Source organism: Paenibacillus sp. N3/727, from assembly GCF_022637315.1.
GTDB lineage: Bacteria > Bacillota > Bacilli > Paenibacillales > Paenibacillaceae > Paenibacillus_AQ > Paenibacillus_AQ uliginis.
Genome location: NZ_CP093336.1, coordinates 6028357 through 6143699 on the forward strand (window position 1 = coordinate 6028357; position 115343 = coordinate 6143699).

The window sequence follows — 115343 nt, forward strand, 5'->3', positions numbered from 1 at the left end:
TTAGTTGTAAAAAAGAAAACATCCCCTGTAGACACAGGAGATGTTCTAGCGGCTTAAATTCATAAAATCATCGAGATCCCGATCTGCTTTGGATTGATTGCATTCCATACATGCACAGACACAATTCACCGGCGTTGTATGGCCTCCTTTGGCCCGCGGCAGTAAATGATCAATCGTATCCCCGTATCCCCCGCAGAAATAACAGGTATGACGATCACGCTCCAGCACATATTTGCGGAATCCCTTATTTGTGTAGAGACGGCGAATGGTATGGCGGTTCACCACAACGGCCGCATTCTCTTTCACCAGGATGATGGCCAGCTCCGGATCAATCTCTTGATGCCACCCCCGGCCTTTATCGGTGCGCCCACGCATCCGTATCGTACCTGCCCGAGTTGGCACAAGCGATGACACATCATACGGATTGAGATGCTCATGTGCCACGGCCGTTCGGAGCAGCGGTCTTGGCGGATTCGGCGGGGTATGCTTGCGTTTGTCCCCCGTCTTCCGGACTTCACCCCGCTTTGGAGAAATGTGCTCCAGCTGCTGCCCGGCAGTATAGTTGCATTTAGCTGCAATGGCAGCTTCTGCTGCTCTCGTTTTAGCCCGCTTGCGAGCAGCCCGGCGTTTCTGCGAGCGGGATGCTTTGGGCTTGAGCAATTCGATCTCTAGAGAGGAAGCCGCATCATCCTTGACCAGAGATGAATCCACTTTACTGACAGGGTTATCTTTTTTTTCGAGAATCGCTTCCGAAATTCCTTCAGACGCGAGACGGCGGCACTCCGCGCAGATTCCCCGCCGAGAATTCGGTCCTGAACGGCGCCCCGTCCGGCGGCGAAACTCAGACAAAGGTCTGTCCATTCCACAGTGTCCGCATTGTTTATATAAAGACTGTTCTATTCCGTTCATCGGCATCAGCACCGGACTGCTCCGGTCTATGTCACCCCAAACCTGTTATTGGTTAGCATGTATTCTTCGCTATTATTATACCTCAATCCATGATTTGTCACTCACATGGTATTGCGGCGAGGGCGGTTCGAACCCATTCTTAGTTTCCTGCCTATGAGCCTAATAATCTCCTGAGATACCCAAAAGATCAAAGCACCCAGCATGAAAGGATATTTATACGAGTGCCATCCACCGGTTCCAACTAGGAGGGAAAATAACCATCCTGCCGCGACGCTTGCCAGCAAATAGGAGATTGGCTTCATGCAAAACGCAACTCCCTTCGGGGCTTCGTAAAAAAAACGGGCTACTGCCCCATCCATGATCAGAGACAGCGGAATTCCAAGAATCAAATACATGGGAAAAATGATAATCCAACCTACAATAAAGAGCCTGAAGTACGAGTAGTAGCTAACTCCTGTCTCCCTCACATCCATCGGTGTATAATCCAGGTACGCTGCAACCAGACAGATCAGCAGTGAGGAAAAAAGTGCAGCCAACAATTTCGACATCACATAAACACACCTCCACTCCTTATAACACAATTAGAGAGCAAGATGTTTCATACATAACTATCCGGAAAGGCTTTATTCATCCGAAGCAGATCCAGAAATATTTCCGCAGCCTTCGTATGGTAGGGAGTCGCCTGCGTAATTAGAGAAAAATGCCTCCGTACCGATTCACCATCCGGCTTTAGCATGATGAGCGTACCGAGCGAAATTTCCTTCCGGACCGCCCAGTGGGACAGCAACGTCACACCAAGTCCCGCTTCCACAGATTCCTTGATTAATTGGGTACTACCGAATTCCATTTTGTTATCCGGCTGAAAATGGCGGCTTGTAAACATATGCTCAGCTGCTCTACGTGTACCTGATCCGCTTTCACGCACGATCCATGTCTCTTTGCCAAGTTCGGAAAGGCAAATCTCTTCTTTTCCTGCATAACGCTCCTCATTCGGCACAATAACAAACATTTCATCCTCCGCAAAGGCTTCGATATGAAGATTCTCATGATGGTATTCTCCTTCAACAATTCCGATATCCGCCTGGTGATTCAGAATTGCCTCAGCCACCTCGGTCGTATTCCCGATATTGATTCTCGGCCGGATCAAGGGATATACCTCATGCATATAAGCCAAAAGATGTGGTAGCACGTATTCTCCAAAGGTATAACTTGCGCTAATGGAGAGATCACCGCTAGCCCGGTGCAGCAGATCGTCCACCAATGTCTGCATCCGTGTGTACATTCCCAGAATATCCTTGGCATGATGAAATACAATTTCTCCTGCCTGATTAAGACGGACGTACTTGTTCGTTCTTTCCAGCAGTTTAGCGCCCACCGTGCGCTCCAATGCCTGTATGTACTGGCTTACCGCAGGTTGGGTCATCCTTAGCTCTTCGGCAGCACGGGTGAAGTTTCCTTTTTCCACAACCGTGACAAACACCTCTAACGATACATCCATGTCAAAAACTCCTTTACTGACTTCCTAATGCAATCAGCTTATCATAACTATTTACTTATGATGATCATTATAATGATTTATTTTTCTTATTTAAAAAACTAAGCTACGATGGATTCAGGCCAACCGAACATATCGGAGGTTACAATCATGAACAAACCTGCTTATCAAACCATGACACACCATGAACCACAAAGAACACCCCGACCGAATCGGCGGAATAAAGCTCTTTCCTGGGCCGGCGGGATCGGATTCACCTTTATCATTGCCTTAATGGGCTACGGGCTTTCTTACATTCCCGGACTAAACATTCTGGGGCAGCTGGCGTGGGCCATCCTCATTGCTGCGGTGTTCCGTCAGGTATGGGGTTATCCCGAGGTACTTCGAGCCGGTATTCAATTTACAGCCAAAAAGCTGCTTCGACTCGCCATTATTCTGTACGGACTAAAACTCAACATCGCCATTGTATTCAGCCAAGGCCTGGGGCTGCTACTGCGTGATGTTGTCACGGTGGTCTTCGCCATTCTTGTAACGATGCTGCTGGCAAAATGGCTAAAAGCCGATGGATCCCTCTCTCTTCTGCTCGGGATCGGCACCGGCGTATGCGGCGCAGCGGCCATTGCAGCCGTCTCGCCTATCTTGAAAGCGAAAGATGAAGACACCGCGCTGGGTGCGGGAATCATCGCCTTTATTGGCACCGTGTTTGCCGTCGGCTACACCTTGCTTCAGCCGTTTCTTCCGCTAACGGATACGCAGTACGGGATATGGTCAGGCATCAGTCTCCATGAGCTTGCCCATGTAGCCTTAGCGGCAGCCCCTGCAGGCGAGGACGCGTTAGCCGTCAGCCTGCTTGCAAAGCTTGGCCGCGTCTTTCTCCTCATCCCGCTGAGTCTTATATTGATGTACTGGATGCGGCGTACTGGACGGGTTGAAAAAGGCTCTAAGCTGGAATTTCCATGGTTCCTACTTGGCTTCATTGCCCTGAGTCTGCTTGGCAGCGCGGAGTGGGGCGGACAGGGTATCATCCCTGATGGCTTGAAGAACGGCATCGCGAAGTCTGCGTCCTTTATTCTGGCTATGGCAATGGTGGGTCTGGGGCTAAACATTCATCTCCAATCGCTGCGTAAAGCATGGCGCCCACTGTTAGCGATGACCATTACCTCTGTGCTGCTTGCTTTGCTCACTTTTTGGATGTCCTAAGGTGCACACGCCAACTTCACCGGAAGAGGCGTACGAATATGAGGGCACGCAGCTGCGATAGAAATAATAAAAGCAGAGTTTCTTCCTGTGAGGAGAAACTCTGCTTTTTTATATGAATTACGTTAATCCTACGTCCCGTCTTTTTTAGCTCTAATTTGGGTAAAATTAAATACATTAATCACAGCGAGCTGTCTGTGCCTGGATGGCATAGAGTCATAGAGATAAACAATTGAGGAGATGGGTCCATTGCAAAGAAATCATACTATTATGCAGTTTTTCGAGTGGCATATTAAAGCCGACGGGTCGCATTGGAACTGCCTCAAGGATGATGCGCCGCAATTAAAACAAAAAGGGATCGACTCCGTATGGATTCCTCCGGTCACAAAAGGCCAATCCGCAGAAGATACCGGTTATGGTGTATATGATCTTTACGATCTCGGAGAATTTGACCAAAAAGGTTCAGTCTCTACGAAATACGGTACGAAACAGGAGCTTATCGACGCCATAAAGGCATGCAAGGAGCACGACATTGCCGTCTACATTGATCTTGTCATGAATCATAAAGCAGGAGCCGATGCGACCGAGCGGTTCAAGGTGATTCAGGTGGACGAAAAGGATCGGACTAAGGACATTTCCAAGCCCTTCGAGATTGAGGGATGGACACAATTCACATTCCCTGGACGGGGTGATACCTATTCGTCGTTCAAATGGAACTTCAACCACTTTAACGGGACAGATTATGATGCGAGCCAAAAACGCAGCGGCATCTTCCGGATTGTTGGTGAGAATAAAACGTGGAGCGAGAATGTAGACGATGAATTCGGTAACTATGACTATCTTATGTTTGCGAATATTGATTACAGTCACCCTGATGTTCGCCGCGAGATGATGGAATGGGGCAAGTGGCTTGTTAACACTCTGCAATGCAGCGGATTCCGTCTCGATGCGATCAAGCATATTAATCATGATTTTATTAAAGAATTCGCCACCACGATAAAACAAGAACACGGTGAATCCTTCTATATCGTCGGTGAGTTCTGGAATCCCGAGCTAGATGGATGCCGAAGTTTCCTGGATACTGTCGATTACAAAATCGATTTATTCGATGTGTCCCTGCATTACAAGCTCCATGCCGCTTCTAAGGAAGGAAAGGGATATGATCTTCGCAAGATTTTTGACGAAACGCTTGTCCACTCCCACCCATTAAGTGCGGTGACCTTTGTCGACAATCATGATTCGCAGCCCCATGAATCTCTGGAATCCTGGATTCAGGACTGGTTCAAGCAGAGCGCTTATGCCCTGATATTACTGCGCAAGGATGGTTATCCAGTCGTATTTTACGGAGATTACTACGGTATCGGCGGAGAAACGCCTGTACCCGGAAAACAAATCGCTATCGATCCGCTGCTTTATGCCCGGTACCATAAGGCATATGGCAAACAGGATGATTATTTTGACCACCCCAACACGATCGGCTGGGTTCGCTGGGGCGTTCCCGACATTCCCCGTTCCGGCTGCGCGGTTGTTATATCCAATGGCGATGAAGGCAGCAAACGGATGAATGTCGGCAAAGAACGCGCGGGTCAGGTATGGGTTGATCTCACCAACACGAGGAAAGACCGCACTACCATTGGTGAGGATGGATTTGCGGTCTTCCCGGTAAATGGCGGCAGTGTGTCCGTCTGGGCTCTTCCCGAAGTCGATATTGGCTCAGGCAAGTGAAACTCACGCCGGAACCGTTACACTCTAGCCTTTAAGATGAAACTTGCGACGGAACCCTTCACCAAGCATATTAAAGGTTAGGATTGCGAACATCATCGCGAATGCCGGATAAAAAATAAATGCGAATTTCCCCATATAAATTTCGGTTCTATGGTTGGAAATCAGTGTTGCCCAATTAAACTGGGTGTTTACGAACTGCCACACATAGTAATCGACTTCCATCCATTTCTGGGCCAGAAATATGTTTAATACGGCAAGCTGGCCGAGCAGGATCGTCACTTTTCCGAGATCCGTACAGAAGTTAACGATCAGCTCGGGAACCATTTCCGGTATATAATATTTACGGATCATCCGTTTGGAACTTAGACCGAGAGCCGTTCCGGCTTCCACATACAGCTCCTTCGAAATACGGTTTGCCTTCGCCTGAACCGTGACAGCAACCCGCCCTGCTTCAACCAACGCGATGATGAATAAGGCCCAGTACAGACGACTTGTCGAGAATAACAGCACCGGAAGCGCTAACAACAAAACTACGAAAAAAACAGATGGCAAGAATGAAAACACCTTATTCAGCAGCGTAACAATAAAATGTGATATCCCTTTTTTCCTACGGGCCAGCAGCCCAAGTGGCACACCGATCAGATACCGGATCACAGCGATGGTCAAAATGATAAAAATCGTCTCTTTGGCGCTTACGACGAGCTTACTCAAATTGTCCACGCCCCTTTTGTCACTGCCAAGGATATTGTCAGGGGAGGGGCTGTATGCCGGAAGGTGTAACTTTTTCCCCACCCATCGGTGAGGTTCACCCTGCAATTCCTTATCGATAAACGGTAGATACGGTCCGGCAAGCATTGTAAACACAAGAATAGCTAATAAAGATACACCAATCCATAAAGGAATGTTCTTCTCTTTTTTCATCGTTCACACCTCTTAAATCGGATCAAAGTATTTTTTGGCAACATGACTGATCCACTGCACCAGTAAAATCAGCAGCATAATACAGAACGTAATCCCGATAATAATTCCTGCTTCAAAGTCTTGCCCAGTACCCTGGTACGTGTTGTAATCCATAGCAGTATAGAGACGCCATGCGGCACCAGGATAATTCCGGAAAATTTCGACCATGAGCAGATTGGATAATATGTACACAAGCAGGGTCGGGAGCTGTGTAAGCAGCGTGCCCATACTGTTGCGAAGCATATGCTTGAACAAAATAATCCGATTACTGAGACCCTTTGCCTTGGCAAACAAAAGGTACAGCTTCCCTTCCTGGGCAGCAAGCGAGGCCGAGGTCAAGCTGGCTATGTAAACGATCGGATATAACGATACCAGAACGGACAAAAGGGCAAATGACTGCCAACCATCCGGAGCAAAAAACCTTATGAAAGGCAAATGATCAATAATAAACCACTGAAGAATCAGAAGTACAAAAAAATCTGGCATAGACTGAAATATCCAAGTTGTCCAGTGTCCCAAAATGTTAAAGCGTGTCTTTGACAACTTGTAATCGGCAATGCCTTTTAGTATGCCGAATACAAAGCCTATTACGAGAGCTGCGCCAATAACCGCAAGGCTTTTTCCCATCGCTCGAATGACAGCTTCCCCTGCGGATTCACCACTAAATCTGGAATAGCCTAGACTTTGGTTTTGAAAGACATCCACAAAAAATTGTTTGATATTAGCGACAAATTGCTCCATACTCGCGTCATAGGTAGCAACAATCAGGTTCCCCTCCAGAGTAAGATCGATCTTACGCGGGAACAGTACAATCAACATGACCACCACAAATGCCAGAAGGCTGATTCCTAGTGTTCGGAGCATCTGTGTTCTCAAATGCATACTATATCCTCCTTAAATACCCCTTCATATCCTTATTTTGGTTTAGTTGTATTAGTCAAATAAACCATACTCTATGAATCTCGTCCATAGAAATTACATATTTTCTTTAGCAAAAAAATAAACTTGTATGTTAGGCGGTTGTTTGGGACCAACATCATTCAGAAGAAAAGGAGCAGCCACTCATGTCCATTTACGATTTCGAGGTTACCACCATCAGCGGAAAGCAGCAAACGCTTGAGCCCTATAAGGGTCAAGTCATGCTGATCGTCAATACGGCAACCAAATGCGGTTTTGCTCCGCAGTTCAGCGGTCTGGAGAAGCTCCATGAAACGTTCCACGATAAAGGTCTGACCGTACTCGGATTTCCGAGCAGCCAGTTTATGAATCAAGAGCTCGCGAACAACTCCGACATTGCTGAAGCGTGCAAGCTCAATCATGGGGTCACCTTTCCTTTATTCGCCAAGATTGATGTCAACGGTAACAGTGCACACCCGCTGTTCAAGCATTTGGCTTCCGAGGCTCCAGGCACTTTCGGTACGAAACGGATCAAGTGGAATTTTACCAAATTTCTCGTAGATCGGGACGGAAAAGTCATCAAGCGCTTCGCGCCAGCAGATACACCAGAGAAGATCGAGAGCCATATCAAAACTCTACTTAACAGCTAATCACAAATCCAAATCAAAAATGCCTTGCCCCTGAACAAAAGGGCGAGGCATTTCCGTATCTTAACCTATGGATCCGTCTGATTCCCCGGACTGCCGTATAGCGCGCCAGGCAGCTCCTATATACAGATCGCGGATATCGAACAAAACGCGAGATGCTGATGTATTACGCTGAAGCGAAGGATCACCTCCCTCACGAGCCACGCTTTTGACGCGGATCAGCCTGCTTCGTTTTTTGCCCTTCTTCATCTTTAATGCCCCTTTTCTTTTCGCGGCCGATGAAGGCGGTTTCCCAGCCGGTTTAATGGTCGAACCCGTGTCTTCAGGTTCTGCAAGTTCGATATACAGTGGATTGTCGAAAGTCTCCCGCGGAATTTGCGAAGTCGCCGACGTAGAAAGCTCCCTTCGCCTCCACTCCGCTATCCGATTCGGCTCCTCCAGTTTACTGGCTGCAAGCACACAACACTCCAGGTTCGTCACCGGTTTTTTGACAACCATAAAGTGATACATAACTTCATCCGCCACGTCGATGAGCGACTGCCTTATTTCCTCACGGTCCGATATTTTGTACGTCGCTCTCACATCCGGGAAATAGAACATTTCCATTCGAAGAAGGCGAAACCCAAGTCCTGGCGCCTCCTCCGGGATATAATTCGGCGTAAATCCAAAGGTCATCTCTAGGTCTCTGTGATACCCTTTAGAGGTCAAGTAGAACGGTGTATATTCATTGAAATAGGTCTTGATTGCCGGATTCGCGATGTGAAGGGCGGACCGAGAATAAGGAGCCAAGATGCAGACCAGCGCTTTATGCTCGCAGACCCGGTATATTTCCCTCATCACGGTGAGCAAATCACGGGAATATTCCAGACTGCGGCTCGCCATGACAAAGGAAACCGCATCATCCAACAGTGGAATAGACTGTTCAAAATCATGAACAATATCGACATTCTTCCCTGGTTGGATATCGATTCCGGTACAATTGGCATGCTTGTCACTGCCGCACCCAAGGTCGATTCTCAAGACGCCCGCCCCCTTCTGTACAGCTTATGCCCGAGAAGGCATAAGTGGAACATGGGAATGCCGCCAGCAGTAGCAAATCACACTCATGAGCCTTCCACTACTACAGAGCTGTCTCCAAGATTTGTGCCAGTTCTGTATAGCTTCCTGCGGTGTGATGTGGAGTGTGCTCTGACTCAGGCGTTGTCCCTCGGTGGTTAAACCAGATCACGTTCCAGCATGCTGCCAGTGCACCGATGACGTCATTACGCCATGAATCCCCAATATAATAGCTATGCTCCGGGCTTGTTCCGGTGCGCTCGTTCACATGAACAAAAATACGGTGATCCGGCTTGTCCCAGCCGACATCTCCGGACACGAATAACCGATCTGCCGGGATGATACTCCCGAGATTCATCGCCGCAATTTTGTTCATTTGATGTTCCAGCGGCCCGTTCGTGATCAGTCCGACGACATGACCATCATCGGCCAGACGCTGCAGCAGCTCCCGCGCGCCTTCAAACATATCAATCTCATACTGGCATCCGATATAGGCCGCTTGCATGCGCTCCGCCTGCTCCGGACTCAGCTCGATATCGAATTCCTGTAAAGCCAGCTGAAAACGACGGCGTCTCATATCCTCCACGGCACTCTCGTATTCGTCCGAACCAGCGCCTCCGAGCTCCAGCGACAGCATGTCGCTGTAATAACGCAGCCGGTGATAGGCTGCCTCATACGGAAAGCCCTCCTTCGGCCGGGCAATTGTCCCGACGGCCCTGCGGAACGGGGTCAGATGATCATATAATGTATCGTCCACATCAAAAAAGACGGCTTTTTTACTTTTGTCCAGTTTCATATTGTTCCCTCTCTCTGCACTATCCGTTTAGTATCCTTTTATTGTACCTTTTTCACGGCCTCGCTGCTTGCTACCTGCAAAAAATGGGGGTGAGTGATAGAACAATCCATTCGGAATTCAGAAGCTCTGCTATAATTAGTAATATGGAGGGAGAAGCGCCCCCTTTAACCGGGACGTAAGCTAAGCTCGAAGTCGTTCAAACCGTGTGAGGAGATGAAGAGACAATGGATAACCATTCAAAACCGCTGGGCTCCGGTGCAGACCCTCGGCACATTCCCGAAGGCAACCGGCAGAGTAATGTGGAGCGGTTCTCGGGATACGAGAACACCTACGACCAGTACCGTCCAGAGGCACCTGAACAGGTCATTAATATTTTGACAGGCTATCTGCAGCAAAAGCCTTCGCTTGTCGTCGATCTCGGCTGTGGTACAGGATTATCTTCTTTTGTATGGAAGGACGAAGCGGAACGGATCATCGGCATTGAACCGAACGACGACATGCGGGGTAAAGCGGAGGAGAAACTTCAAGAGCAGGATAACACGGAACATATCTCGTTCGCTGCCGGCTACTCCAACCAAATTGGACTCGAGGCAAGCTCTGTGGATATCATTACTTGTTCGCAATCCTTTCATTGGATGGAGCCGGCAAGCACACTCAAAGAAGCGGCAAGAATATTACGTCCAGAGGGTATTTTTGCTGTCTATGACTGTGACTGGCCTCCAAACCTGCACTGGCCGATTGAGCAATCCTATCATGAGCTCATTGAGTTCAGCGAGATCATCATCGATCGGCATATAGAGGAGGGCAGGAAGGCTCATAAATGGAACAAAAACGAACATTTGAAACATATCCGGGAGAGTGGACTGTTCCGTTTTGCCAAAGAAATCGTCTTTCATCATATGGAACCATGCACCGCAGAAAGATATGTTGGCCTTGCCATTAGCCAGGGAGGAGTTCAAACTCTGTTGCGCCTTGGCATACAGGAGCTCAATCCGGCGATAGATGCCTTTAGAAAGCAAGTAGAGGAATATTTTCACGGAGAGACCCGTGAGGTTATGTTCAGTTACCGGATGCGACTCGGTATCAAATGAGGAGATTATGGTCTCCACATTAACCCGCACAGCAGTTCGAACAGTTCAATCAGGGAACGGGGGTCCTTTCCGGTCAGTTGCCTGATCCGGTTTAACCGATAATTCAGCGTGTTGCGGTGAATATTCAGCCGCTTGACCGTTTGGTTATGGTCTCCGTTCTCTGCAATATATACCTGCAGTGTCTCTATCAGTCCCAGCTTGTCCCCGTTCTGGTGGAGCACGTTATATACAGCACCAAGCTCTTTTCGGTCTTCATGAGACAGCTGAATGATGAACTTGAGATCATCGTACCGGTTTATTGGGCGGGACGGATTGATCTTCGCGCTTGTTTCCATCGCCAATGAAGCCTGTTCCAGCGAATGCGCCGCCAGTTCCTCAGCTTGGCCTACACCAATACGCACAATCCCATTAATATCCGAAAGCCTCTCTAGCAATTCCTTTGACCGGAAATGATCCGTCATAAAAAACACCGTCTTGTCATTCTCCAGATTCCAGTAATGGGAATACTCCTGAACTAAATGACGGAACTCCCGGCCGCTCAATGCGCCATGAACAAGAATCGCCTGACTCTTCCGGGTAAGATCCAAACCATAATCCTTGGCCCTTTCCAGAAAATCCTGATCATAGGCAGTCTTGCGGTAGGACAGTTCGTGATAGAACTTTTCCCGACGCTGCCTCTCATCCTGCTTTCTCTTATTCTGTACTTCCTGTTCAATAAGCAAAACTACCGTTACTTTAAGCAGCTTGCTAAAAGGCCGGACCTCATCCGGATGTCCGGTAATGCCAACAACACCAATGATGACACCGTCCATCATAATCGGTTCATTGACGCCAGGCATCATGCCTCCGCCTACCTCGTACACCTCATTAACCCGGCCGGAATGAATGGCTTTTAAAGCTCCATTATGAAACGTCCCAATACGCTTCGGGTCTCCGCTCCCTATAATGGTGCCATTCTCGTCCATCACATTGATATTATAAGGAATGACGTTCATCATCTCATTGGCAATTCTCCCTGCAAGCGGTCTGGATAACTTCATGCTGCGCCTCCCATCAGTGTCAGGTTCTCCGCCTACACATCTACTCCGTAGTTTACACGTTTTACGCATAATAAAACGTCGATCGATGTATCTTCACAGAAGACAGTCCGCTTTCGACAGCCTGCTGAATACGGCAAGAAGCCGACCGATGTGCGGCCAGCTTCTTGAAGTACATCATCTTACTGCATATCTATTTACTCTAAAGCACTCTATTTCGTTCTCTCTCCGGCTCAAGTGATTACCGGCTGTTTCAATCCGTTTAGCGACAGCATCAGTCGTGTCACGTTCTCGGACGTTCTCTCCACATTTTCCTGTCCATTAGCCAAAGCTTCCTCTATTGTGGCTGCACCCGGCATAATTCCGAAAATACTATCAATACCTTTATCGTACAGCACTTCGATCTGATCACCAATCCGTCCGGCCAGTGCTACGACAGGTTTGTTGTATTTCTTCGCTACGATCGCCACACCAAGTGGGGTTTTTCCGTACTGAGTCTGGAAGTCCATGCCGCCCTCTCCAGTCCACACCATATCCGCCTGCTGCACCTTTTCTTCAAGTCCGGTATAGTCAATGACCATGTCGATTCCTTTTTTCAATACACCGTTCAGGAATACCATCAATCCTCCCCCAAGGCCGCCAGCTGCACCAGCGCCCGGTACATCAACAATGTCCCTGTTCATCTGACGCTTAATAACATTCGCGTAATTGCGGAGATTATCATCAAGCTGTTCAATCATCTCCGGTGTTGCACCCTTTTGCGGGCCAAACACACGGGATGCTCCCTTGGGTCCGCACAGCGGATTGGTTACATCACAGGCCACTTCCACCTTGATGTCCTGAAGCCGTGGATCAAAGTGAGTCAGATCGATGCTTACAAGCCTGCCCAGCTGGCCGCCACCAAAAGGAAGTTCTATTCCTTCACTATCCAACAGTTTACCGCCCAGTGCCTGAACCACGCCCGCTCCGCCATCGTTCGTTGCACTGCCGCCGATCCCGATCAAGAGGTTGCGAACACCGTGGTCCAGACATGCCTTGATCAGTTCACCTGTACCGTAAGTTGTTGCAACCATCGGATTTCTGCTCTCCGGGGATACGAGATGGATGCCGCTTGCACTAGCCATCTCCAGAACACCTGTCTCACCATCACTCGATATTCCGTAGGAAGCCTCCACTTCGTTGCCAAGAGGCCCTTTCACCTTCATCGTATGAATGGTACCCCCTGTTGCATCTACAAGGGATTGCATCGTCCCCTCACCGCCATCCGCCATCGGTACATGGATGCAAGTGATCGCTGGATTAGCCTTCTGGATTCCCCGTTCCATCGCTTCGCACACTTCTTTGGCTGTCATGCTCTCTTTAAAGGAGTCCGGTGCCAGTACGATTACGAAATCATTGTTCATCTATAGTCCCACCCATCTCTTTAAAAATTACAGCTTCTTAAAATATAAATCCGTACAGAATCGTAGCGACAATCGCCATCGTCAAACCGACAATACTTTCGTAAGGGATTAGCTTCATCCGTTCCTTAATGCTCATCTTCACGGATTCTGCGGTGACGTGGAAGAAGTTGCCGTGCGGCAGATGGTCAATAACAGTAGCACCCGTGTGTACCATAACCGCTGCGCTCAGTGGAGCCGTACCCATCGACAATATCGCTTCACCAAATGATCCTGCCGCTACAATCGATGCCGTGGATGTCGACGCCGTAGCCGCCCCCATCAAAATACCGGCCAGCGGTGCAAGAAATGTACCGGAAACACCCATCACTTCAATCGTATCAACGACAACTGCGCTCAAATTTGATTTGGAGATAATACCGGCAATTGCGCCTGCTCCAATCAGAATGATGGCGGTGCCTGTCATTTTGTTCAAACCGGAGGTTGTAAAGGTAATAATATGTTTCGTCTGCTTCATAGCGATCAGGCCGATGATGCCAGCTACTGGCAAAATGATCATCGAGTCGATCTTAAACGCCTTCAGCGCTTCGATGTCCAGAATGCTGCCAATCGGGTTGAGGGCAAGCAGTACGATAGCTACAATCGGTGCCACCATGGAACGACCGAAGCTCGGCTTCTCTTTCTTGGATGCTCCATCATCCACCTGATCCGTATCTGATACCATGACGCCTTTGTTCGTTAGCATCTTGGCTACCAGAACGGTCACGATAAGGCCCGCAACTGCGGGAATAAATCCGTTGATCATGACCTGCGCCAGATCCACGTCAAATCCTTTCGCTACTGCAATCGTATTCGGGTTCGGCGAGATGATATTCCCCGCTTTACCGCCGCCAACCAGAGCAAGCAGCAGTGCTGTTTTGGAAATACCGATTTTTTTGCCGACGGACAATGCGATCGGTGCTACGATAATAATCGCTACAGTAATAAATACCCCTACCGCGGTGATGATCATCGTGGCCAACGCAATTGATAAAAGCGCTTTCTTTTCGCCCAACTTGGCGACAATCGTTTCGGCTATTCGCTCGGCTGCACCGGATTCAATCAGAATACCTGCGAGCACACCGGCTGCCAGGACACGTACAACCGCACCCATGACACTGTTTGTGCCTTCGATAATATACTGTACGGTCAGATCAATCGACGCTCCGCCCAGGAGACCGCCAATGACAGCGCCTCCAAACAAGGCGTAGACCGGATTTACTTTTTTGAAAATAAGTACAATGGCTAAGATCAGACCGATAACGGCTCCGCCCCAATGAATAACTGTCCCATCCATGTTGTTTGCCTCCTCAGCAAAGTTTAGGTGCTCTTCATGTTTGTCATTCTCCATGGAATTGATGACGCTTACAGGATTAAGTATAAACACTATGAGGGGTCAATTCTATTGATGTCATAACGTATTTTATTGTGCATATGCACAATAGTGATGTAAGTTACAAAGTTTGATTTTCCCTTATACGTAGAAACAGACCGGAGTATTCTTCCCCGGCCTGTACTTGTATATAAGTACTTCACTGTTGCATTTACTTTTGCTGATGGCATTCCATCTCCGCAGTTTTCTCGTTATCCCGGGTACACTTTATGTTCCGAGCACGGCTGCCGGCAAGAACAACAAGCGCACTGAGTAAGGAATAGACGATAACCTTCCTGTTCAGCAGTTCTTTCTCGTTCACGGCCCATCACCTGCATCCTTTCCGTCTAGGGTATTATTATGTATAACACAAGTAATGAGACGGAAGTTTACTAAATTTAGCAATATTTTGAAAATTTTCGATGATGGGCAGATTCCACCCGCTTTGAAGCCAGAAAAATGTGGACAGTCGTTCCGCTATGGACGCCGAGCCGATGCGACCTTCTTGATCACCTGGTTTGTCACTTCCGCGAGTACAAGGCCCGCCGCGATCGCTCCGGAAATCATGAACGCCCGGGCTCCGAACTGAACGGCAAGATCGTACTGGTCCTGAGCGACGTAGCGCAGCGCATTGTAGGCGAGGCCTCCCGGGACAAGCGGAATAATACCGGACACACTGAAGACGATGATAGGCGTTTTGTATTTCTTGGCGAAAACGTAACTGATCATCGTCACCCAAAAGGCTGCGACCACCGTCGCCGTCACCGCCTTCACCTCCATGTCCTGTAGCCAGATGTACAGCATCCATCCGACCATACCGGCGAAGCCACACTGCATCAGCGCTTTTCGCGGCGCGTTAAAGATCATGCCGAAAGCAGCGGAGGCGATAAAACTGGTTATGGTCTGTTGCAGGTATATCATGAACATGTCGCCTCCCCCTTTCAGTAAAATGACAGCATAAACGCAATACCCGCGCCAATAGCAAACGAGGTAATAAACGCTTCTGCTCCCTTGGACAACCCCGAGATGAGATGCCCGGCCATCAGATCACGTATCGCATTCGTAATGAGCAGACCCGGGACAAGCGGCATCACCGAGCTGATAATAATGACATCGATCTGCCGACCGAAGCCGTTCTTCACCATCCACACAGCGGCAAGTCCGATCATCAGCGCTCCGGAAAACTCCGCAAAAAAGCGGACGGGAATGACCCGCTGCAAAAAGACCGAGCAGGAAAAACCAAGACCACCGGCGATCGCAGCCGGAATAAAATCATGCCAGGTTCCCTTGAACATGATCAGGAAGCAACCGCTCGAAATGGTCGCCATGAGGATAAGAAGCCACATGGGATAGTTCGGCTTTGCTCGTTCCACGTCCTGAAGTGAGCGATGTGCTTCCGAAATGGTCAGCTCCCCCAGGCTAATGCTCCTGGATATCGTGTTAACCTGATCAATTTTATATAAGTTGGTGGTGCGTTCTGAAATTCGGATCAGCCTTGTAATGTGCTGCGGCTCCTCTACCGAAAAAATAATGCCTGTTGGTGTCATATAACTGTGACTGTTGTCCACACCGTAGGATGCAGCGATCCGCATCATCGTGTCCTCTACGCGGTACGTCTCTGCTCCGCTTTGCAGCATAATTTTGCCGGCGAGGAGGCAGACTTTCATAATTTCATGTTCCCGTTGCAGCTCGTCCAATCCCGTACCTCCCTGATCTATGGTCATTCGTCAAGAACTTGCCTATATTATAGTATTTTTGCCGGGGATAAGCACCGTGAAACTACAAGGTGAAAAAGCACTTCAGAAAACATGCTTTGCATATTTTCAACATCAGCCTTAACATATGTCATAAATGGATCACCAGCTTGAAAATGGAACATACATTTTTGTGATAGGCAAGGTGAATTATGATACATTCTATTATTATTTTTCTGCTGGCAGGACTCGCTGAGATCGGCGGGGGTTACCTGGTGTGGCTGTGGCTGCGCGAAGGGCGGCCATACTGGTACGGGATCATTGGGGCTGTCGTGCTGGTACTGTACGGAATTCTTCCGACACTTCAGAAATTCCCTGACTTCGGAAGGGTATATGCCGCGTATGGCGGCGTGTTCATCATTCTTTCGGTCCTATGGGGATGGGGAATTGACAAAAAGATGCCGGATACGTATGACTGGATCGGGGCAGCCGTTTGCCTCGTTGGCGTTTCCATTATGCTTTGGGCTCCGAGGCATTAGGCATTAAAGAGCGGAGGGCTGTATGCATTGACAAAGATATCCATAATGTTCTATAATCCAGTTATCACAATATCCAACGTTGGATATACAATTATTTCATTCATGAACCCACCAGGAAGGAAGTTATGACGTGACCAATCTTATTCTGCTCTCTTTCCTGCGCCAACGTCCGATGCACGGCTATGAAATTCAGCAATTGATTCAGACCAGCAGAATGGGTGTGTGGGCTAACGTACTTTCCGGCTCCATTTACTACGCACTGAACAAAATGGAGAGCGAAGGACTGATCGTTACCACGGCTGAAGAACGAACCGGCGCCAGGATCCGCAAAATATACAGCATTACAGAGGAAGGCGAGTCACTGTTTCAGCACATGATTCGGGAGACGCTCACCCTGCCTCCCCATTCAGCCAAATCAGATTTCTCGTTGGGACTCAATTGGATTGAGAACATCCCAGCCCCGGAGGCCGTCAGCCTATTGGAACAGAACCTGAAGCAAGTGGAGGAATCGCTGACCCAGTGGCAGTTAGGCAAAGAGATCAAAAGCCAATATGGACTTACTCCCATTGCCATAGCTACCTTTGATAACGCGATTGCCCTGTTGGAGCAGGATGCAAACTTCCTCAGGCAGGTAATATCTCTCGTACAACAATAAAGGCCGCTACTACCCTGCGGCTTTTATTTTAAGCATATATCCAACATTGGATAATAAACATTGGTCAAAGGAGTGATATAGATGAAAACATTAGTTCAAGCCCATGGTTTAGTCAAAACCTATGGTCACAAACACGTCGTCAACGGAATTCATCTGGATATCCGGGAGGGTGAGGTACTGGCAATCATCGGACCAAACGGTGCCGGAAAATCAACAACGCTGGATCTCATACTTGGGCTCCGGCGCCCGGATGACGGGTCCGTTACGTACTGGACTTCTCAGCCTTCCCGCCACATCGGCTTACAGCTACAGTCCACCCCCTTCTTTCCCGGCTTTACAGCACTTGAGAACCTGCGGATGTTCGCCGCCTTCTATGGATTGCGTCTGAAAGACCATCAGCTCATGCCCCACCTGGAACGCTGCGGACTAGCCGATGCTGCCAAGACGGATGCCCTGCGGTTATCTGGCGGACAGCAGAAGCGACTTGCCATCGCCATGGCGCTTCTGCACGATCCGAATTTGCTGTTCCTCGATGAACCAACCGCCGCCCTGGATCCCCGTGCCCGCCGCGAAATCCGCGAGTTGATCCGATCACTGGCTGATGCCGGTACCTCCATCGTGTTTACTTCACATGACATGGAAGAAGTAAATAAGCTTGCACAGCGCATACTTCTGATCTGTAACGGCAAAATCCAAGCGGAAGGCTCACCGGAATCCCTGCTGTCCACGTACGGGGCTGAAAATCTGGAGGAGCTGTATATCTCATTAACAGAGGTCTAAGCTGGGGGTGGCTTCAGTTCAGTGTACGGAGTTTTTTCAAATCTCACCGCGCGAAGCTCCTAGAGCGCAGTGCTGTGTCGCATGACGGCGGTCAACCACATGTCATGTTTGAAATTCTCATGAGTTCAACAGCAGCAAAGGCTGCCTATCACGAAGGAGGAACCTGTTCATGTTTACGATTCTTACCACAATGCTGCGGGGCATATTCCGCGACATTCATACGATGGTCTGGAACGTCGCTTTTCCGCTCGCCATGCTGGTGGGGCTTGGACTATATTTTGATAATCCGGCCTATTCGGACCGCCTGCTCAGCGGTGTACTGACCACTAATGTTCTGTTTGGTGCGACCATGGTTACGGCCTTTTACGTAATGTCCCACCGTAACCGCGGCGTTTATAAGCTGCTTCGAGCTACGCCCTTCTCCACCCTTTCGTTCATCACGGCCATGACCGGTGCCAGAACCGTGCTGGCACTTTTCGTCAGTGTATGTGTAATCATCGTCAGCGTGTTGCTGCTTGGCGTCTCACTTAGCCTAACCGGATTGGCCCTTATGCTGCTGGTACTTCTTATTGGAACCGTCTGCTTTACCGCCATCGGATTTATTGCAGCCAACCTTTCCCGTGATGAAAGTAACGTCAACATGATCTCCAACCTGATGAGCTTTCCGTTACTGTTCACCAGCGAAGCCTTTTATTCCCTGGAGCAAGCGCCACAATGGGTCCGCGTCGTCGGCAAGTTGCAGCCGTTTCATTACCTTGTGGAGGCGATGGGTATTGCCATAAAGACCGATGGCGGGTCCCTTTCCGCTATAGGACTGCCACTCGGTATCCTGACCGGGTTTACCGTCGTCTGCCTGGTCTTGGCTGCGCTTACCTTCCGCTGGGATAGCGAACGCCCGGCCAGCCGCGTGGGTAAACATCGTGAGCAGCATTTTTCCTCGGTATGAGCACAGGTTTCCGCTATGCTCTTGAATAAAAGAACATATCTGCGGTATACTGATACAAATATCGAAATCAGGCCAATGAAGAGCATCCAACTCCGAGGCGTTCTCGTCAAGGGATTTCCCCCTAAGTTAACCGGATCCGCCCGTTATCGCGGAATCAAAGTGGATTGAACCCTGAAACTTTAGCGGTTCAATCAATTTGGGTGGCACCGCGAGCGCAAAAGCGTCCCTCGTCCCATATGGACTAGGACGCTTTTTTATTTTATCCAAACAAAGGAGCGCGGTGACCATGTTAGACATGAAATGGCTAAGAGAACGTAAAGAAAATCAGGCGGAAGTTCAGCAGGTAGCGGATCAAAAGGGTATCAAACTGTCGATTGATGATCTGATGGAGTTGGACGAGAGACGTCGTTCGATACTGCAAGAAGTGGAGGCGCTCCGGCAGGACCGTAACCGGTTCACACAGGAAATCAGCAACCTTATGCGGCAAGGAAACCGGGAGCAAGCCGAAAACTTCAAACAGCTTGTTAAAGAAATCAATGAACGGCTTGGCGGGCAAGAGAACACCCTGCGAGAGACCGATGCCGCGTATACTGAGCTGTTAGCTCTTGTACCGAACATCGTATCGCCGGACACACCTGTCGGAACTTCGGACCAAGACAATGTAGAGATGAAAAAAGTCGGTCAGCTTCCAGCGTTCGAGTTTCCACTTAGAGATCATGTGGAGCTCGGTGAAATGCACAAAATGATCGACATTCCCCGTGGTGTCAAAACTGCCGGCAGCCGGAATTACTATCTGACCGGCACCGGTGTCATGCTCCATCGGGCTGTGCAGCAGCTGGCACTGGACCTGCTTGTCAAGAAGGGCTTTACCCTGTTCGATGTACCGCTGATGGTACGGACCGAGGCACTTATGAATACGGCCTACTTCCCGCTTGGCAGAGACCAGACCTTTCATATTTCGGACGAAGACAAATGGCTGGTCGGCACCTCGGAGGTTCCGCTTGTCTCGTATTACAGCGGTGAAACGGTAGATGTTACCGAACCACTCGAACTTGCCGCCGCCTCGCTCTGCTTCCGCAGCGAAATCGGATCGGCAGGCAAGGATGTTCGCGGCCTGTACCGGGTTCACCAGTTCGCAAAGGTGGAACAGGTCATCCTGTGTGAGGCCAGTCTGGAGCTTTCGGAGCATCTGCTTCAGGAGATTACCGCCAACGCCGAAGAGCTTCTACAGCTGCTCGAACTCCCTTACCGGGTTATGGCGGTGTGCACTGGAGACATGTCGCAAAAAACTTACAAGCAGTATGATATTGAAACGTGGATGCCGAGCCGAGGTACCTACGGAGAAACCCATTCGTCGTCGAACCTGCTTGATTTCCAGGCACGGCGTTCGAACATCCGGTACCGGGACGAAACCGGTGCTCTGCGTTACTGTTACACGCTGAACAATACGGCGGTAGCTTCGCCCCGTATCCTGATTCCCCTGCTGGAAAACCATCAGCAGGAGGACGGATCGATTGCCATCCCGGCAGCTCTCCGCCCTTATCTGAACGGGATGGAGCGGCTGACAATATAAAAATGAAAGTTAGACAACAAAGGGACTTCTACGCTGAGAAGTCCCTTTGTTAATAGCTATTTCGGTACAGAAAGGATTTTGGTTATTTCAGTACAAGGTATATAATTGTTATTGTATTACAAAAAAATAGTACTTATCTTAAGGAGGCTATTTAGATGACGGAACAAGATATGAACTCTTCACATACATCCAAGCAGCTTCAAAATATACCGGTATCCATTCTGGATCTGGCTCCGATAACCGAAGGCAGCACAGCAGCTGTATCGCTGAGAAACTCGCTCGAGCTGGCACAGCATGCCGAACAGTGGGGATATCACCGCTACTGGCTGGCAGAGCATCATAACATGCCAGGCATTGCAAGCTCAGCCACGTCCGTTGTAATCGGACATATCGCAGCCGGCACGAAAAAAATGCGAGTCGGTTCCGGTGGCATCATGCTGCCAAACCATTCCCCACTCGTCATAGCGGAGCAGTTCGGCACATTGGAATCTCTGTTCCCGGGCCGCATTGACCTCGGTCTCGGACGGGCACCGGGTTCAGATCAGCTGACTTCACGCGCACTGCGGCGTGGTCCCGGCAGCGACGGTCAAGATTTCCCTGAACGGCTGAGCGAGCTTCGCAATTACTTCCATCCGACATCCGACTCCTCTATGAGAGTCAAGGCCGTTCCGGGTGAAGGTCTGGATATTCCGATCTGGCTGCTCGGTTCCAGCGGCTTCAGTGCACAGCTCTCGGCACAGCTTGGTCTGCCGTTTGCGTTTGCCAGCCACTTCGCGCCAGATTATCTGCTCCCCGCACTTGATCTGTACCGCAGCAACTTCAAACCATCCGAACAACTGCAGACGCCGTACGCGATGGTTGGTGTTAATGTCATCTGTGCAGATACGGATGAGGAAGCCCAGCGGCTGGCGACCTCGGCCCAGCAACAGTTTCTGAACATCATCCGTGGCCGCACCGGTCAGCTTAAGCCTCCGGTCGATAGCATGGATTCGGTCTGGACCCCACAGGAAAAAGCTGTGGTCGGACGAACTTTAAGCTTCTCCGCGATCGGCAGTCCGGCTACAGTGCGTCAACAGCTCGATCGCTTCATGGACATGACAGATGCGGATGAGATCATTGTGGCGTCTGCCATTTATGATCATAAAGCCCGTCTTCGTTCCTATGAATTGTTGGCGGATGTCGGCATAACGAAACTCTGATTAATTACGAATCAGAACTCCATAGCTAAATATAGGCTAATTAGCCCTGTTACTTATATATAAGAAGACCGGCCTTTCCCCGTGCTAGGGATAGGCTGGTCTTTGTTTGTATGTAACTATAAGCGTCACGAATGCTGGTTGTTCTGTTGTAAACGTTCGATCATTCTTTCATAAGATGCAATGAGCAAATCCACTTCATGCTCGGAAAAATCGGATCCTAACCCATCGGTCAGTTCCTTGTACCTCTCCAGCATTTGTACATTAACGTTCAGACCTTGTTCAGTAATCTTCAAATAGATACTTCGTCTGTCCGTCTGTGACGGAATACGCTCCACATACCCTTTGCGGACGAGCTTGTTGCTCAAGTTCGTTACAGCTGAAAGAGTGACATCCAACGCGCTTGCAATCTCAGTACTCGTATACATATTTTCGCTTGCAAGCATTTGAAGGATAAAATATTGAGAAGCCGTCAGATCGTTGTCCAACAGCTTGGAGAAACCAACCACCAAACTGTTCATATGTGAAGCTATCAGGTAAGATAATTTCTCTTTTTTGTCCAGTGTCCATCACCTCATAACTTTTTGTGTTCACCCAAAATCCTGAAAAATTAAATAGTTAAAAACGATTAATAATTAAAAATTTAACTCTTCCTCATAAGACAGTCAATGTCAAGGAACTTCCTAATTTGCTAGGATCCCCCAGATAGACTCAACCCTATTCGAGATCAAAAAGTAAGGGCTCATACCAAAAACACCGCCCTGAAGTCACAGGACGGTGTGTTATATCGTTATGCCGTAATCTCTACAGAGCTGCTCACCAGCTCATGCAGCTTTTCCGGCGTCATTCTTTTTACAAACCGGGAGTAGTTCTCCTTCTTTTTTCCGTTCTCCTGAAATATGGAGATCAGTCTGAGGATCATTGGGAGAAGCTGTTCTTCCGTTACACCTTTCATAAATAGCTGAGCGATATTTGCCTTGATCCCTTTGGGCTCCCCGCCGATGTAGATGTCAAATACATCCTTCATTTTGACAACGGCGATGTCTTTCAGAAGCGGTTCGCTTGTGCCTAGCGCACACCCCGCATATCCAATCTTGAGCGGACTTGGCACCTTATGATCGGCCGCCGCTTCGTCAAGCCTTTTGGCGACATCCAGCCCGGCATCCTCTGCACCCCGGCAGAAGTTGCATGTGATCAGGCTTTTGGATACGAATCCGGCAGGATGTACCTCCAGACCGACCTGCTTCAACTGCTCCTGTACTTCAGAAATCCGCTCTTCATCCATCGCCACGTACAGCTGTTTGAAGGTTGTCATTTCAATCTGCGCATCAGGTCCTACAATGGAACCGAGCACAGCGAGCTGTTCCGGCCGGAAGAGCGTCCCTCCGACTTCAAAGCCCGGTGTCACCGCGAATTTCTTAACCGTCATTTCTCCCCAACTCCCATTCGCGCTGTCGTTATACCTTCATCCGTTGCAATCTGAGTGCATTCAGTACGACGGATACCGAGCTCAGTGCCATCGCAGCACCGGCAACCCAAGGAGCCAGAAGGCCGAATGCGGCAATCGGTATGCCCAAAGAGTTGTATCCGAGCGCCCAGATAAAGTTCTGGCGAATGTTCGACATCGTTTTGCGGCTCATATAGATAGCGTCTGGAATGCTGTTAAGATCGCCCTTCATCAGCGTAACGTCAGCCGCTTCCATTGCAACGTCCGTACCTGTGCCAATCGCCATCCCGATATCCGCCATGGCCAATGCTGGCGCATCGTTGATACCATCTCCAACCATTGCCACTTTTTTGCCTTGCTGCTGTAATTTCTTAACTTCTTCCGCTTTCCCCTCCGGAAGTACCTCTGCACGGACATGGTCAATGCCTGCCTGCTTGGCGATCGCCTGAGCAGTGCGTTCGTTGTCCCCGGTAATCATAATGACATCAATGCCCATACCTTTCAGCCTAGCGACTGCTTCCCTGGACGTTTCCTTGATCGTATCAGCTACGGCTACAAGACCCGCATATTGACCATCCACAGCTGCAAGCATAGCCGTTTTGCCCTCTGTCTCCAGTTGGGACATCCGGGTGTCAGCCTCACCGATTCCAATCTGATGCTGATTCATCAGCTTCCGTGTTCCAACCAGCACGGTGTGGCCTTCTACTACGGCACGGATACCGTAGCCGGGAATCGCTTCGAACTGTTCCGTTGCTGGAAGAGTTATGCCTTCACCAGTTATGCCTGTAACTATGGCTTCCGCCAACGGATGCTCGGAGTTTTTCTCAGCCGCGCCAACCAATCGTTTGAACTGCAATTCATCTATTCCATTGACCTCAACATCCGTAAGTTCCGGTTTCCCTTTCGTAACCGTACCGGTTTTGTCGAGGATGATCGTATCAATTTTGTGCGTGGACTCCAAATGCTCCCCGCCTTTAAACAGGACACCCATCTCTGCTGCACGCCCGGAACCGGCCATGATAGAGGTTGGTGTTGCAAGACCCAATGCACAAGGGCAGGCAATGACCAGAACGGCAATCGCAATTTCCAGCGAGCGGGCGAAGTCGCCCGGTGTCACCAGGAAGAACCATATCAAGAACGATACAATCGCTATACCTACAACAATCGGGACAAATACACCCGAGATCACGTCAGCAACCCGCTGAATCTTCGCTTTAGAGCCCTGTGCCTCTTCCACAACCCTGATGATTTGTGCAAGTGCTGTATCCTTACCGACTTTGGTCGCTTTAATCATCAGTCTGCCGTTCTTGTTCAACGTTGCTCCGATGACAACGTCGCCGGCCTTCTTCTCTATCGGAATGCTCTCACCGGTCAGCATCGATTCATCAACCGCTGAGATTCCCTCCAACACTTCGCCATCTACCGGAATCTTCTCACCCGGCTTGATGATGACCATATCACCGCGGAGTACCTGCTCTACCGGAATAGACATCTCCTGGCCGTCACGGACGACCACTGCTGTCTTCGCCTGAAGACCCATCAACGACTTGATCGCTTCCGAGGTCCGACCTTTGGCTAAAGTCTCAAATAGCTTACCGAGCAGCACAAGTGTGATCAGAATGGCACTCGTCTCATAATACATCGCAGGTCCGTGGTGAGCATCCGCTCCCGCAACGAACCAATCTATGGTCAAATACAGACTGTAGAAATAAGCCGCGGACGTACCAAGGGCTATCAATACATCCATATTCGCGCTTTTGTTGCGCAGAGCCGTATAGGCTCCCACATAAAACTGCTTACCAATATAGAACTGTACCGGCGTTGCCAATATTAATTGGAACCACGGATTCATAAATATATCCGGTATCCAGAGCCATGACGTAAATGAGAAGTGGCTCACCATGGACCAGAGCAGCGGCAGTGACAGAAGAGCCGAAATCAACAATTTTCGCTTTTGCTTCTTGATCTCAAGTTCCCGGTGTTCTGACTTATCCTGCTGCTCTTCCTTGGGCATCGCCTGATATCCAAGCTTATCGATACGCTGTTGAATATCCGGAATACTTACTTCCGCCGGATTGTACTCCACCCGAAGACTTTCCATCGCAAAGTTTACTGCCGAGTTGGAGACACCGGGCATTTTCCCTACAACCTTCTCAATCTTGACGGCACAAGCTGCACAGTACATGCCAACGAGCTGCAAATCCGCAGTCTCTTGAAGCGTACCATAACCGAGTTTCTCAATCTTCTCTTCCATCTGTTGGACGTTAACGACCTTCGGATCGAAGGTTACCGCCGCTCTTTCCAGCGCAAAATTCACATTCGCTTCCTGTACGCCTTCCATCTTAGACAGACCTTTTTCAATCCGGTTCGCGCATGCCGCACAGGTCATACCCGTCAGCTGTAAAGTCGTTTTTTTCATTTCTTTTTGAAGTGACTCATTTGCTGCTCCCATGTGCTAATCCCACCTCTTTTCAGTCTGCGTAAGTTCAGGGCAATTAGACAACGCCGTAGCCCTGCTCCTCAATCGTTTGTTTTACCGTTTCAAGCGTCAGCTTGCTTTCATCGTATTCTACGGCAACCGTACCTTCACCGAGATTTACCTTTGCATGGGCTCCGAGCTCTTTAACTGCACCTTCAATGGAATTGACACAGTGTCCGCACGACATTCCTGTTACATTAAGCGTAACGTTCTGCATTATAATCTCTCCTTTTTGATATATTGCAGCTTGCTGACTTTATCGTTATCATGCTATCTGCCGCTTATACTTGTTATCTATCTGAGCTGTTGTCTAGCTTCATGTTCTGGCCAGTTGACATTTTCAGCTCTTTACATTTTGTAGTTTACCCCCCTACCCTATATTTGTCAAGCGATAAATTTCATATTCCTGTAAAAATAATACTGCCACACCGAAAATGGGTGGCAGACGATAAACGCGCTTATATCAGCAGTTCCGGGTACTTCCCTTTACACAGCTTTACGCCTTCTCTAATGAATTAAACTTATTTCATCAACTTATGCATGGTGACCAGAAGTTCTGAAATAACTTCATCGTCGCCTTCCTGAATTCTCTCGATCACGCAGCTCTTCATGTGATGCTCCAACAGCAGCTTACCGACACCGTTCAGCGCTGACTGGATCGATGAAATCTGGTTTAAGACATCATCACAGTAAGTATCTTTCTCGATAAGCCCTTTTACTCCGCGGATTTGACCTTCAATCCGATTCAACCGACTGATCAGATTGCTTTTAGTTTTGTCGGAATGATGGCTTTTGCGTTCACCTGGAACTGCACATGACGCATGTGATTGATTTTCTGCAGTCACTTGTGATCCCCCTCTCTGGTATACATATTTTATAATAACTGCTGTCTATCCGTATAGATGCCTGACATATCTGCTGAATCTTAATATATTTGATAAAAACAACCGCCTAAACCTGTCCTTGATTATGGTTAGCCTAACAGCAGCTTTTCAATCTCCTGTCGGTTAAACACAAAACCGAAAAACTCTTGATCATTAATATATATCGTAGGAACAAGCGTCTTTCCGGAGCGTTTGCGGAGCTCTTCAGCATATTTCGGCTCATTGGCGATACTATATTCCTTATAGCTTATCTCATGGTCATTCAAAAATTTCTTGAAGTTTCTGCAGTCTTCACAGGTTGGCGTTGTATATACTTCCACTTTCAACTTTTTCATCGGAAGGCCTCCTTAAAGAATAATGAAACATCCGTTATTGAGTTTCATCATATCATATAGCCCCCCACCCTATCCACCATTAAGAAAAAATAGTCCTTCCCTGATATCAACGGATCTCAAAATAGCGTTCAGCGTTCCTGTAGCAGATATCCTGGATGATGCCACCAATATAATCATAATCCGCCGGTAACTCACCATCTTTGATCCACTCCCCGAACAGACCACACAGGACTCGGCGGAAATATTCATGACGCGGGAAGGACATAAAACTGCGGGAGTCGGTCAGCATGCCAACAAAGGTACTGATTAGACCGATCGAGGATAAGGCCTTCAGCTGCTGGAGCATACCTTCCTTCTGATCATGGAACCACCAGGCTGAACCGAGCTGAAGCTTCCCTTCAACTTCTGAGGATTGAAAGTTGCCAATGGTGGCAGCGATCATTTCATACTGTGCCGGGTACAGGCTGTAGACAATCGTTTTGGGCAGTTCATGATTCCGATCCAGCTCACTTAAAAACGCGTTCAATGATGCTGCTAAATGAAAGTCGAGAATGGAGTCATACCCGCTGTCCTTGCCGAGCTTTACGAACATTCGCGCGTTGTTGTTACGGATCGCTCCGATATGCAGCTGCATAACCCATCCACGGGCGCAATACATCCGGCCGAGCGCCAACAAGGTAAAGGTGCGGTATTTACTTTCCTCTTCGGATGTAATGGCCACTCCTTGCATTGCTTTGCTGTAAATTTCCGCTGCTTCCTCTTCTGTAGCAGCTGTATACGGAAAAGCACCAAACCCGTGATCCGACAGGCGGCACCCTTGCTCGTGAAAGTAAGAAATTCGCTTCTCCAATCCGTTAATGAGTCCCGCATAGGTATCGACCGTTACATTAGCGGACTCTCCCAGTTCCTGTACATATCCAGCAAATCCGGTATGTGAAATATCTAGAGCTCGGTCCGGACGAAAAGTCGGAGTGACAACCGTTTTGATGTCGGGGTTATTTCTGATACTCCGGTGGAATTCGAGATTGTCTATGGGATCATCGGTCGTGCAAGCCACCTTGACCTTAAACTTCTCCAGTATGCCTGCTGCACGCAGAGATGAATCCTGCAGCCGCTCGTTACAGCGGTCCCACACTTCCTCCGCATTGTGCTCAGTCAGCCGCTCTTGTATGCCAAAATAACGGGACAGCTCCAGATGTGTCCAATGGTACAGCGGATTTCCAGCCATACGCGGGACACTTTTGGCCCAAACCATAAACTTGTCTTTATCGGAGGCATTTCCTGTAATTAGCTCTTCGTCTACACCAAGCCAGCGCAGAGCTCTCCATTTATAATGGTCCCCATCCAGCCACATTTCCGTCAAATTGCGGAACTGGTGATTCTCGGCAATATCTTGCGGACTCAAATGGTTATGATAATCAAAAACAGGCATTTCCACAGCATAATCGTAATAAAGCTTTCGGGCGCTTTTACTGGTGAGCAACAATGATTCTGTATCGAAACGACTCATACTTGTTCCCTCCTACGATTTTGTCTGAATAACCAGTTCCATACTACCATACAAGTATGGTAGTATGGAACGACAGGAGATGATTCAAGTGGAAAATTCTTTGCGTATGCAACCCGGATCAGCCGGAAATATCGTGTACAACAAGCTGAAGCAGCAGATTGTGAGCCTGGAGCTTCCGCCAGGGACGACGCTGTCCGAGAAGGAGATGTCCCTTGCCTTCGACGTAAGCCGGACACCGGTCCGTGAAAGCTTTGTCCGCCTGGCCCAAGAAGGGCTGGTGCTGGTGCTGCCGCAGCGGGGAACCCGGGTGTCGCTTATAGATCCCGAGCTCGTCGAGGAAGCGCGTTTCATGCGGGAGCAGTTGGAGAAGGCGGTCATCAGCCTTGCCTGCGAATCTTTCCCAGAGGATAAACTCGCAGAGCTGGAAGCCAATCTGGCACAGCAGAAGGAAAGCATTGAGCGGCACGACGGCAAGCAAATGTTCGAGTTGGATGAGGCATTTCACCGGATTTTATTCGAAGGTTGCCGCAAGCAAGGAACCTGGAACGTCATTCAGCAGATGAACGCTCACCTGAACCGAAGCCGGATGCTGTGGCTGTCTGCTGATCCGCATTGGGGCCACCTGTATGAGCAGCACCGAGTAATGGCTGACGCGATCCGCAGACATGACAGTGATTATGCCGAGCGTGTCATGCAGGAGCATTTGAGCCTGATCATCTCGAATTTGACCGTGCTCAAGGAGAAGCACCCGGATTATTTTAAAATATAAGAAAGTCAAAATTTTATTTTGTACACTTTCCTTATATTTCTCGAAGAAACGCAGTCGCCCTTTTAAAAAGAACGACGAAGTCGTTTCTTCTTGCTAAGCCATGGTTTGTTTCGAATCCCTATATGGAAGAGGCGGTGGAAAAATGCGTATGGTATTCCGCTGGTTCGGCGATGGCAATGATACGGTCACGCTTGACCAGATCAGACAAATTCCCGGCGTAGAAGGCATCGTATGGGCACTGCACGATATCCCGGTCGGTGAGGAATGGCCGATGGAACGGATTCAGGAAGTCCATAAACAAGCAGAAGCGTACGGACTTCATCTGGATGTAGTTGAAAGTGTGAATGTGCACGAGGACATTAAACTGGGCCTTCCTTCCCGCGATCACTACATAACCAACTACATCCGCACGATGGAGAAGCTGGCGCAGGTCGGCGTCAAAGTCATCTGTTACAACTTCATGCCGGTGTTTGACTGGGTGCGTACGGATCTGCATAGGGCTACTGGCGACGGATCAACGGCACTCTTTTTCGAAATGGCATTGATTCATGGCATTGATCCGATGGAGCTGGTACGTAACATAAATGAAAATAGCACACTGACCATGCCCGGCTGGGAACCGGATCGCCTTGCTCATTTAACTTCCCTATTCGAGGCCTACCGGAACGTGACGGAAGAGGATTTGTGGAACAACCTAGAGTATTTCCTGAACGCCGTCATTCCGGCGGCAGAGCAATGCGGCATTAGAATGGCGATTCACCCGGATGATCCGCCTTGGCCAATCTTTGGGCTGCCTCGTGTCATTACGAGTCAGGATAATATCCGCAGATTCTTGAAGCTGTACGACAGTCCGTCGAACAGCATAACACTGTGCAGTGGATCTCTCGGAGCGAATCCTGACAATGACATCATCGGGATGATCCATGAATTCCATGACCGGATTCCGTTTACGCATATCCGTAACGTGCGAGTATTTGATAACGGAGATTTCATCGAGACGTCACACCGGACGCAGGATGGAACCGTTGATATCGCCGGCATTGTTAAAGCCTATAATGACAACGGTTTCAATGGATACTGCAGACCCGATCACGGGCGTCATATCTGGGGTGAGGAGTGCCGGCCGGGATACGGACTGTATGACCGTGCACTCGGCATCATGTATTTATGGGGTGTATGGGATTCCTTGGAGAGGTCCAGAATCGTCAAGGAAAAGGAGGCTTCCACCGTATGAATGAATCTCCGCAGATCACGAAACTTCCGAAGCATCCTGCTCTTGAAGGAAAAGTAGCTGTTGTAACAGGCGGTTCCGGTGTCTTATGCCGCGCAATGGCGCTGGAGCTGGGCCGCCAGGGCGTTAAAGTAGCCGTGCTGAACCGCACAGTGGAGAAAGGCCAACTCGTTGCGGGCGAGATTAAGGCAGCAGGCGGCGAAGCGGTTGCTGTCGTATGCGACGTCACCGATGCAGACAGCGTGCGCCATGCCGAGCAGTCGGTACGTGAGCTGTTAGGACCGTGCGATATTCTCATTAACGGAGCCGGTGGCAATCACAAGGATGCCAATACGACTAACGAAGTTTTTCGGCCGGAGGATTTTGAGAAACCTGAGGTTTCCACCTTTTTTGACCTCAGCGTTCCCGGGTTCCGGAGTGTTATGGATCTGAATTTCATCGGTACGCTTATCCCGACGCAAATATTCGGCCATAGCATGCTCGGCCGTCCGGGCGCAGTCGTGCTCAACGTTTCATCGATGAGCGCACCGTCGCCGATGACCAAGGTGCCTGCCTACAGTGCTGCGAAAGCCGCAATCAACAACTTCACGCAGTGGCTGGCTGTGCATTTAGCCGAGTCCGGCATCCGGGTCAACGCCATTGCCCCGGGCTTCTTCCTGACGGAGCAGAACCGCAAACTGCTGACTCATGAAGACGGCTCATTGACCGAACGCTCTCATAAAATTATTACCCATACCCCCATGAGGCGGTTTGGCGTGCCGGAAGATCTGCTCGGTACGGTCCTCTGGCTGGTGGATGAGCAGACATCCGGATTCGTAACAGGAACCGTCATTCCGGTGGACGGCGGATTTATGGCATACTCTGGTGTGTAATATCACCCAGCCCTACTCTCTGAGCCTATAAGCTCAGGGATTTTTTATACTAGATAGTTGCCCGCTTGACGATCTTTCTGAAATATGGCATCTTTATAGGAACGAATACACGAAAGCGATGAAGGGAAAATAGTAGCTTATCCATCATTGTCCAAGCGAGCCGGCGACAGGTGTGAGGTCCGGTACAATGAGGTATGTGAATGGGTCCCTTCGCTTCAAACCGAACCCCTGCCCGGCAGGCCAGTAGGCTTTGACGGCTCTCCCCCGTTACCATGGGAGAAGTGATCGGAACAGGCATTCAGACTTAAAGCCTTTCTTCCCGTCATGTTAAAGTGCGGCACATGGTTGCCGAAAAGTGGTGGTACCGCGGAGTCAAACACTTCGTCCCTGAGCAAGGGGCGAGGTGTTTTTTTATTTTTTCATAAACCTAAGGAGGTCAATCAATATGAACAAAAGAATGCTGTCAGGTATCAAGCCCAGCGGAGATTTGAACATTGGAGGATACAGCGGCTCACTGAGCCAATTTGTGGCTAACCAGCACGACTATGAATGCTACTTCTTCATCCCTGATCTGCACGCAGTAACGGTGTATCAGGACCCCAAAGAGCTACACCAGCGGTCCCGGGACATTGCCGCCCTGTACATTGCCGCAGGCATCGACCCGAAGAAGGCTGTCATTTTCCTTCAGTCACAGGTACCTGCTCACGCCGAGCTTTCATGGCTGCTGGAGACACAGGCACATTTCGGTGAACTGAGCCGGATGACGCAGTTTAAAGACAAGTCCGAAGGTAAGGATACCGTCAGCTCAGCCCTGTTCACTTATCCGGTTCTGATGGCTGCCGACATCTTGCTCTACCGGACTACTCACGTACCTGTCGGGGATGACCAAAAGCAGCATATCGAGCTGACACGCGATCTGGCTACGCGATTTAATAATAAGTTCGGTAATACATTTGTGCTGCCTGAGCCGATCATCCAGGACACGGGTGCACGAATCATGGGTCTCGACGATCCATCCAGTAAAATGAGCAAAAGCAACCCGAACCAGAACAGCTACGTGTCGCTTCTTGATGACCCGGCCGTAATCCGCAAAAAGTTCTCCAGAGCCGTAACGGACTCCGAAATGAACGTCCGTTATGACTGGGATACCAAACCTGAGGTCAGCAACCTGATTGAGATTTATTCCGTATTTTCAGGCGATTCCATTGAGACGATTGAGAAGCGCTATGAAGGCCAAGGCTACGGCGCGCTTAAAAAGGAATTGGCGGAAGTAGTCATTACCAAGCTGGAGCCGATCCAGAAAACATACCATGAAATCGTCCATTCTGAAGAGCTGGACAATATTCTGAAAGACGGCGCCCGCCGTGCCAATGAAGCTGCTCAGAACACACTGCTTGCCGCGAAACGCGCTATGGGATTTGTAACGTTCTAAACAAATGAAAAGCCTCCCAAGAAGAGGATGACAACAGCCGCACCAGGCTGCATCTTCCTCTTCTACGGGAGGCCTTTTACTATAAAACCATAGGATTAGTCCAATATCTAGTCAATTATTTAAAGAATGCAGGCAAGTATGGTTTGTGTGCTTCCAACAGCTCATCCAGCACCTTCTTGGCCACATCAACGGAAGGAACGAGCGGATGATGAGCCAGCGCTTGCAGAGCAATGCCGCGATCGCCAGTTACTGCCGCGTCAATCGTTAACTTCTCGTATACTTTCACCGCATGCATTAGGCCTTTTACATGCTCCGGAACGTTCTTGGGCGCCAATGTAACCGGACCTTGTCCTGTCACTACGCAGTTGACCTCAATGCTCGCATCCGACGGCAGAAAATCGAAAGTATTGCCGTTCGCTACGTTCAATGCCTGAATATCACGTTTGTCGTTGTAGATGGAATTCATCAGATTCACCGCTGCTTCAGAATAGAAAGCTCCGCCCCGCTGTTCCAGCTGCTTCGGCTTCACGTCAAGGTTCACGTCTTTATACAGCTCGAACAATTCCGTTTCCACACGACTGACGATGTCGGCACGGGTACCGTCCTTTTCCAGAGATGCCTTCATGTCTGTGAACATTGTGTCCTTCATGTAGAAATATTTCAAGTAATACGTCGGGATCGCGCCCAAGGATTTCAGGAAATCGGCATCCCAGCCGAGGGTAGGCACATTTTTCGCTGTATAGCTTTTGCCGCCGTCCAGCAGTTCCGGAAGCTTTTCTTCCCCACGAACGATGGCGGAGGTTACCCAGTGCAGATGGTTGATACCTACAAACTCAGGCAATACATCCTTCTCTGGTACCTGATACTCTGCAGCCAAGAACTTCTGGAAGTTAATCGGAGAGTTGCACAGACCGACCGAGCGAACTTTGCTGTGCTTCAGCACCGCTTCAGTGACAATACCCGCCGGATTCGTAAAGTTCAGCATCCACGCATTCGGTGCCAACTCCTCGATATCGCGGCAAATATCCAGAATGACCGGCACCGTACGAAGCGCCTTCATCATGCCCCCCGGGCCTGTTGTCTCTTGGCCGATAACTCCATGTTGAATCGGAATATGCTCATCCAGCTTCCGCGCTGCCAGCAGGCCGACACGCATCTGTGTCGTCACGAAGTCTGCACCTTCAATCGCACGCTTGCGATCGAGTGTCAGATGAACCTCAATAGGAAGTCCAGATTTCTCAATCATGCGTTTAGCCAGGTTGCCAACGATGTCCAGCTTGTGCTTGCCTTCCTCGATGTCCACGAACCACAGCTCACGAATGGGCATTTGGTCATAATTGCGAATGAATCCTTCCACGATTTCTGGTGTGTAAGAGGAGCCTCCGCCGATGACGGTTATTTTGAGACCGGTTGATTGTGCCACTTGAATCGCCTCCATAAGATGATGTTTATATAAATTAGTGAACTAAGATCTATTAAAAAGATAAAGATTTCAATTTTCCTTCCGTCTCAGCGTCGATCACTTGGCCATCCGACTCCATCGCACTCATCAGGGCGCCTGCTACCGGATCTGAGGTTAAATGAACGCATCTTGCATGAGGTGCCCGTGCGGCAACTCCGCGTTCAATGGCATCGGTGAGAATTGAGCTTTTTCCCTTGTTCAAAACGCTTCCAATATAGACGATATCAAACGTTTCATCCGACATGCCAAGACGTCTGATCAAGGCACATACGGCATTAGCCATCTCTTCACCTTCAGTTTCAAGAATGGAGACCGCTACAGCATCCCCTGCTTCAGCCGCTTCCAGTAAAATTTTCACCAGACTGGACGGAATGGAGATTTTATCGTACAGCACGTCCTCGAACAATGCTTCAACAGAAGTATAACCCATGTGATCGAGCACCAAAGAAGTTAATCGCGTCTCAGGCCCGCGGCCATCCCACGCCCTCATGACAGACCGGAACGCGAGCATTGCTAAACCTGACCCTCCTGCGTAGCCGTCACCATACTTAAAGCCAAAACCGCCGTACTGCAGCTCCTCGCTATCCGCATTACGGGCCGCGCTGTTAAATCCGGTTCCGCAAATAATCGCCGCACCGTAAGGACGGTTTGTACCCGCGCGCATGCCGATCATCGTATCACAGGCAATCTCGTGCTTCAGATACCCCATTCCGCCGATCATCGGGCGCAAAATCTCATAATCCGTTTCACGGTCCGCTCCAGCCAATCCGAAGTAGGCAAAGTTGACGTCTTTTTTCGTAATTCCGGCTTCAAGCAGTGCTGCGTCGCAGGCAGCGTTGATGTTACTTTCCGCCTTTTCACGGTCAATTTGATGATTTCCGTTACCCGCCATTCCTTTGCCTAACACATTACCGCGCTCATCTACAATAACGGCATGAGTCTTGCTTCCTCCGGCGTCCACGCCCAAATATCTCCTCATGTACATCACTCCTTCCGCTGATCACGGGATCAAACTGTTGTTATATGTACAAGATACTCTTTTACGGCAGTTCAAACTACTGCTATACACGTAAGAACTGATACTATCTTACTGTCATATGCTTGGGTTCCCTATTATGACCGCTCTCTCAGTTCACTTGGCGATATGCCGACATGCTGTTTGAAGAGCCGGTTGAAGTTGGAAAGATTCCGAAACCCGCATTCCTCGGCGATGCCGATAATTTTCAGATCCGTTGTCTCGAGCAAATGCACTGCATGGGTCAATCTCAACTGAATTAAATAATTCAGCGGTGAAGTGCCGACAGCCTGATGAAACAGGGCACTGAACCGCGAAGGACTTAAATGGGCGAGATCGGCCAGCTCATTCAGCGTCCAGCCGTAGCCAAGATTCAGTTCCATTGTATGAAGTACATCCCTCAGCACATGCATGCCACGATATTTCATAGACAGATGGACCGTCTGCTGCGGTGTCTCGTGTAGGTGACGGTTGGTCAACCCCAGAAAGCGAATCAGATCCGCACGAATCAGACTCATAAAAGCATCGTCTTTCATACGATTCTCTTCCATCATCCGTTGGAACAGCCCCACCAATTCCCGGCTAACGGGCTTATCGTGAGTGACGATATGGCCGAAATGCACACCGGCTTCGCGGAAAGGATGCATCAGTTCCGGGTCATACTTCAGATCAATGGCCAGGAGCGAGGGATCGAACATAATAATATCCATCACCAGATCTTTCGTTTCAAAAGCCCGGTGCAAATCGTCGCTGTTAATGAAGACAAGATCGCCTTCTTCAAACGGTACTTTCATCCCGTTAATGAGATAGTAACCGCTTCCGCTTCGTATGTAGTTCATTTCCAGAGATTGATGCCAGTGCAGACGTTGGAATCCGGGGTTAACCCCTTCCGTCGTCGAAGCCGTAAATGGAAAAGAGCTGTCCGGAAAAAGAATATGATCACGCATGACACTCTGAGGCCTGTCCATCTGGCAAATTCACCTCCACCAAAAGTTCTGAATTTCTTGAAAAAGGCATTACAGCACCCTTTCAAGTCGAATTATTCAAATATTACCACGATGATATAGGACAGGCTATCACTCCGGGGTGACTTTAAATCGGCTAAAAAGAATATACGGTTATTTGAACACGAAAAAAGGTTGCATCAGATAACCAAGGTTACTATAATGGTAGTAACTTAAATTTGATACTTTATGAGATAAGGATGTGTCTGTTTGAATTTTCGCGTATATATATTGGCCATCGCGGCGTTTGTCGTCGGTATGGTTGAACTCATCGTTGGAGGCATTCTGAATCTCATTGCAGAGGATCTTCAAATATCCATCAGTTCTGCTGGTCAGTTTATCACCATCTTTTCCATTGCCTTTGCAATCTCAGGTCCGATTCTGATTAATGTGACCGCTAAAATGGAACGCAAAAAGCTCTATCTGTACATGATGACTGCCTTTATGATCAGTAATCTGATCGTAGCTTTCACATCAAGTTATGCAGCAATCATCGCAGCCCGTGCATTATCTGCTATGAGCGGATCCGTCATCATTGTACTGTCCGTCTCGATGGCAGCCTCGCTCGTTCCGGAATCGCACAAAGGTCGCGCGATCGGAATTATCTATATGGGAATCAGCGGATCGCTTGTTCTCGGGGTACCACTCGGTATGGTCATCGGTAATGCTTACGGCTGGCGCGCTCCGTTTCTCGTTATTGCGATTCTTAGCCTGCTATCTATGGCCGGCATTGCATTATTCACGAAACGCACAGCTCCGAACCCGGTAGTACCGCTACGTGAACAGCTTGCGCTTTTGAAAAATAGTAAAATCGTGAGCGCCCAGCTTATCGTCCTGCTGCTGCTCACCGGTCATCTGACTTTGTACGGATATCTACAGCCTTATGTACAGTCCACATTCAACGTCAGTCCCGGCATGATGAGTGTCGTTTACTTCCTGTTCGGCATCGCAGCCGTAACAGGCGGCGGGTTGGGCGGATGGATAGCTGACCGTTTCGGTACGAAACGTTCGATCCTCACCATTGTGGCATGCTTCTCGGTATCGATGTTCATGGTCATGCTCACAGCTCAAATCTCGTTCTGGGTGTTCCTGATCGCTATGATGATATGGAGTGCGCTCAGTTGGGCCATCTCTCCAGCTCAGCAGACGTATCTGCTTCAGCTGGCTCCAGACAATGCAGAGACACAGCTCAGTCTGAATTCCTCCATGCTTCACCTGGGAATCGCCTCGGGTTCAATTATCGGCAGCACCGTTATTGAGAAGAGCTCGGTAGCCAACAATCCTTGGGTCGGCGGTATCATCGCTGCTGTTGCCTTCGGTGTCGCGTTCTTCTCGCTAACTCGCCGTTCTGCTCCTGCCAAAGACGAAGCTGCTGCTTCGTCCCGAACCGCAGAGCAGTTGTAAACTTGGATCAAGTTCACACAGTATACACTTAAAGGGGCATCCCACAAGGTCCATTGACCTGTGGGATGCCCCTTTGCTGTTGAGAGACGCTGTGCGGAGCAATCATTCCTCCAAACTTTCTGTCCTTGCTTAATAGCGCAGCCGGAGCAAGAGCGCTTTAATCTCTTCGTCTTTGAACATCTCCTCTGGATATTTACGACTGAATGCAGTCAATGCCATATCGTGATAGAAAAATTCAACAAACACCTTCACAAACGGCTGTGCCTGCGTCCGGATTGCCTGCCAGCTGCCCTGCTCGACGCCTGCGAATAGAAGCTGCTTCGTATCTGTTACCAGAAGCATGAACCGCTCCAGCTTATCGTGATCGGCCGTAGGATTCAGCACATACAGCTTGGACAGCGACACTTCCGGATGGTCATCCCCCGTCACCAAAGCTTCAACACGCACACCTTCCCGCTCTTTTCGGTCCAGCAGATCGGTTATTTCATTAAACTCATCGCTCCACATCGAGACGAGAACAGACTCCTGTGCTTCCTCTATCATCTGTTTGCAGAACGCCTGGATCGAGCTATGCGATTTCAGACTCCACACCTGATCATCCACAACCGTTTTGCGAACACCCGCTGAACGAAGCTCCTTAATGTCACTCTCAAACTCATGCGTCAGTTTATCAATCACAGCTTCCACGGGAAGTGCCGTATAGGTACGCTTTTTGCCGGATACCGTATCCATGACAATTCCCTTGTCCACCAACCGGTCCAGCACCTCATAAATTTTAGCCTTCGGAACACCGGACAACTTCACGATACTCGATGCATCCATCGCCTCGCCGCTCGTCACGAGCGTTTCATATACTTTGCTCTCATACTGGGAGTAACCGAATTGTAGAAGCATAGCTCCTCCTTGTACATTCACTTGTTACCCTCTATGTTACCGGAGCGTGAGACGCTTGACCAGTACTGTGGAAATGGGAATGCATGTTTATAGAAACTCAAAACAGCAATTAGTGCTTAACGTTTACCTTTATAGAATTTCATAATCTCCATAAATTATGAATCAAAACAAAAAATAAGCACGCGAGCAATCCATCAAAAAAGAGCGCTCCAGCGGAAGGCTTCCTAGGCGTTGGCGCTCATTACACTGGATCAGATTCGCTGAAAGATCCTTTAGAGCGGATTCCGCCAGCATCGTGCGGACAGCTCCCCACTGCTGCTTCTGAATAGTGCTTATGGCCTCGGCCACCGTCAGTCCCTTTAATCGCATAAACACAGACGACCAGCGCACAAGATCCGCATACTCTCTCGTATCCGGCAGTGCATACTCCGCATAGCCAGAAGCACCGCTACAAGATATTTTAAACAATCCACAGTTCGTACTCTTATCGTTCCACGGAATATCCTGTTCAGCCGAGTTACCGTCAAAACGGAAAATCTCCATATAACGTATCGTAGTTTCGTGTAGTTTATGTTCCGTTAATTGCGGTAAAGAGTCTGTTATTTTAGCCATCTCACAGTCTCCTTTTCTAGGGTTCAATTGCAGCACAAAAAGCCTGAAAGAGCAGAGAAACCCGCTCCCCAGGCGCTGAATGCGGCACAATCGTGCCACCTAAAGTATGATGGGTCGTGTTCTCTCCCAATACGCTTACGAGGTTAGCTGTCGGATTCGGGCTTGAGAGTGCCCTACCCTGTGCTTGCGCAGCAAGCTCTAAGGATTCACCCCATTCACCATTAATTATGGTGAGATTGGTTCCCCCGCCTCCCTTTCGGGAACTCAGCGTGTAGATTATATGGTTAAAGTTGGATGAATCATACGTCATTGTCCCTTTCAAAGTAAATGTTCATTTATGGTCTATAAATTCAAAATATCGACGAAAAAGCCAAAAGAAAACGTGTACATTAGGGCTTGACATCGATTATCCATACAAATGCACAGTATTTTACCACTTTACGAAAAATTAACGAAATACAGAGAAATACAGAGTATGAAGCAGTATTCGGGTGATCGAACTTCTTTCCCGCAGCTATCCGGTTAAAAAACACCTCAAATGTGCCTCTCCCTCGATTTACATTACGAACCGCCAGACGTATGATACGAATCATGAATTGAACAATGTTTTCTCATGAATCGCTGAATTCCCTTGCTAGGCAAGGGAAACGGGGGAACCAAACAAGGAGATGCGCCAGGTGGTGTGAGAGCCACCATTGAACATCTCCAGGGGTGAATCCTGATCCAAAGACTCCATGAAATTCGGATCAGGTAGGGCGACTCTCACCGCCCGAATCCGACAGCTAACCTCGTAAGCGTTGAGTTAAGCAGTCACGCATTTAATTGACGCGGTCTGCTCACAAGGAGAGGATGATGAAGCTTGTGATCGAGAAACACGACCACAGGGCTTGATGCCTCTGTGGTTTTTTACAAAATGCTTTTTATTCGCTGAGTCCTTGAATGGAAAAGGAACGGGGGAACCAAACGAGAGACGTGTATTTCTCTCAGGGGTGAATCTCATCGGCAGGATAACTGCCTATGGGTAGGGCGACTCTCACGCCCGAATCCGTCAGCTAACCTCGTAAGCGTATCGAGAGAGGCAACGATTGTCGTGTGCAAGGCACGGTGTATTTCACTGTGTCATCAGAAGCCACGGGAAGAGTGACTCTCCTTCCCTGTGGCTTCTTTTTTGTTGCCTTCTCTTTCTAGTAATCAGGAGGAGAAAACATGGAAAAATTGCAAGATCTGATCATCGTATCCGCTCCAACCAAGGCAGGGGAGGAATTCGTAACCCAGCTTATTCGAAATAAAATTCCGTTTGCAGCCATTGTGAACAACCGGGCAGAGCAAGATCGTCTGGATAAGCTTGGAGCCAAAAACATGATCTTGATCGACACTACTGATGAACAAACCTGGATCATTCCCGAGTTTTCCGTCAGCAAGGTGTTCCTGTTTGAAAGCAGTCTGAACCTGTGCTGCCGTTATTTGCGGATTTGCCGTACATGGACCTCAGATCCGATCTATGTCATCACTCATTCAAGCAATCCAAGATTAATTTATAAAGGACTTGGCGCAACAATCGTGCTGCACACGAACCATACCAATGTTTCCTTCTTAATTTCATCACTCGTCAGCTAGCCACTATTATTTATTAAATATGTTTTGGAGGGATTGACATGCAGGATCTGTGCATGGTGCTCATTCTAGGAGGAACTTACGCACTGTTCACCTTGTTTTTATCCTGGTGCGGACGCGTGGTCAATGAACCGGAGGCTGATAACCAATGATCATCATTATGGCATTTATGATCTTTATTTTTCTGTATTTGATTTACGCGCTGATTCACCCGGAAAAATTCTAGGGGTGTTATTGAAGGAGGAAGCAATCAATCATGGGCATTGTACAAATTGCCATCGTTATTCTGGTTCTGGTGCTGCTCGTTAAGCCTCTCGGAACCCATCTGTATAATGTGTTTCGCAATGAAGCCAACGGCACAGATAAATGGTTCTCCTGGGCGGAGAAACCGATTTTCGCATTGATCGGGCTTAAAGAACGCAAGGGTATGAGCTGGAAAGTATATGCGATCAGCTTTGTGATAACCAACATCGTGCTGGTCGCGGCCGGTTATCTCATTCTAAGGCTACAAAAGATACTGCCGTTCAATCCAAACGGGATCGACAACATGGAGCCGACGCTATCGTTCAATACCATTATCAGTTTCATGACCAATACGAACCTGCAGCACTACAGCGGTGAATCGGGTCTCTCCTACTTCTCTCAGATGGCCGTCATCACCATGATGATGTTCACATCCGCTGCTACCGGACTGTGTGTCGCGATCGCATTTATTCGAGCGATTACCAGCAAAGGTACAACAATAGGCAACTTCTTTGAAGATTTTGTTAAGGCACATACACGAGTATTGATTCCACTAGCCTTTGTCGTGGCTATGGTGCTCGTTGCGCTGCATGTTCCACAAACCTTGAAACCTACCATTAATGTAACGACGCTTGAAGGCGCCGAGCAGCAAATTTCAGTTGGTCCAGTGGCTGCACTGGAATCCATCAAACATCTAGGCACGAACGGCGGCGGACATTTCGGCGTCAATTCGTCTCATCCGTTTGAAAATCCTAATCCGCTGACTAACGTAATCGAAATTTTATCAATGTGGTGTATTGCGGCGGCTCTGCCTTACACGTTCGGTTTATTTGCAAAGAACCGCAAGCAGGGCTGGATTATTTTCTCAGCCATGATGGTTCTGTTCATCGGATTCCTGTCACTTGCCTACATGTCTGAATCCAGCGGCAATCCGGCGATGAATCGACTTGGAATTGATGCTTCCCAAGGCAATATGGAGGGCAAAGAGGTCAGGTTCGGTATTGCCCAGTCTGCTCTGTTTACGACCGTAACCACAGCGGCCACAACCGGATCGGTCAATAACATGCACGATACGCTGACACCGCTTGGCGGTATAACACCGCTGTCTCTCATGATGTTGAACTCTGTCTTCGGCGGAAAAGGCGTCGGTCTGATGAATATGTTAATGTACGCCATTCTGGCCGTGTTCCTCGCCGGACTCATGGTTGGACGAACGCCGGAGTTTCTAGGGCGGAAAATCGAAGCCCGGGAGATGAAGCTGATTGCGATTGCCATTCTGGCTCATCCCTTCATTATTCTCGCGCCAACTGCTCTCGCTCTCATGACGGACGCTGGTCAAGCGGGCATTACGAACGCAGGCTTTCATGGCATTTCACAAGTGCTGTATGAATATACTTCCTCGGCAGCGAATAACGGCTCCGGCTTTGAAGGTCTCGCGGATAACACGCCATTCTGGAATATCTCAACAGGGCTTGTCATGCTCTTTGGCCGCTATATTTCGATGATTTCGCTTCTGGCGGTAGGCGGCTCTCTGCTGCGTAAGCAGTGGATTCCTGAGACACTAGGGACATTCCGCACGGATAACCGGCTGTTCGCCTTTATTCTGATTGCGGTAGTCCTGATCATCGGGGCGCTGACATTCCTGCCCGTGATGGTGCTTGGCCCGATTGCCGAGCATTTAATGATCCGTTAATAGAAAAGGTGGATTATCCCAATGAATAACAATAGAAAAAAGGTATTAAGCGGAGATATGGTTCGCCAGTCGTTAAAAGATAGCTTCATCAAGTTAAACCCTATTACCATGATGAAAAACCCCGTGATGTTTGTCGTCGAGGTTGGTACATTTATCGTCCTCCTCATGACTATCTTTCCCCATTATTTCGGGACAGAAGACAGCATCAGCTTTAATCTGACCGTATTTGTGGTTCTGCTCTTAACCGTCTTGTTTGCCAACTTTGCCGAAGCTCTTGCTGAAGGGCGCGGTAAAGCCCAGGCTGACTCCTTAAAGCAGTCAAAGAAGGAAATCGCGGCCAACAAGGTTATGGACGGCGGCGGCATCAAGCGTGTTCCGTCTACCGATTTACGTAAAGGTGACATCGTAGTCGTCTCGCAGGGTGAGATGATTCCCGGTGATGGTGAGGTCATTGCAGGTCTGGCATCTGTCGATGAATCGGCCATTACCGGGGAATCAGCCCCGGTCATTAAAGAAGCCGGCGGGGATTTCAGTTCGGTAACCGGCGGCACACGGGTTGTCAGCGATCATATTAAAGTCCGGATCACCAGCGACCCCGGCGAGTCATTCATTGATCGGATGATCACGCTCGTAGAAGGTGCATCTCGTCAGAAAACACCGAATGAAATTGCGCTGAATACCCTTTTGACCGTACTAACATTAATATTCCTGATCGTGGTTGTCACGCTTGCCCCGATCGCCAAATATCTCGGAATCGAGCTTTCGATTCCCGTCCTGATCTCTCTTCTCGTCTGTCTGATCCCAACCACCATCGGTGGTCTACTGTCCGCAATCGGGATTGCCGGCATGGACCGGGTGACGCAGTTCAACGTGCTGGCAATGTCCGGTAAAGCGGTTGAAGCTGCCGGCGACATCAATACGATGATTCTCGATAAGACAGGAACGATCACGTTTGGTAACCGGATGGCAAGCCAGTTTATCCCGGTCGGTTCGGAACCTGTCGGCTCTGTCGCCCAGTGGGCAGCTGTCAGCTCAGTTATGGATGAAACGCCTGAAGGTCGCTCTGTTCTCGAACTGATGAAGAAAGAAAGCTTAGGATTTGACGAATCTATTACATCCGGTGCCGAATTCATCGAGTTTAAGGCTGAGACACGGATGAGCGGTATGGATCTGAAAGACGGCCGAAAAGTTCGCAAAGGAGCAGTCGATGCCGTAAGAGCCTGGGTTCAGTCTCAAGGAGGCATGATCCCGTCCGATCTGATTGCCAAAGGAGACGCCATCGCTACCGAAGGTGGAACACCGCTGGCTGTGGCGGTAGATAACCGGATTTACGGCCTCATCTACCTAAAGGATACGGTGAAGCCGGGCATGAAGGAACGTTTTGACCAGCTTCGCAAAATGGGCATCAAGACGATTATGTGTACCGGCGACAATCCGCTGACTGCAGCTACCATTGCCCGAGAAGCAGGTGTGGATGACTTCATCGCCGAAAGTAAGCCTGAAGATAAAATCGCCGTTATCCGCAGGGAGCAGGCCGAGGGCAAACTGGTCGCCATGACTGGTGACGGAACGAACGATGCTCCGGCACTGGCGCAAGCGGACGTCGGTCTTGCCATGAACAGCGGCACAACCTCTGCCAAAGAAGCTGCCAACATGGTCGATCTGGATTCTGACCCGTCCAAAATTATTGAAGTGGTCGCCATTGGCAAGCAACTGCTAATGACCCGCGGTGCATTGACTACCTTCAGTATCTCGAACGATGTGGCTAAATATTTCGCCATCATTCCGGCGATGTTTACGGCAGCCATTCCGAGCATGAACGCATTGAATATCATGGGGCTGGGTTCCCCTATGTCCGCGATTTTATCGGCTTTGATTTTTAACGCCCTCATTATCCCGCTGCTCATACCACTTGCAATGAAAGGCGTAGCTTATAAACCGATGAGCTCGACCAAGCTGCTGCAGCGTAATATTTTGATCTACGGATTGGGCGGTGTGATCGTACCGTTCATTGGCATCAAGCTGATTGATATGATTGTCCACTTGTGGATTTAATGAAGAGACAGAGCGGAAATTAATCTAAAGATAGATATGGAAAGGTCGAATAACGATGAATAACCATGAACAAAAAAAAGCTCATACGGCCCGATTTTTGTTTAGTACCGCTCTAAGAGCAAGTCTTGTATTTATCATCCTGTGCGGTATTTGTTATCCGCTCGTAACGACAGGCGCGGCGCAGCTTCTGATGCCGGACCATGCGAACGGAAGCCTGATCAAGAACAGCGAAGGAAAAGTAGTCGGCTCCGAGCTCATCGGGCAAAACTTTACGGACCCTAAATATTTTCAGAGCAGGGTATCGAGTATTGAGTATAACGGCGCTGGATCGGGAAGCAACAACTACGCTCCCTCCAATCCGGACCTGATGGAAAGAACGAAAGCATCGATTGAGTCCTGGAAGAACAACAATCCGGATGTGCCGGTAAGCGAGCTTCCGATTGACCTTATCACGAACTCTGGCTCCGGTCTGGACCCTCACATCACGCCTAAATCGGCTGAGGTCCAGATTCCCCGGATCAGCAAACTGACAGGTATCTCCGAAGGAGAGCTCGGAGAACTGGTTGATCAACATACCGATAGCCGGGATCTGGGTATATTCGGTGAACCGCGTGTCAATGTACTGAAGCTGAATCTTGCGCTAAGTGAACTTTTGAAATAATCAGGTAACAAAAGCTCAGGCAAAACCCAATAGCAGCCGGCCCTTCCACTTAAAGGGTCCGGCTTTACTCCTTTTAAATGAAGTGGCAAGGAGCGTAGAAATCCATGGACCCGTTCAGAAAAAAATCGCCAGAGGAAATCCTGCTGTCCATCTCAAAGCTGCATCAAGGCCGGTTGAAGGTATATATCGGGGCCGTAAGCGGCTCCGGGAAAACCTATCATATGCTCCGTGAAGGCCATATCCTAAAAAATCAAAGCATTGACGTTGTCATTAGTGCGGTATCCACCATGCGGCGTCCGGACACGATAGAGCAGATCGGCGATCTGGACCGGGTACCTAGTATTCATTGGTATAAGGGCAATGAGGAAAAAAAGGATTTAAATCTGGAGCTGCTGGTGCAGCGAAATCCTGAGGTGCTGCTCGTTGACGGATTGGCACACCGTAACCGGGAAGGAGCACAACATGCTACCCGGCTCGAGGATATTCGATTCCTGCTGAGCCGCGGCATCAGTGTGATTACAACGGTTAACGTTTATGAACTGGAGGATGTGCGGGAGCTTGCGAGCAAGCTGACCGGAATTCGGGCGGTTGATACCGTACCGGCAGACACGCTGGAATTGGCGGACGAGGTCGTATTAATCGACGTAACACCCGAAACGATGCTGGTCCGCGCAGCCGACGGTTTATCCGGCGGAGACAGCGATTTGTTCAAGCACGGCAATCTGGCCGTACTGCGGGAGCTAACCCTGCGCCTTGTAGCGGAAGGTGTTAACGAATCCCTCGAAAGGTATCGCAAGGAGCTGGGGCTTATCGGACCATCAGGGGCCGATGAACGGATATTGGTATCTACCCAATATCACTGGAACGGATCGATTTATATGCGCCGCGGACAGCAGATCGCGAAACGTCTGAACGGTGATCTGCTGGTCGTTACTTTTGTCAATCTGGATAAGGATCTCAGCAAGGAGCAGGCTGCGTTCAAACGCTCGATCGTGAAGCTCGCCAAACGGATCGGAGCAAAATTCGATGAGCTTCCCCTCTGTTCCCGGAGAAAGCTGGCTGATGTGCTGGTCCAATATGCGCTGGAGCATCACGTTACCCGGATTGTACTCGGCCATTCGAAGCAAACGCGTTGGCAAGAGTTGCTTCAAGGCTCCATCATTCAAGATCTGCTTCTAAAAACACGGGGCGTTGATATTTTTATCGTGGCCGACCGTGCCGAGTCAGACGGGGAACGCATTCTTCCAGCCCAGATCAACCCGCCTCCCGGTCCATTCGAGCCGTTCCACCGGCTGAACTCACAGGAGATTGACCAGAAGATCAAGCAGATTAAGCGGGGCCGGTTCAAGGTGTATATCGGAGCCGCTCCAGGCGTTGGCAAGACATATACAATGCTCCGGGAAGGCAACGACCTTCTCAAAAAAGGGCTGCATGTCCTCGTCGGATTACTGGAAACCCATGGGCGCAAGGATACACAAGATCAGGTTGGTGCCCTTGAAGTCCTCCCACGCAGAATCATTGACTACCGTGGGGTACATCTTGAGGAAATGAACACTGATGACATTATCTCCCGAAATCCCGATGTCGTGCTGGTAGATGAGCTGGCGCATACCAATGTGCCTGGCAGTTTGCATAAAAAAAGGTATGAAGACGTAATGAGTATACTAGCCGCAGGCATCTCCGTCATCACAACCGTAAATGTACAACATTTGGAAAGCTTGAATGATTCGGTGGAGCAAATTACGGGTGTCCGCGTCCGGGAGACCGTTCCAGATCATATTTTACGATTGGCTGATGAAGTCCAGCTCATTGATGTTACCCCCGAGTCGCTGCAGCAACGGATGAAGGATGGAAAAATCTATGATATGGCAAAAGTGAATCAGGCGCTCAGCCACTTTTTCAAGACAGGAAACCTGATCGCTCTGCGTGAGCTTGCTCTAAGGGAAATTGCAGATGATGTGGATGAGAGGCTGGAATCATGGGAACGAAGCAGCTCACTCCGGGGACCCTGGAGGCGCCAAGAGGTCATTTATGTGTGCGTGGACATCGAATCTCAAGCGGAACGATTGATTCGGCGTGGCTTCCGGATTGCCCACCGCCTAAAAGCAACTTGGTATGTGACCTTTGTTCAGGTGGAGCATATGCCGCACAGCCCTGAACTCCCCGAGCGATTAGAGGCTCTGCACACCTTGACGGAGCGCTTAGGCGGAACATTTGGAATTTTGAAGGCAAATCGCCATAAAGAGATCCCTCATCTGCTGATCGCTAAGGCTGACGAAACAGGGGCAACCCAGATGATTATCGGCCAATCCAAAAGGACTGCCTGGAGGCAGATACGTCAAGGGAATATCGCAAAAACATTACTCCGGGGTGCAAGGCACATGGATGTGCTTGTGGTCGCAGACTATGAACCGATGAAATAACGGGATAGGAACTGCCGTCAGCTCGGGAATAAGAATGGGGGTGTCCCAAAAGGTCTGTTTGACCTGGGACACCCCCATTTTCTGTTATGAAACGTTCTATGTTTAGGTTTGGTCTTCCTTAATGTAAGTTTTCACGGAAGGCGGGGCATATGTATTGAATTTCTCAATCAAATCCGCCGGATCGGAATCAACAAGTGCCATGGAACGGTATTTTTCATGTAAAAATTGCTGTTCATGCATATGATCAAAGAATGAAATAAGCAAGTCGTAATAACCGTTAACATTCAGAATCCCACACGGCTTTTGATGAAGTCCCAATTGAGCCCACGTGAAAATTTCGAAAAATTCCTCCAGCGTTCCGGGCCCTCCTGGCAGAGCAATAAATCCGTCTGCTAAATCGGACATTTTCGTTTTTCGCTCATGCATCGAGCTAACAATAATCAATTCCGTTAAATTACGATGAGAAATCTCCCGGTCCTCCAGCATTTGGGGAATGACGCCAATCACTTGCCCTCCCGCTTCCAAAACCGTATCGGCTACAGTCCCCATAATTCCGACACTGGCCCCTCCGTATACGAGCGTAATTCCCCGTCTGGCGAGCTCCTTGCCCAGCTGGACAGCACCTTCTTTATATGCCGGTGAAACACCGTCACTAGATCCGCAAAATACAGCAATCCTCTTCATGTTGTCCCTCCGTATGTTTTCTTTTTGAATTATACTTCTTTAATATATATGATTATCTGCTACATTTAAATTATTGCATTTGGGGAGGAAAACAGCTATGGACGTAAATCAATTTCAACAATGGGTCAAAGAATATTACGAATCGCGCGGGTGGTCTGAGCTTGATATCTTTATACGAATCGGATTTTTAGCTGAAGAAACGGGTGAGGTCGCACGGGCCATCAGAGCTCTGGAGATCGGACGCGATCGACCGGATGAAGATAACGGTACATACCTTGAGCATAAACAAGAACTGGTGGAGGAGCTTGGCGATGTCTTGGGAAACTTGATCGTTATCGCCAATAAATATGACATTAACCTTGAAGATATTTTTCTATCTCATCAACAAAAGTTATTTCAGCGCTATTCAGAAAGCAGCCTTTCATAACGCGCCCTTATAACGATAAAGGACCGGCATTTAGCTGCCGGTCCTCCTTGTATATTAGCCTCAAAACATGATCCCATGAATATCGGATCTACATAAATCCGCCATCCGAGTGAATAATCTGTCCGGTAATCCAGCCAGCTTCATCCGAAGCCAGCAGCTTCACCAGACGTGCAGCATCCGAAGGCTGACCAATGCGTTTCATAGGAAACCTTGGGAGCAGGAAGCTCTTCAACCCCTCACTCATCCATCCCGAATCGGTTGGACCGGGGTCAACGGCATTCACCGTGATCTGCAGCGGTGCCAGTTCAGCAGCTAATGAGACGGTAAATGCAGAGATGGCTCCCTTGCTAGCCACATAAGCAAGCTCGCCTGGCATCGGCCCCTTATCCTGACCTGAGGTCATATTAATGATCCTTCCTCCAGAGGGCAGCTGAAAGGCCTTGGCGAACTCCGCACAGAGCATACACGTACCACGCACGTTCACAGCATAATGAGCATCCAGAATGTCAGCGCTCAAATTTTCATAGCCGTCCAAGGTCGAATACGCTGCATTGTTAACGAGAATAGACGGCTGCCCGAATACCGCTGATACTTCCTCTATAATCTGTTTTGGTGTCGCCGGATGAGACAGATCTGCTTCCATGCCATACGCGCGAACCCCTTCCTGTTCCAGCTGCTTAACAAGAAGCTGCGGCCAATCGTGATCTTCTCCCCACTCCATCGTGCGGTCGTATGGCCGCCAATACGTGAAAAAGATATCGGCCCCCGCCTCAGCGAGTGCCTGACAAATTGCCGATCCAATACCGATCCGACGACTGGCTCCGGTTACGATTGCGATTTTACCCTTTAATGCTTTCATTTATAACTCCTCCTAATATTTAAGGAAGCAACAGCAAGGGTTAAAGGAGATGAATCTGATAAACACAAAAACGAATACCCTAAAGGTATTCGCCAGGTCATTTATAACTCCTTACCTAGCGTCCTTCGTAATGGTATGAACAGACGCACCTATCCCGTGATCCTATCCACGATAAAGGTGTTCTATTTCATGAAATAACCATTACAGAGTACCTGCCATGAAGTTTCAATTCCCCTTTCACTACATCTCCGCCGCCATTATACCAGCACCTTCCAGTTAAGGCAACAGGGGATGAAGAAGTCCGATATTGTGTCAAGCACTGAGAATCCGTCACTCCATCCCGTTCTGCCCTAACACCTGTACCTATTCGAAACGGATGTCTGTGATCCGTCCGCTTTGGATAAAACCTATCTTCTGATACGCCCGGTTCGAAGCAGGATTGACCATATCCGCATAAAGCATCGGTACAAGCCCTTCACCCAGCAGTATGGAACACAAGCCTGATACGACAGCCCCTGCATACCCTTTTCTCCGCTCATTCCTCGGCGTAAAGACCGCATTGATCCGTCCATGTCTAGGGGAACGATGCGCAATTTGTGCCATGGAAACAGGGCGATCATCGACCAGCCACATATATAGCCCGCCCTTGTGGACCATCATCTCTGCAGCTTCCATCTGGCTTGCCGGGTCTACAACGATTCCATAACCGTCCTCAGAAAATCCCGCCAAATACTGCGCCACCGTCTCCACATCTCCTAGCTGAGCAGACCGCAAACACCCGCTCACTCCCTCCGGTTTCACAACCTGCGGGCAAGCATACGCCTCCATGTCCATACGCTTTTTTATACTTGTGTGATACCTTGCCCCATACAGATTAGCAAACATCTCTGCCGTCCGGGGTTCGCTGGATATTCCCGTCATCGGAGTCCCATCGAAGTATTCAATGAGCAGCTGTAGTGCGTCTTTTTTCTCCTCTTCCGGCAGGTCTCTGTTGACCCACAACCAAGGATTTCCTCCTGGAGATTGGGCGAACAGAACTTTACTATCACGAGATTTGATCGTCAGTGCTTCTTCAATCCCGGTAATCAGATAAAACAGATTGTACGACACCTCTTCTTGAATAAAGCCGTCTACCCCTTCTAAAAGATACTGTGGATCAACCTTTTCAAACATCCTTTCATCCCCCTCCATCATATTTGAAAAAACAAAAAACTCCGCCCCCCAAAAAGGGACGGAGTATTCTTCCGCGTTACCACCCTGATTCGTGCCGTTAAAAGCGCACGCTCCTCTGCCATCATCGACCAATGATGCCCTTATGATATCGGTAGGATTCCGTGTGCATTTACGATTAAATTTTATCTAGTGTATAACATCCATTTTTTCCCGTCAAGACAGCCGTCAAAACGTTTGGCCTCCATAGGCAAAAATAGTATCTATCAACCGAACCACTTCAAGAAAATGTCCCCAATTAACAAACTTATGTATAAAACGACATCACATTCCCCCTTGATTTGACGCCTTTTTACAAGTTCTGTTTAACTGACCCTATGTTAGACAATCATATAGTCATTGGTTTGTTTTCAACGCTTCGAAGGGTGAATTGTGTCAATGAACACGAGACCGTCGTATTGATCACGGACAATCATAACTTCGTCCAACACTCCCCAGGCCTTCGCAACGCGAGGCGTGTACATCCACGATGTCCCTTGTTTCAGCGACTGATTCTCCAGATCAACAAACGAAGCAGGGTGCCCGCTTGCCTTCAGAATATCTTCAAGACTGCCAGCCGGATGTGGTAACTGAACGGCCTCCGTCTCGTTGTTGTTCTTCAGAGAGCTGCCTTGGTAGGCATACAGACCAATCGCATAATGCTGACGCTGCAGCTCCACCGGAAGCATCTCGCCCATCGTCGGATAGGGGTCATTAGTAAATCCTAGACCGTTATGCTCTGTAATCATTGTCGAGTTATTATTGCGAATATGGTAATTGTGACCCCATAGTATCATTTTTTTGTCAGGGTACATCTCTTCTGCCAACCAAGCTACATTGTCTGCCATCATCTTGTCTCGAAGATAGCTTGCTTTCGGAAGGTGCTTCGCATCCTTGTCAGCCCATATCTGGACCATATGCTCCACATAGTTATCCAATACGTCGATTCGATTTTGTAATACCCTTTTCATGATCGGTACCATGTCCTTATGCTGCGGCATTAGCGAATTCAGCTTCTTTTCATTTTTAACAATGAATGTTTGAAGCGTCTTATACTCCTGAATCAGATCTTTTTGTACGTTACGGAACTTCTTCATGTCATCATAGCTATGTACTTCGATGAAGTTCTTCTCAGCTTGTTCGAAGCGACGGCCCTGCTTCGGATCTACTGTGTCAAACCACTCCTTCCCAAACGCCATAAACGACTCCGTCGTCGCCTGGACATCGAAACCAGTCAAAATGAGCGGCCGGTCCGTCTTGCTCTGCTTAGCGATATATTCAAACAGCGCTAAGTTCTCTTTCACCTGCCATACGCCGTAAACAGCCTTGTTCATCGTCTCTTCCGACTTATCCTTACCAATCCGTGCATATGCAGCGGTAGCATCTCCTAACGGAGTTTCGAACGCAATGACGTCGAATCCCATCTCTTCATGAAGAAATTGAATGAATCTCACTTTAGCCGAATTGTATTCCGATGCCCCATGCGATGCTTCCCCGAGACTGACGATTCGTTTGTCCTTCAGCAGCGGTTTTAAAAATTGCAAATCCTGAAATACGTCCTTCTTCTTTATGGATTCCACATTCTCCGGCTCGATTTGCATAGGAACAGCATTCTTTTTTACCCATTGCTTCCATACGGCTACCTCATCCTTATGATGTTGAACGGCAGCTGCCGCCACTACAGAATCTGTCATTGGCAGGATGGCTCCTCCCAACATACAGATCGCACATACGATTGCCCATTTGCGCAGATTTCGTATCATTTCCTCTTCCCCTCTCTATCCTGATATCATCTTGACCTACCTCCTCATGGTAGCATCAGGAAGTTAAAAAGGGTTTAAGCTGCGTTTAACTTTCATTTAAAAAACCATTAGAAATCCTGTACAGAAAAAAGCAGCTGGTTCCCTTCCGATCAGGAAAGGGTCCCTGCTGCTTTTTCATTGCATGCTTTATTTATCCAGAACGATGTTATAATCCTTCTTCAAGTAAGCATGAATCCGGCGGAAATCATCCTTGGTAAGATCCTTCAGCCTCTTATCCTTCATCTCACGACCCAGAATGATGCCCATCGTCTGGGCTGCCAATGCCGTATTCGGCATGATCCGTGCAGTGCCGTAGGCCTTGATGCTGGCACCTACATTTTTACCGGTGACCAGCACATTTTCATAAGATTTCAACTCAAACGAGCGCAGCGGCATCCCGTACCTATCGGTTTTGCCGAATCCGATGCCTTTCGGAATGCGGGTCGTAGCTTGAAGATCTATCGAATATCCACCGATACTGACGTTATCCCAGAACATGCGGTTGTTTTTCACATCTTCATATTCCATTACATACTCCGTCTCAAACCGGTTATAGTCCCGGATGTACAAGTATTCCGGATAGCCATTCAGTTCAGCCTTGGAGAAACCCGGAATATTCTTCCGCATATACTCCAGTACGTAAGGCGCTTCAGCTCTTCCTTTGTTAATCGCATTTTGAACCGATTTCTTGTCCGCTGGATCAACATCATATATCAATAGAGCATTCATGATGACTTCCCCATGCCCCTGATCGAGCGTATTCATCCCTCTAAGCACCAGCTGAGGATCACGCGGCTTGTACTTCATCATAATGTTACTGAGGCCTGTCGCAATGTTCCAATCCACATAGGTGTTTGGGCCGTATTTCTTCTGTACATTGGTAAGCGGATAATCATTCAAAATTGCTTGATGCAGCTTGCGCCAGTCCACCTTCTTAAATCGAAGCATAAGCGTAGCCGCCATATGATCAGGATCATGTCCGCTTCCTTGATATAAGCTTTCGATTCCTGGTATCCGCTTGGCATCCAGCTTTCCGGTCAAGGCATTAAAGTCTGTATTCTCCACCCAGTAACCAGCCTGTACTTGATGGCTCCGGCCATTCATCCGGTAAGTCAGCGATTGAAGGGACTTCTCCCCCTTAACTGCAACCGTCTTCACCGATTGAATCTCAACCCCGCTCTTTATCGGAATACCCTTAATCATTTTCTCATAGTACTTGTTAAACTCGGAGGCTTTACGGATTGACCCCTTCTTGAATCCATCAAACAGCTCTTTGATGTCACCCTGCACGAGACTCTTCTTGTTCTTATCGTTAGGCTCGTCCAAAAAATGCATCTGCCCCAAAATCAACTCTCCACCCGGCTTACTGCGCGGATCAAGAATAACCACATCAAGTCCGTGCTTCATGGCTTCCCTTGCAAGGAGAACACCTTGTATTTCACTTCCAATGACTACGATATCATAACGGATACAGCCCGAACCGCAGGAGGCTGGAGCCTGAACCGTCTTGGCTTGCGGATAAGGTACAATCCATTGGACGATCAAAGCAGCAATAAGAAGTGCGGTAATCGACCGAAAACTTACTTTTAAAATGTTCATGTACTGTAGTTACTTCCCTCCGAGTATAATAGCCGGCATCACATATATAGAGCCTATGGGAAAATGGAACTATTCAAAAAAACGCAACAATATTTTCCATCCACATGGTAACATACTTGTTTATTCCTTTCAATTGCTACCGCACAAAGAGAAAGGACACCCCCGCAGGAATGCCCTTTACTGTATTGTGCTATTTAATCCGGTATATTATCTTTGCAAAAGGCAGCCAGTTGCTCTTCTTCTTCAGGCTCCATATCAAAGTCCAGATACAAATCGCTCGTTCTCTCGTAGAAATCATATTTCACAATTCGAGACTGGTCTTCATCGGATAAAAAGATGACACGTACATAGACTCCATTCTCTCGAAACAGCTCGTCATCTTCCGGAACGTCCAGATCAAACACATATTCATACCTTTTACCAGTCAATATTCCGAACGGGTCTTTAACAAATTCAGCAGTATATTCCTTTATCGTTAGCATGTGATCATCCTTTCAAAACACGATACCTATCATTATACACATTATAATGATGGTTAAGAATTAAATAGGCACTGCTGGGGCTTAGCGTGGTTATTTCCAGCAGAAAAACTGCCGGCAGGATTTATTGTGACTTCATTCTTAATGAAACTCAACCTACAACGAAGGGCTGGCTCCGAAGTTAAAAGCTTCGGCGCCAGCCCTCTCTCAATTCGTTCTAAATTTAATTGATCAATTCTCCCTTCTGAAGAAGAATGTGCAGTACTTTTGCCGCTGCCTCGCGCGTAGTCGGTGCCTGCGGACGGAAGTAGGATACACCACCCGAAGTTTCACCGTTCATCAAGCCAAGCGCTGTTACAGCTTCAATGCTTTGCTGTGCATAGCGGGCTAGTGATGCCGCATCCCCATAAGGTACGCGGGCTGGCCCTTCTGCCTTCGGTTCAATCTGAAGCAGAGCGATTGCTTTGGCAAGCATGACAGACATGTCCTGACGGCTGATGCTCGCATTCGGGTCAAAGCTTCCATTGGCATGTCCACCTATAAGTCCCGCCTCATAAGCGGCGGCAACGTGACCTGCATACCAACTTCCTGCTTTCACGTCTGTAAACGGAGTCTCCGTAGATGGTGTCAAACCAAGTGCTCTGGACAACATCGACGCAAATTCTGCACGGGTTACATTGTTCTTCGGTGAGAATGTCGTTTCCGATGTTCCGTTCATCAGCAGTTTACCTGCCAGCGCCTTGATCTGGGATTGCGCATATGAAGACGATATATCAGTAAACTTCACCGAGCGTGAGGCCACGGCATAAGTGGATACGCCCGAACGACTCACGGTTACCACCGTTGTTCCGTCTTTTTGTTTCGTCAGAACAGATGGTGCCGGATTTACCTTGCCATCTTCCGCATACAGGACACCTGCCGAATAAGCTTCCAGCTGCCCAGGTACGGTGAAGGAGCTGAGAATTCGCTGACCTGCCGGTAATTTAATCCCTTTATTTGTTCCGCTATTGACCGTTTGAATGTCGAAGGTGACCGGAGACCCTATCAACGTTACACCTGAAAAACCTTTCGTAAACACCCCACTGTGAGAGTCGCCTTTACCAATGATCAGCTCTAGGCTTGATCCGGCAGGTACTGATTTCAACACCGCTATAGGTACGGACATCGAAGAGCTTGTATTACTCATAATAAGGCTGCTTCCGGTTGCTGACTTTAACAATATCGCCAATTGGGAAGGTGTAAGAACAGCCTTGGTTGTCTGTCCTTCCGGCTTGCTAACTGACAGTACAATGGCTGACGGGCTTGTGCCTGCTGCACTCACAGCAGCTTGCAAATCCTCGTCTTTCACAGTTAAAGACTGAATTTGATCTTTAACAACCGCTGCAGTCGGTACACTCTTAACGACCTGTCCTTGCTTCACCACGGACTGTAATGCCGGTGCTCCTGAAGGAGCTGGCTGTGCTAGGCCTGGTGTCGGTGTCGGAGTGGTCGAACTTCCTCCTGCACCACCGCCAGATCCCCCGCTGCTACCTCCACCGTTATTGCCTCCGGAGCCGTTTCCGTCTCCTGGATTCGTCGCCGGCGTATTATCGACCCGGAACGCTCTGTAGGCTTCATACTTCTTGAGCAAGCCCTTGTCTCCAATCAAGTAAGCATATACACCAATTGAATACGTCCCGTCTTTGAGTTTGCTTTTCACCCACTTTCCATCCTTATCTACTTCAGGGCTGCCATTCTTATCTAACTTCGTGTAGGTACCATCGATAGGTATCTTGTAATAGCCTTGATCGAGCAGTTCGATTCCGCCCTTGCCGTCTTCTTTTATGAATTCGCCTACGATACCGAACTCATTACCTTGCAAGTCTATTACCAGTAACCGCATGTAGTTTACGTCTTCCGTAATCCGGAAGGACAGATTAGCCGAATCATGCTTACCATCCCCATTCGGTGTAATGACCGTAGGGGTAAAGGACAGTTCCTGAATGCCGTATCCAGTAGCCGGAGGTGCTTCACCGACATGCAAGGAGAATGGAAGATGCAGTGACGGCAAACCACTCGCCTCCAGCACAACGGCTCCCTCATATACCCCGTCTACAGCTGTATTCTTCCTCTCGACTGACAGGAAGAACGGCTGACTTTTTCCTGCCTCTGCCGATATGGTCCCCTCTGTACTGATACCGACCAGGTTAGCAGATATTCCATTTACATCCGGCGTCTTAATCGGGTTCAACGGATCGGATGTAACACTATCGTGCAATTCAATGGTTGCCTTATATTGAACCTTTCTTCCCGAAATATTTTTCAGCTGCAGCTCCATCATCTGGGCACCGCTTCCAGCTGTCCCAATACCGAAGCTTGCAGATGAACCATAATTCACGACCTGCTTCGGATTCAACTGTTGGTCCAGAATGGTAAGCTGTTCTACTGTTTGCAGCAATGCCGGTGTTTTCAAAGCACTACCTACATCAGCACGTCCTGCACCCTGGGAATATACATCATACAACTGATTGTTCTCGTTAAACAGGGAGTCCGATGTATTCGCCAAAGCAGCGCGCACATCAAACGGCGACCAATCCGGATTCTGCTGCAAAAGCAGAATCGCTAGTCCGGCTACATGCGGTGAAGCCATACTTGTGCCGCTGATCCGGTTATAGGCTTCATCATAAGAAGCGACGGGATTACCCAGTCCATAAGCCGGCCATGTCGACCGGATGTTAACACCCGGTGCTACCAAATCAGGCTTGATGCCAAGAAGTCCGTCTGCGTTCGGTCCGCGTGAGCTGAAGGAAGCCATCATATCGCCTCTCACATCGATCCGCGGATAATCCCCTCCGAACGTGACGGTTATAGCCTCATCCGGATGACCCACAATTTGTCGTGCAATCCCTCGTCCTAACGCTCCCTGCATATCAAAGATTGGAATAAATTCAAAACTTTCGCCGAGAATGGTGGCAATGAAACCATCCCGATTTGCAATAGATTCCGACAGATCCGCTTCATTTGCATTCCCCGGTTTCGTATTTCCGTTGAAGAAAATCACTGCTTTTGCGCCTTTCAGCTTGGCGTTAGCCAGCTTGTCCACAAACGCCAAATTACCTCGGGATATAAGGACAACCTTATCCTTAACGTCCAGATTCTCAAAGTCCTCAGCCTGTCCCAAATTCGCATATACAAGTTCAATCGGCTCAGTTCCCAGAATAGAAGCAAAGTCCTCCTCCGCAACCTTCCAGCCCATCACATTAAGGTCCATATCCGAGTAAGTCGCTTTGGTTGCACTGACCGTAGGTTCAGCTTCCCCCTGATATGTGGCCTGCGTGACGGAAGCCGAAGCGTTAAAGTAATAACTAGGGCTCGTTGCAGCGCCGACAGAGATCGCCAGCTGTGCACCTGCCGGTGAACCCATTGAATAGTAATAAGGACCTTTGTCTGCCGCGTTACCGTTCGCTACTACGGCCACAACACCAGATAATACAGCGTTATTCACAGCCATCGAATCCGGCGAGTTCGCGTCCTTCTCTACATCTGAACCCAAAGAGAGATTGATCACGTCCATGCCGTCCTTTACAGCTCTTTCAATGCCATCAATGACCTGGGCTGAAGAACCCGATGCTCGACCCGTTTCGGCATTTCGCCCAAGCACCTTATATACATAAAGGTCGGCCTCGTAGGCTACTCCTTTTTGATATATATCAGAGTTTTTATTAGCCGCTCTACCCGCAACCGTACCGGATACATGTGTACCGTGAGACGTTCCCGCAAATCCTTTTCCAAAGGGATCATCCTCGATAGATACCGGCGGTTCTTCATACGGATCATTATCTTGCTCGAATGAATCCCACCCGCCTTTATAGGCATCAATCAAGTCCGGATGCTTGTAATCTACACCGGTATCTATAACGCCCACTTTCAGCCCCTTACCCGTTAAGCCTTTAGCCCACGCTTCCGGAACGTTGATCTGGTCCAGCGGAGCATTATCATAGGTTGCTTGGTCTGCGGACAAAACAGGCGCTTCTTGCACAGGAATGGAATAATACGTTTTGTTCTCGTATACGGATTTCACACCAGGTATAGCTGCCAGCTCCGGAATCCGGTCGGCGGGAACCGTAACCTCTAGACCATTCAGCACCGTATTATAACGGTAATTGACCTGGATCGGGATGCCGAGTCTCTTGGCCTGATCCTCAAAGGATGACTGCTCCCTTGTAGCAGTTGATTCCATCGAGGCAGCCGACATGCTGCGAAGCCCCATTTGAGCTGCGAATTTGCCGACAGCAGCAGGCTCACTGCTGAGTTGTACAATGACATTAATCTCTCTCGAAGAAGAGGTGCTGATTTCAGGTGAAATATACGCCTCTGCTGTTTCTTCGGCATGTACACCACTTTGAACCGCTTTCAACTCAATCTGCGAGCGAATATCCGGATTCAGGTCGGCGTAGCCAACCGACGGAACAGCAAAGCTAGCTGACAATAGTAGAGCAAGTGAGACTATGGGTAATTTTCGGAAGAATGATTTCTTTTTCAATGAACTCCCTCGATTCTCTTATAATATCAACTTGGGTTATGTACACCGGTCATGTTGCTTCGCACTCTTCTCCTTTCGTAATCATATAGACTCCTATGTTATATAGTTAATTTTGGAAATATAGTATCACCTATTTCGATAGATTACTATATTATGAAAAATTTGGAATATTAGCATGCACAATCCAGAAAATGAGCGTAATGTCATTCATTCGAGCATTTTGTCGACATAAGATCCCCTTTTGCTATCACACCTTGTCGAGAATACGGAATAACATCGTCCTATTGAGTGAATTCGACTGTTCGTGGGTCTTTTCTATTATTTTTCAGACATCAGACTATCCTGAATATTTCGTTCTGGAGTCCTACCATCAGAAATTCCAAATATTAGATTCTAACTCTTGATCCCCCCCACAGGAGAAAAATATCAAGTCAAGATTATGCCCCAAGCAGCGTATGTTTGTAGTAAAATGAAACTTGTGCTTTTTCAGCAAACATGGAAGGGTTGTAGACTCTTACCGATTGAGGAGATATAGAAACCGTGAAAAACTTGTACATCAAATGTTTCGGAAATTATTGGAGCCCTTACCTGGTCATGAGCATCGCAGGCATCCTAAGTGCGGTTTATTTCGGAATTACCGGAACCGTCTGGGCGGTAACCGGCGAATTTACCCGGCTGGGAGGCCATATACTGGAATTTTTCGGGGTGGATATATCGGATTGGGCATATTTCAATCTCGTTCATATGGATGGAACCACATGGACACGGACTGATGGTTGGATTGTGTGGGGCATGTTTATTGGTGCCATGATCACCATTCTGCTTAGCAGCAACTTCAAGATCCGGATTCCGAAGCAAAAGCGCCGTTATGTGCAGGGATTTGTCGGTGGAATTATTGCCGGTTTCGGCGCACGGCTTGCATTGGGTTGCAACCTAGCAGCCTTCTTTACAGGGGTTCCCCAGTTCTCTTTTCACTCCTGGATTTTTATCGTAGCCACCGCAATCGGTACATTCCTGGGAGCCAAAGTCGTAAACACGAGATGGTGGAAAGGCAAGCCTGTCTTGAAAAAAGGCAGCATGGCTCCTGCCGCTAAACCGAGACGCAACATTCAGCCCCTTGTCGGAGCTGTTCTCGGTCTTGCTTATGTCGGACTTATCACGTATTTCTTCGTGACTGGGCGTAACATGCTGGGCACAGCCGCTCTCTTCGGTGCCGTATTTGGTATCTTGATCGAACGCGGTCAGATTTGTTTCACATCCGCTTTCCGCGACCTGTGGATTAGCGGACGCGCTACGATGACAAAAGCGATCACAATCGGTATGGCGGTCAGTTCCGTCGCTACCCTGGTGATCATCCTCGTATACGGGCTAGACCCGATTACGAAAATTGCCGCTCCAAGCACCTTTGTCGGCGGCTTGCTGTTCGGCATCGGTATCGTAATGGCTGCCGGCTGCGAGACAGGCATGATGTACCGGTTGATGGAAGGCCAGATCGTCTTTTTACCCGTCTTTGTCGGCAACATTCTGGGAGCTACCGGCCTTGCTTACGCTTGGGATCATATGGGTGTTTATAATCTGCTCGTGAAGAGCGGATCGCCGGTGAACCTGATTACAACGATGGGCCCTGCCGCCGCACTCGCTGTCACACTGATCGTCTTGGCTATCGGCTTCACCATTGCTGTCTATTGGCAAAAAAACTACCGCTTCGGCGTTGGATTTAAGAAAGGGGATTATACAAATGTCCGTTGATTTCACGCTTGATCTTCGAGGAGAATCTTGTCCTTATCCTGTTATTTACACATTGGAAACGCTGCGCGATATGAAGAAAGGCCAATTGCTGCAAGTCATTTCTGACTGCCCGTCAGCCTTCCGTAACGTGCCTGAGGAAGTTGTTAAGCATGGCTACACCATGGCTCAAGAGCCCGAAAAGACCGGGCAGGAGTTCAGTCTATTTATCCAGGTTTAAAGATCACAGTTACGTCATAACACAACAAAAATATCGCACCAACGAAAAAAGACGAGCCTAATGCAGCTCGTCTTTTTTTATATAACAAACAAATGGGGACGTCCCAGGTCAACAGACCTTGTGGGACATCCCCCTATTTACGGTGTTCGGCTAATCCGCTTTAATTTCAAGCAGCTCGTATTTAATGATCCCCATAGGAGCACTTACATGAATAACGCTTCCTACCTCTTTGCCCATCAGCTCTTTACCCAGCGGGCTTTCGTAGGATATTTTATGATCTGCAACGTCCGCCTCAGCCGGTCCAACGATTCGGTACTCAATCTTTTCAGAAAATTCAATATCATTTAAGACAACGACAGAGCCCACACTAACTTTGTCTAAGTTCAAATTGTCCGCGTCAATGACTTTGGCCTTGGTCAACATCTTTTCAAGCACGATGATTCGGGTCTCCATAAACGCCTGGTCATCTTTCGCGGAGTGATACTCACTGTTCTCCTTCAGATCACCATAACTGATAGCCAGCTTCAGGCGTTCTGCCAGCTCTTTACGTTTGGGCCCTTTCAAATTCTTCAGTTCTTCTTCCAACTTGGCGTAACCCTCGGCGGTGACAATTACCTCTTCTTCTTTAGACATTTTTACAGCTCCTATTATCTTGGTTTATTCCATTGTACCCTAAATCGGAGAACTGTGTTCATTAAGCCTACCGCTGAAGCGGCTCGTTGTCTGAAAATAGAAGTGGATTGTCCCGCAGCATCGGCGAGATAATGTCGGTTAACTTTACCGTGTCACACACCCGTACAACCGAATCTCCCCACTTCCCTTTGTACATAGCCCCTTGTTCCCCCAGCAGCTCATCCACCTTCCAAAAATATTCAGAAGAGGCTGGGCCAGCGTGTCTGCGAGAAGGTACCGGAATTTCCGTACCGTCTCCCAGCATCGTATACAGCGCCTCATGTCCCTCAGTAAGGCGACCTGGTACATCTACCCACTCCTCAATGCCATGAATGAAAGTATTCCGTCGCAAGTCCACACCCAGCAGCATAATGGTCGCCTTGCGAGCCAGAAGCTTGCCCCATACCGATTCCCGGTGACATGGCGAGTCGAATCGTTCAGCCCCTTCGGTAAATGCTGCAGCATCCTTTCCAAGAGCCGCCACGGAGTGGGTCGGATGATATGAACGGATTACTCCTGTACGCTTGCGAAACAGTTCTGGAAGAATCCCAACACAGGAAGGCGAGTGTTCCACCTCAAATTTGGGGTTATCGGCCTTGATATACGACCATGTATGGGTAGGCAGGACAAGCAATCCACCCTCCATATATTCCGATAGGGCATCTAGTACCGTTTCTGCGCCTCCTTCAACTTCACCAATACTTTTCATAGAAGAATGGACAAGAAGAGTTCCTGTCCGATCAATACCCAAGTCTTCAAGTTCTTTCAATAAACTGGATTTGGTATGCATATATGAAAGTCCTCCTTATTATGAAAGCCGGGAATGCCACGCTAGAAAAAAAGCGTACCACAAAAATCCGATACGCTTTGCTGCTTCCCCTGATGTTATTTAGAAAGCCTTACTGTGCTTTATTAATTTGTTTGCTTCTGAGCTGTCCGCAGGCAGCATCAATATCGGTTCCATGCTCAAGACGGACACTGACACTGACTCCCTGCTTTTTCAAGGTATCATAGAAGGCTGTGATCGATTCCTGTGTACTGCGCTGGTATTGACTGTGTTCATCTACCGGGTTGTATGGGATCAGGTTCACGTTCGCCAATTTCTTTCTGTTGCCCACAAGCTCTGCAAGCTCCAGCGCGTGCTCCTTCTGATCATTAACATCCTTCAGCAAAATATATTCCAGCGTAATTCTCCGGTTGGATTTCTCAAGATAGTAATCAATGGCCGGCATTAGTTTTTCCAGCGGATAAGCACGGTTGATCTTCATAATTCGGGTACGAAGCTCATTATTTGGCGCATGTAGAGAAATCGCCAGGTTTACCTGCAAATCGCTATCAGCAAATTCAATAATTTTGGGAGCCAGTCCGCTCGTTGAAACGGTTATATGTCTCGGTCCGATCGCTAAACCTTTATGGTCTTTAATAACACGAATGAAGTCAGACATATTCTCAAAATTATCAAACGGCTCACCGATTCCCATAACAACGATATGACTCACCCGCTCATCGTTGTTCGCTTCGTCTAAATGATGCTGAACCTTCATGATCTGTTCAACGATTTCTCCACTGGACAGATCACGACTCTTGCTAATAAGTCCGCTCGCACAGAAGCTGCAGCCGATGTTACAGCCAACCTGGGTGGTGACACACACGGACAATCCGAACTTATGACGCATCAGCACCGTCTCGATCAGATTGCCATCCACCAGCTTGAACAGGAATTTTACAGTACCGTCCGCAGACTCCTGCTTCGTGTGCACTTCCAGCGTCAATATAGCAAAATGATCCTCAAGAAGCTGAAGGCATTCCTCATTAACGTCCGCCATGTCCGAAAAGCTCGTGACCCGCTTCCGGTACAGCCAGTCCCATACCCGTGCTGCGCGGGACTTCTTATGTCCCCGTTCTTCAAGCCATGAAGTCAGTTGATCTAAAGTTAATCCATATATGGATGGTTTGTTCATTTATCTGTCCTTTCTTTTTACGAAAACAGTAAAATTTAAATCTTACTCCATGCATAAACTTCAACATCAATATTCTGATTATTATTGTCCCAAAATTCCATGATGAACACAAGGGTAGTTATTGACTCTTCCTTTGCCTCTGATGAAACAGAATCGTTCAGGAATACTCCGCACCTTTTTCGTCCAAAGATAATACCATGAAGTAAACCCATGACAGCAGCCTAGAAAGGTGTGATAGTTATGACTGAAGTCATCAGAAACTTCTTTGCAAGCGGCAATACGGCCCGCGGCTTTACGAGCCTTCTTCACTCTTCCCTGCAGGAAATAGAGTCTCTTTTTATCGTCGATGGTTCCCCCGGCAGCGGTAATACGAATCTCATACAGGTTATCGGAGACGAAGCGTCTCGACTCGGCTATGAGCTGTGGATCCTGCACTCTGCTTCGGATAATGATTCAATTGACGGTTGGATCGCTCCTGGTTTGAAGACCGGTATGATCACTGGCGCAGCCTTCCGGGGCATGGACGTTGATGAGACAGGAGCAGCTATCCAGTATCTTAACTTGGACGATACCTGTATTGACCTGGAAGGACTGAGCGGCTCCCAAAGTAAAATTGAAAATCTAAATCTCCAAATAAAGCAGTTCCATGAGGATGCCTACGCCGGTTTTGCGGAAGCTCTTCGTATACATGATGATTGGGAAGAACTGTATATACACAATATGGATTTTAGTGCTGCTAATGAGATGACTGACGAATATATTCAACAATTGTACGGTGAGCAAAAGCTGGAGAAACAGCACCGCGTAGACCATCGCTTCCTTGGAGCAGCAACTCCAAAAGGGGCAGTGGATTATGTCCCCGATCTCACTAACGGCTTGAAGAGGTATCTCGTAAAGGGGCGAGCCGGCTCCGGCAAATCAACCATGCTCAAGAAAATAGCAGCAGCCGGTGAGGAACGAGGGTTCGATGTGGAAATCTACCACTGCGGCTTTGATCCGAACAGTCTCGATATGGTTATTGTGAGAGAAGCCGGATTTGCGATCTTTGACAGCACCGCACCGCATGAGTACTTCCCTGACCGCCCTTCCGATGAGATCGTCGATACGTATGCGCGCTGCATTCAACCGGGAACGGATGAACAGCATGCCGAAGTTCTTAATGACTTCAAACAGCGTTATTCGGCCAAAATGAAAGAATCAATCCAGCATCTTACAAATGCCAAATCACAATTGGATCTGCTTAAAGAGATCTATGTACCTTTTGTTAATCATGACAAAGTTGAAGAGATCAAGGAGGATCTCCGACGTGAAGTTCTTGGTATAGCGCAGAAATCTTAACGATAATCAAAAAAATAACTTTCAATCGAAAAAACAGCCGTTTGAGGTACGGGATACGTCCTTCATAGCGCGGCTGTTTTTATTATGAAAAACTCAATATAAAAAGGATTCCCGGGGCATATGGTGGAAGTGTATTGCAGTACATTTTTTCGGGGGGACGTGTCTATTGTGAAAAAATATGGGTTACCTTTGATCATCCTCTTGATGAGCATTCTTTACATCTTCTTCGTTCCATCCGAACAGGTAACGATCAAAACTCTGTTCAAGCTGATTCCTATGACCTTGATTATCGGTTATGCCTACCTGCATATGCCTTATTCAAAAACACGTATACACTATATGATGCTGGCCGGATTGTTCTTCTGCATGCTGGGCGATGGTCTGATCATATGGTGGTTCGAGTTCGGACTGGCCGCATTCCTGATCGGGCATCTACTTTATATGACGGGCTTCTTCAGTCGTTGGAAGTTTTCCGTCATCCGTTTCGCCTGCATCGTGCCTATTGCGGTGTATTCTTTCTTCATCGGTAAGGAACTTATCTCTGCACTGCAATTGAACGGGCAAGAGTCTTTGATCATCCCGGTGCTGGCATACATTACTGTGATATCCTTCATGCTGTGGTCAGCTATCATGACCGGCAACCTGTGGGCAATCGCCGGAAGCATTCTGTTTGTGATCTCTGACTCGATTCTGTCCTGGAATATGTTTGTATCTGACATTTCTTATTCCGATGTGCTCATTATGACGACCTACTACAGCGCACAGTTCCTGATTGCACGGAGCATTGCAGCGTTTCAAGGTTCGAACCGATATTCTTCAGTCAGACATTTCCCTGTAAATTAATGGTTGTTAGTATACACCGTGTTATGTTACCATGGCATTAATTCATAGGAACGGAGGGTTACGTGTGGTTAACTAATTTTTCGATTGTTCACTGCGCATTGAGATAATAGCACTTGATTTGGGCTGTGCTGTGTGTGCATGTAATCGGAAAATGGTCTACCTACAGGTAACTAACCTTACTTGATGATATACAATAACGGAACCCTGAGCGGGACTTGATGTCGCTTCAAGACACATATAGCATCCTGAGATGTTCTTTTATTTGTTATCTTTTTCCGACTACTGGTGACACAGGCACTTTGCCTGTGTTTTTTATTTTTATTACCGTGGAGGGAATTATCTATGAAGAAACAACGAATTGAAAGTAACGGAATCCACATCTATACGGAAAGCTTCGGAAACAGCAGCGATCCAGCTGTTTTACTCATCATGGGAGCTCAGTCCTCCATGATTTGGTGGGAAAAAGAGTTTTGTCAACGTTTAGGCGACACAGGCCAGTTTGTGATTCGTTATGATAACCGTGATGTGGGCCGCTCTACAACGTATGAACCGGGCCATCCGGAATACACCTTCGAGGATATGGCGGATGATGCTATACACATCCTGGATGCCTACGCAATCGAAAAGGCGCATATCGTGGGCATGTCCATGGGCGGGATGCTAACCCAAATGATTGCTCTGCGTCATCCGGACAGAGTGTCCGCCATTACGCTCATAATGACTTCGAACTTTGCCTCTCATCTGCCCGAGATCGAGGAGAAGGTGATGAAGTATTTCGTCGAGAATGCCGCCATAGACTTGTCGGATAAGCAAGCGTTTATTCAATTTACGATTGGTAAGTGGAACGTGCTTACTGGTCGTAAATATCCTTTTGATGAGGAAAGAATAGCCCGACTGGCTGAGGAGGAATGGGCACACTCGGACAATGCAGCCAGCTTAAATAATCACGGACTTATTGCCGGCGGTGAATCCTATCTGGGCAGAACGGCAGAAATCAGTATTCCAACGCAAGTTATCCATGGCACGGACGATCCAATCATTCCTTATGCACATGGTGTTCACCTGGCGGATGTCATCCCTGGGGCTTCCCTAACTACACTGGAAGGGATAGGGCACGAATTACCACGGGAAGTGTGGGACACAATCATTGAGGTCATTACGAAGCATTAAGCGAAAAGAACAGCTCCGAAGTCTAACTGGACTTCGGAGCTGCTCTTTTTACCTATCCTGCCAATTCCATAAACGGGCTTCTCCCACATGAATATCTCTTACCCAGGGCTCTTTCTTGAGCTTTAACAGCTCTTTCGTCGGTCCGGTAACGACAGCTCCATAGATCTTTACACCGTTTAATTCAACATACTGCGTGACTTGTTCGATATCTAGGAACGGAACAATCCTCCGGGTAATAGATGGGTAATCTTGCATCAACCGTAGTGTTTTGATAAAGTTTTCATTTCTCAAATCACCGCTTCCATATTCCTCAACCGTCGGATAAGAGCCTCCCTGCATAACCGTTTTACCAAACCAGCCTGATTTCTCTTCCTTGTAACTCGTAATCGTTATATCATCGTGGTGCCACATCGGGTTATAAGGAAATCCAATCAGATCGTTCTCTAACCCGGCATCTACCGCAAACCAAACGGGATCCATTTTTTTGCCCTCTAACTGCTTCAATATCTCATCGGTCGTAAAAAAACGGTCCAATGATACATAGGCTTCGGCTACGGTCCCTTCCGGAAGTTTCTCTAGTGTACTCCAATCCTGCTCTATATCTTCGTAAGTTTCTTCAGGAAGCTTAAAATGATTGTTATATTGATTATCATTAGACCATATCATCTGCTGTATATTCGGTTTTCCAAACCTAAAGGACAACGAGTAATCACCAATGGTATACCTTTCGCTTCCCACCTGCTTTTTCATATCACCGGTCAGCTCAAAATTGAAGAATCCATTCGTATTACTGTTTAAGAAAACACTCACATTCGGATGAGTTACCGCGACTGCAAAAGAAGCCACATCACTATAGATTTCTCTTCGGCTGGGGTTACCCTCATTATAATAAATATAACTAAATATATTACTGGCCCATGAAACCAAAATGAATATGATCAACACACTCAAAACCGTATTAATACGCGCTTTCCATTTACCTCGCCGTATGATTTTCGCTTCAAGTCGCGACTCTGCCGGATTGTTGGTCCCGTCACGCTCCTTCCCCAGCAACTCGTCTAAATGTGCCTGATAAACTTCCATTTTCTCAAGCTCTTTCTCGATCTCCACCCGTTCCTCTTCAGACAGTTTACCTTCTTCATAATCCTGTAGCTTCCGCCGAAAATCGTCACTCATTCTGACCCACCCTTCCCTTTCTGCTGCCGAAGTTTTTGTCTCGCACGAAACAATAGTATTTTAAAATGAGACAGCCCCACCTTCATCAGATCGGCTGCTTCCTGATATGACATCTGGTGAAATTCATACAGCAAGATGGCCTGCTTCTGCTGTTCCGGCAATTCGTCGATTGCCAGCTTCAATTCGTCCCACCGCTCTTGCTCCATAACTTGTTTCTCTAACGTCTCGGGCCCAGATAATGTGTTGAAAAATCCGATATCCTGAATTATGGTGCGCTTGTTTTTCCGCTTTGCATCTATGAACGCATGATAAGCCACTCGGAACAGCCACGGCTTTACTTGATCGTCCTTGCAGTTTTCCAAGTGCAAATATGCGCGGTAAAAGGTTTCCTGCAGTATATCCTCGGCCATATGATGATCCCGGCAGAGAGAGTACAAGTAACGATAAACGTCTTTCATATATTTTTGATAGATCCGGTCCAAGTCGTCTCGTTTCATTGCCTCCCCCCTCACCCTATACACGTACTGACCCTGCCAAAAGTTACACAAAAAAACTTCATCAGCCCCAAAGAGCCAATGAAGTTTCGTTTTGTAGCTTATATAACACCGCAATTCTCAAGCAAATAAGCAAGGCCGTATGAACGATTTCACCGCTTATGCCTTGTCGCTTTAATAGGAGGTATGTATAATCGGTTGTAATTACAATAGGGAGTTATTTCCATGATACGGAACCTTTTCAAGAGAAAGCATCGGTTAATATGGATCACATTCATTTTTGCGCTCATATTGCTATGGTTCTTTCCTTCTTGGACACCTAAAATTCGCGACGAAGCGGGAAAAGTGATCTCTGGAAGTGTAGCGATTCTTGAGCGGGTTGAGCTCGGGGGAAAAAAGCAAAGTATATTAATCCGCGGCAATGACAGTACAAAGCCGGTCATTCTTTTTCTGCACGGTGGTCCTGGTTATCCGCAAATTGCGTACGCCCGCAAATACCAGAAAGAGTTGGAGAAAGATTTTATTGTAGTCAACTGGGATCAGCGTGGTGCGGGAAAGTCGTATCATTGGGGTATGACGGAAGAAGATTTACAGATTGATCGCTTGGTCGAAGACACCCATGAACTGACCGCGTATTTGCGCACGAAATTCAATCAGTCCAAAATATTCGTCGCCGGGCACTCTTGGGGCAGTCTACTGGCAACGTGGACAGTACAGAAATACCCCGGTGATTATTATGCCTACATCGGTATTGGTCAAGTTGCCCATTCACCTGAAGGCGAACAGGTATCCTATAATTTTGTCCTTCAAGAAGCCAAACGGACGAAAAATGATGAGGCTTTGAAGGAGCTGGAGTCGATCGGGTCCCCCCCCTATCAACATCCGCGTAAGGATACCACTTTGGAGCGTAAATGGGTGACAGCGTTTGGTGGATCGGAGAGAAATATCAGCTCTTATAAGGATCTGATCAAAGGGGTTTTGTTCGCCCCCGAATATACTTGGCTGGATGGCGTTCGATTAGCGATCGGGGACTCCGTATCAAGGCATGCCATTATGCCCCAAACGAAAGACGTCAATCTTTTCGAAAGCGTTCCAGAGCTGAAAGTACCGGTCTATATTATGATGGGCAGAACGGATTATATGACTCCCTCGGAGGTTGCCTACCGTTATTATGAAGAGCTTAAAGCCCCTGCCAAACAGTTTATCTGGTTTGAGGGGTCTGCTCACTTTCCACACTTTGAAGAGACCGACAAGTTTACCAAGGAAATGCTCCGAATCCAAGAGGAAATCTTGGGAGACAGCATTATCCGATAACTATAAGGAAAACAGACATGGTCTGATGAAGACCATGTCTGTTTGTTCCCTACTCTATTCACCACTTTATACATCGGCTCTAGCGCATCATCTCTTTTACGAGCTCCCGGTTACGCTGTTTAAATAAATCATTGTGTGAGGATACCATACCCGACTTGTACGCATCGGGTTGGATATACTGCTTCGCTTGGTTAACAGCGTTAGCTGCATCCTGGAAGGCACCTGCGATAAGATGCAACTTCCCGTCGTGCTTCAGAATGTCTCCTGCCGCATATAGCCCCTCAATCGATGAGGCACTATTGGCATCGCCTGCAATGTAATATTGATCCGCTATTTCAATATTAAGCTCACTGTTCTCAAGCAAGGTCTTATCCCGCTCATATCCATGATTGATAATTACTTCATCGATGGATAATGTCGTTACCTCACCCGTCTCATGATTCGTGAGCTCCACTCGCTCGATCGTTTCATGATTGGCACCAGCGATCAGCTTGGTGATCGACGTATTCAAACAACAAACTGCCGAACTGTTCATCAACTGCGCTGCTTGAGCCTCATGTCCTGCCAGTGCACTTTTTCGATAGGTCAGATAAACCTTCTTAGCAATCGGTTCAAGTTCATTGGCCCAATCGATTGCCGAGTTGCCTCCCCCTGAAATAATTACCGTTTTATCCTTAAACCGCTTTAAAGATTTCACCGTGTAATTTAGGTTAGACACTTCAAATCTTTCTGCTCCTTCGATCTCAAGCTTTTGCGGATTCAGAATCCCGCCTCCGACAGCAACGATCACCGTTTTTGAATAATGCTTCTGTCCTGAAGCGGTATGTAATACGAATATTCCGTCATCGTTCCGTGTAATCGACTCCACTTTCTCATTAAGATGCACTTCCGGATTAAAGGTTAATCCCTGCTCAATCAATTGTTCAATGAGTTTTGCTCCAGTAACCGGCGTAAGTCCACCAACATCCCAGATCATTTTTTCCGGATACACATGTATTTTACCGCCCAAATGCGGCTGATACTCAATAATTTTCGCTTTCATCTCCCGAAGCCCACTATAAAAAGCAGAGTAAAGCCCTGCAGGCCCTCCTCCGATTATCGTCACATCAAACAAATCTTGTTGTTCCACAATCGCCCACCCCCTGAAATAATTGTTAATGATTATCATTCTCAATACAATATAATCTCATTCCGCTCTTTTTACAACTAAAATTAGAGGTTGACAACATAATTGCATAACTTTAAAGTAATAAAAGTAGTGAAACTGATAATCATTATCAACAAATCCAGTCTTTAATTAATCTAAATGGAGGTTCCCTAATGACTCGCCTATATACAGAGGACTTAAGCATTGGCTATGGTGAACGTCTCATTGTGAAACGGCTTAGTGTGAAGATTCCCGACAAAAAAATCACCACGATCATCGGGGCCAATGGCTGTGGTAAATCAACACTGTTAAAAGCCATTACGCGCATTATCTCACATCAAGACGGAACGATCCTATTGGATGGAAAACATATCGCCAAAGAGGACACCAAGGCCCTAGCCAGAAAAATGGCGATTCTCCCCCAGTCACCCGAAAGTGCCAGCGGACTCACCGTCGGCGAGCTTGTATCCTACGGCCGCTTTCCATACCAGAAAGGCTTCGGTCGTTTAACGAAAAAAGATTACGAAGTCATCGACTGGGCTCTTGAGGTGACAGGAACCATAGAATTTAAGTTCCGTCCTGTAGATTCCTTGTCCGGAGGACAGCGTCAACGGGTCTGGATTGCCATGGCTTTAGCCCAGGAAACAGACATTATTTTTCTGGATGAACCCACTACCTACCTGGATTTGGCGCACCAGCTGGAAGTTCTGGAGCTGCTTCAAAAACTGAATCTGGAGCAAGAACGCACCATCGTCATGGTTTTGCATGACCTGAATCAGGCCGCCCGTTTTGCCGACTATATCATCGCTATGAAAGACGGTGAAATCGTCAAATCCGGAAGCTGCGAGGAAGTGATCCATCATGATGTGCTGCGAAAGGTGTTTCAGATTGATGCCGAAATTGGCAAGGATCCCCGAACGGGTAAACCGATGTGTATCACATACAACTTACTAAAAGGAGAAACTACACAACATGAGAAAAAAAATATACATCCCGTTCATTCTACTGTTACTGCTGGCTCTTAGTGCCTGCGGTAATCCGTCCACTAATAAAAAGGGAGCTTCTGCCCCTGCCGATAAAGAAAAAAACGAGTCATCAACCATAACATACCAATCGGAGAATGGTCCTGTTGAGGTTCCTGCTGATCCGCAGCGTGTCGTCGTGCTGTCCAGTTTTACAGGGAACGTTATGTCACTTGGCGTTAACCTTGTCGGCGTGGATTCCTGGTCCAAGAAAAATCCTCGCTTTGAACCACAACTAAAAGATGTTCCGGAAGTGAGCGATGAAAGCCTTGAGAAAATCATCGAGCTCGATCCCGATCTGATCATTGGTCTGTCCAGTATTAACAATGTTGATAAATTAAAAGAAATTGCACCGACCGTAACGTACACCTACGGTAAAGTAGACTACCTGACACAGCATCTGGAAATTGGTAAATTGCTCAACAAAGAGAAGGAAGCTGCTGCATGGGTAGATGACTTTAAGAAACGTGCGGCGAAAGTCGGAGAAGACATCAAAGCTAAAATCGGTCCGGACAAGACCGTATCCGTTATCGAAAATTTCGATAAACAACTATACGTCTACGGCGACAATTGGGGCCGCGGTACTGAAATTCTGTTCCAGGAAATGAAGCTGAACATGCCGAATAAGGTAAAAGAAACGGCGCTCGAAGCTGGCTATTATGCCCTATCTTCAGAAGTTCTCCCGGAATTCGCAGGTGATTACGTCATTCTGAGTAAAGACCCAGGTCAGGATAACTCCTTCCAGGAAACCGAAACGTACAAGAACATTCCCGCTGTGAAGAACAATCAAGTGTTTGAGGTCAATATGAATGAATTCTACTTCAATGATCCGCTTACGCTCGACTTCCAGCTGGACTTCTTTAAAAAATCATTTCTTGGTAGCTGATGAACGATCATGAGTACTGAAACTAAACGTACCATTCCATTTGTTTATAAGCTGTTAGCCGGTGTAGCAGTGTTTGTTGCCATGTTTATCGTCGCCATGCTATTTGGAGCAGCCGATACGACCATAAACGATGTATGGCTGGCACTAACCTCGAATGCCCACGGAGATAAGATTACGATCCTCCGAGAAATCCGGCTGCCCCGTGAAATGGCCGCCGTCTTTGTTGGTGCCGCGTTGGCGGTTTCGGGTGCTGTTATGCAAGGCATGACCCGTAACCCATTGGCTGATCCCGGTCTACTTGGGCTCACGGCCGGTGCCAATGCGGCACTGGCTATAACGATGGCATGGATGCCTTCTGTGAATTACTTCGGCATTATGATTGCCTGTTTCATCGGTGCTGCTGTCGGTTCCTTCATGGTGTTCAGTTTAGGCGCAATCAAAAAAGGCGGCTTCTCTCCTCTTCGTCTTGTTCTGGCAGGAGCTGCCGTATCCGCGTTCTTGTACGCGATCGCTGAAGGCGTCGGCATCTATTTCAAAATATCCAAAGATGTCTCCATGTGGACAGCCGGAGGTATGATCGGTACCACCTGGAGCCAGCTTCAGATTATTGTCCCTGTCATCGTACTCGGCATTATCATTGCCCTCCTCCTCTCAAGACAGCTTACAATTCTTAGTCTAAGCGAAGAGGTCGCCGTAGGCTTGGGACAAAAGACGGTGCGTATCAAAGCCATTCTGTTTATTGTCACGATTTTGCTTGCTGGTGCATCGGTTGCCCTCGTCGGGAACATGGCATTCATCGGACTGATGATTCCCCATATTGTTAGAGCGGTTGTCGGAACGGATTACCGGTTTATCATACCGATGTCGGCAATCTCCGGCGCAACCTTTATGCTGTTTGCTGATACGCTCGGACGTACCCTCAATGCTCCGTTCGAAACTCCAGTGGCGGCTATCGTGGCGATGATGGGCTTGCCTTTCTTCCTGATAATCGTTCGTAAAGGAGGAAAAGCATTCTCATGATCCATCCAGCACTTATAAAAAAACGACGGTTGATTCTCATCGGATTGGCTGCGCTTATTGTTGTAACAGCCGTCATCAGCATGGGGATGGGCTACTCCTCCTTGTCCTATGACAGGCTGATCCCGACTCTGTTCGGTCAGGGGACGTTTAAAGAAAACTTTGTGCTATTCTCTATTCGTTTACCACGATTGCTAATTACCCTGCTCGCAGGAATGGCGCTGGCGTTATCCGGTGCTATTTTGCAAGGAATCACACGTAATGATCTCGCAGACCCGGGGATCATCGGCATTAACTCGGGTGCGGGTGTAGCGATCGCCATATTCTTTCTGTTCTTTCCTATTGAGGCTGGCTCATTCGTGTATATACTTCCTTTGGTCGCATTCCTCGGTGCATTGATTACAGCATTTCTGATCTACGCGCTGTCGTACAACCGTATTTCAGGCCTGCAGCCGACAAGATTAGTACTGATTGGTGTTGGTTTTTCGATGGCTCTGTCGGGTGTGATGATTGTCATCACTTCGTCCGCAGAGCGTTCCAAAGTCGATTTTATCGCAAAATGGATCGCCGGAAACATATGGGGCTCGGACTGGCCATTTATATGGGCTATTCTCCCTTGGCTGATCATTCTCATACCATTTACGCTGTACAAGGCGAATCGGTTGAATCTACTGGGGCTCAGCGAACCAGTCGCTGTCGGCGTTGGGGTATCCATTGAAAAAGAACGTCTTGTTCTGCTCCTGACGGCCGTGGCACTTGCCGCTTCCGGGGTTTCGGTAACAGGCGGAATCGCCTTTATCGGACTCATGGCTCCGCACATCGCGAAAGCGTTGGTCGGACCACGAAACCAGATGTTTATCCCTGTCGCTATTTTGGTCGGCGGATGGCTGTTGATGTTCGCTGACACAATTGGACGCAATCTGGTTGATCCTGATGGCATTCCGGCGGGGATTATGGTCGCGCTGATCGGTGGACCTTACTTTATGTATTTGTTGCTGAAAAAATAGATTGACAGCGGTGTCCAAAAAAAGTTAAAAATCCCTTGAGCCTGACGCTCAAGGGATTTTTTCTACGGCTTTACGCAAGGGTCTACATGATTGACCGACACCTTGCTTATTTCGAAATATCAACGAACCCTTCACCGAACACGTCTCATGAAAAAAAGCACCCGACGAATGCGCGGTGCTCCCTTCTGATTCCGTAACAAGTATTCTTCTCCATAACGTTTTGAGACGGATGTCCCTATGAAAATCTCATCGTGTATGTTACTCTCCCGGCAATGGCAGACCTGCCTCCAGTTGGCCTAAGGCCGTATCTAACAATTGCTTGAAGTCAGCATCCGGGTATTCTGCATAATGTAGCATGACTGAAATGTTCACACCGATGACCGCCCCGGCAAAAGTACGAACTGCCGTATCGTCCGGCGAACAGCCGATACGCTTGGCCACCATCTCCGAAATCAACTTCATCGTCTCGGTCATGTTGTTCAAGGTTGCCGCCCTGAGCTCGGGAATGCTCATAATCAGTTGATCTCGTTCCCGCACCGTGGTCAGCTCACCGTCCGACAGTTCTTCCACTCCCGAGGTCATCGCTTGACGGACAGCTTGAATCGGACTCAAATCTGAAGGTTGAGCTTCAAAAGCAGCGATAAGAAGGGAATCATAATTATCAGTAGTGACTACCTCTTCTTTGGTTGAAAAATATCGAAAAAAAGTACTCGGAGATATTTCCGCAGCCTCAGCAATTTGTTCGACGGTAGTTTCGTGGTAGCCTAGTTCTCTAAAAAGACGCAACGCATGCATCTGAACTGCCGCCATGGTTTTGGCTTTTTTGCGTTCTCGCAACCCAATGGTTTTTTTGTTATTTGATGACACGCTGCTCACTCCCCAATGGTATTTTGCTCGAACTCTATTTTTTCGATCCAATGAACCGTCTCATAATCAATCAAAGGTAAGTTTAGCATGATTATGAAATAATGAGAAGTTAGCATACTCTAGTATGATCATTCAACTATTCTTGTATCATCGCATTATTTTTTCACCGCGAATATCACAAGTCCCTTTGAACAATACCGGCCCATCCTGCACAGCTCCCCGCTGCAAACAGCCCCAATGCGCCGAACACTGATGCGATAGGCAGCCCCTCTCCCTCACTAATAGCTGCTGCATCAAACAAATTAAACAAGTTAGCCTTTGCCAGCCACATAAAACTATCATTCAGGCCAGAGATTATATTTAATAAAAACATAATTGATACTATTCCAATCCCAATCGACAAAGCTCCGCGTTCAGAGTTCAGCCATGGAGATAATGCAAATCCGATTCCCATAAATGTTAGTGAGGTCAATAATCCTGCCAACATAACGTTCGTTACTGCCCAAGGCGCATTCAGCATGCCGATAAATCTCCCTATCAACAAGACAATTCCTGTCGATACAACAGCAATAACAATCACTTGATAAATATGCGCGAGCCATTTAGCCCAATAAATAGAGGTTCGGCTATACGGAAGTGTAAATAAGAACTCCGCTGTATGACGATCTCGCTCTTTGACAATGGAGCCAATTGCCCAGCTCATAGAGAAAAAACCAAGGAGAAGTAAAAAAAACGTGAATGGCTGCCCGGATACCCATCCTTCAAAAGTAGTGAGGTTTTCGGACTTGGAGGCTACCGCGGGGATGGCTTGGAGAAGCCCTACGACTAATAAAGCAATCCAGAAGCTTCTTTTGTTTTGGTTAAACTCATAACGCATCATTTTATTCATGTCCGAGCCCCCCATCTGACCCATTAACTCCCAAAACATACTCGCTCATAAATTTTTCCTCAAGCGACGTTCTCTGCACGCTCAAATCCTTAACTGGCATTTTGGACAGTACAGCAAGAAGAGAACGAAGTTCCTTATCCTGAACACGGAATCGGTAAATACCGTTTTCACATCTGGTATTCGGATCAATTTTATACAGTTCCTGCAGCTGACCGCGTTCATCTATTTCAGAAAAAGAAACCTCGATGAAATGGTCGCCCGCAGCGGAAATCTCTGATACCGTTGATACTTGTATTAAGCGCCCGTCTCGGATAATGGCAACATGGTCACATAATTTTTCAACTTCAGTCAGTATATGAGTTGAGAAAAACACAGTCGTTCCTTTTAACTCATTCCATTCACGGAGTATTTGGAAAAATTGTTGCTGCACGAGTGGATCCAATCCCGAGGTTGGTTCATCTAGAATTAGTAATTCCGGATTATGAATAAGCGCAAGTAGAATGCCGAGTTTCTTTCGATTTCCCAATGAATAGGATTTGATTTTCTGATTCCCATTCCATTGAAGTCTTTCTGCATAATCATGAATCGGCGACTTTTTTAAATTCATTCCGTGTACGTTTGCCGTGAAGTTCAGGACTTGATTGCCTGTCATATCTGGATAAAGCCGAACCTCGGAGGGGAGATAACCTATTTTTCTGCGCAGTCGCGGATCGTCGCCGTTGACACGATGTCCCAAGATAAATATCTCTCCTGATGTAGGAGCAATCAATTGCAAAAGCAGTCGTATCGTCGTCGATTTCCCAGCCCCGTTAGGCCCGATAAACCCGAAGATTTCGCCTCGCTCTACCTTTAGATTCAGATCAATCACACCACGCTTGCCGCTGTATGTTTTATACAGATTCCGGAGAAGAATGGCAGACATACTACACCACCTTATTAGTGATTTTACTTTACTTTACGTAACAAACTTGCTTATTCCCCACTCACATTTTGATTCAACTCTGGCGTTCTGTTGGAGTTTGTCTTCTTTTGTATAAAAATTACTGTTAGCAGTAGTCCTAGAACCGCGACTCCTCCGCATACCCACAGCATCATTTCCATTCCAGCAACGAAGGAAGCGCGTACTGAGTTTAATAAAGCTGCCGATTCGATTTTCTGTGCCACGGCTGCTCCAGCGGATACGCTGCGCTGCACGACTTCTGCAACATCTCCCGGCAAACCGCTCAAATCAAGATTATTCCGATAGTACGTGCTGAGAACGGTCCCTAATATAGCAACCCCCATCGTCCCCCCAACTTGACGTAGTGCCATAATTAAAGCCGAACCTACGCCGCTGCGTTCCGCCGATAGCGGCGACATCGCGACGTCCATTGCCGCAGGCAAGGCCAATCCAATCCCAAAACCAACTACAGTGACCCATATTAAGGAAAATCCGTATCCGCTATCTATACCCGTATTGGCTCCAATAGCTAAGCCGGCAAACAGTATTAAGAAACCAAGTGCCATGGTAGCCCGGGTACCAAACTTCGATTGAAGTTTATCGGATATAGGGGCACCAATCAGAAGGCCTAAAACTAATGGCAGCAAGCGTAATCCGGAATGTAACGCATCAACCCCTTGAACCGCTTGGAAATATTGAGGTGTAACGAACAATACTCCAAACAAGGCAAAGGATATGACAGTGGCCAGTATTGAACCCCATGTAAATTTGGATGAGCGAAATAATGATGGATCAATAAGCGGTTGCTTGACACGTTTTTCCCATAACATGAAAATTACTAAGCACAATATCCCGCCAATCATAGTAGATAATGCTGTAACGTCTCCCCAGCCATTTTCGCCAACTTCAATGACTCCGTATGTAAAGCTGACCAATCCAAGGCTTGAAGAAAGGATACCTATCGTATCCACTTTTTGCTTAATTTCGCTGCGCGTTTCAGGCAACAAGATAGAAACGGAGAATAAAGCAATGATGACTAGTGGGACATTGATCAGGAAAATTGAACCCCACCAATAGTTATTCAGCAACCAGCCTCCCACAATCGGCCCCAGAGGAATACCGAGCGCGTTCGCCATCATCCATACGCCTATTGCTTTAGGACGTTCTTCCTCAGAGAACAACACCGGTATGATCGACATTGACAAAGGTACCAGAAATGCAGCACCAAGTCCCAGAACTGCGCGTCCAGCAATCAGCTCCCAGGTTGTACTAGCGTAAGCACATACTGCAGAAGCCACCCCAAACACGAGCAAGCCAGTAATAAGCATCTTCTTTCTTCCCAATCGATCACCTAGCAAGCCTGCTGGCAAGAGCATAGCAGCAAATATTAGGTTATACGCATCCGCAAACCACTGCAGATCCCCATTCGTTGCATGCAAATCCGTAGCAAGAATAGGCAGGGCGAGGTTAAGAATTGTCATATCTAGTCCGACCGCAATGATTCCCACTGCAAGAGCACCCAACACCCACCATCTTCGATTCCCTTGATTAATCATGAGAGTTACCGCCTTTCAATATCAATAATGAGAGTTTATTTCATTTGAAAGTCACTGTCAAATTATTTTTTGTTAATTCCTGGTTCTTTTAAAGCATCTGACAACGACCTCCTCCCATCCGTGCGGCAATCGACAAGGTTACTCTCTTCAGCCATTGCATCGCCCAGACAACGCAAAAAAACCCGGGAACACTTCCCGGGCAGATCCCTGACTTATAAAAGAAATATAGCTACCACAGTCGTCACAGTCAAACCGATCAATACCGGCTTCAAGTTCCGCCGCGCTAGCTCAAACGGACTCACACCGCAAATGGCGGCGGCCGGAATAAGAGCCCACGGGATGAGCGTTCCGCCGCCCACCCAGATCGCTGCTACTTGACCGAGCGCCGTTAAGGTTGCCGCACTCGAGTGGGTTGCCACGGCAAACAGCTGCGCGATCGATCCTGCAAGCGAGATGCCGGAAAAGCCCGACCCATCCAATCCCGTAATCGCTCCGGTAATTGTCAGAGTTACGGCGCCTACCGTTCCATTCATTGGCACGCTGCCAGCCAGAGCCACGCCAAGGTCGTTCACAATGCCATGAGAAGACTCCGGCAGCACTTTGCCGAATAGATCTGTGAATGCCGAATCGCCCAGATAGAAAAAGGCCGCAATCGGAATAACCGGTCCGAACACTTTAAATCCAAAAACAAATCCATCAATCAGATAGGATGTGATCTTCTCTAGACCTTGATTGCGATGTGCAAGCAAAGTTACGACAATCAGAATAAACACGGCTGTACCACCAACGAGTGCCGTAGCATCTCCGCCCTGCAGTTTTAGTGAGAACATTGCAGCTACATCAACGAGGAACAGCAGCGGTATGATGACCGCTAGCCATTGTCTTACCCGGGGGTGGATCACAGCCCGCTCCTCATCCCCGTCCCTGTCGGATAAAGCACTCGCGGCACTTTTTCCCGATATGAGGCCGTCTCTCCAAGAACCATTCTTCATATCCCTCCGCATGAACCAAAACGCGGTTACGGTCGTCACAAGCCCCATGACAATAACTAGAGGGATGCTCGCCTCCATTACGCTGCTTACCGGGATACCAGCGGCATCCGCCGTAAGTTTCGGTGCGCCTTGAATAATGTAATCGCCCGAAAGCGCAATTCCGTGACCGAACAGGTTCATCGCAATAGCCGCGCCAAGTGCAGACAGTCCGACTCGGGCTGCCACCGGCAGCAGAACAGCACCGATCAGCGCCACCGCCGGAGACGGCCAGAAGAAAAATGATGTGATCATCATGATGATACCAATACCCCAGTATGCCATTGCAGGTGTTCGCAGGAAGCGGGTCAGCGGTGACACCATCGTCTCATTAATGCCCGTAAGGATGAGAACCCGGCTCATGGCTACAATGATCGAGATGATCATAATGGTTCCCATCAGCTCTTTTGTCGCATAAATAAAGGAATTGAATATACCGGATATCGATCCGGCCAGCGTCTCGGTCGCCAGCACCCCCCAGCACAAAAATACCAGCCTCGCATATCATCGTTGTATCCCGCCGCCGGATCAGCAGCGCCATAATAAACACGATAAACGCCAGATATACATAATGAATTGCCGTCAAATGAATGCCCACCCGCGGGACCCCACCCTTCCCGAAACCTCCAAAAGTTGTGTTATATGCTATGCATGGGCCTGGGCAAGTGTTCTGGGGCACGAAAAAACACCATTCTATTTCCCATCACAGGAAAAAAGAATGGTGTCTTTCATGGAACACAGAACGAGCGTATGATACTTAACCTTTGATAGCACCAATCATGATCCCTTTTTCAAAATACTTGGACACGACCGGATAGAAAAGGAGTACCGGAATACTGGATACAATAACCACAGCATACTTGATTGACTGCTTGATCATATTGACCTCGCTTTGGTTGCTGGTCATGATCGCCTGATTGGCCACATCGCCCATCTGGTTCTGTACGAGGATTTCCCTCAAAATCAGCTGCAACGGGAACAAGTCACGATCCGACAAATAAATCATGGCATCGAAATAACCGTTCCATCTGCCCACGCCATAGAACATCATCATTACCGCAATAATTGGCGTTGAAAGTGGCAATACAACCTTGATCAGCAGCTGCATATCGGTAGCTCCGTCAATAAATGCACTTTCCTCCAGCTCTACGGGAATGTTCTGCTGGAAGTAGGTACGCATAATAATCATGTTGTATACGCTGACTGCACCCGGCAGAATCATAACCCACATGGTGTTAATAATGCCCAATTGTTGGTTAACCAAATACGTAGGAATCAGACCGCCGGAGAAGAACATCGTGAACGTAAACAAGATCGTAATAAAATTCCGTCCCCGAAAATCCCGCCGGGATAACGGGTATGCCGCCAGCGTTGTCATCATGACGTTAACGGCTGTTCCCAGCCCGGTGTAGATCACAGCATTTTTGAAGCCCATCCATATATCCGGGTTATCAAACACCCGTTTATATCCTTCTAATGTAAAGCCTCGAGGCCAGAGCAATAAGGCATTGTCGAATATTTGACGGGGATCACTGAGCGATGCAAACACAACAAACAATAATGGATACAAAATAATCAGTGTAATGATTCCAATCACTGATATGTTGATCCAATTAAAAATTTTGTCTTCTCTAGATAGAAATAACTGCATAGTTGCCCCTCCTTACCACAGGCTTGTCTCACTAAATTTCTGAGCGAATTTATTCACCAGATACAGAACGATAAAGTTAATGATATTGTTAAAAAAGCCCACAGCAGCTGAGAAGCTGTATTCCGCATTCAAAATACCCGCTTTATACGTATATGTTGACAAAACCTCAGATGTAGCAAGGTTTGCATCATTCTGCATTAACAGTACCTTTTCGAATCCGACTGACATGACGGACCCTGTGGCTAAGATGGCGCAGATCACAATGGTCGGCATGATCGCCGGAATCGTAATGTGGCGAATGCACTGCATTCGGGATGCACCTTCAAGATAAGCAGCTTCATATTGGTCTTGCGGAATGCCGGACATCGCGGCGGTATAGATCAAGGTCCCCCAACCGACCGTCTGCCAAATACCAGACCAGACAAAAACGTGTGGAAACAACTTCGGATCGCCGATAAAATCAATTGGCGTGCCGCCGAAATACTCAATTATGGCATTAATAACACCGTCGACCGGAGACGTAAAAAACGTAACCATACCAACAATGATAACAATCGAAATAAAGTTAGGAATGTAGGAAATGGTCTGTACGAGAGACTTATACTTCTTACTGCGAAGCTCATTAAACATGACAGCTAATATAATCGGCAGCGGAATGCCAACAAGGAGGCTGTACATACTGATTCGCAGGGTGTTGATAATAACATCCCAGAAATAGAAGGCGTTAAAAAATCTTTCGAAATGGGCAAAGCCCACCCACGGACTATCCATAATTCCGAGTGCTGGAGAGTAGTCTTTAAACGAAATAATAATCCCGTACATCGGGATGTAGTTCCATATAATCAAGGAGGTTAGTGGCAGAAGCATCATGATATACAACCATTTATGCTTCCGAAATGAATTGCGTTTCGGCTTAAGAAGATTTTTCTTGTGAAGTGAAGATTCCATAGTTTTCCCCTCTCCTTAAAATTTGGGGAGATTCCCTAAGAATCTCCCCAAACAACAGATCGTTTAGCTCTCTTTATAACGTTTGTATTGCGTTTGCTTGATTTCCAAGTATTTATCCGAACCCATTTTTTTCAACTGCGCAATGTAGTTATCCCACTCTTTGTCGATATCCTTGGTGCCTGTAACAAACTCAACACGCATCTGTCCGACAAAGTTACCTACGTCTGCAAGAATAGAGGAGGATTCATTCGCTTCCTCGATGGTTGCCGGCAGGTCTGGTAGCATTACACTTGGCAATGTCTCTTCCGTCAAATCCGTGTAGACCATTGCTTCTTTTTTGCCTGCAGCCGCTCTAACTTCCGGAGAAAGCTCTATGTATGGGAAATACCCGCCATACACGTTATCTACATGCTGGAATGCTCCGAGCCCAATACCATCTTTGTAGTTCAAGATCTCATCGATGTAGACCATCTTGCCGTCTTCCATATTGTAGGTAACGCCTTCTTTACCGAGATAGCCAAACACGCTGCCTTCTTCACTGTAGAAATAGTCAACCCATTTCAGAATAGCTCCTGGGTCCTTCGCATCCTTCGTGACGACAAGACTGGATGCGCCCGCAACCTGGGAATCGGTCAGGGAAGCGGTATCTCCGTTAGGACCAGCAAGAACGTTAATTGCGACAAAATCATCCTTTACGCTCTCGCCGACATAATCCGGTGCCGCCCAGTTCCAAGCGCCGACCGTATCTTTTGCAGCGTCAGCAGTCCATTTGTCATAGTCAACACCGCTGAAGGCCTGCTTGTTGATAGCCCCGTTTTTGTACATCCGGTTCTCGTACTTCAGAAGCTCTTTATACCCGTCGGCTGTAATCGTAAGCTGAATCTCATCGTTATCATCAACATAGATAAAGTTACCTAACGCCTTGCGGCCGCCGTTGCCAATGCCAAAGGAACCCATCATCATCTGCTCGAAGGTCCAGCCAAGCGAACCACTTGGCATATACCAGCCCTGCTCATCGTTCTGGCCATTGCCGTTTGGATCCTTCGTAACGAATGCCATCAAAGCCTCTTCCAGCTCGGCAGTGGTCTTAGGAACCTCCATGCCGAGGTTGTCCAGCCACTTCTTGTTGATCCACAAACGGATCGTTCGGTTACCTTCCGGATATGGGTCGAGATAAGGAGTTGCATAGATGTGACCATCCGCACTGGTTAACCCTTTTCTTACATCTTCGTTCTCCTCGAGATACTTCTGCAGATTCGGCGCATGCTCCTTGATCAAATCCTCCAGCGGCAAGAACAGACCTTGCTTACCGTATTTCAGCAATTCTCCATTGTTCCAGTCCACTTGATAGAACGCATCAGGCAGATCACCTCTGGTCAAAATGACGTTTTTCTTCTCGCCGATATCCGTGAGCTCTTCCCAGTTCACTTTAATTCCGGACATCTTCTCGTATTCTTTCCACATCCACAAATCGCTTGATGCAGGCCGCAGGTTGTTCCAGCTTGGTCTTAAGAGCGAAATTTCTGTCGTTTTCGTGCTCGCATCACCAGAATCCGGTTTCTTCGCTTCCTCTGATTTACCACCACAGGCTGTAACAAGCAGGGACGATGCCAGCAACATTGATATTACAACTTTCCCCTTTTTCGAAGTAAACACTCAACCAACCCCCATATTTGATATATCATGTTCAATCACAAACTGATTATATGATATACTATCGTATTTGTCTAGCGCTTACATTTCTATTTTTTGGTGATGTAAGCGATTGTCCTTGAAATCTTTCGCACATATATATACTATGAGATTAAGACCTTTCTCAGGGTTTGAAACCTAAGAATTGAACTGCAAGTGAAAGCTATCATGGAGAAGCATTATTGAATAATCCCATGGTATCACGGTTATTGATGCCCTTTAGCGGATGTGTTTTGATGACTCTCTAAAAGTTCAATGTAACAACGATTTAGCTTTCAAAAAATATTCACAATACTTTGACATATCCATAATTAAATGATATATCAAATTTAGCAAGGGGACTGTACATGGGGAACATTCCACTATATCAACATATCGTCATTGCCTTAAAAACGAAGATTGAATCTGGTGAACTAAAGATCGGTGACAAACTTCCAACAGAAGCCGAAATCTCCAAAGAATACAACGTGAGTCGAATTACATCCAAGAGAGCACTCACCGAACTGGAGAATGCCAATCTGATCTATCGCGTACAGGGTAAGGGCAGCTTTGTCAATTCCGTGCTTCCGGCCAATCGTTCTTTGGATAAAGCCAGCAAAGAGATTTTGCTTATCCTGCCGTTCACTCATAATCCGGGTCTTGGCGATTACGAAAAGGGAATCAATGAATACCTTGCGGGAACGGAATACACCCTTAATATCCAGTCCAACACGATTGTCGGACAAGGGAAACTGCTGCAGGCTGCTCTTCAAAGTTCGAATTCGGGCATCATTTTTTATCCCGTGAGCAGCATTACGGACCTCGGCATTTTGTACCAATGTCATTTATCCCGATTCCCTTTTATAACGATGGATAAAGGTGTTGAAGGCATTCCGTTTCTGTCCGTTGTGTCGGATAACTTTGATGGTGCTTACCAGGCAACCAAGCATCTAATCGAGAACAACCACAAAAAAATAGCCTTTATCTCCTCGCTAAAGGTGGAATATTCCTCTTCTATACGCGAACGATACTTAGGCTATTTAAAAGCGCTGTTTGATTATGATCTGATTGATCACAGCGTGAATGACGTAACTGAACGTTATTTAAAGCATGATGATGACAACGGGCGAGAGTATTATATCCGCTTCATTCAAACGATCTTGGAGCAAGGAATCACAGGAATAGTCACTGAGAATGATATTATCGCCATAGAGATTATTCAAATCGCCAAGGAGCTGGGTCTGTCTGTACCCGACGATTTCTCTATTGTGGGATTTGATAATATCCATCTCGCAAGCTTTGTAGAGCCCAAGCTGACTACCATTTCACAAGACTTTGGCACAATGGGATATCTGGCTGCACAAAGCCTAATACAGCTCATTGAGAAGCCTCACGAACAATCAATGGAAACCGTCGTTGTTCCGGTCAAGCTCATCGAACGACAGACCGTGAGGAGATTGTAATACCTAATTAGTACGTGTTCAAAAAGTCAGATTTTCAGCACCGAAGCATATGCTTCCGATGTGCGTTTTTTCAAAACGCTTGAGTTGGATGAAGCTAGGGACCGAGGAGCGGAGCGTAGGCAGAATCTACGTGAGCATGCTTTCGAAGTTTGGAAACATTTTAGCTGAATTCAAGATTCGACGTCGATTTCGCTTACTGATTCACTTCGTGATCAAAAGATGATTTTTGAACAACCTCTATCACTTTCATTACTAAAGGAGACGCTTAGCATGCTGCATTATATCGATACTAGACAAGGCTCCAACAACAAACATTCGTATTCGAACGGCAATACGCTGCCGTACACTTCGGTACCTTTCGGTATGAATCACTTTGTTGTTCAAACCAACGATCAGGGAAGCTGGTTCTTCAATCCGAATGACCGTGTTTTTCAAGGAATACGCTTGACACACCAGCCGAGTCCTTGGATGGGAGACTTCGCCCATTTCCTGATGACGCCGGTTGCCGATGACAAGATCAGAGGGTCAATCTTCTCCTGTCAAAGCTCCTATCGTCCGGAAGAAGCCATCTTCAAACCACATTATGTTCGCGTAAAGCAGCAGCGTTACAACATAACGACTGAACTCGTTCCGTCCTGTTACGGTGCATCGCTTCGAATTAAATACAACTCCAGTCAACAAGCAGGTCTTGTTCTGAACGCTAAAGGGAAAAGCTCGCTGCAATGGGATGCAGCAAGCCGTAAAGTCTCAGGCTTTATTAGCAATTTCTCCGGCTGTCAGGACGAGAATTTTGGCATCTATATAGTTATGACATTCAACAAGGACATCGATCCGTCCACTTCTGGCTTTTACAATGCCAAAGAACAACTAGAGAACGTTGCAGTGCTGGAAGGAACCGATCAGCATGCTGTCATTCGCTTTACGGATTGCGAGAAGGATACGCTAGAGGTCAAACTTGCCACCTCCTTTATTAGCCTCGAGCAGGCGGAGCTCAACTACCAGCGAGAGATTGCAACCTCTTTTGAAGATATGAAAGAAGAAGCAGCTAACGCTTGGAATCACTATTTAAACAAGATCAAAGTGACACATCACAATGAAGAATATTTAAAAACCTTCTACACATGCTTGTACCGCATGTTCCTGTTCCCTCAGAAGTTCTATGAGCTGGATGGTAATATGGAGCCGATTCATTACGATACAACGGCCAAAGCCGTTAAGAAGGGCATTCTGTACACCAATAACGGATTCTGGGACACATACAAAACGGTGTACCCGCTCTATTCCATTATCGCGCCTCAGGAGTACAAGGAAATGCTGGAGGGCTATCTGAATTCGTACCGAGAAGCCGGCTTCTTGCCAAAATGGCTGTCTCCGGATGAGCGCGGTCTGATGCCCGGTACACTGATTGATGCCGTTATTGCTGACGCAGCCGTAAAAGGCATTGCCGATCCTCTGCTGCCAGAACTGCTTGAAGCGATGCTGAAGGCAGCAACAACACAGAGCGAAATGAACATTTACGGTCGCCAGGGCACTCTGGATTATTTGAAATACGGTTATGTTCCAAGCAACTATCACGAAAGCGTCAACCATACGCTCGATTATGCTTACAGCGATTACTGTATCAGCCGAGTAGCGGATGTATTAGGGAACACCGAATTGGCTGATCGATACAGACAAAGCGCGCTGAACTACCGCAACATTTTTGATTCCGAAACCGGGTTTATGCGGGCCAAGGACCAGAATGGACAATTCCGTCCGGACTTCAACGATACGAGTTGGGGGCTTGATTATGCCGAAGGTAGTGCGTGGCAGACCAGCTTTGCGGTATTCCAAGATTTCGAAGGATTGATTGAAGGTTATGGATCGAAGGAACGATTCTTTAACAAAATAACCGAATTGTGCAACAAAGCTCCGGACTTTGATGTGAAGGGTTACGGCTTTGAAATTCATGAAATGAGTGAAATGGCGGCGATCGATTTCGGACAGGTGGCGATTTCCAATCAGCCGAGCTTCCATATTCCATATCTGTTCAACTATGTCGGACAGCCGGCTTCGTCCCAGGTTGTGATCAAGCAGATTTTGACGAACCTGTTCAACAGCGGCTTTGACGGATTCCCAGGTGATGAGGATAACGGAAGTATGGCCGGATGGTATGTATTCAGCTCCATGGGCTTCTATCCGGTATGTCCGGGAAGCGGTGAATATGTACTCGGTATTCCGCTATTCGACAGCGTAACGATTGAACTGCCAAACGGCAAACAAATGCAGGTTCATACCGACAACAATAATCCTCAGTCCAATTTCGTAGCGAATGTTACGCTGGACGGCGAAGACTACACCAAGCTGTACATTAAGCATGAGGATATAATGGATGGCAAAACACTGGATTTCCGCCTTGGGCTGGCTCCTAGCTTCCGCCAATATGAACAAGACGAGATTCCATTCTCGATTTCCAAAAAATAACGATTAATCATATATACACTCCATCTAACAAGAAAAAAGGGACATCCCGTGCAAGCCAGATTTACTGGCCTCGGGGTGTCCCTCTTCTATGGGGTATCTTCTCTTGGATTTCATCAAGGCCCGTATATAGCCGGCAACTAATCTTCGGAATGCAGTATGTATCCTTTCCCCCGGATACTTTCAATAGACAAAATATGACGCGTTTTCTTCCTTACCCGGTAGATTAGAGCGTTTAGCTCCTCCGCGCTCACGTCCGGAATCTCTCCTATGCTGTAACTTCGTTCAGGCCATACCTCCAGCTTTAGCTGTTCCTTAGACACGAACTGCCCTTTATGCTGAATCAGCAATTCAATGCATTTGTACTCTTTTTCTGAAAAAGCGTACACGTCTTCTCCAACAACAAGCTCCTGTTTATACGGGTCCAGTTTAACCCCGCCGGGTGCCTCAACAACCGCCATTTGTTTCATCAGCGGCGTAATGTCCATCGTTTCATCCATGCTGAGGATGGAGAACGACAAAACAATCAAATCACCCGCCAGCGCAACCGAATCCGCATGTTGAAGGGGTCTTTCCCCGTTCGGCGCCAGCCGTTCCTGATTCACGAAAGTTCCATGCTTACTGTTCAAATCTTTAATGAAGAATCGCCCGTTTTTATACAATAGAGCTGCGTGTTTCCGGGACACAAACACATTATCAAAGGAAATATCGGGATCCCACTGCTTTCCCTTTCTGCCCAAAATCAACACCTTGCTTGTCAGCGGAATGATATCCCCCCGCTCGTAAGGGTTACCCCTTTCCACCATCAAAAAGGAGGATTTATCCATAAATTCCCCTCCCGTACATTATCATTATTCCGCTATTATCAGATCGCTATCATGCAATTGTTATGGTTCAGCTATTGAGTGAGCTCTCCATATGGATAAGATTAAATAAGAGGGTCTTTATTACTGTTCATTTTAAACAGATTGTGGAGGATCGGATAGTGAAAAACAAAAAAAGATGGAAGAAAATTATACCGTTTATTCTCGTACTGTTCATATTCATATTTTTAAATAATACTTCACTTCTTACCAAAGAACGCACGGTTAAACCTTTGATTCTTGCACACCGTGGTCTCGGCCAAACGTTTCCAATGGAGGGCATTGAAGCGGACACCTGCACAGCCTCACGTATTTACGAGCCGGAGCATCCCTATTTGGAAAATACAATTCCGTCCATGGAAGCCGCCTTTGACGCGGGAGCGGACCTGGTTGAGCTGGATATCAAACCGACAAAGGACGGTCAGTTTGCCGTATTTCATGATTGGACCTTAGGGTGCCGTACGAACGTACAAGGCATGGTCATGGATTATACCATGGAAGAGCTGAAAAACATAGATATCGGTTATGGATACACGGCTGACAAAGGAGCTACTTATCCGTTTCGGGGTAAAGGAATGGGTCTTATGCCTTCCTTGAGCGAGGTTCTATCTACATTCCCGGACAGCTCTTTCCTGATCCATATCAAGAGCAGCGATGCAAAAGAAGGGGCTCAACTGGCGGAGTATCTTCAAAATCTGCCAGAGGAGCATTTGAGCAAGCTTACGGTGTATGGTGATGATGCACCCATTAGTACCTTGAAAGCCCAGCTTCCTTCTCTTCGGGTCATGTCCAAGGCTACCCTGAAGAGCTGCCTCGTTTCCTATACAGGCGCTAGCTGGACGGGATATATACCCTCGGTATGCCGCAACACCCAGTTACATATTCCTGAAAAATATGCCCGTTACTTATGGGGATGGCCGGATAAATTTTTGAACCGTATGGATAGCGTAAATACGCGAGTAATTGTGGTGGCCGGTAACGGCGGATGGTCGGAAGGGTTTGATTCAGAGCAGGACCTGGAAAGACTGCCCGCTGATTATAGCGGCGGCCTATGGACAAATCGCGTTGATTTGATCGCTCCGGCACTGAAACTGGGCGATTTGAAACCATGAGGGAATATTTGGAATATGAATAGTAATCTCGTTGAGTACAACTTCCTTACGAGTCTGAATCAACTCTAGTAAAGCTGTGCCTTCTGTCTCGACTGACAGTATAGGGTACAGCTTCTTTATATAAAGTTATTGAAGTTTGTATCCCATGAATAGAAATTTTTCCCCATTCCTATTTTAGAAATAAACAGGTAGAGTTATATAGATGCGGTTCTGCTAACAACGAAAAGCGGATGCCCGCCCGGCATCCGCGATAATTAACTTTGTGACAGACCCGTCCCTGCGTATCCTATAAGGTTTAATTACCCCTTACAGATTAATCCACATTACAGATTCCACACTCTTTTTTATACATCTAAAGGTAACATTAACATAAATTAGATTTTTTACAAGTCAATTTAACCGAAAAGGATCTTTAGAATTATTCACTACATAAACACGCAGGACCCAAAGAGATTGGAGGCGATGATAAGAAGTATTTAAGTCCTTTCTATGAAAACAGTTAGCGTGCATATTTGCGCAAAAAAAATGACTTGTACGAAACTTCCGAAAAGGAGCAGTCATATGCGGTTATTTCATACAACAACATCAACTAATCATTTATTTACCAAAGTCATTATGTTTCTGACGGCGGTGGCACTACTGGCCGGGTGCGACATATTCGGCGGAAAGGAGGATTCCTTAGGTGCCGATAGGATAACAAACGAGAAGGTTCAGAAGATCACTCGGTATGAAGGAAAGATGAGTCGAGCGATTCCGTATGTGTATACGGCAAAGAAAGAATTGTCCCTGACCTTTAACGGAATGGGTGATCAAGAAACGATGAAGCGTCTTTTGGACGAATTGGATGCGCATCAGATTAAGGCAACGTTCTTTCTTCCTGGGATGAGAGTGGCGGAAGAGCCGGACATCGCCAACGAAATTTTATCCAGAGGCCATGAAATTGAGAACAACACGTTGAACCGGTTGGATATGAGCAAGCTCAGCTATGAGCAAATGGTTAAGGAGATCCAACTGGCTAATGAAGTGATAAAGAAGGAAACGGGAGTTGCTCCGCGGTACGTCCGAACCAAGACCGGTGATTATAATGACGACGTTCGTCTTGCAGCCGCCCAACTAGGCATGGACGCTGTCGTCAGCTATAACATTAACCCGAAGGATTGGGACATGAAGGATGCTGAAGTTATCGGCGAATATGTGGAACGATACATATCGAGAGGCGGCATTATTTCCTTGAATACGGATATCAATCCTGAGGTTATTTCTTCTATTGCGCATATAGCCAAGGCAGCGACTGATATAGGCTACAAACTTATACCGCTTAAAGATTTAGTGGCGAACGGCGGAGAACGCAAGCCGCTGGAGCAAATACCCGGATATGATGCAGCAAAAATGAACCTTGAAGACAAGGATGCAAAATACGAGCTTGTCTACCAAGCCGACACAAATAAAAAGCAAATCGCTTTAACATTCGACGATTGGGGCAGCGACAAGACCGTAACGAAAATATTGGATATATTAGCAGAGCATGATGTGCCGGCAACGTTCTTCCTGCGCGCGCAGGGTGTGGAGAACAACCCGAACCTGGCAAGGGCGATGATCGAGGGCGGGCACGATGTGGCCAATCATTCATACACCCACCCGGTCATTACGACGCTAACGCCAGAGCAGTTGCAACAGGATCTCGTGAAAGCCCACCAAGTGATAACGGAAGCGATTCAAGAGCAACCGACGATGCTGTTTAGACCGCCTACCGGGGAAATCGATGACCAAGCAGGAAGAACGATTGCCGCTGCTGGCTACCCGGTTATCGCCATGTATGACGTAACGACACTGGATTGGGATGTTAACAATAGCGCTGCTGATATAGTTAACGGCATTATGCGGAAAACGCAAGACGGAAGCATTATCCTACTCCATATGCTGGATAACATCCATACAATTGAGGCCCTACCGGTTGTCCTTGAAAGCTTAAGGAGCAAAGGATTCTCCTTTGTGAAAATGTCAGACATGATGGATCTGAAAGGAAGACAATAGAGATGGAAGCAATAAGAACAGAATACAGATTGTATGAAGCAATCGTCGAACGGCAGAAACCTATCGCCGTAGTCGGACTCGGCTATGTGGGCTTGCCTCTAGCTGTCGCTTTCTCGAAAAAAGCAGATGTTATCGGTTTCGATGTCCATGCACAGAAGGTTGAAGGTTACCGGAACGGCATCGATGCAACCGGCGATGTCGGCGATGATGTCATTCGGAATTGCACGGTTGATTTTGCTTCCGACGCAGAGAGGCTGAATGGAGCATCCTTCTTCATAGTCGCGGTCCCCACTCCGATTCAAAGCGGCAATGTTCCGGACCTAGGCTATGTCCAGAGCGCCAGCCGACTTGTCGGGAAGAAGCTTGCGAAAGGCGCTATTGTCGTATATGAATCGACGGTCTACCCGGGAGTTACGGAAGAAATCTGTATTCCTATTTTGGAAGAAGAGTCAGGGTTGCAATGTGGAGTGGATTTCAAGGTCGGGTATTCCCCAGAACGGATTAATCCGGGAGACAAGGTCCACCGGCTCGAAAATATCGTCAAAATCGTATCCGGCATTGACGAGGAAACGGTTGAAACAATAGCTAACGTATACGAATTGATCATTGAAGCAGGCGTATACAGGGCAGAAAGCATCAAGGTTGCTGAGGCGGCCAAAGTGATTGAAAATGCCCAGCGAGACATTAATATCGCGTTTATGAACGAGCTGTCGATGCTGTTCAACCATATGGGAATTGAGACACAGGCGGTGCTGAAGGCGGCAGGAACGAAATGGAATTTTTTAAATTTCACACCTGGCCTGGTAGGTGGACATTGCATAGGCATCGATCCGTACTATTTAACTTACAAAGCTGAGGATAACGGTTATCATTCCAAAATCATTCTTGCCGGACGGCATATTAACGATGGCATGGGTACATATATCGCTCAGCAAATCATTAAATTACTCGTTCGCACGAAACAGGATCTCACAAACGCAAGAATCGGATTGCTAGGCTTAACCTACAAAGAGAATACACCGGATATTCGTAACTCGAAAGTGATTGATATTATTGCAGAGCTCAAGGAGTATGGGATTACTCCGTATGTGGTCGACCCATTCGCGGACGATAGACAAGTCTATGAGGAGTTAGGCATAGAACTTTCCGTCATGTCCGATCTCACCGATTTGAACGCTGTTGTCGTCGCGGTGCCGCATAGTCCGTTTGTGGAAATGGGAATTTCCGATTTTGAGAAGTTGTATAGCAAAGGTAATGCGAAAATGATGATCGATATTAAAGGGATATATCCCAAGTCAGACTTTGAAAATAACGGATTTTATTACTGGAGCTTGTAATAAACAGATTGGAGCAGCACAGTGATGAGAAAAAAGAAAGAAAAGATTGTCGAGGTAATGACAGTTCCTAAAGCGGATCGACGTACATTGCCCAATGTGCCGGATCCCGAACATATTCGTGTTACGACCGATCGCAGAGGGAATAAAGATGCGGCAGACGGCGGCGAAAGGGTAGCAACTGACTCCTTTACCAACATGCAAACACTTGGCTTGCGCTATATGGCTAGTTTTAACGTTTGGATTACAGCGAAGGGGGCAAAAAAGAAGTCCGGCGTTCAAGCGCGTGCTGCGGATATTTCCACCACCGGCCTATTAGTGGAGCTTGATTGTGACGCTGAACGGTTCAAAGTCGGAGATACGGTCACGATGCGATTCCATATACCTCCGGGAACGATGCCCGAAGGCTTCGAATCAGCGGTTAAACTCGACGCCGCCGTAGTCCGTTTATTTACGCAAGAGCAAGATGGTCAAGAAAAGCTAATGATGGCTTTTGAATTTGAGAAGCCGCTTACGGACTATTTCCAGAAAAAGCGGTGGGGTTACTCCGTCTACACAGCAAGCGGTCTGTTATTTGCAACGGTTGCTATTATTGTTCTCATGCGTATGGAAAGCTTCATCTATTTCAAATACAATATCGTCTTGTATTTATACAGCTTAGCTGCAGCTGGGTTCTTGTTGACGCGCTATTTGTTCGGAGCGTTCTATAGGGATGTGCCTGTCAATCCTGACTACACGCCAGGTGTGTCCATTATAATTCCATGCTTCAACGAGGAAGAATGGATTCATCGAACGATACTAAGCTGCGTGAATCAGGACTATCCGATCGATAAGCTTGAAGTCATCGTTGTCGATGATCGATCGACTGACAATTCCGTGGAGCAAATTAACAGAGTCATCGAGTTGATCCATAACGAGGCAGAACGCTATTCAACCCAAGAACGGGTGAAGATGTACGTATTGCCGGAAAATGGTGGCAAGCGGGTCGCCCTGGTAAAAGGCGTGGAGATGGCGAAACATGATTTGGTCGTATTCGTAGATTCGGACAGCTTCCTGGAGCCAACGGCGATCAAGCAGCTTGTACAGCCTTTTCAAGATCCCAAGATGGGCGGCGTCGCTGGACGTACGGATGTGGAGAACAAATATACAAATTCCATTACGAAGCTGCAGACTGTCCGTTACTACATTGCCTTCCGTATTATTAAAGCCGCTGAATCCTGGTTTGACAGTGTAACCTGTCTGTCGGGACCCTTGTCCTGCTACCGTAAGGAATTGATTATCCAGCACCGCGATGCGTGGTTGAACCAGAAGTTCCTCGGACAGCCAGCTACCTTCGGTGATGACCGGAGCATGACCAACTTTATATTGAAGACCCATCGTACAGGGTATCAGGATAAGGCGATCTGCTCGACGATCGTTCCTTCGGATATGAGCGTATTCTTGAAACAGCAGATGCGGTGGAAGCGCTCATGGTTGCGGGAATCGCTCAGGGCCGGGGGCTTCATATGGAGGAAGGAACCTTTTATGGCGCTGTTCTTCTATATTGGCCTTATCGTGCCCATCGCCGCGCCTGTAGTCGTACTGTACAATCTGGTGTACGTTCCGATCGTTCATCATATTTTCCCGGGCACATTCTTGATGGGGCTGCTGCTGATGGCGATGCTCATGAGTCTTGCCCATCTACTGTTTCGCAAGAGCAAATTATGGGTGTTCGGGTTTGTATTCTGTATTTTCTATGAGTTCGTATTGCTATGGCAGATGCCTGTCGCATGGGTGACCTTCTGGAAATCGACTTGGGGTACGCGTGAAACTCCTCAGGATATCGAAGCCAGAATGAAAAAAGAATCGAAGAAACAAAAAAATAAAAAGCGAATCGGGTTGCGGTTATAGCGCAATCATCAGCAGATTCATAGAGTGAGGATCGCAGAAATGATGAAAGGAAAAAATAATTCTGCCCTTGATTATCGCAAGAAGAATCGAAAAAAGCTTGTGAAAACAGTCGTGCAAGCTATTATTCTGCTGGCTGTAGGCATGTTGCTCGTTAAGACGGTGTTTGTTATAGAGCAATACGACGAACCGAATAAGGCGCAATGGTCGAATAATAATGGCTTTATCGCCTTGTCTTATTTCGGCGTGGATCGCTCCGGCACGCCCAAACTGGTTGCTAAGAAGCAGCTAGATCAGCAACTGAAAGCACTGCAAGATCAGGGATATGTGACGATATCGCAACAAGATATTCTCGATTTCTATCAGAAAGGGGCACCGCTGCCGGATAAAGCACTCTTTCTGTCGTTTGAGGATGGACGCAACGACTCCAGCTTATTTGCCCAGCCGCTCCTTGAGAAATACAATTATAAGGCAACCTTTCTCTCCTATGCCAACAAGATGGGTAACAGCGATCATAAATTTTTGCAGCCCAAAGATATGCTGAAAATGAGGAAAAACGGCTATTGGGAGCTGGGTAGCAATGGCTATCGGCTTAGCTATATCAACATCTTTGATGACCAAGGCCGTTATATCGGAGTAAAGGACGAGAACGAATTAACTAATAAAGAGCACGTGGAGTACTATAATCATTACTTGATGGATTTCATTCGGGACGAGAACATGATTCCGGTGGAAGACAGGGCCAAGATGGAGGCGCGCATCAATGGGGATTATAAGTCGATGGCGGACATCTATAGCGACAGGCTCGGATTTGTACCAAATGTGTATATGATTATGCATGCGAACGCCCTTCATGATGGGATGAATCCGCTCGTTGCGGATGTGAATAACAAGAACATCGAGCAGCTGTTTAAGATGCATTTTAGCCAGGAAGGTAATGCTTACAACTCTAGTGAAGACAGTCTGTATCACCTGTCAAGAGTCCAGCCGGCGCCTTATTGGTACACAAATCATCTGTTAATGAAAATTCAGAAGGATACCGGACAAAAAATGAAGTTCGTGCGCGGTGATGAGCAGCGTGCTGACAATTGGAATCGAATGAGTGGTGCGGCGGAGTTCATAGATAACCACATCGTTCTCACTTCTCCTCCCGGAGGATCGGGCATGTTATATTTGAAAGAGAGCGAGCGGCTGCAGGACATTCAATTTACGGCCAAGGTTGCAGGTAATGTAGTAGGAAAGCAGACGATATATGTTCGCTATGATCAGCAGAAAGAGTCGTTCATCCGGGTTATGATTGAGAACAACAGGCTCATTGTCGAGCAGAAGCAGCCCGGCCGTGCTGTTGAGTCCCTATTTACTCAGCAATTGAATGATGTTAAGTGGGAGTCGAAAGATCTCGCCTTCAACAAGGCTACCGTCTACACGAAGGAGCAGACAGCGGCTGGCGCGAAAAATGATGAAAAGGAGTACCCCGTTAACATTCAACATACGAGAAATATTGACATCCGGGTTCAAGGGGATCAATTGAATGTAACCATAGATAAGGAGATTCTGCTGAACGATCAGACGATCTCCGGTGCTGTCAACGGCGGCGGGGTAGCGCTCGGATCAGAATATAGCAAGCAGAACAAGAAAGACGATATATACGATGGCGTGTTCGACGATGTTCAGGTCGTATCGTTAGAGAAGTTGAAGAAAGAGGACAGCAATAATTCGCTTGACTCCGTTGAATCAGTTACGGTGTACAACAATCAGTTTATCGGTATTCAAAAAGTGGTCAACAGCATTGAAAGAGCCATCTCCGATTCCATTGATTGGGCGATCGATACCTTCTAAATTATTACCAAAGGGGATCAGCGCAAGGTGTCAAAAGTGAATCTGACGGGTAAGAAGGCCGCAGCTATAGCGGTAATCGTGATCATCCTCCTTAGCGTACTCGTTGTGTATGCGATGAAATGGGTTGAATCCGACAAGGTAACGAAGCCGGAACGGGAGGAGCATCCAGTGGATCTGTCGGCCTGGATTGTAGATTGGCAGTGGAAGTCCGGTTTGGACGATCTTAGGGGAATTTCGGACGGTCTTACAAGTGTACAGGCGTTCGCAGCTTATTTCGACGATACGGATAGTCTTTATTTTACGAAGAAGCATCGTGAAGCGCTGCCCCGAATTACAGAGGCATCCAGACAAGGAAGTCTGGTCCATGTGGACTTGACCGTGGTGAATGACCGAATAGTAAGTGACGGGACAACGGTTCAAAAGGATCCGACCATCATTACGAGACTAATGGCTACAGAAGAGAGCCGGAGCAAGCATATCGACAATATTCTGGATGTGGTTGCTGAGTACGATTTTCACGGTGTGGAAATTGATTATGAGCGGATCGACGACAGCGATTGGAGCAACGTTACCGCCTTCTATGCAGAGCTGTATCAACGGCTTGACGCAATAGGTAAATCGCTGCGAATTGTACTGGAGCCCCGAACGCCAATTGAGAGATTATCGCTGCCGGAAGGGCCGGTCTACGTCATGATGGCATACAATCTTTACGGCGGTCATAGCGGTCCCGGACCGAAAGCGGATCATGCATTCATCGCCAAGCTGGCAGGTAGGCTTGATCAGGTGCCGGGAGATAACATAATTGCCTTGGCGACAGGGGGATTTGACTGGTCGGAAGCGGGCAAGGTTGCCGCAGTAACAGAACAACGGGCAGTAGAACTGTCGCAGTTGAGCCTGAAAGAACCACAACGCGATGTCGCCAGTGGTAGTATCTATTTCGATTATAGGGACGATAACGATGTGATGCATACCGTGTGGTATGCGGATCATGTTACTTTGTCACAATGGATCGACGTTGCGCAGCAAGCCGGCTATGATAATATTGCGCTGTGGAGGCTGGGCGATCTGGGGCAGGAGACGTTGAAAGAGTTGAACCGGCGTGGGTTGGATTAGTTAAATGGTGCCACTTCCATCACAAGTCCGAGTCAACTTAAGTAAAGCTGTGCCTTCTGTCTCGATTGACAGTCAAGGTACAGCTTTTTACATAATTGAACTTTTAGATCCCATGAGTAGAGGTTTTTCTAAACACACAAAGATAGTGGAGATCAGAGGTGGATAATTTGAAAAAAACAGTTCAGAATCGCACAAAACTCGTTATTACTAAAGTCATAGCTTCTGCTCTCGCAGGTGCAATTCTTCTGTTTATTTGGCTCTATCCGAATAAGGAGACCTCAGCCATGACCGTGACATTTATTGAAAAGCATATGAAAAATGATAATAGTACACTGGCTACCTACCTGAAGGAAGCCTCTTCGGAACATCCCGATACCGTGGCAGGCAGAGAGGCGTTGTCCGAGTCAATAGGATTGTGGATGCAATATACAGTCTTATCGGGCGACCAAGATAAATTCGATGAGAGTGTGACGCTGCTGGAAACATATTACCTCTCTCCGCAAAAATATATCCATTGGAAGCTTCATCCGAATGGACAGCCAGCGGCAAGCACCAATGCACTCGGAGACGACCTTCGAATTATCGATGCATTGTTGAAGGCATTCACACGATGGGGGCAGGATCACTACCTAAATCTGGCTCAAGAAATCGGCTCCACCTTGCAAACATCCGTTCAGAAAAATGGGTACTTCGTGGATTTCCATGATTTTAAGCGGGATGAATCAACCGATGTTCTAAGTCTGGTTTACGTGGATATATCAGCACTACAAGCAATGCGGAGCTATGGAATCATTTCAGAGCAAGATTACAAAAAATATGAAGACCTGCTTATTTCCATACCGAATGACGGAACCTTTTATCCAAAAACCTATCAGGTTTCCACCAACCAATATGGATATGATACTTCGGTCAATATGATCGACCAGCTGATTGTCGGGATACACCTTGCCGAGATGAATCATCCGCCGAAACAGCTTATTGAGTTCATGAAAGAACAGTTTCGGAAGAACATGCAGCTGATGGGCCGCTATAATCGGGAGACTCGAAAGCCGGATGTGGCTTATGAATCTCCCGCTGTTTACGGATTGGCAATCATTCTAGCACTTAAATGTGATGATACGGCTTGGGCAAAGCAGCTTAATAACCGTATGATCCAATTTCGTAGTCAGGATACCGCATACCCTGGAGGCTACGTATTTAATGGCAATACCCATATCTTCGATAACCTTTTTCCACTGTTGGCAGAAAAGTCCCTGGAAAATAAGAAAAAAGAAATAAGAAAAAAGAAATAAAAATACATCTCGACATTAAGCAGGATTTATCGACAAATATTACTTTTTTCTTAATTTGTTTTTGTCGACTTTTGTTGTTTTTTGTAATAACATATGCAAATAATTATTCATAAATACCCATCTTAAACATCAACAAGAAAGGTTTATAGATATGAAAAATAAAACACCGATACGCCGTATTGAACTCGGTTATTTCCTACTGATTATCCTTGTCATGGTACAAGAGCTTATTATTTATTGGAATATGTATCTAAATCAATCCTTTACTTGGTCTGACGTTCTTTATAGTGTGGCTACATTGGCAGCCTTACTAGCCGGCTTCTTACTGCCGATAGGTATTTCTACCGTTGGGATATTCATATTCCTCGTCAGCTATTTTGTATGGTTATCTACCTATGCCCCAGTTAATGTCCTCACGCTATCCTGGATACTGCTCATTCCGGCCAATGTTATTATTGCAGCATTTATCCGATCCGTTTTAATTCGCAGTAGGCGGTTCATTGAACGCTTGGAGGCACTTAAGACAACGAACCCCGAGATCGATTTGGAAACAACGCTTGGCAACAAAGACGCGTTAGCAGATACACTCATCAAGCAGTCTAACCTGGCCAACCGTTACGCTGATCAATACAGCTTTTGCATGGCTATGTTTAAGATTGAATTTCTTCCTTTAGTGCAGGAGTCACTCGGATCACAGCGATATGCCCAGCTTCTATTGGAGTTGTCCGGTACCATCCAGGGGCAGATCCGTTTTGAAGACTATAAATTTTCACTTGATAAGGGGCGGTTCATTATCCTTTGTCCCCTGACGAAACCGGAGTATCTGCAAAATCTGACCGAACGAATCAAGCTTGCTATGATGGATATGGCGTTTACCGACAAACACGGAAAACCGCTAAAGCTGGTCGTTCGTGCTGGCGCTCTTGTTTTTCAGAAGGAGCAATTCAGTAAGTATGGAAATATTGATGCCGTCATTGGAGCACTGGAACGAAATACAGAGACCGATCTCATCGGTGAATATATTTAATCTTGCGTGACGTTGGAAAAAAGGAGGTTAACATTACATGACTTATGCTAGCTGGTTCATTCCTTTATGTATTGCGGTCAGCATTCTATTCGGAATTTCGATTCTGATCTTGACGATTGCTACGTTAAGCTTCCGGTCCAAGGTAAATAAAAAATACGATCGGGGGAAATTAGATGGCTGACTTTCTACTAATCATATCCATTATCAGCATCTGGATTGCCGTCTTCGAGTCGATTGTCATCATGACCGGGGCCATACTGTTCATTCGTAAACAAAACCAAAAGAAGTTGGTAGCACCCGATAACCTGGAGGATTTCCCTACGGTTACGGTCATGGTTCCGGCACATAATGAAGAACTTGTTATCACCGCCACGGTCGAGCACATCCTACAGATGAACTATCCCAAGCATAAAATGCAGGTCATCGTCATTGCTGATAACTGTACGGATAACACAGCAGCTAAATTAAAGGCTTTACAATCAAATACAAGCTATGAAGACCGTAATTTTATGATATTGGAACGTACAGGAACTGGCGGTAAATCCGGCGCGCTGAATCATGCGCTGCAATACGCTACAGGAGAATGGATCTGCATTTACGATGCAGACGCGGCACCTGAGAAGAACGCCCTGCTGTTCCTGACACAGAAAGCGATGGAAGAGCCTGAGAAATACGGGGCTGTATTGGGACGTAACAAAGCACGTAACCGTGGGCAAAACTTCTTATCGAGGTGTATTAATCTGGAATTGGTTACGATTCAGCGGGTGCATCATACCGGTCTATGGCAGCTATTCAAACTGGGGACCATTCCCGGTACAAATTTCATTGTAAAAGCATCACTCATTCGCGAGATTGGCGGCTGGGATGAAGATGCAATTACGGAAGATACCGCAATTTCATTCGATATTTTGACCCGAGGCCAGCTCATTGCTCTGGCCCCACAAGCTGAGGCATATCAGCAGGAACCGGAACAGCTGAGTGTATATATGAAGCAGCGGGAACGTTGGGCCAAGGGTAACTACCGGGTTGTGACGGACAATATCCATCACTTGTTCAACCGGTCCAGCTGGCGTATCAAGATGCAGGTTCTATATTACGCTGCCAGCTATTTCTGGTTCATGATTGCGATCATTGTCTCGGATATCCTGTTTGTATCGAACATTGTTTACCAGATTATTGCTCTGTTTAACCCGAATGTCGTATCCCCATTTCAGTTCCAAAGCGATGTGTATGTATACCTAGTTATTGCCTGGGCGCTCATGTATTACATTTATGTGCTGCAGATCAATCTGGCTCTAGCCTCGGACATCGGACAGAGCAATACACGTAACTTTATTTTGTCCTGTATATCCTACTTCACCTATGCGCAGCTGTTCTTGATTATTTCTATAAAAGCTTTTATATCCATAATTACAGATAAGATCACAGGCCGACAAAACAAATGGTATAAAACGCAGCGGTTTGGTTGATTTATATGATATGTGGAGCGCTGAATTCACAAGGTGAATCAGCGCTCTTTTTCTAAATAATGTCCGATCTGATTGCGAGTGGCGATTATACCGTAACCATCACGGGGTAACTGTTGATAAGGAAAACCTATAGAAGTTATAGGTATATTATCTAAGGTTTAGAGATTTTACTCATTACTTTCTGACACGATATGAAATATAATAAAGAAACTTTAATACTGTAATACAATCGACTGGGGGTTAATTTATGAGTTTACAACAAGGGAATCCGACAGCTCCCGGTAAGAATGATCGTTTTTCTTCAATGGGTTTTATTCTGGCTGCAATCGGAAGTTCTGTAGGCCTGGGGAACATGTGGAAATTTCCGTACATTACCGGGGAGCATGGCGGAGCGGCTTTTTTCCTTCTCTTCATCATCTGCCTGATCATTATCGGTCTGCCTGTGCTTCTGGCTGAACTTGCAATTGGACGTGCCGGGCGTGGAAGTGCCGCCACTTCTTATGTCAAGGCAGGCGGACCCAAGGCATTCGGTCCTTTAGGGCTGCTGCAGGTTATTGCGCCATTCATCATCTTGTCCTTTTACGTCATTATCGCAGGCTGGACGCTTCATTATGCGTTTTTATCGTTCAGCGGGCAGTTATTTGTGGATTCTAATTTCGGAGGGCAATTTACTGCCTTTACTGGCGGTTATATGCCGATGGTATGGCAGGTGGTAGCCGTTGCACTTACAGGGTTTGTCGTGGCACGCGGTATATCCGGAGGTATTGAGAAATTCAACAAAATACTGATTCCGGGCCTTATTATACTGTTGATCGTGCTCATGATCCGAGCGGTTACACTGCCAGGGGCAGGAGCCGGGGTATCCTTCTTCCTGAACCCGGACTTCTCCAAGCTGTCTACAGAAGCTGCATTGGTCGCTCTGGGACATGCCTTCTTCTCACTATCCCTGGGCATGGGTATTCTGCTTACCTATGGCGCTTATGTAGACAAGCGTCAATCGCTCGGCACGGCAACACTTGCCATTGGAGCCGGTGACCTAATCTATGCATTCATTGCAGGTCTCATTATTTTCCCGACCACCGCTTCTTTTGGTATTGAGCCGGACGCAGGACCATCACTTGTCTTTATTGCCCTGCCAGCAGCCTTTTCGGCCATGCCATTTGGTACATTCTTCGGCGGTCTGTTCTTTACCCTGCTTTCATTTGCAGCATTAACCTCTACCGTCTCACTGCTTGAAGTACCGGTATCCTTCGCCATGGAACGCTGGGGCTGGGGTCGTGCAAAATCCGTAGTAATTATCTCCGTAGTACTCCTGCTGATCGGTCTTCCGTCCGTCCTATCGTTCGGGATGGCGCCTTCACTTTCCGATATGGGAGGTAAGAGTTTCTTTGACTGGTTGGATTTCATCACCTCCAACATCCTGCTGCCGATCGGCGGACTTATAACTACGATCTTTGCAGGATACTACTGGAAAGGAGCCGCTGAAGGTGCAGGCCTGAAATCCGGCTGGTTCCGTATATGGCTCTTCATGCTGCGGTATGTGGCACCGATTCTCGTGTTCCTCGTGCTACTGCATACGACGGGAGTTATTAATTTTGAATAAACTTGCATCAAGATAACGTGAAAGAAGGCCACTTCTTAAGGAGTGGCTTATTTTATTGTTCACAAAAGGAATAATTGTCCATATAATCGAATTACATAATAAAAAGGGACAATCCGTCAGGAAGCGGTGTTTATTATATGTTCGGGATTTTAGGCGTGTCTGGTTTATCATTCTTACTAGTCGTGGTGTTGACGCCGCTGCTCATTAAAGGATTACACACGCTGAAGCTTACGCAGCCAATTCGCACGGAACTGCCACCAGACCACCAAGCCAAGCGTGGAACACCGCTCATGGCAGGCCTTATTCTGCTGACAGGTGTAGCAATGTCACTTCAGTTTCATCCCACCCCTCTAATGATGTTTTTATGCATTACGTTTATACTGTTTAGCTCCATCGGCTTTATGGACGATTACAAAAAGGCCGTGTTTCAGGACCCCTCAGGCATATCTGGTCGCATGAAACTTGCTTTTCAATTTGCATTTACCGGGGCGCTGCTATTTGTGCTGTTCCGTTCGTTTGGTCTGACAAGTAACATCTCATTGTTCCAGGAATTCCAGCTGCAATTGCCCATTTATATATATCTGCCGGTCATACTGCTGTTCGTGGTAGGCTCCGCCAATGCCATCAATTTTACGGACGGGCTGGACGGACTGTTAATAAATGTGTCGATCCCGACCTATTTTTTCTTCTTTCTGATTTCAGAGAGACCCGAAGTACAAGTATTCTCGCTCGTTATGATTGGCTGTCTGCTCGGTCTGTTTCTGTACAATATTTATCCGGCTCGAGCATTTATGGGCGATACCGGATCACTCGCGATTGGAGGTTCACTCTCCATTTTGGCAGTGATCGAGAAGGTTGAGATTTTGATCCCGATCCTATTCTCTGTTTATCTAGCAGAACAGCTATCTGTCATCTTGCAGGTCTGGTATTACAAACGTACGAAGTTGCGGCTGTTCCGGATGGCCCCTATTCATTATCACTTCAATCTCAAGTATGGCTGGAGCGAGAATAAGATTGTTATGGTGTTTGGTTTTATCTCCTGGTTTTCAGTGCTTATTTGCTGGCTTCTATGGAAGTATGTACTCGGTGGAAATTCATAAATGTAATCCAAGTGACTTCATTATAGACAGAAGAAAGGTTGACATCTTCACCATGAATCTAACTCGAAGTATGAACAGAAAACAGGTACGTAAAGAACCATTCCCTGTCTCTATACTATCTCTTACGGCAGGCGCTTTTGCGATCGGCATGACTGAATTTGTTATTATGGGGATTCTACCCAATGTAGCTGATGATCTGCATGTTAGCATTTCAACCGCAGGACAACTCATTACGATGTACGCTCTAGGGGTAGCCGTGGGTGCTCCCATTCTGACAATCCTTACACAACGAATCCCGCAAAAAAAGCTGTTGTATCTACTCATGGTTCTATTCATTCTAGGCAATGGCATTTCTGTGTTCGCTCCGAATTATGCTGTACTAATGGTAGCCCGCATGATAACTGCATTAACCCACGGGACGTTCTTCGGGGTTGGCGCCGTTATCGCCTCTAATCTGGTGCCACCGAATAAGCGTGCCGGGGCTGTGTCCATTATGATGGCTGGCTTAACCATAGCTAATATCATTGGGGTTCCTCTGGGTACATTCATCGGACAAAACATGGGATGGCGGGCTTCTTTTGCTGCAATTGCAATCATGGGTGTTGTGGCACTGATCGGCATTATTGCCTTCATTCCGCATATGAAACAAGACAAACCGGTTAGTCTTGTACAGCAGATTTCCGCTCTGATTCAGCCCAAACTGCTCCTATACTTGCTAATCGGCGCTCTAGGCAACGCCGGCTTATTCACCGTATTTACGTATATTACTCCCCTGCTCGTAAAAGTGACCGGTTTTGCCGAATATAGTGTAACCTGGATTTTGGTCCTGTTCGGCTGTGGCGTCACGATTGGTAATATCGTTGGCGGCAAGCTTGCAGACTGGAAGCTGATGCCTTCTATACTGGGGCTATATTTTGCAATATGTGTCATCCTTACCCTCTTTACCTTTACCGTGTATAGTCAGCTAGCTGCCGTACTGACTATATTTCTATGGGGTACTGCTTCCTTCGCAGTGATGCCGGGACTGCAAGTACGGATTATGAGTCTGGCCCAGGCCGCTCCAGCGCTTGCTTCTACTTCCAGTCATTCTGCCGGTAATCTGGGTAATGCCGCTGGAGCTTTCATTGGAGGATGGGTCATTACACATCTGTCCATAACATCCCTTCCTTGGGTTGGTGCACTGCTTGTAGGGCTCGGTCTAATCCTGGGTACGGCCTGCTTCATCGTTGAACGTAAGCATAGTGCGCTGCAAGCCCGTTAAACACAAAAAAAGCAATAACGGAGTCCTAAGAGGCTGCGTCTATTGCTTTTTATTGTCTACTAATTATTTGAAAAACACTTTATCTACGTTGTATTTGGCCTTGAGCTCATTAATAATGTACGTTTCATAGATTTCTCTGTGTACTGCATCTTCGATAATACACACTTCAATTTTTGTAACTTCGTTTCTATGGTTCTTGATCACGGACACAGAATCCTCGAAATGTTTCTTGATTCTAGGTCTCAGCTTTCTAGCTTTACCAACGAACAATAGCTCGTCATTATCGTTGTAAAACATAAAGATTCCACCCTTTTCTCTGGAGATCAGGTGAAAATCCGTAAACCCGTAAATATGACTTAACTCTGGAGCATCTTGTTTGGTAATGGTAACATCCGGTGTTGGAATGGTTATGTTTATCACTAAAGCTCACTTCCTCATCTTATATAGATGTAAATACTATCACACTTACAAACGCGAAACCACTGGCTTTGATGCTTATATGCATAATCTTCTTGTGTTTCCGGATGAATTAGGCCGACATGGCCTTCTCACGGTCTAAATAACATATCCATAGGAGTGGCGAACTGAAGGCAATTTCTTGGGCTCGCCGTTTTTCATTTAAGAAATCAGCCATCAATTATATGTTATCACCCGGGCTTGTCCAAAACTAACAGTTGAGTTTACAGCTGCTTTACCACATACTCTATTTATAAAATGTAAAGTTTCCCCAGATAAAACAAGGCATAGGCATGAGGCAGCGGGAAAACAAAAAAATAATTGTGATAATGGAGGAAAGAAAAATGCCTCGAAAGAAGCTGCGAAACACACTTTGTATACTTAGCCTCGGTGTTTCAGTTCTAGCCGCATGTTCATCAGGGTCAGGCAGTAACGTAATTGTTGAACCTCTTACAGACTATAAGCCAAGTCAGGAACTGGATTTGATCCAGAAAATTCGTACATCTAAGGATACGAGTGCGGATGTACAAGAGTTATACCGGGACATCACACTCATTGATATTCACAACCATGACGCTGGTAATCCTAATGCGGTGAAGACATGGACCGACTATGGAATTGATCGAATCGTATTATTCGGAAGCATTTCCGAACCGAGTGCTAAAGTGACGGATCAACTGGCTTGGGATCACTATCGAAAAAACCCGTCCCATGTTTACCCGTCTTTTGCAGGATTCCCGATCTATGACGAAGAGGCCCTATCCATGGTGAAGGAAAATCTGGAGCAGGGTTATCTAAACATTGGCGAAATCGCTGCCGCCTCCACCTACTCGCCGATTGTCTCCAAATTAGAGTGGAAATCCGAGCATCCGAATGACGGCTATCTTCCTAAAATCTATGAATTGGCGGCGACCTACCGCGTTCCTGTTCTGCTGCATATCGATCCACCAAATGGCCCACCCATTGAGCATCTGAAGCAAGCGTTAGAACAGCACCCGGATACGATTTTTATTTTCGGACATGCCAATGCATATAATATGCCTGAAAATATAAAGCCGCTATTGGAAAAGTACCCAAATCTGTACATCGATTTTTTCGCAGGCTTTACCGCGTATAGCCCTGACAGTAAGCATAAGCTGGAGGATTATGTACCGCTCATGGAGCAGTATCCGGATCGGTTCATGTTATCGACAGATTCGGGATATGGCTTAAACGCATCTCATGCTGCCCATGCTTTATACGAGATCATTGATCTTCTTTCCCCGGAAACCGCACAAAAAGCAGCTTATCAAAACTATGAACGATTAATTGAGCTTCAGCCCCCAACAGACACTCAAATTGCAAAGATTAAAGAGCTTTCTGCCAAACTAGGCGAAAAGAAAACCTATCGCTTGAACAAGCGGATGGCCAATGAATTGATATTTGAGCTAGAGCAGACTAGTGAGAAAGCGAAATAAAATCCTTGGGCAATTATTGCTATACATAAATCGACGAACTGCTGGCTTATAGCTGGCAGTTTTTTCGTCTTGAGTACATCAATCAATAAAATACTGTAGCTCCTCTGAACTTTTTTGGATTATATTTACAAACAACTGCTAGCATGCTATAATTTATTTAATTACGTAATTACGTTTTTAAATAATTATGATGAGGTGATCTTCATGTCTCGGGATTTTGCTCAAGAATTAGATGCTTTAAAAATTCAGATGAATAAAATTGAAGAGCTTGTCGGACAAATCGCACACAACCATTTGAATCAAGCTTCGCGGATCAAAGCAGATGAATCAGACACAATATCAGTGGAAAACAACCAGATAGGTGAAGATACGGGCAAAGTATTTTACTCAGGTCAATATCGCGGAGATAAAAGGCGTTATAGATGGGAACCACAAGAGAGGCATGTGGGTCAGTTACTTGATCTTGACGGAGATAAGGTAGCCAAAATTTTGTCCGCTCTGGGCCACAAACAACGGTTGGACATTCTGAGGTCTGTTTTAAAAGAACCGCTTACGGGTGCTGAACTCGTAGACCGCTTGAATATGGGCACAACCGGACAACTCTACCATCACATTAAAGCCTTACAAGGTGCTGACCTTCTTGTCCAAGAGGAACGCGGCGGAAGATACACTCTCCCGGGTCATCGGGCACTCCCCCTCCTCTTGTTACTGGCTGCCGTTTCAGACTTGCTTGATACGAGTGACTATATAGAATTAACAGAAGCCAGGAACAATGCCGGAGCATACTTGGGACAATCGACGGATGAGTATAATTCTCACCTTCTCCTTCGGTCAGTTTTAGAGAATGCAATTCTTGAGCATCAAGCTGGATTTTGCTCACAGGTAAACATTTTTCTGCATTATGATGGCAGTGTTACGGTGGCTGACAATGGTAGAGGTATTCCAGTTCAAGCTCTGCCAAATACAGAGAAGCCTCGGGTACAGGCGGTTTTAACTGAAATAAGTCAATATCATAGTGGGTCCATCAACGCCCCCAATAGTGAAAAGGGGATTAGCATTCCGATTGTCAACGCACTCTCAGAAAAGCTTACCGTTGAAATTCGGCGAGAGGGCAAGGTATTCCGTCAGGAGTACAAACACGGAATCCCACAGACAGCCTTGCTGACTGTAGGTGTAACGAATGAAACAGGTACCAGTGTCACCTTCTTGCCTGATCGTGACATTTTCGCATCGACTTTTAACCCAAGTGTTGTATCGGAAATCACGAATGAAATCTTCGTAAATTATCCACGCTTGTCCGTACAATTTAACAACTGTGATATGAAATAAGCTAAAAAAGGGAGTGTCCACCTGGGATGCTCCCTTTGTTGTTGTAAGACGCAGCACCTCCATATAGGCATTCGCATACGATGGAGCATGTGGATACCTTTTTCATAACGGAGGCCTTCCATGTAACACATGGCTCTGATAAACAGAGCAATATGACGCTGAGCAAGGAGATGTCCTATGGGATATTTAAATCACAGCCCTTACTGGGGATATCCATCCTATCGACAAACTCGCCCTTCAGTCTTGTTAGACATGAAACGCGGCGATGTTAATGGGGACGGTGTGCTGGATACCGTGTATCTGGTTGGCAACAAGGAAGACCCCACCAGTATGTTTGCTGACCATATTACGATCATTATCGAGGATGGAGCTACTAAACAAACAACAGCCGTTCATCCTCCAGACAATGCCGGATATAATGCTGGGCTGTTTCTTGGTGATTTTAACAAGGATCGGGTCGCGGACATATTTTTAGGCATGGAGTCAGGAGGCAGTGGGGGATACGGCTTCTTTTATATCTACTCATTCCGTAATAACCATCTGCATGAACTGTTTAACGTACAAAAATATAATGAATTATATCGGTTTAAGGTTAATTATGAAGACTTTTACAAGGTGAGTGTCGGAAGCCCTCAACTGGACATCCTGTTTACGATCGATATAAGCAATCGGGGCTATGACTATTTGTCACCACTCTACACAGATCAAGGGAAGCTTAAGCAGCCTGTAAGCGGCGAAGTACTTGCTTTGGGGGCATTATACCCTATCGTTACTGATATTAAGGGGTCAAGTTATGATTTACTCGCTCTCCAGCGTATCATTGGACCAACGAATGCTGATACATTAGGCTATGTCGAGAATCTATTGTCATGGGACGGCTCTACCTTCAAGTCCGTAAGACTGACTGTATCCATCCTCGGCACAAAATTAATCGCGCTTTATTAGCTTCCTCATACGCTCGTCGTACGTTCATGCTGAAGAAGCCATTCCTTTCTCCACAAGCCACCTGCATAACCTGTCAATTGTCCATTCGAACCGATAATCCGATGGCAAGGAATGACGATACTTAATTTGTTCTTACCATTTGCACTTCCGACTGCCCTAATGGCTTTTTCATGACCAATGGAGACAGCAATATCTTTATAGGACCCCGTGTTGGCGTAGGATATTCCGGTCAAAGCATTCCATACCTTTTTTTGAAAATCGGTTCCTACAAATCGATAGGGAAACGTAAATTCACTGCGCTCACCTCTGAAATACTCATCAAGCTGACAACAGCAATCGACCAACACCTTGGGAGTTTGCTGTTGCTTCATATGGACTATGGTATCTCGTTCAGAGAACATAATAGAGTAAATGGCCTCATCTGTTCCAATGATTTCGATAACTCCAATTGGTGATTCGTAATCCAATTGATACAATTCACTCATATAAAGACCTCCATAAATAAAAGGTGGCATATGCCTGCCAACCTTCCCAATGAGCTGCCATTTCTTTGATTTCCTCGATTGTCGGCTTACGATCAAGTCCCATTTGGATCTTTAACGCATTGTGAAGCCCCACATCCGCTAGTGGAAAGGCACCGGAATGGTGCAAGCATTTCATCATTACATAATCCGCTGTCCATGCCCCTATCCCTCTTATGTCCATCAAAGATTGTTTTATTTTCTCATAATCCTGTTTCTGAAGAAGCAATTGCTTATTGATTTCACCATGAGCCATGGCTTTAGCAATTCCTATAATATACTCAGCCTTTCGAACCGTAAATTGAAGTTTCCTTAAATCCTCGACATCTAAAGCTGCTATTTTTTCATGTGTCGGGTATAGCCAATGGGTTTCACCTTTAAAAGAAAGACATTCCCCAAAGTGCTCCGTAAAACGTTTTTTTAATGTGTATGCAAATGTTAAATTGATCTGTTGTCCCATAATCGCCCATGTCAGAGCTTCAAATAAGTCTGGAATACATATCATACGTAAGCCGTAATATTTATGGACAAGCTGTCCCAGTACCATATCTTGACTGACTGCGTTGTAAAAATTGTTCAAGTTTTGATCTAAATCAAACCATTCCCGTATATAAGATACGACCTCTACGCGTGCGCTTTCAGATGAGGGACCCATTGGTAGTTCTACTAAGATTGATCCTAAGGAGCTTCGGATTTTCAATAAAATCATTTCATCATTTATGTTCACCAGTTTATATAAACAACCATCCCTAACTTGATGAAGCACTTCATGCTCAGACCTTCCTAAGAACACTAAACACTCCGAAAAATCAAATTCCGTTGGCGGACAAATGTCTATATAAGATTCTGAATCTTTCTCATTCATTGCTGCTGCTCCTTACTGTTCAGGCTGCGATATTCGCTGGGAGAACAATTTTGCAATCGACGAAACACCTTATAAAAATTCGAAGGGCTCTGGAATCCAACCTCATAACAAATCTCAAGATTTGTTCCTGATGTGTTTGTTAATAAATAGGCCGCTTTATCAACTCGTATTTTATCCAGGTAGGTACGAGGAGTTTCAGATGTCTCCTGTTTAAACAGTCGTTCAAGATAATAGGGACTTACACCGACATGGTTTGAAATATCTTTTAATTCCAGCCTTTGTTTATAATGATTTACCAAAAAAGCAATGACATCTCGGACAAGTCCAACATGCGGAGAGTGGTCAACCTCAGGCTGACATCTTTTGCAAGAACGATAACCAGCCTTTTCAACTTCCCCGATGTCAAAAAAGAACTCTACATTTATCTTTTTCGGCTTTCTTGATTTACAGGAAGGACGGCAGTAAATTTTAGTTGTTTTCACTGCTGTAAAAAATAACCCGTCATATTTACGGTCGCACGCAATGATCTTCTCCCACATTTCTTCAAAAGAAAGATTGATATGAACCACGATTATACTCCCGCCTCCTTTCACATTACTGACCTTATTGTATCAAGTAATCCCTATTCAATTCGTCCTCATTTTTGCTCTTATGGTCTAAGGAAGCTGTATCAGCTGCCTTCATAGATGCCAGTTATCATTCTCAAAAAGTCGCATTTCCAGGGCACCCCCCTATGGTCATTCGCATATATTGCAGATATGGATAAACACCCAGAGATGGAGGTCTAAACGATGAGCATTCAGTACCCCGGCTCCGGGCATCAGGAGCATATCTTGCATCAAGTTGGATCGAACAATATTCACTCCCTAAAATCTACTCGAGATCACATACACCATATGTGCAGACTGCATGTGAATCAATTCGTTCGCGTAGAAACACTCGATGGAGACGTTTTCGAAGGGTTCATCGCATACTGTGATAAGGGCATTTTATACTTAAAATTGCCAGGCCAAGGCAGTCCGCGCGGCTTCGGCCCCAATAACTACAATGATGTTATTTTACCCCTTGTCCTGTATGAACTGCTCGTGATCACTCTACTGTATACCTAGAATTAGGGCCACATGCTCTTACTCATACAATAAATATGATAAGAGCGCGGTAAGGCACCGCATGACAGCAGTCAGCCACATGTGCGCTGGGCTTTTCTAAAGCTCGGTTCAGATTTCATTACATCCTACAGAAGGAGTGATCATTCATGGCATTTATGCCACCGCAAGGACCACAGGGTCCGCAGCAGGCACCGACATCCCCGCCCCCTCAAGCTACCCCCCAAAAGCCTGTCGCTACAACATTTGCCGTCGACCCTGGTGCGATTTCAGGCTGTTTGTTCCGAAACACCTTTATTTGGCCGAGATTCGGAATGGGCTTTTGGTTTTTCCCCACTTTTGTCGGTCGCACTTCCGTTGCCGGCTTCAGATGGACCGGGAGAAGATGGGTTTTCTCCGGATTTGATTTAAGAAGTATCGAATCCTTTACATGTTTCTAGCAAGCAGAAACGACTTCGTTGTCCTTTTCGAAGGGCGACGGCGTTTCAAAAAAAAGCAGCACAGAACTCTATCTGTGCTGCTTTCATTATTTTAAAGCGAACATTCCCACTAACTTCAATGGGATATTTCCATTCCGTTACCGTAAAGCTTGATCTAACTGAGTGAAGATAACCCCTAAGGCGTAAGCTCCAGCATCGGGATAACCAATGCTTCGCTCACCCACAGTACCGGCTCGTCCCATACGGGCAACAATACTTTCCGTCTGCTTCGCCCCTTGTACAGCCGCGTTTGCCGCCTTCGCCGACGCAATTTTAATATCATCGCCTTGAAGGGCACTCTGTTCCCAAGATTCAGCATAAGGAGCAAGTGCATCAATCAATGTTTTGTCACCAACAACCGCACCCCGGCCAAACGATCTCTCGCCTGTATCTTGAATCCCTTTCACCACGGCGGACATCATGCCGGCAAACTCCTTAACCGATAGCTCCTGTTTATCCCCGGCATATTTACTGGCTGCCCGGAATGCCGATCCCCAGATCGGGCCGGAAGCTCCTCCGCAATGCTCCATAATGACCAAGGAGCAAGCATCCAGAAAATCTCCGATATCCGCTGTATGGTTACTTATTATGTCTTTCCACTCGGTTTTTAATTGCTTAAATCCTTTTGCCACGCTCATGCCAAAATCACCATCACCCGCATGTGCGTCCAGCTCACAGAAGGGTACTTCATTCTCAATGATGACTTCACTCATCTTGTCGATGAGATAAATGAGATTGTTTAAAGAGAATTGATTACTTTCAATGGTGGCGTAGTCTTCATTTGTTTCACAAGTAAAGGATACAGACTTATTCTCCTCTTGTTCGAGTACGACCTCAGTGAAGTTGATCTGTTCGAAAGGCTCATGAACAACCAGCGCTGGTGTATCACATGGTTCAGCCAACAATTGCTTCAACTGATCATCCAGTTTCATAATCGAAACAGACGCACCGGCCATATCGATACTCGTCATGAAATTGCCTACAAAAACTTTATAGACCTTTTTATTACGGGATGACAATTCACGGATGACCGAGTTGTTTAACAGATACAATTCTTGCATCGGCGATGCTCCAAAACCATTGATCAATACAGCAACTTCTTGCTCTGAATCATCGTCTATCTTCAAGCTTTCCAACAATG

General features: G+C 47.2%; 102 protein-coding genes, 1 pseudogene, 3 riboswitches and 1 other annotated feature (1 of these 107 running past the window's edge). Of the genes and pseudogenes, 51 read left to right on the plus strand and 52 right to left on the minus strand.

The annotated features are described in order from the left end of the window. Positions 1 to 45 precede the first annotated feature (45 nt). The 3 genes from MNQ98_RS28110 to MNQ98_RS28120 form a co-directional block, all read right to left on the minus strand. Positions 46 to 909: an HNH endonuclease gene (locus MNQ98_RS28110; RefSeq protein ID WP_241931125.1), complete on the minus strand. Its 864-nt coding sequence runs from the start codon at positions 907 to 909 to the stop codon at positions 46 to 48. 101 nt (positions 910 to 1010) lie between these two features. After that, positions 1011 to 1460 (minus strand): hypothetical protein, encoded by a 450-nt coding sequence (locus MNQ98_RS28115; RefSeq protein ID WP_241931126.1) that lies wholly within the window; start codon positions 1458 to 1460, stop codon positions 1011 to 1013. 47 nt (positions 1461 to 1507) lie between these two features. Continuing rightward, entirely contained in the window at positions 1508 to 2407 is a 900-nt protein-coding gene (locus MNQ98_RS28120; protein WP_241931127.1) for a LysR family transcriptional regulator, read from the minus strand. A gap of 147 nt (positions 2408 to 2554) precedes the next feature. On the opposite strand from MNQ98_RS28120, the gene MNQ98_RS28125 reads away from it, so the two are divergent. Together MNQ98_RS28125 and MNQ98_RS28130 are read left to right on the plus strand one after the other, a co-directional pair. Continuing rightward, on the plus strand, positions 2555 to 3604 hold the full coding sequence (locus MNQ98_RS28125) for a YeiH family protein (protein WP_481856689.1): 1050 nt from the start codon (positions 2555 to 2557) through the stop codon (positions 3602 to 3604). 246 nt (positions 3605 to 3850) lie between these two features. Continuing rightward, on the plus strand, positions 3851 to 5326 hold the full coding sequence (locus tag MNQ98_RS28130; RefSeq protein ID WP_241931128.1) for an alpha-amylase: 1476 nt from the start codon (positions 3851 to 3853) through the stop codon (positions 5324 to 5326). Between the two features lie 24 nt (positions 5327 to 5350). Here the strand turns inward: MNQ98_RS28130 and MNQ98_RS28135 are convergent, their stop codons facing one another. Beyond that, on the minus strand, positions 5351 to 6247 hold the full coding sequence (locus tag MNQ98_RS28135) for an ABC transporter permease subunit (protein WP_241931129.1): 897 nt from the start codon (positions 6245 to 6247) through the stop codon (positions 5351 to 5353). Positions 6248 to 6259: 12 nt separating this feature from the next. Beyond that, positions 6260 to 7168 (minus strand): ABC transporter permease subunit, encoded by a 909-nt coding sequence (locus MNQ98_RS28140; RefSeq protein ID WP_241931130.1) that lies wholly within the window; start codon positions 7166 to 7168, stop codon positions 6260 to 6262. 182 nt (positions 7169 to 7350) lie between these two features. Between MNQ98_RS28140 and MNQ98_RS28145 the strand changes: the two genes are divergently transcribed. After that, positions 7351 to 7833, plus strand: coding sequence for a glutathione peroxidase (locus MNQ98_RS28145; RefSeq protein ID WP_241931131.1), 483 nt, complete (start codon positions 7351 to 7353; stop codon positions 7831 to 7833). Positions 7834 to 7893: 60 nt separating this feature from the next. On the opposite strand, the gene MNQ98_RS28150 is transcribed toward MNQ98_RS28145, so the two are convergent. Beyond that, positions 7894 to 8850: a class I SAM-dependent methyltransferase gene (locus tag MNQ98_RS28150; protein ID WP_241931132.1), complete on the minus strand. Its 957-nt coding sequence runs from the start codon at positions 8848 to 8850 to the stop codon at positions 7894 to 7896. Positions 8851 to 8950: 100 nt separating this feature from the next. After that, the gene (locus MNQ98_RS28155) at positions 8951 to 9682 is read right to left on the minus strand and encodes an HAD family hydrolase (protein ID WP_241931133.1); all 732 of its coding nucleotides are present in this window, start codon (positions 9680 to 9682) and stop codon (positions 8951 to 8953) included. A gap of 224 nt (positions 9683 to 9906) precedes the next feature. Between MNQ98_RS28155 and MNQ98_RS28160 the strand changes: the two genes are divergently transcribed. Further along, positions 9907 to 10773: a class I SAM-dependent methyltransferase gene (locus tag MNQ98_RS28160; protein ID WP_241931134.1), complete on the plus strand. Its 867-nt coding sequence runs from the start codon at positions 9907 to 9909 to the stop codon at positions 10771 to 10773. Between the two features lie 5 nt (positions 10774 to 10778). On the opposite strand, the gene MNQ98_RS28165 is transcribed toward MNQ98_RS28160, so the two are convergent. The 6 genes from MNQ98_RS28165 to MNQ98_RS28190 form a co-directional block, all read right to left on the minus strand. After that, positions 10779 to 11813, minus strand: coding sequence for a CdaR family transcriptional regulator (locus tag MNQ98_RS28165; RefSeq protein ID WP_241931135.1), 1035 nt, complete (start codon positions 11811 to 11813; stop codon positions 10779 to 10781). A gap of 230 nt (positions 11814 to 12043) precedes the next feature. Beyond that, entirely contained in the window at positions 12044 to 13213 is a 1170-nt protein-coding gene (locus MNQ98_RS28170; RefSeq protein ID WP_241931136.1) for a glycerate kinase family protein, read from the minus strand. Positions 13214 to 13250: 37 nt separating this feature from the next. Continuing rightward, entirely contained in the window at positions 13251 to 14546 is a 1296-nt protein-coding gene (locus MNQ98_RS28175; protein WP_208917286.1) for a GntP family permease, read from the minus strand. 247 nt (positions 14547 to 14793) lie between these two features. Further along, entirely contained in the window at positions 14794 to 14943 is a 150-nt protein-coding gene (locus MNQ98_RS28180) for a hypothetical protein (protein ID WP_241931137.1), read from the minus strand. Positions 14944 to 15098: 155 nt separating this feature from the next. Then, positions 15099 to 15548: a threonine/serine exporter family protein gene (locus MNQ98_RS28185; protein ID WP_241931138.1), complete on the minus strand. Its 450-nt coding sequence runs from the start codon at positions 15546 to 15548 to the stop codon at positions 15099 to 15101. Positions 15549 to 15562: 14 nt separating this feature from the next. Continuing rightward, complete coding sequence (locus MNQ98_RS28190; protein ID WP_481856690.1) at positions 15563 to 16345, minus strand: threonine/serine exporter family protein; 783 nt, start codon at positions 16343 to 16345, stop codon at positions 15563 to 15565. 182 nt (positions 16346 to 16527) lie between these two features. Here MNQ98_RS28190 and MNQ98_RS28195 point away from each other — a divergent pair, with 182 nt between their 5' ends. The 6 genes from MNQ98_RS28195 to MNQ98_RS28220 all read left to right on the plus strand — a co-directional run bounded on the left by MNQ98_RS28195 (position 16528) and on the right by MNQ98_RS28220 (position 22007). After that, positions 16528 to 16854, plus strand: coding sequence for a YnfA family protein (locus MNQ98_RS28195; RefSeq protein ID WP_241931139.1), 327 nt, complete (start codon positions 16528 to 16530; stop codon positions 16852 to 16854). Between the two features lie 130 nt (positions 16855 to 16984). Next, complete coding sequence (locus tag MNQ98_RS28200; protein WP_241931140.1) at positions 16985 to 17509, plus strand: PadR family transcriptional regulator; 525 nt, start codon at positions 16985 to 16987, stop codon at positions 17507 to 17509. Between the two features lie 81 nt (positions 17510 to 17590). Next, a complete protein-coding gene (locus MNQ98_RS28205; protein WP_241931141.1) occupies positions 17591 to 18289 on the plus strand; it encodes an ABC transporter ATP-binding protein in 699 nt (232 codons plus the stop codon). Between the two features lie 169 nt (positions 18290 to 18458). Then, positions 18459 to 19235, plus strand: a complete 777-nt coding sequence (locus MNQ98_RS28210) for an ABC transporter permease (RefSeq protein WP_241931142.1) — start codon at positions 18459 to 18461, stop codon at positions 19233 to 19235. A gap of 286 nt (positions 19236 to 19521) precedes the next feature. Then, on the plus strand, positions 19522 to 20808 hold the full coding sequence (gene serS, locus MNQ98_RS28215) for a serine--tRNA ligase (protein WP_241931143.1): 1287 nt from the start codon (positions 19522 to 19524) through the stop codon (positions 20806 to 20808). Between the two features lie 155 nt (positions 20809 to 20963). Further along, a complete protein-coding gene (locus tag MNQ98_RS28220; protein WP_481856691.1) occupies positions 20964 to 22007 on the plus strand; it encodes an LLM class flavin-dependent oxidoreductase in 1044 nt (347 codons plus the stop codon). Positions 22008 to 22132: 125 nt separating this feature from the next. On the opposite strand, the gene MNQ98_RS28225 is transcribed toward MNQ98_RS28220, so the two are convergent. The 7 genes from MNQ98_RS28225 to uxaC all read right to left on the minus strand — a co-directional run bounded on the left by MNQ98_RS28225 (position 22133) and on the right by uxaC (position 28659). Then, a complete protein-coding gene (locus MNQ98_RS28225) occupies positions 22133 to 22525 on the minus strand; it encodes a MarR family winged helix-turn-helix transcriptional regulator (RefSeq protein ID WP_241931144.1) in 393 nt (130 codons plus the stop codon). Between the two features lie 269 nt (positions 22526 to 22794). Then, complete coding sequence (locus MNQ98_RS28230; RefSeq protein WP_241931145.1) at positions 22795 to 23433, minus strand: nitrite reductase; 639 nt, start codon at positions 23431 to 23433, stop codon at positions 22795 to 22797. Positions 23434 to 23461: 28 nt separating this feature from the next. Next, complete coding sequence (locus tag MNQ98_RS28235; protein ID WP_241931146.1) at positions 23462 to 25903, minus strand: heavy metal translocating P-type ATPase; 2442 nt, start codon at positions 25901 to 25903, stop codon at positions 23462 to 23464. 43 nt (positions 25904 to 25946) lie between these two features. Further along, complete coding sequence (locus MNQ98_RS28240; RefSeq protein WP_241931147.1) at positions 25947 to 26147, minus strand: cation transporter; 201 nt, start codon at positions 26145 to 26147, stop codon at positions 25947 to 25949. A gap of 304 nt (positions 26148 to 26451) precedes the next feature. Next, the gene (locus MNQ98_RS28245; RefSeq protein ID WP_241931148.1) at positions 26452 to 26775 is read right to left on the minus strand and encodes a metal-sensitive transcriptional regulator; all 324 of its coding nucleotides are present in this window, start codon (positions 26773 to 26775) and stop codon (positions 26452 to 26454) included. 128 nt (positions 26776 to 26903) lie between these two features. Further along, on the minus strand, positions 26904 to 27149 hold the full coding sequence (locus tag MNQ98_RS28250; RefSeq protein WP_241931149.1) for a glutaredoxin family protein: 246 nt from the start codon (positions 27147 to 27149) through the stop codon (positions 26904 to 26906). Between the two features lie 106 nt (positions 27150 to 27255). Beyond that, on the minus strand, positions 27256 to 28659 hold the full coding sequence (uxaC, locus tag MNQ98_RS28255) for a glucuronate isomerase (protein ID WP_241931150.1): 1404 nt from the start codon (positions 28657 to 28659) through the stop codon (positions 27256 to 27258). An 88-nt stretch (positions 28660 to 28747) separates the two neighbouring features. Between uxaC and MNQ98_RS28260 the strand changes: the two genes are divergently transcribed. The 4 genes from MNQ98_RS28260 (at position 28748) to trpS (ending at position 32963) form a co-directional block, all read left to right on the plus strand. Beyond that, positions 28748 to 29428 (plus strand): GntR family transcriptional regulator, encoded by a 681-nt coding sequence (locus MNQ98_RS28260; protein WP_241931151.1) that lies wholly within the window; start codon positions 28748 to 28750, stop codon positions 29426 to 29428. A gap of 142 nt (positions 29429 to 29570) precedes the next feature. Next, positions 29571 to 30662, plus strand: a complete 1092-nt coding sequence (gene uxuA, locus MNQ98_RS28265; protein WP_241931152.1) for a mannonate dehydratase — start codon at positions 29571 to 29573, stop codon at positions 30660 to 30662. 14 nt (positions 30663 to 30676) lie between these two features. Beyond that, complete coding sequence (locus tag MNQ98_RS28270) at positions 30677 to 31531, plus strand: SDR family oxidoreductase (RefSeq protein ID WP_241934065.1); 855 nt, start codon at positions 30677 to 30679, stop codon at positions 31529 to 31531. A 109-nt stretch (positions 31532 to 31640) separates the two neighbouring features. Further along, positions 31641 to 31923, plus strand: a binding site (T-box leader). 53 nt (positions 31924 to 31976) lie between these two features. Further along, the gene (gene trpS / locus MNQ98_RS28275; protein ID WP_241931153.1) at positions 31977 to 32963 is read left to right on the plus strand and encodes a tryptophan--tRNA ligase; all 987 of its coding nucleotides are present in this window, start codon (positions 31977 to 31979) and stop codon (positions 32961 to 32963) included. Between the two features lie 115 nt (positions 32964 to 33078). Here trpS and MNQ98_RS28280 read toward each other — a convergent pair whose 3' ends face one another. From MNQ98_RS28280 to MNQ98_RS28290, 3 genes are all read right to left on the minus strand, one after another. Beyond that, positions 33079 to 34386, minus strand: coding sequence for a 6-phospho-beta-glucosidase (locus MNQ98_RS28280; RefSeq protein ID WP_481856692.1), 1308 nt, complete (start codon positions 34384 to 34386; stop codon positions 33079 to 33081). Between the two features lie 52 nt (positions 34387 to 34438). Continuing rightward, entirely contained in the window at positions 34439 to 35404 is a 966-nt protein-coding gene (locus MNQ98_RS28285; RefSeq protein ID WP_241931155.1) for an N-acetylglucosamine kinase, read from the minus strand. 134 nt (positions 35405 to 35538) lie between these two features. Beyond that, a complete protein-coding gene (locus MNQ98_RS28290; protein ID WP_241931156.1) occupies positions 35539 to 36408 on the minus strand; it encodes an AraC family transcriptional regulator in 870 nt (289 codons plus the stop codon). Positions 36409 to 36702: 294 nt separating this feature from the next. Between MNQ98_RS28290 and MNQ98_RS28295 the strand changes: the two genes are divergently transcribed. After that, positions 36703 to 37848 (plus strand): MFS transporter, encoded by a 1146-nt coding sequence (locus MNQ98_RS28295; protein WP_241934066.1) that lies wholly within the window; start codon positions 36703 to 36705, stop codon positions 37846 to 37848. 129 nt (positions 37849 to 37977) lie between these two features. Here MNQ98_RS28295 and MNQ98_RS28300 read toward each other — a convergent pair whose 3' ends face one another. Both MNQ98_RS28300 and MNQ98_RS28305 read right to left on the minus strand, forming a co-directional pair. Beyond that, complete coding sequence (locus MNQ98_RS28300) at positions 37978 to 38742, minus strand: TrmB family transcriptional regulator (RefSeq protein WP_241934067.1); 765 nt, start codon at positions 38740 to 38742, stop codon at positions 37978 to 37980. A gap of 162 nt (positions 38743 to 38904) precedes the next feature. Beyond that, a complete protein-coding gene (locus MNQ98_RS28305) occupies positions 38905 to 39354 on the minus strand; it encodes a hypothetical protein (protein WP_241931157.1) in 450 nt (149 codons plus the stop codon). 116 nt (positions 39355 to 39470) lie between these two features. Continuing rightward, positions 39471 to 39634: riboswitch (cyclic di-AMP (ydaO/yuaA leader) on the minus strand. A 329-nt stretch (positions 39635 to 39963) separates the two neighbouring features. Continuing rightward, positions 39964 to 40166, plus strand: a riboswitch (cyclic di-AMP (ydaO/yuaA leader). Positions 40167 to 40269: 103 nt separating this feature from the next. Beyond that, positions 40270 to 40437: riboswitch (cyclic di-AMP (ydaO/yuaA leader) on the plus strand. Positions 40438 to 40560: 123 nt separating this feature from the next. Here MNQ98_RS28305 and MNQ98_RS28310 point away from each other — a divergent pair. The 6 genes from MNQ98_RS28310 (at position 40561) to MNQ98_RS28330 (ending at position 48043) form a co-directional block, all read left to right on the plus strand. Next, positions 40561 to 40971 (plus strand): hypothetical protein, encoded by a 411-nt coding sequence (locus MNQ98_RS28310; protein ID WP_208917229.1) that lies wholly within the window; start codon positions 40561 to 40563, stop codon positions 40969 to 40971. A gap of 166 nt (positions 40972 to 41137) precedes the next feature. After that, positions 41138 to 41194 (plus strand): potassium-transporting ATPase subunit F, encoded by a 57-nt coding sequence (locus tag MNQ98_RS29980; RefSeq protein WP_442950376.1) that lies wholly within the window; start codon positions 41138 to 41140, stop codon positions 41192 to 41194. A 30-nt stretch (positions 41195 to 41224) separates the two neighbouring features. Next, on the plus strand, positions 41225 to 42904 hold the full coding sequence (gene kdpA, locus MNQ98_RS28315) for a potassium-transporting ATPase subunit KdpA (protein WP_241931158.1): 1680 nt from the start codon (positions 41225 to 41227) through the stop codon (positions 42902 to 42904). Between the two features lie 21 nt (positions 42905 to 42925). Continuing rightward, on the plus strand, positions 42926 to 44959 hold the full coding sequence (gene kdpB, locus MNQ98_RS28320) for a potassium-transporting ATPase subunit KdpB (RefSeq protein WP_241931159.1): 2034 nt from the start codon (positions 42926 to 42928) through the stop codon (positions 44957 to 44959). Between the two features lie 55 nt (positions 44960 to 45014). Further along, the gene (kdpC, locus tag MNQ98_RS28325; RefSeq protein ID WP_241931160.1) at positions 45015 to 45620 is read left to right on the plus strand and encodes a potassium-transporting ATPase subunit KdpC; all 606 of its coding nucleotides are present in this window, start codon (positions 45015 to 45017) and stop codon (positions 45618 to 45620) included. Positions 45621 to 45724: 104 nt separating this feature from the next. After that, complete coding sequence (locus tag MNQ98_RS28330; protein ID WP_241931161.1) at positions 45725 to 48043, plus strand: histidine kinase; 2319 nt, start codon at positions 45725 to 45727, stop codon at positions 48041 to 48043. Between the two features lie 102 nt (positions 48044 to 48145). Here the strand turns inward: MNQ98_RS28330 and MNQ98_RS28335 are convergent, their stop codons facing one another. Further along, a complete protein-coding gene (locus MNQ98_RS28335; protein ID WP_241931162.1) occupies positions 48146 to 48727 on the minus strand; it encodes an LOG family protein in 582 nt (193 codons plus the stop codon). 97 nt (positions 48728 to 48824) lie between these two features. Between MNQ98_RS28335 and MNQ98_RS28340 the strand changes: the two genes are divergently transcribed. Continuing rightward, on the plus strand, positions 48825 to 49154 hold the full coding sequence (locus tag MNQ98_RS28340; protein ID WP_241931163.1) for a MazG nucleotide pyrophosphohydrolase domain-containing protein: 330 nt from the start codon (positions 48825 to 48827) through the stop codon (positions 49152 to 49154). Positions 49155 to 49242: 88 nt separating this feature from the next. On the opposite strand, the gene MNQ98_RS28345 is transcribed toward MNQ98_RS28340, so the two are convergent. From MNQ98_RS28345 to MNQ98_RS28370, 6 genes are all read right to left on the minus strand, one after another. After that, a complete protein-coding gene (locus MNQ98_RS28345; protein WP_241931164.1) occupies positions 49243 to 50013 on the minus strand; it encodes an SDR family oxidoreductase in 771 nt (256 codons plus the stop codon). A gap of 363 nt (positions 50014 to 50376) precedes the next feature. Then, positions 50377 to 51186, minus strand: coding sequence for a GNAT family N-acetyltransferase (locus tag MNQ98_RS28350; RefSeq protein WP_241931165.1), 810 nt, complete (start codon positions 51184 to 51186; stop codon positions 50377 to 50379). Positions 51187 to 51593: 407 nt separating this feature from the next. Further along, entirely contained in the window at positions 51594 to 52985 is a 1392-nt protein-coding gene (locus MNQ98_RS28355; protein WP_241931166.1) for an erythromycin esterase family protein, read from the minus strand. Between the two features lie 186 nt (positions 52986 to 53171). Further along, positions 53172 to 54623, minus strand: a complete 1452-nt coding sequence (locus MNQ98_RS28360; protein WP_241931167.1) for an FAD-dependent oxidoreductase — start codon at positions 54621 to 54623, stop codon at positions 53172 to 53174. 194 nt (positions 54624 to 54817) lie between these two features. Further along, on the minus strand, positions 54818 to 55105 hold the full coding sequence (locus MNQ98_RS28365) for a DUF6509 family protein (RefSeq protein ID WP_208917204.1): 288 nt from the start codon (positions 55103 to 55105) through the stop codon (positions 54818 to 54820). A 220-nt stretch (positions 55106 to 55325) separates the two neighbouring features. Next, positions 55326 to 59624 (minus strand): S8 family serine peptidase, encoded by a 4299-nt coding sequence (locus MNQ98_RS28370; protein ID WP_241931168.1) that lies wholly within the window; start codon positions 59622 to 59624, stop codon positions 55326 to 55328. A 594-nt stretch (positions 59625 to 60218) separates the two neighbouring features. Here MNQ98_RS28370 and yedE point away from each other — a divergent pair. Beyond that, entirely contained in the window at positions 60219 to 61373 is a 1155-nt protein-coding gene (gene yedE, locus MNQ98_RS28375; RefSeq protein ID WP_481856800.1) for a selenium metabolism membrane protein YedE/FdhT, read from the plus strand. Then, on the plus strand, positions 61363 to 61590 hold the full coding sequence (gene yedF, locus MNQ98_RS28380) for a sulfurtransferase-like selenium metabolism protein YedF (protein WP_208917198.1): 228 nt from the start codon (positions 61363 to 61365) through the stop codon (positions 61588 to 61590). Before yedE ends, yedF begins: the two co-directional genes overlap by 11 nt. 150 nt (positions 61591 to 61740) lie before the next feature. Here the strand turns inward: yedF and greA are convergent, their stop codons facing one another. The 3 genes from greA to rlmN form a co-directional block, all read right to left on the minus strand. After that, entirely contained in the window at positions 61741 to 62223 is a 483-nt protein-coding gene (gene greA / locus MNQ98_RS28385; RefSeq protein ID WP_241931170.1) for a transcription elongation factor GreA, read from the minus strand. Positions 62224 to 62290: 67 nt separating this feature from the next. Then, positions 62291 to 63052 carry an AAC(3) family N-acetyltransferase gene (locus tag MNQ98_RS28390; RefSeq protein ID WP_241931171.1) on the minus strand — a complete coding sequence of 254 codons (762 nt, stop codon included), beginning with the start codon at positions 63050 to 63052 and terminating at the stop codon, positions 62291 to 62293. Between the two features lie 109 nt (positions 63053 to 63161). Beyond that, a complete protein-coding gene (gene rlmN / locus MNQ98_RS28395) occupies positions 63162 to 64223 on the minus strand; it encodes a dual-specificity RNA methyltransferase RlmN (RefSeq protein WP_241931172.1) in 1062 nt (353 codons plus the stop codon). 240 nt (positions 64224 to 64463) lie between these two features. On the opposite strand from rlmN, the gene MNQ98_RS28400 reads away from it, so the two are divergent. The 3 genes from MNQ98_RS28400 (at position 64464) to MNQ98_RS28410 (ending at position 67574) form a co-directional block, all read left to right on the plus strand. Further along, positions 64464 to 65561 carry a PRK06851 family protein gene (locus tag MNQ98_RS28400; RefSeq protein ID WP_241931173.1) on the plus strand — a complete coding sequence of 366 codons (1098 nt, stop codon included), beginning with the start codon at positions 64464 to 64466 and terminating at the stop codon, positions 65559 to 65561. Positions 65562 to 65729: 168 nt separating this feature from the next. Next, the gene (locus MNQ98_RS28405) at positions 65730 to 66404 is read left to right on the plus strand and encodes a lysoplasmalogenase (RefSeq protein ID WP_241931174.1); all 675 of its coding nucleotides are present in this window, start codon (positions 65730 to 65732) and stop codon (positions 66402 to 66404) included. Positions 66405 to 66746: 342 nt separating this feature from the next. After that, positions 66747 to 67574: an alpha/beta fold hydrolase gene (locus tag MNQ98_RS28410; protein WP_241931175.1), complete on the plus strand. Its 828-nt coding sequence runs from the start codon at positions 66747 to 66749 to the stop codon at positions 67572 to 67574. A 48-nt stretch (positions 67575 to 67622) separates the two neighbouring features. Here the strand turns inward: MNQ98_RS28410 and MNQ98_RS28415 are convergent, their stop codons facing one another. Both MNQ98_RS28415 and MNQ98_RS28420 read right to left on the minus strand, forming a co-directional pair. Then, positions 67623 to 68750: an anti-sigma factor gene (locus MNQ98_RS28415; protein ID WP_241931176.1), complete on the minus strand. Its 1128-nt coding sequence runs from the start codon at positions 68748 to 68750 to the stop codon at positions 67623 to 67625. After that, positions 68747 to 69247, minus strand: a complete 501-nt coding sequence (locus MNQ98_RS28420) for a sigma-70 family RNA polymerase sigma factor (protein WP_241931177.1) — start codon at positions 69245 to 69247, stop codon at positions 68747 to 68749. The genes MNQ98_RS28415 and MNQ98_RS28420 overlap by 4 nt, the downstream gene beginning before the upstream one ends. A 222-nt stretch (positions 69248 to 69469) precedes the next feature. Between MNQ98_RS28420 and MNQ98_RS28425 the strand changes: the two genes are divergently transcribed. Further along, positions 69470 to 70558 carry an alpha/beta fold hydrolase gene (locus MNQ98_RS28425; protein ID WP_241931178.1) on the plus strand — a complete coding sequence of 363 codons (1089 nt, stop codon included), beginning with the start codon at positions 69470 to 69472 and terminating at the stop codon, positions 70556 to 70558. A 79-nt stretch (positions 70559 to 70637) separates the two neighbouring features. Here the strand turns inward: MNQ98_RS28425 and MNQ98_RS28430 are convergent, their stop codons facing one another. After that, a complete protein-coding gene (locus MNQ98_RS28430; protein WP_481856801.1) occupies positions 70638 to 71726 on the minus strand; it encodes an NAD(P)/FAD-dependent oxidoreductase in 1089 nt (362 codons plus the stop codon). A gap of 152 nt (positions 71727 to 71878) precedes the next feature. Here MNQ98_RS28430 and MNQ98_RS28435 point away from each other — a divergent pair, with 152 nt between their 5' ends. Genes MNQ98_RS28435 through MNQ98_RS28450 form a run of 4 tightly spaced genes read left to right on the plus strand, consistent with a single transcriptional unit; the run spans position 71879 to position 75637 of the window. Continuing rightward, positions 71879 to 72730 carry an ABC transporter ATP-binding protein gene (locus MNQ98_RS28435; protein ID WP_241931180.1) on the plus strand — a complete coding sequence of 284 codons (852 nt, stop codon included), beginning with the start codon at positions 71879 to 71881 and terminating at the stop codon, positions 72728 to 72730. Then, a complete protein-coding gene (locus MNQ98_RS28440) occupies positions 72678 to 73613 on the plus strand; it encodes an iron-hydroxamate ABC transporter substrate-binding protein (RefSeq protein WP_241931181.1) in 936 nt (311 codons plus the stop codon). The genes MNQ98_RS28435 and MNQ98_RS28440 overlap by 53 nt, the downstream gene beginning before the upstream one ends. A 9-nt stretch (positions 73614 to 73622) precedes the next feature. Then, on the plus strand, positions 73623 to 74633 hold the full coding sequence (locus MNQ98_RS28445) for a FecCD family ABC transporter permease (protein ID WP_241931182.1): 1011 nt from the start codon (positions 73623 to 73625) through the stop codon (positions 74631 to 74633). Next, positions 74630 to 75637 (plus strand): FecCD family ABC transporter permease, encoded by a 1008-nt coding sequence (locus tag MNQ98_RS28450; RefSeq protein WP_241931183.1) that lies wholly within the window; start codon positions 74630 to 74632, stop codon positions 75635 to 75637. The genes MNQ98_RS28445 and MNQ98_RS28450 overlap by 4 nt, the downstream gene beginning before the upstream one ends. 258 nt (positions 75638 to 75895) lie before the next feature. Here MNQ98_RS28450 and MNQ98_RS28455 read toward each other — a convergent pair whose 3' ends face one another. The 8 genes and pseudogenes from MNQ98_RS28455 to MNQ98_RS28490 form a co-directional block, all read right to left on the minus strand. After that, positions 75896 to 76504 (minus strand): acyl-CoA-like ligand-binding transcription factor, encoded by a 609-nt coding sequence (locus MNQ98_RS28455; RefSeq protein ID WP_241931184.1) that lies wholly within the window; start codon positions 76502 to 76504, stop codon positions 75896 to 75898. A gap of 175 nt (positions 76505 to 76679) precedes the next feature. Then, complete coding sequence (locus MNQ98_RS28460) at positions 76680 to 77393, minus strand: ABC transporter permease subunit (protein ID WP_241931185.1); 714 nt, start codon at positions 77391 to 77393, stop codon at positions 76680 to 76682. Continuing rightward, on the minus strand, positions 77386 to 78315 hold the full coding sequence (locus MNQ98_RS28465) for an ABC transporter ATP-binding protein (RefSeq protein WP_241931186.1): 930 nt from the start codon (positions 78313 to 78315) through the stop codon (positions 77386 to 77388). The genes MNQ98_RS28460 and MNQ98_RS28465 overlap by 8 nt, the downstream gene beginning before the upstream one ends. Before the next feature lie 50 nt (positions 78316 to 78365). Next, positions 78366 to 79889, minus strand: a complete 1524-nt coding sequence (locus tag MNQ98_RS28470) for an MFS transporter (protein WP_241931187.1) — start codon at positions 79887 to 79889, stop codon at positions 78366 to 78368. 212 nt (positions 79890 to 80101) lie between these two features. Continuing rightward, positions 80102 to 81515 (minus strand): annotated as a pseudogene (locus MNQ98_RS28475) (hypothetical protein). Between the two features lie 159 nt (positions 81516 to 81674). Then, positions 81675 to 82568: a carbohydrate ABC transporter permease gene (locus MNQ98_RS28480; RefSeq protein WP_208917155.1), complete on the minus strand. Its 894-nt coding sequence runs from the start codon at positions 82566 to 82568 to the stop codon at positions 81675 to 81677. A gap of 12 nt (positions 82569 to 82580) precedes the next feature. Then, the gene (locus MNQ98_RS28485) at positions 82581 to 83516 is read right to left on the minus strand and encodes an ABC transporter permease (RefSeq protein ID WP_241931188.1); all 936 of its coding nucleotides are present in this window, start codon (positions 83514 to 83516) and stop codon (positions 82581 to 82583) included. A 63-nt stretch (positions 83517 to 83579) separates the two neighbouring features. After that, positions 83580 to 85172: an extracellular solute-binding protein gene (locus tag MNQ98_RS28490; RefSeq protein WP_241931189.1), complete on the minus strand. Its 1593-nt coding sequence runs from the start codon at positions 85170 to 85172 to the stop codon at positions 83580 to 83582. A gap of 383 nt (positions 85173 to 85555) precedes the next feature. On the opposite strand from MNQ98_RS28490, the gene MNQ98_RS28495 reads away from it, so the two are divergent. Then, positions 85556 to 86650, plus strand: coding sequence for a GntR family transcriptional regulator (locus tag MNQ98_RS28495; protein WP_241931190.1), 1095 nt, complete (start codon positions 85556 to 85558; stop codon positions 86648 to 86650). A 270-nt stretch (positions 86651 to 86920) separates the two neighbouring features. Next, the gene (locus tag MNQ98_RS28500; RefSeq protein ID WP_241931191.1) at positions 86921 to 89113 is read left to right on the plus strand and encodes a GH92 family glycosyl hydrolase; all 2193 of its coding nucleotides are present in this window, start codon (positions 86921 to 86923) and stop codon (positions 89111 to 89113) included. A gap of 137 nt (positions 89114 to 89250) precedes the next feature. On the opposite strand, the gene MNQ98_RS28505 is transcribed toward MNQ98_RS28500, so the two are convergent. Further along, a complete protein-coding gene (locus tag MNQ98_RS28505; protein WP_241931192.1) occupies positions 89251 to 89937 on the minus strand; it encodes an FHA domain-containing protein in 687 nt (228 codons plus the stop codon). 155 nt (positions 89938 to 90092) lie between these two features. Between MNQ98_RS28505 and MNQ98_RS28510 the strand changes: the two genes are divergently transcribed. The 13 genes from MNQ98_RS28510 (at position 90093) to MNQ98_RS28570 (ending at position 107044) form a co-directional block, all read left to right on the plus strand. Further along, complete coding sequence (locus tag MNQ98_RS28510) at positions 90093 to 91085, plus strand: glycerophosphodiester phosphodiesterase family protein (RefSeq protein ID WP_481856802.1); 993 nt, start codon at positions 90093 to 90095, stop codon at positions 91083 to 91085. Between the two features lie 561 nt (positions 91086 to 91646). Next, the gene (locus MNQ98_RS28515) at positions 91647 to 93119 is read left to right on the plus strand and encodes a polysaccharide deacetylase family protein (RefSeq protein WP_241931194.1); all 1473 of its coding nucleotides are present in this window, start codon (positions 91647 to 91649) and stop codon (positions 93117 to 93119) included. A gap of 2 nt (positions 93120 to 93121) precedes the next feature. Continuing rightward, positions 93122 to 94456, plus strand: a complete 1335-nt coding sequence (locus MNQ98_RS28520; protein WP_241931195.1) for a nucleotide sugar dehydrogenase — start codon at positions 93122 to 93124, stop codon at positions 94454 to 94456. A gap of 24 nt (positions 94457 to 94480) precedes the next feature. Further along, positions 94481 to 96343 (plus strand): glycosyltransferase, encoded by a 1863-nt coding sequence (locus MNQ98_RS28525; RefSeq protein WP_241931196.1) that lies wholly within the window; start codon positions 94481 to 94483, stop codon positions 96341 to 96343. Positions 96344 to 96382: 39 nt separating this feature from the next. Further along, a complete protein-coding gene (locus MNQ98_RS28530; protein ID WP_241931197.1) occupies positions 96383 to 98179 on the plus strand; it encodes a polysaccharide deacetylase family protein in 1797 nt (598 codons plus the stop codon). Between the two features lie 27 nt (positions 98180 to 98206). Further along, the gene (locus tag MNQ98_RS28535) at positions 98207 to 99292 is read left to right on the plus strand and encodes a glycosyl hydrolase family 18 protein (protein WP_347272237.1); all 1086 of its coding nucleotides are present in this window, start codon (positions 98207 to 98209) and stop codon (positions 99290 to 99292) included. 167 nt (positions 99293 to 99459) lie between these two features. Then, a complete protein-coding gene (locus tag MNQ98_RS28540; RefSeq protein WP_241931198.1) occupies positions 99460 to 100584 on the plus strand; it encodes a glycosyl hydrolase in 1125 nt (374 codons plus the stop codon). A 151-nt stretch (positions 100585 to 100735) separates the two neighbouring features. Then, on the plus strand, positions 100736 to 101611 hold the full coding sequence (locus MNQ98_RS28545; RefSeq protein WP_241931199.1) for a GGDEF domain-containing protein: 876 nt from the start codon (positions 100736 to 100738) through the stop codon (positions 101609 to 101611). A 37-nt stretch (positions 101612 to 101648) separates the two neighbouring features. After that, complete coding sequence (locus tag MNQ98_RS28550; RefSeq protein WP_241931200.1) at positions 101649 to 101792, plus strand: hypothetical protein; 144 nt, start codon at positions 101649 to 101651, stop codon at positions 101790 to 101792. Next, positions 101785 to 103080 carry a glycosyltransferase family 2 protein gene (locus MNQ98_RS28555; RefSeq protein WP_241931201.1) on the plus strand — a complete coding sequence of 432 codons (1296 nt, stop codon included), beginning with the start codon at positions 101785 to 101787 and terminating at the stop codon, positions 103078 to 103080. The genes MNQ98_RS28550 and MNQ98_RS28555 overlap by 8 nt, the downstream gene beginning before the upstream one ends. A gap of 247 nt (positions 103081 to 103327) precedes the next feature. Next, on the plus strand, positions 103328 to 104683 hold the full coding sequence (locus tag MNQ98_RS28560; protein WP_241931202.1) for a sodium-dependent transporter: 1356 nt from the start codon (positions 103328 to 103330) through the stop codon (positions 104681 to 104683). A 137-nt stretch (positions 104684 to 104820) separates the two neighbouring features. Further along, the gene (gene mraY, locus MNQ98_RS28565) at positions 104821 to 105783 is read left to right on the plus strand and encodes a phospho-N-acetylmuramoyl-pentapeptide-transferase (RefSeq protein ID WP_241931203.1); all 963 of its coding nucleotides are present in this window, start codon (positions 104821 to 104823) and stop codon (positions 105781 to 105783) included. A 52-nt stretch (positions 105784 to 105835) separates the two neighbouring features. Next, positions 105836 to 107044, plus strand: coding sequence for an MFS transporter (locus tag MNQ98_RS28570; RefSeq protein WP_241931204.1), 1209 nt, complete (start codon positions 105836 to 105838; stop codon positions 107042 to 107044). Between the two features lie 63 nt (positions 107045 to 107107). Here the strand turns inward: MNQ98_RS28570 and MNQ98_RS28575 are convergent, their stop codons facing one another. Beyond that, positions 107108 to 107464, minus strand: coding sequence for a nucleotide excision repair endonuclease (locus tag MNQ98_RS28575; RefSeq protein WP_208917133.1), 357 nt, complete (start codon positions 107462 to 107464; stop codon positions 107108 to 107110). 380 nt (positions 107465 to 107844) lie between these two features. On the opposite strand from MNQ98_RS28575, the gene MNQ98_RS28580 reads away from it, so the two are divergent. The 3 genes from MNQ98_RS28580 to MNQ98_RS28590 all read left to right on the plus strand — a co-directional run bounded on the left by MNQ98_RS28580 (position 107845) and on the right by MNQ98_RS28590 (position 111231). Further along, on the plus strand, positions 107845 to 108957 hold the full coding sequence (locus MNQ98_RS28580; protein WP_241931205.1) for an amidohydrolase family protein: 1113 nt from the start codon (positions 107845 to 107847) through the stop codon (positions 108955 to 108957). 204 nt (positions 108958 to 109161) lie between these two features. After that, complete coding sequence (locus MNQ98_RS28585; RefSeq protein WP_241931206.1) at positions 109162 to 110286, plus strand: ATP-binding protein; 1125 nt, start codon at positions 109162 to 109164, stop codon at positions 110284 to 110286. A 177-nt stretch (positions 110287 to 110463) separates the two neighbouring features. After that, positions 110464 to 111231 (plus strand): VCBS repeat-containing protein, encoded by a 768-nt coding sequence (locus MNQ98_RS28590; RefSeq protein ID WP_241931207.1) that lies wholly within the window; start codon positions 110464 to 110466, stop codon positions 111229 to 111231. A 5-nt stretch (positions 111232 to 111236) separates the two neighbouring features. Here the strand turns inward: MNQ98_RS28590 and MNQ98_RS28595 are convergent, their stop codons facing one another. From MNQ98_RS28595 to MNQ98_RS28605, 3 genes are read right to left on the minus strand one after another with little or no spacing between them, the layout of a single operon-like run. Then, positions 111237 to 111716 carry a methylated-DNA--[protein]-cysteine S-methyltransferase gene (locus MNQ98_RS28595; RefSeq protein ID WP_208917125.1) on the minus strand — a complete coding sequence of 160 codons (480 nt, stop codon included), beginning with the start codon at positions 111714 to 111716 and terminating at the stop codon, positions 111237 to 111239. Continuing rightward, on the minus strand, positions 111709 to 112617 hold the full coding sequence (locus tag MNQ98_RS28600; protein WP_241931208.1) for a DNA-3-methyladenine glycosylase family protein: 909 nt from the start codon (positions 112615 to 112617) through the stop codon (positions 111709 to 111711). Before MNQ98_RS28600 ends, MNQ98_RS28595 begins: the two co-directional genes overlap by 8 nt. After that, positions 112614 to 113156 carry a bifunctional transcriptional activator/DNA repair enzyme AdaA gene (locus MNQ98_RS28605; protein ID WP_481856803.1) on the minus strand — a complete coding sequence of 181 codons (543 nt, stop codon included), beginning with the start codon at positions 113154 to 113156 and terminating at the stop codon, positions 112614 to 112616. The genes MNQ98_RS28600 and MNQ98_RS28605 overlap by 4 nt, the downstream gene beginning before the upstream one ends. 252 nt (positions 113157 to 113408) lie before the next feature. On the opposite strand from MNQ98_RS28605, the gene MNQ98_RS28610 reads away from it, so the two are divergent. Beyond that, complete coding sequence (locus MNQ98_RS28610) at positions 113409 to 113726, plus strand: hypothetical protein (protein ID WP_241931209.1); 318 nt, start codon at positions 113409 to 113411, stop codon at positions 113724 to 113726. 574 nt (positions 113727 to 114300) lie between these two features. On the opposite strand, the gene dhaK is transcribed toward MNQ98_RS28610, so the two are convergent. Then, positions 114301 to 115343, minus strand: partial view of a dihydroxyacetone kinase subunit DhaK gene (dhaK, locus tag MNQ98_RS28615; RefSeq protein ID WP_241931210.1) — the 3' portion only. 718 nt of this gene lie beyond the right edge of the window; 1043 of the gene's 1761 nt are visible here — the last part of the coding sequence; its start codon lies beyond the right edge, outside the window — the gene reads right to left on this strand; its stop codon occupies positions 114301 to 114303.

Excerpts from the sequence above, each read along its gene's own strand:
- MNQ98_RS28110 (WP_241931125.1), bottom strand. The coding sequence starts at position 909 with ATGAACGGAATAGAACAGTCTTTATATAAACAATGCGGACACTGTGGA.
- MNQ98_RS28120 (WP_241931127.1), bottom strand. The coding sequence starts at position 2,407 with ATGGATGTATCGTTAGAGGTGTTTGTCACGGTTGTGGAAAAAGGAAAC.
- MNQ98_RS28125 (WP_481856689.1), top strand. The coding sequence starts at position 2,555 with ATGAACAAACCTGCTTATCAAACCATGACACACCATGAACCACAAAGA.
- MNQ98_RS28135 (WP_241931129.1), bottom strand. The coding sequence starts at position 6,247 with ATGAAAAAAGAGAAGAACATTCCTTTATGGATTGGTGTATCTTTATTA.
- MNQ98_RS28140 (WP_241931130.1), bottom strand. The coding sequence starts at position 7,168 with ATGCATTTGAGAACACAGATGCTCCGAACACTAGGAATCAGCCTTCTG.
- MNQ98_RS28145 (WP_241931131.1), top strand. The coding sequence starts at position 7,351 with ATGTCCATTTACGATTTCGAGGTTACCACCATCAGCGGAAAGCAGCAA.
- MNQ98_RS28155 (WP_241931133.1), bottom strand. The coding sequence starts at position 9,682 with ATGAAACTGGACAAAAGTAAAAAAGCCGTCTTTTTTGATGTGGACGAT.
- MNQ98_RS28160 (WP_241931134.1), top strand. The coding sequence starts at position 9,907 with ATGGATAACCATTCAAAACCGCTGGGCTCCGGTGCAGACCCTCGGCAC.
- MNQ98_RS28165 (WP_241931135.1), bottom strand. The coding sequence starts at position 11,813 with ATGAAGTTATCCAGACCGCTTGCAGGGAGAATTGCCAATGAGATGATG.
- MNQ98_RS28170 (WP_241931136.1), bottom strand. The coding sequence starts at position 13,213 with ATGAACAATGATTTCGTAATCGTACTGGCACCGGACTCCTTTAAAGAG.
- MNQ98_RS28175 (WP_208917286.1), bottom strand. The coding sequence starts at position 14,546 with ATGGATGGGACAGTTATTCATTGGGGCGGAGCCGTTATCGGTCTGATC.
- MNQ98_RS28185 (WP_241931138.1), bottom strand. The coding sequence starts at position 15,548 with ATGTTCATGATATACCTGCAACAGACCATAACCAGTTTTATCGCCTCC.
- MNQ98_RS28190 (WP_481856690.1), bottom strand. The coding sequence starts at position 16,345 with ATGACCATAGATCAGGGAGGTACGGGATTGGACGAGCTGCAACGGGAA.
- MNQ98_RS28195 (WP_241931139.1), top strand. The coding sequence starts at position 16,528 with ATGATACATTCTATTATTATTTTTCTGCTGGCAGGACTCGCTGAGATC.
- MNQ98_RS28205 (WP_241931141.1), top strand. The coding sequence starts at position 17,591 with ATGAAAACATTAGTTCAAGCCCATGGTTTAGTCAAAACCTATGGTCAC.
- MNQ98_RS28210 (WP_241931142.1), top strand. The coding sequence starts at position 18,459 with ATGTTTACGATTCTTACCACAATGCTGCGGGGCATATTCCGCGACATT.
- serS (WP_241931143.1), top strand. The coding sequence starts at position 19,522 with ATGTTAGACATGAAATGGCTAAGAGAACGTAAAGAAAATCAGGCGGAA.
- MNQ98_RS28220 (WP_481856691.1), top strand. The coding sequence starts at position 20,964 with ATGACGGAACAAGATATGAACTCTTCACATACATCCAAGCAGCTTCAA.
- MNQ98_RS28225 (WP_241931144.1), bottom strand. The coding sequence starts at position 22,525 with ATGAACAGTTTGGTGGTTGGTTTCTCCAAGCTGTTGGACAACGATCTG.
- MNQ98_RS28230 (WP_241931145.1), bottom strand. The coding sequence starts at position 23,433 with ATGACGGTTAAGAAATTCGCGGTGACACCGGGCTTTGAAGTCGGAGGG.
- MNQ98_RS28235 (WP_241931146.1), bottom strand. The coding sequence starts at position 25,903 with ATGGGAGCAGCAAATGAGTCACTTCAAAAAGAAATGAAAAAAACGACT.
- MNQ98_RS28240 (WP_241931147.1), bottom strand. The coding sequence starts at position 26,147 with ATGCAGAACGTTACGCTTAATGTAACAGGAATGTCGTGCGGACACTGT.
- MNQ98_RS28250 (WP_241931149.1), bottom strand. The coding sequence starts at position 27,149 with ATGAAAAAGTTGAAAGTGGAAGTATATACAACGCCAACCTGTGAAGAC.
- uxaC (WP_241931150.1), bottom strand. The coding sequence starts at position 28,659 with ATGAGTCGTTTCGATACAGAATCATTGTTGCTCACCAGTAAAAGCGCC.
- uxuA (WP_241931152.1), top strand. The coding sequence starts at position 29,571 with ATGCGTATGGTATTCCGCTGGTTCGGCGATGGCAATGATACGGTCACG.
- trpS (WP_241931153.1), top strand. The coding sequence starts at position 31,977 with ATGAACAAAAGAATGCTGTCAGGTATCAAGCCCAGCGGAGATTTGAAC.
- MNQ98_RS28285 (WP_241931155.1), bottom strand. The coding sequence starts at position 35,404 with ATGAGGAGATATTTGGGCGTGGACGCCGGAGGAAGCAAGACTCATGCC.
- MNQ98_RS28290 (WP_241931156.1), bottom strand. The coding sequence starts at position 36,408 with ATGGACAGGCCTCAGAGTGTCATGCGTGATCATATTCTTTTTCCGGAC.
- MNQ98_RS28295 (WP_241934066.1), top strand. The coding sequence starts at position 36,703 with ATGGTTGAACTCATCGTTGGAGGCATTCTGAATCTCATTGCAGAGGAT.
- MNQ98_RS28300 (WP_241934067.1), bottom strand. The coding sequence starts at position 38,742 with ATGCTTCTACAATTCGGTTACTCCCAGTATGAGAGCAAAGTATATGAA.
- MNQ98_RS28305 (WP_241931157.1), bottom strand. The coding sequence starts at position 39,354 with ATGGCTAAAATAACAGACTCTTTACCGCAATTAACGGAACATAAACTA.
- MNQ98_RS28310 (WP_208917229.1), top strand. The coding sequence starts at position 40,561 with ATGGAAAAATTGCAAGATCTGATCATCGTATCCGCTCCAACCAAGGCA.
- kdpA (WP_241931158.1), top strand. The coding sequence starts at position 41,225 with ATGGGCATTGTACAAATTGCCATCGTTATTCTGGTTCTGGTGCTGCTC.
- kdpB (WP_241931159.1), top strand. The coding sequence starts at position 42,926 with ATGAATAACAATAGAAAAAAGGTATTAAGCGGAGATATGGTTCGCCAG.
- kdpC (WP_241931160.1), top strand. The coding sequence starts at position 45,015 with ATGAATAACCATGAACAAAAAAAAGCTCATACGGCCCGATTTTTGTTT.
- MNQ98_RS28330 (WP_241931161.1), top strand. The coding sequence starts at position 45,725 with ATGGACCCGTTCAGAAAAAAATCGCCAGAGGAAATCCTGCTGTCCATC.
- MNQ98_RS28335 (WP_241931162.1), bottom strand. The coding sequence starts at position 48,727 with ATGAAGAGGATTGCTGTATTTTGCGGATCTAGTGACGGTGTTTCACCG.
- MNQ98_RS28340 (WP_241931163.1), top strand. The coding sequence starts at position 48,825 with ATGGACGTAAATCAATTTCAACAATGGGTCAAAGAATATTACGAATCG.
- MNQ98_RS28345 (WP_241931164.1), bottom strand. The coding sequence starts at position 50,013 with ATGAAAGCATTAAAGGGTAAAATCGCAATCGTAACCGGAGCCAGTCGT.
- MNQ98_RS28350 (WP_241931165.1), bottom strand. The coding sequence starts at position 51,186 with ATGTTTGAAAAGGTTGATCCACAGTATCTTTTAGAAGGGGTAGACGGC.
- MNQ98_RS28355 (WP_241931166.1), bottom strand. The coding sequence starts at position 52,985 with ATGATACGAAATCTGCGCAAATGGGCAATCGTATGTGCGATCTGTATG.
- MNQ98_RS28360 (WP_241931167.1), bottom strand. The coding sequence starts at position 54,623 with ATGAACATTTTAAAAGTAAGTTTTCGGTCGATTACCGCACTTCTTATT.
- MNQ98_RS28365 (WP_208917204.1), bottom strand. The coding sequence starts at position 55,105 with ATGCTAACGATAAAGGAATATACTGCTGAATTTGTTAAAGACCCGTTC.
- yedE (WP_481856800.1), top strand. The coding sequence starts at position 60,219 with ATGAGCATCGCAGGCATCCTAAGTGCGGTTTATTTCGGAATTACCGGA.
- yedF (WP_208917198.1), top strand. The coding sequence starts at position 61,363 with ATGTCCGTTGATTTCACGCTTGATCTTCGAGGAGAATCTTGTCCTTAT.
- greA (WP_241931170.1), bottom strand. The coding sequence starts at position 62,223 with ATGTCTAAAGAAGAAGAGGTAATTGTCACCGCCGAGGGTTACGCCAAG.
- MNQ98_RS28390 (WP_241931171.1), bottom strand. The coding sequence starts at position 63,052 with ATGCATACCAAATCCAGTTTATTGAAAGAACTTGAAGACTTGGGTATT.
- rlmN (WP_241931172.1), bottom strand. The coding sequence starts at position 64,223 with ATGAACAAACCATCCATATATGGATTAACTTTAGATCAACTGACTTCA.
- MNQ98_RS28400 (WP_241931173.1), top strand. The coding sequence starts at position 64,464 with ATGACTGAAGTCATCAGAAACTTCTTTGCAAGCGGCAATACGGCCCGC.
- MNQ98_RS28410 (WP_241931175.1), top strand. The coding sequence starts at position 66,747 with ATGAAGAAACAACGAATTGAAAGTAACGGAATCCACATCTATACGGAA.
- MNQ98_RS28415 (WP_241931176.1), bottom strand. The coding sequence starts at position 68,750 with ATGAGTGACGATTTTCGGCGGAAGCTACAGGATTATGAAGAAGGTAAA.
- MNQ98_RS28420 (WP_241931177.1), bottom strand. The coding sequence starts at position 69,247 with ATGAAACGAGACGACTTGGACCGGATCTATCAAAAATATATGAAAGAC.
- MNQ98_RS28425 (WP_241931178.1), top strand. The coding sequence starts at position 69,470 with ATGATACGGAACCTTTTCAAGAGAAAGCATCGGTTAATATGGATCACA.
- MNQ98_RS28430 (WP_481856801.1), bottom strand. The coding sequence starts at position 71,726 with ATGATAATCATTAACAATTATTTCAGGGGGTGGGCGATTGTGGAACAA.
- MNQ98_RS28435 (WP_241931180.1), top strand. The coding sequence starts at position 71,879 with ATGACTCGCCTATATACAGAGGACTTAAGCATTGGCTATGGTGAACGT.
- MNQ98_RS28440 (WP_241931181.1), top strand. The coding sequence starts at position 72,678 with ATGAGAAAAAAAATATACATCCCGTTCATTCTACTGTTACTGCTGGCT.
- MNQ98_RS28445 (WP_241931182.1), top strand. The coding sequence starts at position 73,623 with ATGAGTACTGAAACTAAACGTACCATTCCATTTGTTTATAAGCTGTTA.
- MNQ98_RS28450 (WP_241931183.1), top strand. The coding sequence starts at position 74,630 with ATGATCCATCCAGCACTTATAAAAAAACGACGGTTGATTCTCATCGGA.
- MNQ98_RS28460 (WP_241931185.1), bottom strand. The coding sequence starts at position 77,393 with ATGAATAAAATGATGCGTTATGAGTTTAACCAAAACAAAAGAAGCTTC.
- MNQ98_RS28465 (WP_241931186.1), bottom strand. The coding sequence starts at position 78,315 with ATGTCTGCCATTCTTCTCCGGAATCTGTATAAAACATACAGCGGCAAG.
- MNQ98_RS28470 (WP_241931187.1), bottom strand. The coding sequence starts at position 79,889 with ATGATTAATCAAGGGAATCGAAGATGGTGGGTGTTGGGTGCTCTTGCA.
- MNQ98_RS28480 (WP_208917155.1), bottom strand. The coding sequence starts at position 82,568 with ATGCAGTTATTTCTATCTAGAGAAGACAAAATTTTTAATTGGATCAAC.
- MNQ98_RS28485 (WP_241931188.1), bottom strand. The coding sequence starts at position 83,516 with ATGGAATCTTCACTTCACAAGAAAAATCTTCTTAAGCCGAAACGCAAT.
- MNQ98_RS28495 (WP_241931190.1), top strand. The coding sequence starts at position 85,556 with ATGGGGAACATTCCACTATATCAACATATCGTCATTGCCTTAAAAACG.
- MNQ98_RS28500 (WP_241931191.1), top strand. The coding sequence starts at position 86,921 with ATGCTGCATTATATCGATACTAGACAAGGCTCCAACAACAAACATTCG.
- MNQ98_RS28505 (WP_241931192.1), bottom strand. The coding sequence starts at position 89,937 with ATGGATAAATCCTCCTTTTTGATGGTGGAAAGGGGTAACCCTTACGAG.
- MNQ98_RS28515 (WP_241931194.1), top strand. The coding sequence starts at position 91,647 with ATGCGGTTATTTCATACAACAACATCAACTAATCATTTATTTACCAAA.
- MNQ98_RS28520 (WP_241931195.1), top strand. The coding sequence starts at position 93,122 with ATGGAAGCAATAAGAACAGAATACAGATTGTATGAAGCAATCGTCGAA.
- MNQ98_RS28525 (WP_241931196.1), top strand. The coding sequence starts at position 94,481 with ATGAGAAAAAAGAAAGAAAAGATTGTCGAGGTAATGACAGTTCCTAAA.
- MNQ98_RS28530 (WP_241931197.1), top strand. The coding sequence starts at position 96,383 with ATGATGAAAGGAAAAAATAATTCTGCCCTTGATTATCGCAAGAAGAAT.
- MNQ98_RS28545 (WP_241931199.1), top strand. The coding sequence starts at position 100,736 with ATGAAAAATAAAACACCGATACGCCGTATTGAACTCGGTTATTTCCTA.
- MNQ98_RS28550 (WP_241931200.1), top strand. The coding sequence starts at position 101,649 with ATGACTTATGCTAGCTGGTTCATTCCTTTATGTATTGCGGTCAGCATT.
- MNQ98_RS28555 (WP_241931201.1), top strand. The coding sequence starts at position 101,785 with ATGGCTGACTTTCTACTAATCATATCCATTATCAGCATCTGGATTGCC.
- MNQ98_RS28560 (WP_241931202.1), top strand. The coding sequence starts at position 103,328 with ATGAGTTTACAACAAGGGAATCCGACAGCTCCCGGTAAGAATGATCGT.
- mraY (WP_241931203.1), top strand. The coding sequence starts at position 104,821 with ATGTTCGGGATTTTAGGCGTGTCTGGTTTATCATTCTTACTAGTCGTG.
- MNQ98_RS28570 (WP_241931204.1), top strand. The coding sequence starts at position 105,836 with ATGAATCTAACTCGAAGTATGAACAGAAAACAGGTACGTAAAGAACCA.
- MNQ98_RS28580 (WP_241931205.1), top strand. The coding sequence starts at position 107,845 with ATGCCTCGAAAGAAGCTGCGAAACACACTTTGTATACTTAGCCTCGGT.
- MNQ98_RS28585 (WP_241931206.1), top strand. The coding sequence starts at position 109,162 with ATGTCTCGGGATTTTGCTCAAGAATTAGATGCTTTAAAAATTCAGATG.
- MNQ98_RS28590 (WP_241931207.1), top strand. The coding sequence starts at position 110,464 with ATGGGATATTTAAATCACAGCCCTTACTGGGGATATCCATCCTATCGA.
- MNQ98_RS28595 (WP_208917125.1), bottom strand. The coding sequence starts at position 111,716 with ATGAGTGAATTGTATCAATTGGATTACGAATCACCAATTGGAGTTATC.
- MNQ98_RS28600 (WP_241931208.1), bottom strand. The coding sequence starts at position 112,617 with ATGAATGAGAAAGATTCAGAATCTTATATAGACATTTGTCCGCCAACG.
- MNQ98_RS28605 (WP_481856803.1), bottom strand. The coding sequence starts at position 113,156 with ATGTGGGAGAAGATCATTGCGTGCGACCGTAAATATGACGGGTTATTT.
- MNQ98_RS28610 (WP_241931209.1), top strand. The coding sequence starts at position 113,409 with ATGAGCATTCAGTACCCCGGCTCCGGGCATCAGGAGCATATCTTGCAT.